Origin of the sequence: Vibrio chemaguriensis (genome assembly GCF_012275705.1) — a bacterium.
GTDB lineage: Bacteria > Pseudomonadota > Gammaproteobacteria > Enterobacterales > Vibrionaceae > Vibrio > Vibrio diabolicus.
On the sequence record NZ_SHOE01000008.1, the window covers coordinates 57,672 to 173,014 of the forward strand.

Sequence of the window (115,343 nt, forward strand, 5' to 3'; positions counted from 1 at the left end):
TGCTTCTAACTATCGTTGTCGTGATGCTCAAGAAAGAGTATTGGCGCGATGTGCATTAATTGTGCTAAAATACCGTGCTAATTCCCAATTTTAATTGATGTACAATGGAGGCTTAGCCTCCATTGTTTTTATTTGTAAGTGTACTGGAGGGCTCCATGGCTGTAGCTGCCAATAAACGTTCTGTGATGACTCTTTTCTCAAGTGCATCAGATTTGTATAGCCATCAGGTTCGCATTGTACTAGCTGAAAAAGGCGTAAGTGTTGAAGTTGAGCTTGTTGACGAAGCAAACCTTCCTGCTGAGCTTGTTGAGCTAAACCCATATAAATCAGTGCCAACTCTTGTTGACCGTGAGCTAGCTCTTTACGATTCAAAAATCATCATGGAGTACTTGGACGAGCGTTTCCCTCATCCACCTCTAATGCCGGTTTACCCTGTTGCTCGTGGCAACAGCCGCTTGATGATGTACCGTATCGAACGCAACTGGTATTCACTCGCTGAAAAAGTGATGAAAGGTAATGCAGAAGAATCAGAAAAAGCACGCACAAAGCTGCGTAATGATCTTCTGACGTTAGCGCCAATTTTTGCTGAATATGAGTACTTCATGAGCGAAGAATTCAGCTTGATCGACTGTTACCTAGCTCCATTATTGTGGCGTTTGCCTCAACTTGGTATCGATCTGGTTGGCCCTGGTTCAAAAGAAATCAAGGTGTACATGAACCGCGTATTTGAACGTGATTCGTTCCTTGCTTCTTTAACTGAAGCTGAACGTGAAATGCGCCTAGTTCGCTAAGCGATTTAGAACACGTTATGGATATTGCAAAAATGACTGCTCGCCGTCCGTATATGCTTCGTGCATTTTACGATTGGCTAGTAGACAATGACTTGACTCCTCACTTGGTGGTGGATGCAACGATGCCGGGCGTACGTGTACCGGTTGAGTTTATTCAAGATGGTCAAATTATTTTGAATATTGCGCCACGTGCGGTGGGTAATCTTGAGTTAGGTAATGATGCGATTACCTTCCATGCTCGCTTTAGCGGTCGTCCACACTCAGTAATTGTGCCTGTGTATGCTGTCCAAGCTATTTATGCGCGTGAGAATGGTGCTGGTACTATGTTTGAACCAGAAGAAGCGTACACTCACATCGAAGAAGAAGCGATGACCGAGGAAGAATCATCCCCATCGTTTACAACGGTTAGCGATGAGCCTTCTGAGTTAGCCTCTGATTCGGATGCCGAAGAGGACGATGCTCCTCGACCAAAAGGCAAACCAAGCTTAAGAGTGATTAAATAATAAAAAAGCAGCGTAACGCTGCTTTTTTTCTTTTTAGTGTCTTGACGTGTTTTCAAGTGATGTTTCGCAATTACTCAATCGTAAATGCTTCGACGTTGGCTTCATTTTCCGCGTTTGTCTCACTTTCTATTGTTTGTACACCGTCACTCGGTAAGTCCACTTCAACAGGTTCCATTTCGCCATATTGGAACCCTTTAATGACTTGTTTTACGCCAGAGATATTACGCGCGATTTCTGTCGCTCGCTCGCCTTGCTCTGGTGTGACATAACCAAACAGAAAAACGTCGCCGTCTTCGGTGATCACTTTAACCTTAACGCCATTGAGTTCAGAGTCGGTCAGCAAGGCTGATTTTACTTTGGTTGTGATCCAACTGTCGTTGCTAATTTGAGTGACAGTGAGCGGCTCTTTTTGTTTGATTTGATTGTGTATGACTTTCACACCACTAACTTCTCGAGCTCTTCGCTCTAAAGCATGGATAAGGTCTTGCGTTGGAGCCTGACCCATAAGAACAACCGTACCGTTATAGGAGCTGGCAACCACACGAACTTCACCTTTAAACGGCGCCTTGTTACCGATCGCTGCAACTTCGAATTCGATGTTGTTGTCCTGCCAAATTTGTTTTGTACTGCGTGTGTCCGTGACAATATTTGCTGTGGTTGCAGCGCCAGCGATAAACAAGCCAGCGCAACCACTTAAACTCAATGCTATTAATAAGATAACGAGGCTACGTATCATAATTCTGACCCTCAGTCTTGGTTACTCTTCATGAGCAGGGAAAAGCACCTGGTCAATAAGATCACAAAGACAATGGAGTGTCACCATATGTACTTCGTGAATACGTGCAGTGCGGTGTGATGGAATGCGAATTTCGACGTCGTTCTCGCCAAGCAGTCCTGCCATCTCACCGCCATCTTTGCCTGTTAGCGCGATAATCGTCATGTCTCGAGTTACGGCCGCTTCCATCGCTTTGATAATATTTTTGCTGTTACCGCTAGTCGACATGGCAAGCAGAATGTCGCCTGGCTGGCCAAACGCTCGTACCTGTTTTGAGAAAATTTCCTGGTAGTGGTAGTCGTTTGCAACAGCGGTCAGGGTTGTATTATCGGCTGTTAAGGCCATTGCAGGTAGGCTAGGGCGCTCAGTTTCAAAACGGTTTAAAAGACAAGAAACAAATTGTTGAGCGTTTGAAGCACTGCCGCCATTACCACAACATAAAATTTTGTTGCCATTGAGCAAGCTTGAGACCATCGCTTGGGCCGCGTGAGTAATGGCATCGGGCAGCGCCTCTGCTGCTGCGATTTGAATTTGAATACTTTCTGTAAAGCTGTCTTTAATGCTGTCTAGCATCGCTTATCCTTCAGAGATTGCGTTTTCTATCCAGTTGATATCTCGCCCATTGTCATGAATAGCGATGACATCAAACCGATAATCGATATTGTGTTTTAAGCGCTTTTGTTGGCTAAGCCAAACTTGTGCAGTTTTGATTAGCTTGCGCATTTTTGCGTGCGTTACCATTTCTGCTGCTGAGCCAAAGTGATCGTTCTTACGATATTTGACTTCAACAAACACAATAGTTTCACCTTGTTGGAAGATTAAATCAATCTCACCGACCTTGGTCAGGAAATTTTGTTCAATAAAGCGCAAGCCCTGGCGTTGCAAATAGTGCTTCGCCAGAGCTTCATATTGATTTCCGATTTGGCGCTTACTAAAGAGCCCCACGCTCAGCCCAGCTCAATTCACGCTGTACAACACAGTTGTTGTCGATACTTAAAATACCGGTTTGGCCACCGACTGAGTAACCAGGAACGACCTTCATTTGTGGAAGTTCACCGATCAATTTATATGCATCCATACCGAGTGCTTTCAAACGTTTTTCCATGTTAGATTGCTCTGACCAAAGCTCGTTCATTTCAGCGGTCACGCTAGGATCTGGGTCAATCAGCAATGGAATGTCACTGTAGATGATGCCTGTTAGATCTTCGTATGTCGCGCCGCCACTGTTGCTACGCGAACTAGAGAAGATTTGTGGTGCTTTCGCATCAGGGTTAATCGCTACTTCGATAAACGGCTTGATCAAAGTCAGCTCAGTGCTTCTAGCTACGATATAAACCGCATCAACATCACGACGGCTACGTGGCTGTGTTTCAAGCTTAATTCGCATTAATGATTGCATCTGGGCGATACGCTGCTTGCTCTCTTGCAGGCCAAATACTTCATTGATGTCTTTTTGAAGTTGGCGCTTGTCACCAAAGTAACTTGCTGCGACTTTGTTAGAGCTGTACTTTCGCCATTCTTTGTTGAAAGCCTCAGTTACACGCTCTCCAAAGCTGCCTTTTGGTGCAAGAATAAGAGGGAAGTTGTAGCCTTCGCTGAACAAGTGTTTTGCAGCTTGTGCGGCTTCTTGTTCCGGTGATAATGCCAAGTAGCAAATATTGCTATCTGGTTGCACATCCTCGGGAATATTTAGCGCAAGGGCTGGAATGGTAGGGCCATTTGCTGAGCCATCCATGGTTGTGTGTAACAACTCCACGTTCTCTTTTTCTAGAGGGCCAACAACAAAATCGATGTTTTCATTGATCAAGCGTTGTTTAATTTGGTCAGCGTTATACGCATTGGTGTCAATCACCGTAAGTGTTGCACTAGGATCTCGATTACGATCATTCATCATCGCAAACACAAAACCATCACGAATTAATTGCGCTTGTGGCGAGAACTTACCCGTCAGCGGCAGCAATAAAGCAGTATTGTTTGGCTTCACGATATCAAGAGAGAGAATGTTTTGAATCTCTTCTGGTGTGTAGATAGCAGCAGGGTGCGAAGGGTTTTCGCTTAACCAGCGCTCTAGCGTATTTTTAAGTTGGGACAGGTTGCCCGATAGCGTTTTTGCATAAACAGCCAGCTGAAGCCAGCCGTCTAGAACATCCTCATTCGGCTCTGTTTCTAATGAGGTGAGTTCATATTCTGAGTAGCTGCCAAAGTTCATCCAAATACGGCTAGAGATTTCCCTCTGCTCTGCTGACGAGGCGTATTGACCAAATGCAACCAGCTGGCGGTTTGCTTCAAACGCTTGGTTAAGGCCTTGATAAGCGTCGGCACGCATCAAGTAATAGTCTTTCCATTGCTCGTTTGGCAATTTCCACCAAGGTTTAAAGTTTAACAATTGCAGCAACTGCGAGTAATTGCCTTGCTTTTGCTGTATGGTCGCACGCGCCAGTTGCCACTCCGCTTGCTGAACTTCGGTCAACTGTTGTCGAGCCAGACGTTTGATCAACAGTTCTGCTTGATCAAACTGGTTCGCTTGAATAGCGGCTTTGGTTGCCATGATCAACCAGTCATTTTGTAAACTGCCTTCCGTGCTATCAGCTTGGATCATATAGTTCTGAACAGACTGAGTAGGCTCAAGTGTTACATCAACGCCATCAGGCTGTCTTGGACCTGAAGAACAGGCGGCGAGCGTAATTGCTAGTGCAACAGGAGTAAGTATGCGTGGTACACTGAGTCTCTTATGGTTAATCATTGCCGTGAGTTCTCTATAATTTTGTACAAAATTGTCTCTATATTAATCGTTGAAGTGATGGTAAACAAATGACAGATAAAAATAAGTTGCCGAATGAGGGGCCAACTCTCTATATCGTACCGACTCCAATCGGAAATTTAGCGGATATCACCCAACGTGCTATCGAAATTCTGTCGACGGTGGACATCATTGCTGCTGAGGATACTCGACATACGGGTAAATTACTGTCTCACTTCAATATTCAAACCAAAACTTTTGCTCTGCATGATCATAATGAGCAGCAAAAAGCACAGGTTTTGGTAGAAAAGCTGCTTTCCGGTCAGTCTATCGCGTTAGTTTCTGACGCTGGTACGCCACTTATCAGCGACCCAGGATACCATTTGGTGACAAAATGTCGTCAAGCGGGCGTTAGAGTTGTGCCGCTTCCTGGTGCTTGCGCGGTCATTACGGCGTTAAGTGCATCAGGCTTGCCATCCGATCGCTTTAGCTTCGAAGGCTTTTTACCACCGAAAAGCAAAGGCCGTAAGGATAAATTCCTAGAGATTGCTTCGGTAGAGCGTACGTGTATTTTTTACGAGTCACCGTACCGTATTTTGGACTCTCTACAAGACATGTTAGACGTTCTTGGCCCAGATAGAGAAGTCGTGTTGGCGAGAGAACTAACGAAAACTTTTGAAACCATTCAAGGTATGCCATTAGGTGAGTTAATTGAGTGGGTGAAAAGTGACGATAACCAACAGCGTGGCGAAATGGTATTATTGGTACATGGTCACCGCGAAACCGCGGACGATTCATTGCCAGATGATGCCTTGCGTACATTAGGGGTTTTAACCAAAGAGCTGCCTTTGAAAAAAGCAGCGGCTTTGGTGGCAGAAATTCATAACTTGAAGAAGAATGCGTTGTATAAGTGGGGCTTAGAAAACTTAGACTAAGCACTGCTAACGAGACACATGGTAAAGCGGGTCGATGTGAAAATATCGGCCTTTTTTAGGCTCAATGTTTGATGGTTAGGTTAAAAAAACACCACTCAATGCATTCATTTCATCATATCTGTGATCTCACTAGACTCTGAGTAGATAACTCTATACAATCCGCCCTCGGAGTTGACTGGGTAGTCGCTGCTTTACTGATGTCCTTCGGGAGACTGACGTTGAAGTCCTTTGGGAGACTGACGTTGACGTCCTTCGGGAGACTGGTAAAGGGGAGGAAAGTCCGGGCTCCATAGAGCAGGGTGCCAGGTAACGCCTGGGAGGCGCAAGCCTACGACAAGTGCAGCAGAGAGAAGACCGCCGATGGCCCTAGGGCACAGGTAAGGGTGAAAGGGTGCGGTAAGAGCGCACCGGACGACTAGCAATAGTTCGTTGCAGGGTAAACTCCACCCGGAGCAAGACCAAATAGGCCTCCACATTGCGTTGCTCGCGTAAGGAGGCGGGTAGGTTGCTTGAGCCAGTGAGCGATTGCTGGCCTAGACGAATGGCTACCGCCGCGCAAGCGGAACAGAACCCGGCTTATGTGTCGACTCCAACTATTCGAGACCCATCACTACTTTTTGTAGTGATGGGTTTTTTGCATTTTATTGACGCAAACCCTGTCATTACCAATAAACTTGGCGTTAAATCACGTCTGACTTTAGACTTGAGGTGGCGATGATGTGGGAAATCAGTACACTATGGTAGGTTGATCTTTTGCTATAAATATTCAGCATGAGAGAGCAACATATCTTAAAATCGCTTCAAGATCATTCAACGAGAAAGCTATGACCGAAACCTTCCAACATATTTCCGTGTTATTAAATGAATCCATTGATGGCTTAGCTATCAAACCAGACGGTATCTATATCGATGGAACATTTGGCCGTGGCGGTCACAGCCGGACTATTCTATCTAAACTCGGAGAAAACGGCCGACTGTACAGTATCGATCGTGACCCTCAAGCGATAGCTGAAGCAGGCAAAATCAATGATCCTCGCTTCACCATCATTCATGGTCCATTTTCTGGTATTGCTGAGTATGCTGAAGAGTATGACTTGGTTGGCAAAGTTGATGGCGTTCTACTGGATTTAGGTGTTTCTTCTCCGCAGTTAGACGACGCAGAGCGTGGCTTTAGCTTTATGAAAGACGGCCCGCTAGATATGCGTATGGACCCAACATCAGGTATTCCCGTATCTCAATGGCTAATGGAAGCTGACTTAGATGATATTACTTGGGTGATTCGTGAGTTTGGTGAAGACAAACACGCGCGCCGCATTGCCAAAGCGATTGTTGCCTACCGTGAAGACGAAGAAAATGAACCACTGGTACGTACTGGCCAGCTCGCGAAGCTGATCTCAGATGCTGCACCCAAAAGCTTTAAAGAGAAAAAACACCCTGCGACTCGTGCGTTCCAGGCATTTCGTATTTACATCAACAGTGAGTTAGAAGAAATTGATACGGCACTAAAAGGTGCGGCAAGCATTCTGGCTCCTGAAGGTCGTTTATCTGTCATCAGTTTCCACTCTCTGGAAGACCGTATGGTCAAACGTTTTATCCGTAAAGAGAGCAAAGGACCTGAAGTGCCACACGGCATTCCAATGACTGAAGAGCAAATTCGTGCTCTTGGTAGTGCGAATATGAAAGCGGTGAGCAAAGCGATTAAGCCAAGCAAACAAGAAATTGAAATGAACCCTCGTTCGCGCAGCTCTGTGCTAAGAATTGCAGAAAAGCTTTAATTATTATGACGAAACCCACTCCTAACCTTGCTAAGTTGATTGCAACGGATCTTATCACCGTTGGTCGCTGGCCATTAGTGTTGTTGCTATTGATCGTGGCATCGGCAATGGGAGTGGTATTTGCTACCCACCATGCGCGTCAAGCGATCACCGAAAAAGATCACACTTTGGTTGAACGAGAGCGTTTAGATAGCGAATGGCGCAACCTGATGTTGGAAGAAACGGCCCTCGCGGAACACAGTCGTGTTCAAGACCTTGCCAAAAAAGAACTTGAAATGAAACGACCTGATGGCGATAAAGAAGTGGTTGTCACGCTCAAATGATTAGAAAGAAAACCAACACGAAACCAAGCAACAAGCGTAAACCTGTCGCGAAAGAAAAAAACGCTTCGGGGGATACGAAAACCGAGAAAAAAGCAGTGAAAGTGGCGGTTGAAGAATCCTTTCTGATTCGTTGGCGCTTCCATCTATTACTGTTTTTTGTCTTTTGTGCATTTGCACTTTTGGTGGCGCGCGTAGCCTATATTCAAATCATTGAACCGGATAACCTGATTAAACAAGGTGACCTACGCTCGGTTCGTGTGAAATCCATTCCTTCTGCACGCGGTATTATTTCGGACCGAAATGGTGAGCCGCTCGCTGTCAGTGTGCCTGTTGAGGCCGTTTGGGCGGATCCCGCGACGATATTTAAAGAAAATGCCTTAAGCCAGACCAAGAGTTGGTATGCATTAGCGGATGTTCTTGGTGTTGACCGACAAGGGTTGATAGACAAGATCAAGCACAATGAAAAGCGCCGCTTTATTTACTTGCAGCGCCAAGTGAGTCCAGCCATGGCGAACTATATTCGTGAGCTAAAGCTGCCTGGTGTGGGTCTTAAGTCAGAATCTCGTCGTTACTATCCTGCCGGTGAGGTTAGTGCTCACTTAGTTGGGGTGACGGGGATTGATGGGCATGGTCTAGAGGGTGTTGAGCGTAGCTACGATGAGTGGCTTACTGGCGCCGCAGGTAAGAAAACCATTCGTAAAGACCGTTATGGTCGCGTCGTAGAAAACATTGCGTGGCAAGACAAGCAAGAAGGTAAGTCACTCCAGTTGACAATCGACCAGCGCCTACAGGCGATTGCTTATCGTGCGATTAAACAAGCCGTTGCGGACCATCGCGCCACGTCTGGCTCCGTTGTTATGTTGGACGTGAAAACCGGCGCCGTATTGGCCATGGTGAATGCGCCTTCCTACAACCCTAACAATCGTAGCGACTGGCAAAGCTATAAAATGCGTAACCGAGTGATCACGGACTCGATGGAGCCAGGCTCCACCATTAAGCCTTTCGTTATTTTAGCCGCCTTAGAAAATGGGGTAGCCGATAAAGATACCATCGTAGATACCGGTAATGGTGTACTTCGTTTAGGTGGTAGCCGAGTAAGAGATGTATCCCGCGTGGGTAAAGCGAGCTTGACCACGATCCTCAAAAAATCGAGTAACATCGGTGTGACGAAGCTGGCAATGCAAATGCCAGTAGAGGCGCTGCTCGGTCTGTACAGCTCTGTGGGCTTTGGTGAGCTTTCTGGTCTGAACCTCGTTGGGGAAGTGACTGGTATCTTCCCGACACGAACACGATGGTCTCCTATTGAACGTGCCACGATTGCGTTTGGTTATGGTCTATCGATAACGCCAATCCAGTTAGCGCATGCCTATGCGACGCTTGGAAATCTCGGCAAATACGAGCCAATCCATATTATCGAAAGCAATGATCATGACATGTCGCGCCAAGTAGTGAGTGCAAAGTACGCACGCCAGGTCTTGGACATGCTGGAAACCGTAACCCAAAAAGGAGGCTCAGCTCGTCGAGCGGCAGTTCCTGGTTATCGAGTGGGAGCTAAAACGGGTACCTCACGTAAAGCGTCTGCAGGTGGATACAGCGATGAGTACATCACTTATACGGCAGGGCTTGCTCCGGTTAGCGATCCGCGAATTGCATTGGTTGTGATCGTAAACGAGCCTCAAGGTGATGATTACTATGGTGGTTCGGTAGCGTCTCCTGTCTTCTCTGAAATCATGAAAGGCGCGCTACAAATACTCAATGTTGCACCAGACGAAAATAAATTCCAGCAGTAAGCCGAGTGGCTTACTGAGCAAACAAAATTAAGAAAACCTGAGCCAAAGCTCGGAGAACAAATATGACTAAAGCCATCAGTATGGACGTGCTGCTTTCCCCTTGGGTGGATTGCCCTAGCTTATCGTCCGTTCTTGTTTCTGAATTGGAGCTCGACAGCCGAAGAGTTCAGCCTGGAACCACGTTTGTTGCGGTGATTGGCCATATTGTGGATGGGCGTAACTTCATTGCTTCTGCCATTGAGCAAGGCGCCAATGCGGTTCTAGCGCAAGCCTGTGAGGTAAAAGCACACGGCACGGTGGAAATCATCGATGACGTTCCCGTTATTTACCTCGATACGTTGGATCAACGTTTATCTGCAATCGCTGGAAAGCTCTATGCTTACCCAGATATGGATTTGATTGGTGTCACCGGCACCAACGGCAAAACCACCATTACTCAGCTAATTGCACAATGGCTAGAGCTACTTGGCCACAAAGCGGCAGTGATGGGCACGACGGGAAATGGTTTTCTCGACAATTTACAGCAAGCCGCGAATACAACAGGGAATGCTGTAGAAATTCAGAAAACGCTCTCCTCTCTCGCAAATCAACACGCCACATACACCGCGCTAGAAGTCTCTTCTCATGGCTTAACGCAAGGCCGTGTCAAGGCGTTGTCGTTTGCGGCGGGTGTGTTTACTAATCTAAGTCGTGATCACCTAGATTATCATGGCACGATGGAAGAGTACGCCAATGCAAAGCTGGGGTTGTTTACACAACATCAATGTGAACGTGCCATTATCAATATCGATGATGAGGTCGGTCATGCATGGGCGACGCAGTTAAGCAATGCGATTGCGGTGTCACTCAAACCGAACACTGAGTTTGAAAGCGCAATTTGGGCGACAGATGTCCGTTACGCGGAGTCGGGGATTACTATCCAATTCGATGGTAAATTTGGCTCAGGTCAATTGCACGCGCCACTGATTGGTGAGTTTAACGCAACCAACTTAATGCTCGCTTTTGCGACCTTATTAAGCTTGGGTAAGGATAAACAAGCGTTACTCGAAACCGCAGGTCAGTTGCAACCTGTACTCGGCCGAATGGAGTTATTCCAGACAGAGGACCGTGCCAAAGTCGTGGTCGATTATGCCCATACTCCTGATGCTTTAGAAAAAGCGCTGCAAGCTTTACGAGTTCACTGTGAGGGGCAGCTGTGGGCTATTTTTGGTTGCGGAGGCGATCGCGATGCAGGTAAGCGCCCAATGATGGCGGAAATTGCAGAGCGTCTAGGCGACAGAGTGGTGTTGACTGACGATAACCCACGCAGTGAAGATCCGGTTCAGATTGTAAAAGACATGTTATCCGGGCTGTCAAAACCTGCCGAAGCGATTGTGCAGCATGATCGTTTCAAAGCACTGTCTTATGCGGTTGAGAATGCTTCGCCAAACGACATCATCTTGTTAGCGGGTAAGGGCCACGAAGATTATCAAATTCGGAATGGCGAAACGATTCATTACTCCGACCGTGAGTCCGCTATGCAGCTTTTAGGATTGTCCTTATGATCAAAGTAACATTATCTCAAATTGCCAACATCACTCGCGGTGAGCTATTCGGCGATGATCTACTTATCGACGCGGTTTCTACTGATACACGAGCGATTGACAACTGTGCTTTATTTGTTGCGCTGGTGGGTGAGCGCTTTGATGCGCACCACTTTTGCCAACAAGCGGTGGATGCAGGCGCTGGTGCTTTACTCGTACAAAAACGTCTAGATGTGAATGTGCCACAAGTCGTGGTGTCGGACACCAAAATGGCACTGGGTGAGTTAGCCTCTTGGGTGCATCAAACTTGCCAAACACCTACCGTTGCCATCACAGGCAGTTGTGGTAAAACGACCGTCAAAGAAATGGTCGCGAGCATTCTGCAATTGAAAGGCAAAGTGCTGTTTACTGCAGGTAATTTCAATAATGATATTGGTGTTCCGTTGACGTTATTGCGCTCACAGCAGGATGACGATTATGCCGTGATTGAGCTTGGTGCTAACCATATCGGTGAAATTGCTTACACAACGCAGTTAGTAAAACCAGATATCGCGTTAGTAAATAATGTAGCCGCCGCGCATCTTGAAGGCTTCGGTTCTATTGATGGCGTGAAACAAGCCAAAGGTGAAATTTACCAAGGTCTTGCTGCAGGTAGTATTGCGATTGTCAATTTAGACAGCAATGGCGAAACAAAGTGGGAAAGCGTGCTGGCGGATAAGGAAGTTATCACCTTCTCACAAAGTAATTCTGCGGCTGATTACTATGCATCAAATATCGTGATGAATGCCGCGGGAGAGGCCAGCTTTAACCTACATATCGCAGCAAGCTCACAAGAAATTGAACTGTCTCTGGGTATTATAGGTCAACACAACGTGGCGAATGCAATCGCAGCTTCTATTATTGCGTTACAAATGGGCGCCACATTAGAAGAGGTTCGCGCTGGCCTTAAACATTTAAACAAAGTGAAAGGTCGCGTCGAGGTTGAAGCGCTGAGCGAAAAAATCAAATTGATTGATGACAGCTACAACGCAAGCGTGCCAGCCATGAAAGCGGCGGTTGACTTATTGGCTGCTTTCCCAGGTCAGCGCTGGCTGATTTTAGGTAATATGGCGGAATTGGGCGAGGAAAGTCTTGCACTTCATCGTCAAGTCGGGGAACATGCTGCCCCACAAAAATTTGAACATGTTCTCACATATGGTGCAGACGCCAAGGTGATCAGTGAGCTTTGCCAAGGCATTCATTTTGAGACGCACCAAGAGATGATTGAATACATCAAGCAGCATCTAGACCAAGCCGTTCCTGAAAACCATACGATTTTGGTGAAAGGAGCGAACGGTGCACGTATGTTTGAAGTCGCTGCTGCTTTGAAGGAGTATTATTAATGATTATTTGGCTTGCCGAGCTGCTACAGCCATACCTGTCTTTTTTTCGATTGTTTGAATACTTGTCTTTTCGAGCAATTCTAAGCGTATTAACCGCTCTGGGTCTGTCATTATGGATGGGACCAATCATGATCAAGCGTTTGCAAATGCTGCAAATTGGTCAGGTAGTACGTAACGAAGGTCCTGAATCTCACTTTAGTAAGCGTGGTACTCCAACGATGGGCGGTATCATGATCTTAGCGGCCATCTCAATCACAATCTTGCTTTGGACTGACTTATCCAACCCATATGTATGGGCGGTATTGACGGTCTTGCTTGGCTACGGTGCAGTCGGATTTGTTGATGATTATCGTAAAGTGGTGCGAAAAAATACCGATGGTTTGATCGCGCGTTGGAAGTACTTCTGGCAATCGTTGATCGCGTTTGTCGTGGCTTTTGCATTGTACGCTTACGGTAAAGACACTGCAGCCACTCAGCTCGTGGTGCCATTCTTTAAAGACATCATGCCGCAACTTGGTTTGATGTACATTATCCTGACTTACTTTGTGATTGTCGGTACGAGTAACGCGGTTAACCTGACCGATGGTCTAGACGGTTTGGCAATCATGCCAACGGTTCTTGTTGCTGCAGGCTTCGCGGTTATTGCATGGGCGACAGGTAACGTTAACTTCTCTGAATACCTTCATATTCCATACCTACCACATGCTTCTGAGTTGGTTGTCGTATGTACAGCAATCGTCGGTGCAGGCCTTGGTTTCTTGTGGTTTAACACGTATCCAGCACAAGTGTTCATGGGTGATGTCGGCTCACTAGCGCTTGGCGGCGCGTTAGGCACTATTGCTGTTCTCGTTCGTCAAGAGTTGGTGTTGGTGATCATGGGCGGTGTGTTTGTGATGGAAACGCTGTCGGTAATTCTACAGGTGGGTTCATACAAACTGCGTGGTCAGCGGATCTTCCGTATGGCACCTATTCACCACCACTACGAATTGAAAGGTTGGCCAGAACCTCGCGTAATCGTGCGTTTCTGGATTATTTCTATGGTTCTTGTTCTGATTGGTCTTGCGACATTGAAAGTGCGTTAATCGCACTTTCCAAGAACAAGATTTACAGTGTGATCAAATATGGAACGTTGGCAAAACATACATAGTGTTGTCGTCGTAGGGCTCGGTATTACCGGGCTCTCTGTCGTTAAACACCTAAGAAAAAATCAGCCACAGCTTGTGGTCAAAGTCATTGATACTCGCGTAAACCCTCCGGGTGCAGAGCGTTTGCCGGAAGATGTTCAACTGCATAGTGGTGGTTGGAATACAGACTGGCTTTCTGACGCTGATCTTATCGTGACCAACCCTGGTATTGCGCTAGCGACACCAGAGATCCAAGCCGTATTAGCAAAAGGCACGACAGTAGTTGGTGATATTGAGTTATTCGCCTGGGCGGTGCAGAAACCAGTGATTGCGATTACGGGCTCAAACGGTAAGAGCACAGTCACCGACCTCACAGGTGTGATGGTTAAGGCTGCAGGTTTGGATGTGGGCGTTGGTGGTAACATTGGTGTTCCTGCACTGGATTTGTTAGAACAAGACGCAGACCTGTATGTGCTTGAACTTTCGAGCTTCCAGTTAGAAACGACGTCAAGCTTAAAGCTCAAAGCCGCTGCGTTTCTGAATCTTTCTGAAGATCATATGGACCGTTATCAAGGCATGTCTGACTATCGACAAGCTAAGTTGCGTATTTTTGACCACGCTGCTCTTGCGGTAGTGAACCGTGATGATCAAGAAACCTTCCCAGATGCAGAGATGCCATTGGTGACATTTGGCAGCGACAATCAGGACTTTGGTCTCGAGGTGGATGGCAACCGTACTTGGCTGCTCGATCACGGTCAACGAGTCGTCGCAAGTGATGAGCTTAAGTTGGTTGGTAAACACAACTTATCCAATGCATTGGTCGTTTTAGCGCTCTTAAAGGCTGCGGGCGTTGATTATCACAACGCATTGAATGCACTTAAAAATTACACGGGACTGACACACCGATGCCAGGTGGTTGCGGATAATCAAGGCGTAAAATGGGTGAATGACTCTAAAGCAACTAATATTGCGAGCACTATGGCTGCGCTATCTGGTTTGGAGTCGACAGGTAAGCTCTACTTACTCGTTGGTGGTGTTGGCAAAGGTGCTGACTTCTCGCCATTAAAACCGATCTTCGCGACGCTTAACTTGCAACTGTGCTGCTTTGGCGCTGATGGCGATGACTTTATGCCACTGCATGAATCTGCAATACGTTTCGACACCATGGAAGATGTGATTCAACAAGTATCTTCGCAGTTAAAACCAGGTGATATGGTGATGCTGTCTCCTGCATGTGCTAGCTTTGATCAATTCGACAACTTTATGGCAAGAGGTGATGCTTTCGCTGCTCTTGCTCAGAAATATGCATAATTAAAGGTTACACACTTCGTGGGTTTAGGTAACGTTAAACGCAGTATTGGTAATTGGCTCAAGCATCCAGCCCCAGAGGCGATGTTTGATCGTCAGTTAGTGTGGATTGCACTGGGTTTGATGTTGACTGGTTTGGTCATGGTAACCTCTGCATCATTTCCAATCAGCTCTCGATTAACGGAACAGCCGTTCCACTTTATGTTTCGTCATGCGACGTTTCTCGTGCTGGCGTTAGGAACCTCCGCTGTTATTTTGCAAGTGCCTTTGCAAGAGTGGTTTAAGAAGAGCCATTACTTACTTTGGGCTTCTTTCGCACTGCTGATCATCGTGCTCTTGGCGGGTAAGTCGGTCAATGGTGCGTCTCGTTGGATACCTCTTGGGCTGTTTAACCTTCAGCCAGCAGAGGTCGCGAAGCTATCGCTGTTTATCTTCATGTCTGGTTACTTAGTTCGAAAACAAGACGAAGTACGACAAACCTTCTTTGGTGGCTTTATGAAGCCAATCATGGTGTTTGCTTTCTTCGCAGTATTACTGCTTGGTCAGCCAGACTTGGGTACGGTCGTCGTGATGCTAGTAACACTGTTTGGCATGCTGTTTATCGCAGGCGCAAAACTGACTCAGTTTCTCGCGTTGATGGTGGCAGGTATCGGCGCTGTGGTAGGTTTGATTTTAGTCGAACCATACCGTATGCGACGAGTAACCTCCTTCCTTGACCCGTGGGAAGACCCATTTGGCAGTGGCTATCAGTTGACTCAGTCTTTGATGGCGTTTGGTCGTGGTGAATGGTTCGGTCAAGGTCTCGGTAATTCAATTCAAAAACTGGAATATCTACCGGAAGCGCATACCGACTTTGTGTTTGCCGTACTTGCTGAAGAGCTCGGTTTTGTTGGCGTTGTGTTGGTCTTAATGTTGATTTTTAGCTTAGTGCTAAAAGCGGTTTACATAGGCAAGCGTGCGTTTGAAGAAGGCGAAATGTTCGGCGGTTATCTGGCTTTCGGTATCGGTATTTGGTTTGCGTTCCAGACGTTGGTTAACGTTGGTGCTGCAGCCGGTATCGTACCAACCAAAGGTTTAACACTCCCGCTAATCAGTTATGGTGGTTCCAGTCTGATTATTATGTCCGTCGCAGTGTCCATATTGCTGCGTATCGATTACGAATGCCGCTTGAAACGCGAGCAACAACAATCAGAACAACAAACTAATGAAACAAAATAAACGTTTGATGGTGATGGCTGGTGGTACTGGCGGTCACGTATTCCCAGGGTTAGCTGTAGCAAAACAGCTGCAAGAGCAAGGCTGGGAGATCCGTTGGTTAGGTACGGCGGATCGAATGGAAGCGGATTTGGTGCCAAAACATGGCATTGAAATCGATTTTATCAAAGTGAAAGGGTTACGAGGTCAAGGCGTAAAGCGTCTGCTTGCAGCTCCATTTCAAATTATTAATGCCATCATGCAAGCTCGGGCGCACATGAAGCATTGGAAGCCCGATGCCGTGTTAGGTATGGGTGGTTATGTGAGTGGTCCCGGTGGTATTGCGGCTTGGTTGAGCGGTATTCCTGTTGTTCTGCACGAACAAAACGCGGTTGCGGGTTTGACAAACCAATGGCTATCAAAAATTGCTAAGAAAGTCTTTCAGGCCTTTCCTGGCGCGTTCCCTAATGCTGAGGTAGTCGGTAACCCAGTTCGTGAAGACCTAACAAGATTAGAAGCGCCTGCAGAGCGAATGCAAGATCGCCAAGGCCCAATTCGTATTCTGGTGATGGGCGGTAGCCAAGGTGCACGCATTCTTAACCAAACTCTGCCAGAAGTGATGGCAAAGTTGGGCGGTGATTACTGTATTCGTCATCAAGCGGGCAAAGGTTCCGCCGAAGAAGTGAACGCAGCATACCAAGCTAATGGTGTGGTAAATGCAGAAGTCACAGAGTTCATTGACGACGTAGCAGAGGCTTATGCATGGGCTGACCTTTTAGTTTGTCGTTCAGGGGCGTTAACCGTTTCTGAAGTTTCTGCTGCTGGCGTTGGTGCGATCTTTATTCCTTTTATGCATAAAGATCGCCAACAAGCACTGAATGCCGATCATCTAGTAGAATGCGGCGCAGCGAAAATGATTGAACAACCAGATTTAACCGTTGAGTCTCTGACTCAGCAGATCCAACAATTGGATCGCCAAGCTTTACTTACGATGGCTGAGCAAGCGCGTGGCGCTGCTAAATTGAATGCCGACCGAGTTGTCGCACAAGCCATTGTCGCTTTGACCGAAAAGCGTTAACGAATTATTGAGAATAGAATTGATGACAATCCAACATACACAAGACTTAGCTCAGATTCGCGCCATGGTGCCAGAGATGCGCCGCGTGAAATCCATCCACTTCATCGGTATTGGTGGTGCGGGCATGAGCGGCATTGCAGAAGTGCTGTTGAACGAAGGCTACCAAATCACAGGTTCTGACCTATCAGAGAACCCAGTGACAGAGCGTTTGGTATCAAAAGGTGCAACCGTATTTATCGGCCATCAAGCGAGCAATGTAGAAAAAGCCAGTGTGGTTGTTGTGTCAACGGCGATCAACGAAGAAAACCCAGAAGTGATGGCGGCACGTGAGTTACGTATCCCAATCGTACGCCGCGCAGAGATGTTGGCTGAATTGATGCGATTCCGTCACGGTATTGCTGTCGCAGGTACACACGGTAAAACCACGACGACCGCTCTTGTCACTCAAATTTATTCTGAAGCCGGCCTTGATCCAACGTTTGTAAACGGCGGCTTGGTGAAAAGCGCAGGTACAAATGCTCGTTTAGGCTCGAGTCGTATTCTAATTGCTGAGGCGGATGAGAGCGACGCGTCATTCCTGCACCTGCAACCAATGGTAAGTATCGTCACTAATATTGAAGCCGATCATATGGATACTTATGGTGGTGACTTTGAAACGTTAAAGCAAACCTTCATTGATTTTCTACACAATCTACCGTTCTACGGCCAAGCTATTGTTTGTATTGATGATCCTGTGGTTCGAGAGTTAATCCCACGTATTAGTCGTCAAGTGATTACTTACGGTTTCTCCGCAGATGCTGACGTACGCATTGAAAACTATCGTCAAGAAGGTCAGCAAGGCAAATTTACGGTAGTACGTAAAGGGCGTGCCAACCTAGATATCACTCTGAACATTCCAGGTCGTCACAATGCACTTAATGCGTCGGCTGCGATTGCAGTGGCTACCGAAGATGACATTGAAGACGATGCAATTCTAAAAGCAATGGCCGGAACGCAAGGCACGGGACGACGTTTTGATCACCTTGGCGAGTTTGATACCGGTAATGGTCATGCCATGTTAGTGGATGATTACGGACACCACCCAACAGAAGTTGATGTGACCATTAATGCTGCGCGAAGCGGTTGGCAAGATAAACGTCTCGTTATGATTTTCCAACCACACCGTTATAGCCGTACTCGTGATCTATACGATGACTTTGCGAATGTTCTAGAGCAAGTTGATGTATTAATCATGTTGGATGTTTATGCCGCAGGTGAAAAGCCAATTGCAGGAGCTGATGGACGTTCATTGTGTCGCACAATTCGCAGCCGAGGTAAGGTAGATCCGATTTTTGTTCCAGAAATCGAGCAATTACCTTCAGTTTTAGCTAACGTTATACAAGACGGCGACCTAATCTTAACGCAAGGTGCGGGTGATGTTGGTAAAGTGGCGAAACAACTGGCAGGTCTTGAATTAAATATAAACAAGATGCTTGGTTAACATAGATTGTTGGCGCGAAGGACAGATAAAGACTCAGATCTCGATTTTGCGTCAATATCATTGTGATTTATTGCTATCAGTGTTTGATAGTTTACAAGAGCTCAGTATAATCCCAAGGTTAAAGTCAAGACTTTTACCTCTGCGTAATTATGTGGGTAAAAAGTACACGACAAAAGTCAGGAAACGAAGACGTTGTTGAATATTGCACTGAATGACGAGCGACCAAACACGGATAATAACCGTGGTCGCCAAGAGAAAATCTTGGGTGCGTTATTTTTCGTTGTGGTTGTGACCTTAATTAGTTCTGTTTTGTACTCGGCGATCAGTTGGATGTGGGATGACCAAAGGTTACCTCTCTCCAAAATAGTACTTCAGGGAAAACTGGAGTATGTCCAAGCTGACGATGTGCAGGCTGCATTTAGTCGAATAGATCACATCGGTACATTTATGTCTCAGGATATTGATGTATTACAGCAAAGTGTCGAAGCTCTGCCATGGGTGGCGCATGCCGCAATCCGAAAGCAGTGGCCGGATACAGTAAAAGTTTTTTTGACAGAGCATCAACCTGAAGCCATTTGGAATGGCAACGAACTGTTAGATAAAAACGGGTTTGTTTTTGATGGCGATGTGGCTCTGTTACAAGAAGAAAAAGTGAAACTGTACGGACCCAAAGACAGCGGACCAGAAGTCTTACAGGCTTACCGTGATTTGAGTCCTAAGTTTCAGCAATTGGGTTTAGCGATATCGTCTCTGGTATTAAACGAGCGACGAGCTTGGCAAATCATCCTTGATAACGGTATTCGATTAGAGCTCGGTAAAGAGTCTCTTCTTGAGCGTATAGAGCGATTTTTTAAGCTCTATAACAAGCTTGGCAGTGACACGCAAAGAATCAGTTATATCGATCTTAGGTACGATACAGGAGCCGCAGTTGGTTGGTTTCCTGAACAAGAGTTAGAAGAGAGTACAGATGACTAAGGCCGCTGATGACAACATTATTGTTGGTCTTGATATAGGCACTGCAACCGTATCGGCTCTAGTGGGTGAGGTTCTACCAGACGGTCAAATTAATATTATTGGCGCAGGTAGTAGCCCTTCACGTGGCATGGATAAAGGTGGCGTGAATGACTTGGAGTCGGTTGTAAAATCAGTACAACGTGCAATTGATCAAGCTGAATTGATGGCCGAGTGCCAGATCAGCCGAGTCTTCATTTCGTTGTCTGGTAAGCATATCGCAAGCCGAATTGAAAAAGGTATGGGCACGATTTCAGATGAAGAAGTGTCTCAAGAAGACATGGATCGCGCTATCCATACCGCAAAATCGATTAAAATCGGTGATGAACAGCGAATCCTTCATGTGATTCCGCAAGAGTTCACCATTGATTACCAAGAGGGAATCAAAAATCCGCTTGGTTTATCTGGGGTAAGAATGGAAGTAAGTGTCCACCTTATCTCATGCCATAATGACATGGCACGCAATATTATTAAGGCGGTAGAACGATGCGGCCTTAAAGTAGAGCAACTCGTATTTTCTGGACTTGCTGCAAGTAATGCAGTAATCACCGAGGATGAAAGAGAGCTTGGAGTTTGTGTGGTGGATATTGGCGCCGGCACGATGGATGTGGCCATCTGGACTGGCGGTGCGTTACGTCACACAGAAGTATTTTCGTACGCAGGAAATGCTGTAACCAGCGATATTGCTTTTGCTTTTGGTACGCCAGTGAGCGATGCTGAAGAAATAAAAGTTAAATATGGCTGTGCTTTGAGTGAACTGGTCAGTAAGGATGACACGGTTAATGTACCAAGCGTAGGTGGGCGACCATCACGTAGTCTGCAACGTCAAACGTTGTCAGAAGTGATTGAGCCACGCTACTCTGAGCTTATGGGACTGGTTAACCAAACTATTGACTCTGTACAAGCGAAATTGCGCGAAGAGGGTATAAAGCACCATCTAGCTGCGGGGGTTGTACTCACCGGCGGTGCTGCGCAAATGGACGGAGTGATAGAATGTGCGGAACGCGTATTCCGCAATCAAGTAAGGGTCGGCAAACCGCTCGAAGTCAGCGGATTAACTGACTATGTAAAAGAGCCGTACCATTCTACGGCAGTTGGATTACTTCATTACGCAAGAGACATGCAGTCTAGCGACGATAGCGATTATAATGAACCTAAACGCTCATCTGTTACTGGCTTTTTCGATAAATTGCGTAACTGGATACAAAAAGAGTTTTAACCTGAGTTGCAGGATAAACGGAGACAACACATGTTTGAACCGATGATGGAAATGTCTGACGATGCAGTAATCAAGGTCGTTGGGGTTGGTGGCGGCGGTGGTAACGCCGTTGAACACATGGTGCGTGAATCCATCGAAGGTGTGGAATTCATCAGCGTCAACACTGATGCGCAAGCACTTCGTAAGACAAGCGTTGGCAATGTTATTCAGATCGGTGGCGATATCACCAAAGGTCTGGGTGCAGGTGCTAATCCACAGGTTGGCCGTGACGCAGCTCTCGAAGACAGAGATAGAATTAAAGATTCCCTAACTGGCGCCGATATGGTGTTTATCGCAGCTGGTATGGGTGGCGGTACAGGTACTGGTGCAGCACCTGTTATTGCTGAAGTAGCTAAAGAGCTTGGCATTCTAACTGTCGCGGTAGTGACAAAACCGTTCAGCTTTGAAGGCAAAAAGCGTTTGGCGTTCGCTGAGCAAGGTATCGATGAGCTGTCTAAGCACGTTGACTCTTTGATTACGATTCCAAACGAAAAGCTGCTTAAAGTACTTGGCCGTGGTGTCACGCTACTAGAAGCTTTTGCAAGTGCGAACGACGTTCTTAAGAACGCAGTTCAAGGCATTGCTGAGCTAATTACTCGCCCTGGCATGATCAACGTTGACTTTGCGGACGTAAGAACAGTAATGTCTGAAATGGGTCACGCGATGATGGGCAGCGGTATTGCTAAAGGCGAAGATCGTGCTGAAGAAGCGGCTGAAATGGCAATTTCTAGCCCACTTCTGGAAGACATCGATCTAGCGGGCGCTCGTGGTGTTCTTGTCAATATTACTGCTGGTCTGGATATGCGTCTTGACGAGTTTGAGACGGTTGGTAATACAGTGAAAGCATTTGCTTCTGACAATGCAACTGTTGTTATCGGTACTTCTCTAGACCCAGATATGACGGACGAAATCCGCGTAACAGTTGTAGCGACAGGTATTGGCAATGAGAAAAAACCAGATATCACGCTAGTTGCGGGTGGTAAAGCGAAAGTGGCTCCGACGCCGCAGGCTCAACCACAACAGCAAGCGGCGGCAACGCAAGCTGAAGAGAAACCGGCACAAACCTTGCAAAATAATCAAGTGCAAGAGAAGCCACAGGTAACTCCTCAGCCTACAAATACAGTTTCTTCTTCTCCAGCATCGTCGAGCCAAAGCTCTGCGGCTCCGAAGCAAGAGAAGGAAAGTGGTTATTTAGATATCCCGGCATTTTTGCGTCGTCAGGCTGATTAATCTTTAATCCATAAATTTGACATGGCTCAAAATTATGGTAGCATTCACGGTCGACGTTACAGACGGCCGTGTTTTGTAGCAAATTTTTGAGAGGCAAGCAGATGATCAGACAACGTACTCTGAAAGAAATAGTGAAAACAACTGGTGTGGGCCTCCACTCTGGTCGTAAAGTCACGCTTACTCTGCGCCCGGCTGCTGCAAATACAGGTATCATTTACCGTCGTACAGATGTAAACCCACCTGTAGATTTTCCAGCTGATCCAGCTTCTGTTCGTGACACCATGCTATGTACTGCTTTGGTAAACGACGAAGGTGTGCGTATTTCAACTGTAGAGCACTTGAATGCGGCACTTGCTGGTATGGGCATCGACAACATTGTTGTCGAGGTAGACGCACCTGAAATTCCAATTATGGATGGTAGTGCTAGCCCATTTGTATACTTGCTACAACAAGCAGGTATAGAAACGCAAAATGCGCCAAAACGTTTCATCCGTATTAAAAAGCCAGTTCGTTTTGAAGATGGCGATAAATGGGCAGAGTTTGTACCATTTAACGGCTTCCGCATGGACTTCGAAATTGAATTTAATCACCCTGCTATTGAGTCAGACGAACAGCGCTTGCTGTTTGATTTCTCCTCAAAAGGCTTCGTTCGTGAAATTTCTCGTGCACGTACGTTTGGCTTTATGCGTGATATCGAATATCTACAGTCTCAAAACCTAGTTTTGGGTGGTAGTTTCGACAATGCTATCGTATTGGATGATTACCGTATTCTTAACGAAGAAGGTCTACGCTTTGAAAATGAGTTTGTGACTCACAAAGTGTTGGATGCGATTGGTGATCTTTACATGTGTGGTCACCCAATCATCGGTGAATTTCGCGCCTTTAAATCGGGTCACGGTTTGAACAACCAACTTCTGCGAGCTGTTCTTGCTGATCAGGAAGCGTGGGAGTGGACTACATTCGAAGAAGAAGTCGGCTCACCAGTAGCATTCGCTGAACCAAATATGGTGCTTGCGTAAATACTCGGCATTAAAATTAATAAAAAACCAGGCTTATGCCTGGTTTTTTGCTATTTGGCTTTAATCTTGGGCTTATTAATAGCATTCGAGCTTTCAGCATATTGAAATAACGGTTACTTACGGTCTTTCTTTTCTGCCATATCGGCCAATCGCTTTAAACGCTCTTGAATTTTAGGCGGTGCCATGTCGGCAATCGTCATCAATGACTTTGCTGCAGATTCTGTTAATGGTGGACGTTTAGGTCTGTCGTCTTGTTCGAAACGATTTCTGTATAATGATGGATTGATCCTCACTTCAACGCTCATCAGTTTGGCAAAGCCTTGAGTACGAAGTTTATTTAGGATCATGAGGCGATCGTAATCGATCTTCATTTTGATCGCGGCACTAGAAACATCGATCAATAGGTGGCCATTACGAACATTCGCCACCCGGCAATGATCGGCCGTCCCAGTGGGTAAGATCTCTTGCAAAGCTTGGTTAAGCTGTAAGATTTCTCCAGCATGTTCTTGAATCTGCTTGAACTGTGATTCAGCAATAACATCTTCAGTCGAGGTTGGACGGTGATCACGCATAGGTAAAATCTAATTTTGTTGAGATATCAGCTATTCTAGAGCAGCTTTCTATCAAGGTATAGTTTACATTAACGTCTTTCGCTTCAGTTTTACAATGTAGCAAGGTAAAAAGCAAAGTCTGCTCTGAATAGATTACACATATTGTGGTATGCAATATCGTCTAATCAGTCACCACTTTAAGTAAAAACTTCAGAGTGCTTCAAACAAATACGTCTATTTATGGTTGTATCGATGAAAAATCCTTACACTAATCCACATTGTTTCGAAACTTAGCCTTGAAATATGGATGTTTGAACTCAATATCTTTGATAAATGATTTATCTCAGTATTCTTAGTTCCAAACTGGCAGAGACTGAAGGCATTATGAGTAGATCGGGAACGGTCTGATTAAAGAGAGATTCACGAAAAATGATAACTAAGCTACTGACAAAAGTGATTGGCAGTCGCAACGACCGAACACTGCGCCGCCTTAGAAAAATTGTAAAAGAAATTAATAACTACGAGCCAACATTCGAAGCTCTAAGTGATGAAGAGTTAAAAGCAAAGACGGTTGAGTTCCGTGAGCGCCTAGAGAAAGGTGAAACTCTTGATAAACTACTTCCTGAAGCTTTTGCTACGGTTCGTGAAGCATCTAAGCGTGTCTACGGCATGCGTCACTTCGACGTTCAGCTTATCGGTGGTATGGTTCTAAATGCGGGTCAAATTGCGGAGATGCGTACAGGTGAAGGTAAAACGCTGACTGCAACGCTTCCTGCTTACTTAAATGCTCTTGCTGGTAAAGGCGTTCACATCGTAACAGTGAACGATTATCTAGCTAAACGTGATGCTGAGACGAACCGCCCTCTATTTGAATTTTTAGGTATGACCGTTGGCGTAAACGTGCCAAACATGCCTCCTCAAGAGAAAAAAGAAGCGTACCAAGCTGACATTCTATACGGAACCAACAATGAATTTGGTTTTGACTACCTTCGTGACAATATGGCTTTCCGTAGCGAAGACCGTGTACAGCGTGATCGCTTCTTTGCAGTTGTCGATGAGGTAGACTCAATCCTAATTGATGAAGCTCGTACTCCTTTGATCATTTCTGGTCCTGCTGAAGATAGCTCTGAGCTATACACTCGAATCAACCTTTTGATCCCGCATCTGAAAAAGCAAGATAAAGAAGACTCTGAAGAATACCGTGGTGATGGTCACTACACTGTTGATGAAAAATCAAAGCAAGTATACCTAACTGAAACGGGTCAAGAATACGTTGAAGAACTGTTAGTGAAAAACGGTCTGATGGAGGAAGGTGATACACTTTACTCTCCGGCTAACATCAGCATGTTGCATCACGTGAATGCTGCTTTGCGTGCTCATGTGTTATTCGAGCGTAACGTTGATTACATTGTTACTGATGAAGGTGAAGTGGTCATCGTTGATGAACACACTGGTCGTACAATGCCAGGTCGTCGTTGGTCTGAAGGTCTTCACCAAGCAGTAGAAGCGAAAGAAGGCGTTAAGATCCAAAACGAAAACCAAACTTTGGCTTCTATTACCTTCCAGAACTACTTCCGTTTATACGAAAAACTGTCAGGTATGACAGGTACAGCGGATACTGAAGCGTTCGAATTCCAGTCTATCTATGGTTTGGAAACGGTGGTTATCCCAACCAACAAGCCGATGATTCGTAACGATATGCCAGATGTGGTTTACCGTACTGAAGCAGAGAAGTTTGCGGCAATCATTGAAGATATTAAAGAGCGTGTTGCCAAAGGGCAGCCAACGCTTGTTGGTACTGTGTCGATTGAAAAGTCAGAACTTCTTTCTAACGCATTGAAGAAGGCTAAGATCAAACACAACGTATTGAACGCGAAATTCCATGAGAAAGAAGCGGAAATTGTTGCTGAAGCGGGCATGCCTGGTGCGGTAACTATCGCGACCAACATGGCCGGTCGTGGTACGGACATTGTGCTTGGCGGTAGCTGGCAATCAAAAGTTGAAGCTTTAGAGAACCCAACTCAAGAGCAAATCGATGCGATTAAAGCAGAGTGGAAAGTGGTGCATGACCAAGTGCTAGAAGCTGGTGGTCTACATATCATCGGTACTGAGCGCCACGAATCTCGCCGTATTGATAACCAGCTACGTGGTCGTTCCGGTCGTCAAGGTGATGCGGGTTCATCGCGCTTCTACCTATCTATGGAAGACTCTTTGCTACGTATTTTCACTTCTGATCGTATGGCGAGCCTTATTCAAAGTGGTATGGAAGAAGGTGAAGCTATTGAATCGAAAATGCTTTCTCGCTCAATTGAAAAAGCACAGCGCAAAGTGGAAGGTCGGAACTTTGATATCCGTAAGCAGCTGCTTGAATACGATGATGTAGCGAACGATCAACGTAAGGTTGTCTACGAACTGCGTGACGAGTTAATGAACGTTGAAGACATCAGCGGCATGATCGAGCAAAACCGTGAAGATGTGCTAACAGCGGTTATTGATGAGTACATTCCACCACAGTCACTAGAAGATATGTGGGATGTTGAAGGTCTACAAGAGCGCTTGAAAGCGGACTTCGATCTTGATGCGCCAGTGAAGCAATGGCTTGAAGAAGACGACAAGCTTTACGAAGAAGCACTACGTGAAAAGATCATCAACCTAGCCGTTGAAGTGTACAAAGAGAAAGAGGAAGTGGTGGGTGCACAAGTGCTTCGCAACTTCGAAAAATCGGTCATGCTTCAGACTCTGGATACGCTTTGGAAAGAGCATTTGGCTGCGATGGATCACTTGCGTCAAGGTATCCATTTACGTGGTTACGCACAGAAGAACCCAAAACAAGAATACAAACGTGAGTCGTTTGAACTGTTTGAGGGTCTACTAGAAGCGCTGAAAACAGATGTTATTACTGTTCTATCTCGTGTTCGCGTTCAGCAACAAGAAGAAGTTGAACGCATGGAAGAACAGCGTCGTGCGCAAGCTGAAGAAGCAGCTCGTCGTGCGCAAGCGCAACACGCTGCAGCACAAAACCCGCTTTCTGAAGGTGAAGAATCTGAAGAAGGTTCAAATCAACCAATGGTACGTGATGAACGTAAAGTAGGTCGTAATGAACCTTGCCCTTGTGGCAGTGGCAAGAAGTACAAACAGTGCCACGGCAAAATCGACTAATCTGTTAGTCGGATTATTTATCAAAGAGTCGCTTAGGCGACTCTTTTTTTAAATAAATTCTTTGGCTATCAAATTCCTAAGTTTGATAGGTCAGCAAGTTTTTGAGATGTAGAAGCTCGTTGTCACAATAGAAAAGTACAACGGTCTTGAGAGTTAGGAATCCCCATGAAAAGAATTCACATAGTCGCGGCAATTATTTTTAACCAAGACAAATCAAAGATCTTTATTACAAAGCGTCCTGATGATAAGCACAAAGGCGGGTTTTGGGAGTTTCCGGGTGGCAAAGTCGAGCCGGGAGAAAGCATTGAGCTTGCTATTACAAGAGAACTCGAAGAAGAAGTGGGAATTGAAGTTATTGAGCAAGCCCCTTTTGAACACTTGGAATACGACTATCCAGATAAATCACTCAAGTTTGATTTTATTACAGTATCTCAATTCAGTAATGAGCCTTACGGTCGAGAAGGTCAAGAAGGATGCTGGGTTGAAATCAGCGAATTGGGCGACTACACCTTTCCTGAAGCGAACGTACCTATCTTGGAGCGTGTTGTAAAAGAGTTTGCTTAAGCTCGATGAACTTGCTTGTGGTAACCACGGTATGTTGTTAGTTTAAACAGATTAAGCGAAACGAGAGAACGAGAGCAAACCTCGTTATCCAGAGAAGGAGAGAAAGCGCAATGGTTCGTATTGCAATCGCAGGAGCAGCTGGCCGAATGGGCCGCAATTTGGTTAAAGCTTCACACCTTAATCCTGAAGCGACAGTGAGCGCGGGATCAGAACGACCTGAGTCTTCACTCGTCGGCGTCGATATCGGTGAACTTTGTGGTGAAGGTAAATTCGATGTGCTCTTAACAGATGATCTTGCTAAAGACGTCGATAATTTTGATGTAATCATCGATTTCACCGCTCCAGTAAGCACATTAGCGAATCTCGAGTTGTGTAAGAAATACGGTAAGAGCATTGTGATTGGGACGACTGGCTTCAGCGATGCAGAGCGTGATCTTATCGATGAAGCAGCCAAGCAAGTGCCTGTTGTGATGGCGCCAAATTATTCTGTAGGCGTAAACCTTGTCTTTAAGCTTCTTGAGAAAGCGGCCAAAGTAATGGGGGATTACTGTGATATCGAGATTGTTGAAGCACACCATCGCCATAAAGTTGATGCCCCCTCTGGTACCGCTATCGGAATGGGAGAAGCTATTGCTGGTGCGATGGGTAATAAGCTGAATGATGTAGCTGTCTATGCTCGAGAAGGCATTACTGGTGAACGAACAAAAGATGAGATCGGCTTTGCTACGATTCGCGCTGGCGATATCGTCGGTGAGCATACGGCTATGTTTGCTGATATCGGGGAACGAGTGGAAATAACGCACAAAGCGACTGATCGCATGACGTTTGCTAATGGAGCCGTAAAGGCTGCAGTTTGGTTGAGTGCTAAACCTGCGGGCTTTTATACCATGACAGATGTTTTGGGATTGAATGAACTCTAAATACATAATTATTCGCCGGCGTTAGCCGGCTTTTTTATATCTATAGAATTATTTGTAAATAAAATGATTCTGATAGAGAAGATTTTAGCACTTACTTTTGTTGTGTTTTTATCTATTTTGGCTTTGTTTTTGGGTGTAACCGTTAAAAGTGTTCCTATTTTTGTCGTGGTGAACGTTTGCGTTAAAAACTCATAATTTTTTGTGATCCCTAAAAAGTTCAAATTTGTAAAATTCATTAAACCTCTATCCCTCCCTATGTAATAGCATTCAAAAGTTGTCTTTTTGAGCCTTACTGATTCGAAATGACCTTACTCGCTAGAAATTGATAATTTATTTTTGATTGTAGGTTGACAGGTTTCCAGTCCAACTTTAGAATACCGCCAATTTGTCTGAAATACCTATTTATGTAGATTTTATAGGTAAAAGAAGGCATGTTTGCAGTTTGATTTATTTTTTTTGCATTTTTATTCTGGAGGTTGTCTTGGGTAAATTAGCACTGTTAGTCCTAGAAGATGGGACAGTGTTCCACGGAGTGTCCATAGGGGCAGATGGTATTTCCGTTGGTGAAGTCGTTTTTAATACCTCGATGACGGGGTATCAAGAAATCCTCACTGATCCTTCCTATTCTCAGCAAATCGTCACCCTTACTTATCCTCACATTGGCAATACCGGAACCACTTCCGAAGATGAAGAATCCTCTTCCATTCATGCACAAGGCCTTGTGATTCGCGATCTTCCTCTTATCGCTTCTAACTTCCGTAATGAACAATCCCTCTCTGATTACCTTAAGTCTCAAAATATCGTTGGCATCGCTGATATTGATACGCGAAAGCTCACTCGTATCTTGCGTGAAAAAGGTGCTCAAAACGGTTGTATTGTTGCGGGTAATAACCTAGATGAAGCTTTGGCTTTAGCGAAAGCAAAAGAATTCCCAGGCTTAAAAGGAATGGACCTTGCGAAAGAAGTTACAACGAAAGAAGCGTATCAATGGAAACAAGGTTCGTGGACGCTTGAAGGTGGACTTCCAGAGGCGAAAGATGACAGCGAGCTGCCATACCACGTCGTTGCTTACGACTTCGGCGCAAAACGCAACATCCTACGAATGTTGGTTGACCGCGGTTGCCGCTTAACGGTTGTTCCTGCTGAAACGTCAGCGGAAGAAGTGCTTGCGATGAACCCGGACGGTGTTTTCCTATCAAATGGCCCTGGTGATCCAGAACCATGTACTTACGCGATTGAAGCGACAAAAGTGTTCCTAGAAAAAGGCTTACCTATCTTCGGTATCTGTTTAGGTCATCAAATCCTTGCGTTAGCGTCAGGTGCACAAACCGTGAAAATGAAGTTTGGTCACCATGGTGCAAACCACCCAGTAAAAGATTTAGACCGTAACGTTGTTATGATCACTTCGCAAAACCACGGCTTTGCGGCAGATGAAGCAACGTTACCGGAAAACTTACGTGCTACTCACGTATCGTTATTTGATGGCTCTTTGCAAGGTATTCACCGCACAGACAAGCCAGCATTTAGCTTCCAAGGTCACCCAGAAGCGAGCCCAGGTCCACATGACGCGGCACCGCTATTTGACCACTTTATCGAACTAATCAAAAAACACAGCGCTTAATTCGGAGTAGTAGATAATGCCAAAACGTACTGACATTCAAAGTATTCTAATTCTTGGTGCTGGTCCGATTGTTATCGGTCAGGCATGTGAGTTTGACTACTCTGGCGCACAAGCCTGTAAAGCACTTCGTGAAGAAGGCTACCGAGTTATTCTGGTTAACTCGAACCCAGCAACGATCATGACTGACCCAGAGATGGCTGATGCGACTTACATCGAGCCAATCCAATGGGAAGTGGTACGCAAGATCATTGAAAAAGAGCGTCCAGATGCAGTTTTGCCAACCATGGGTGGCCAGACTGCACTTAACTGTGCGTTAGACTTAGAGAAACACGGCGTACTAGAAGAATTCGGCGTAGAGATGATCGGCGCAACTGCAGATGCAATCGACAAAGCGGAAGACCGTTCTCGTTTTGATAAAGCGATGAAGTCTATCGGCCTTGAGTGTCCTCGCGCAGATACAGCGAAGAGCATGGAAGAAGCTTACAAAGTTTTAGATATGGTTGGCTTCCCTTGTATCATCCGTCCATCGTTCACCATGGGTGGCACTGGTGGTGGTATCGCGTACAACAAAGAAGAGTTCGAAGAAATCTGTCGTCGCGGTCTGGACTTATCTCCGACCAACGAACTTCTTATCGATGAGTCACTAATCGGTTGGAAAGAGTACGAAATGGAAGTCGTTCGTGACAAAGCGGACAACTGTATCATCGTATGTTCAATCGAGAACTTTGACCCAATGGGCATCCATACGGGTGACTCAATCACGGTTGCACCAGCGCAAACACTTACAGACAAAGAATACCAGCTAATGCGTAATGCTTCGCTAGCCGTTCTACGTGAAATTGGTGTTGAAACAGGTGGTTCAAACGTACAGTTTGGTATCAACCCGAAAGATGGCCGTATGGTCATCATCGAGATGAACCCGCGTGTATCTCGCTCTTCTGCGCTAGCATCAAAAGCAACAGGCTTCCCAATCGCGAAAATTGCCGCGAAGCTGGCAGTTGGCTTTACTCTGGACGAATTACAAAACGACATCACGGGCGGTGCAACACCAGCATCATTCGAACCAACTATCGACTACGTAGTAACTAAGATTCCTCGCTTTAACTTCGAGAAATTTGCTGGCGCAAACGACCGTCTGACTACTCAGATGAAATCGGTTGGTGAGGTAATGGCAATTGGTCGTAACCAACAAGAATCTCTTCACAAAGCACTTCGTGGCCTAGAAGTTGGCGCAACTGGTTTTGACGAGATGGTCGATTTAGAAGCACCAGATGCACTGACTAAGATTCGTCACGAACTTAAAGAAGCAGGCGCTGAGCGTATCTGGTACATCGCCGATGCATTCCGAGCTGGCATGTCAGTTGACGGCGTGTTCAACTTGACTCAAATTGACCGTTGGTTCCTGGTTCAAATCGAAGAAATCGTAAAACTCGAAGAGCAAGTCAAGGCGGGCGGCTACGCAGGTTTGACCAAAGAAGTGCTTCGCCAGATGAAACGTAAAGGCTTCTCTGATGCGCGCTTGTCTAAACTGCTTGGTGTCGCTGAAAGTGAAATTCGCCGTGCTCGTGAGCAGTTTGATATTCACCCGGTTTACAAACGTGTGGATACGTGTGCCGCAGAGTTTTCTTCTGACACGGCTTACATGTACTCATCTTACGATGAAGAGTGTGAAGCCAACCCAACAGACAAAGACAAGATCATGGTTCTTGGTGGTGGTCCAAACCGTATCGGCCAAGGCATTGAATTCGACTACTGTTGTGTACACGCATCACTTGCGCTGCGTGAAGACGGTTACGAAACCATTATGGTTAACTGTAACCCAGAAACGGTATCTACTGACTACGATACGTCTGATCGTCTGTACTTCGAACCAGTAACTCTGGAAGATGTACTGTCTATCGCTCGCGTTGAAAAACCAAAAGGTGTAATTGTTCAGTACGGTGGTCAAACGCCACTTAAACTGGCTCGTGCTCTAGAAGCGGCTGGTGTTCCAATCATTGGTACGAGCCCAGATGCTATCGACCGTGCGGAAGACCGTGAACGCTTCCAAGCCGCTGTTGACCGTTTAGGTCTACTTCAGCCAGAAAACGCGACAGTAACAACGATGGAGCAAGCGGTTGAGAAGTCGAAAGAAATTGGCTTCCCATTAGTTGTTCGTCCATCTTATGTACTCGGTGGTCGTGCGATGGAAATCGTATACGACGAGCAAGACCTGCGTCGCTACTTCAACGAAGCAGTAAGCGTATCGAACGAGTCTCCAGTTCTACTAGACCGTTTCTTGGATGATGCAACCGAAGTTGATATTGATGCTATCTGTGACGGTGAACGCGTCGTTATCGGCGGTATCATGGAACATATCGAACAAGCGGGTGTTCACTCTGGTGACTCTGCATGTTCACTGCCTGCATACACGCTAAGTCAGGAAATTCAAGACAAGATGCGTGAGCAAGTTGAGAAGCTGGCGTTCGAACTCGGTGTACGCGGTTTGATGAACACGCAGTTTGCTGTGAAAGACAACGACGTTTACCTAATCGAAGTGAACCCTCGTGCTGCTCGTACGGTACCATTCGTATCGAAAGCGACAGGTGCACCTCTAGCGAAAATCGCTGCACGTGTAATGGCGGGTCAATCTCTAGAGTCACAAGGCTTTACTAAAGAGATTATCCCTCCTTACTACTCAGTGAAAGAAGTGGTTCTGCCGTTCAACAAGTTCCCTGGCGTTGATCCGCTATTGGGCCCAGAAATGCGCTCAACAGGTGAAGTAATGGGCGTTGGCGCAACATTCGCAGAAGCTTACGCGAAAGCAGAGCTAGGTTGTGGTGCGGTTTACCCTGAAGGTGGTCGTGCGCTACTGTCAGTACGTGAAGGCGATAAAGAGCGTGTTGTTGACCTGGCTTCTAAGCTAGTGAAACTGGGTTACCAGTTGGATGCGACACACGGTACTGCTGTGATTCTGGGCGAAGCGGGTATCAACCCACGCTTGGTAAACAAAGTACACGAAGGTCGTCCACACATTCTTGACCGCATCAAGAACAACGAATACACCTACATCGTAAACACGGCAGCTGGTCGTCAAGCGATTGAAGATTCGAAAGTTCTACGCCGCGGTGCACTGGCAGAAAAAGTGAACTACACAACGACACTGAACGCAGCGTTCGCTACATGTATGTCTCACACTGCAGATGCAAAAGCGTCAGTAACTTCGGTTCAAGAGCTACACGCAAAAGTGAAAGCTAGCCTAGAAGCGTAATAGATAAAAATCAGTAAGCCCGAAAAATAGGGCTTATATGACAACCTCATTGCCCGCTCATTTGAGCGGGCTTTTTTATATCTAGGTTTTTCTAAAATGAAGAGTATTAAAATGTGCTAGGAACGATTGGTATGCTTCGCTTTTGAAGATCATCAAGCTAATTATGGCAAGCAATGTTCCTAAAGATGAAGAAATAGTACTACCACTTGCTACAACAAAGTTGATACTGCAGGTAAGAATGATAAAAGAGATAGTGATTAAGTTTATTTTTGCAGCAATACTTAATCCTTTGCTTATTGTCAGGATGTTTGGAATGCATACAACAACAACCGTAATAGCTCCCAATGTAAGAAGGTAAGTATCTAGAGCAATGTGTTGAGTGAAGGAAAACCAGTCATTCCAAATGCTTAAGCTAATAGCCAGACCAATAGTCAATGCCAAGTATAAACATATACTTAGTGAGATGTTTGCTATGCTAATTGATTTAGTATTCAACTTTCAATTCCTCATAGATTCCAATTGCAAGATTTCTTAACTCTCCCGAATAACCGCTTCCTACTATGCTAATTGAGCCTCCAATTGCATCTAGAAGCTGATGAGAAATGGATGCGGATATTGTTGCTTGTGAATACCTTTTAGGAATTTCTCCTGACAACATTAGCTGTTTACGAGCTTTATTCGAAATGCTCGGAAGGTTTTTACGGATGATTTCTTTAGTTAATATTGTTCTTTCTTGTCTGTTTAAGCCTTTTAGAATCTCGGGAACGCCTTTCTTAGTGGTTTGCTTAAGAGATTGAACCATTTTTATCGTTTGATATCCGCTAGCGCCCGCTCCAGCTAAGGAGATATAATCTAAAGCTTTAGTTGTATTTTGATACCACTCATTACTGTCTATATCCGATAATTTATCTGGTGATTTAGATACCATACGGGTTCTTGCTACTCCAATAGCACATTGAGCTGTGGCAGCAACAGTAGCGGCGTGTGAGATATAGGACATAGTTACGCCCACAGGACCACTTACTGGTATTGTTAGCCCCGAACCAACTACTCCAATCCAGCCAATCGCTGCACCAATACAGCTAATGCTCGCTGATAGAAGCTCTTGATTGAATCTTGATTTTGATTCTTCCTGTTTTATTTTTTTTGCAAATTCTTGAGATGATTGTAATTTTATCGGTTCTCGTAGAATGATAAAGGTAGGATTGATATGGCATGTGGATTTAAAGTCTCTTAAGCGTACAACGGTGAATTTGTTATCAATATAAATTACACCCGCACCGCTAGTCTCTGGTTTAGCGTCAATAACGTTGAATAGCTGATTAACATTCACTATTTGTTCGATTTTTAAGCGTAATTGCTTTTCTTTTATTGATGGTCGAGTCAGTAAGGCTTCCATTATTTTCGTTTTTATCAGATTAAATATTTCCTATTAAGACAGCATTTTCTCTTTCTATCAAAATATTAAGAGGCTCTTGAGGTGAGGCTCTATATTTGGATGTAATTGATATTTTTAATGTATCATTTTCTAAATTTACTGACTGATGAAAATTAGGAATAGATTGATGTCTTGACTTTCCATTGGTGGTTTTGTGAATAAGTGCTACCGTTTCTTTCTCTTGATACCTCTTCAAAAAGGAAGTGTAGTGGAAATCACGGTTGAGATTTTGTTGGCCCTATTTTTGGTTGCGACTGCCGCAGGCTTTATTGATGCGATGGCTGGTGGGGGAGGACTCATTACGCTCCCTGCGCTTTTGGCTGCGGGGTTGAGTCCGACTCAAGCTCTAGCAACCAACAAGTTACAAAGTTCGTTTGGCAGTTTCTCTGCTAGCTGGTATTTCGTGCGTAACGGTATTGTCAGCCTAAAGGAAATGCGTTTCGCGATACTCTGTACTTTTATAGGCGCAGCAATCGGTGCCGAGGCTGTGCAGTTTATTGATGCTAGCGTACTCACCAGTTTGATCCCTGTTCTTTTGATAGCCATTTCCCTCTATTTTTTACTCGCGCCAAGTACGCGAAAAACCGATGGAGAACCAAAGTTATCTGAAGCGATGTTTGCGCTATGCATTGGTGGCGGGATCGGTTTCTATGATGGCTTTTTTGGCCCTGGGACTGGATCTATTTTTACTGTTTGTTTTGTTGCACTAGGTCACTTTTCTTTGGTCGAAGCCACAGCTAGGACCAAAATCCTCAATTTCACGTCAAACATAGCGGCACTAATCTTTTTTATCTTAGCTGGGTTGCCAGTGTGGAAGCTTGGCTTAACCATGGCTGTTGGCGGTTTTCTTGGTGCTCAGTTAGGGGCGAAGGTAGTTGTAAGTAAAGGGCAAAAATGGATTCGTCCTCTAGTTATTGTGATGTCGATGCTCATGGCAACGAAACTTCTTTGGCAACAACATCAGCAATGGATTTTGTCAGTGCTTTAACTCGTTCGCTGCGATATGTGCTGTGGCGCAAGCAGATATGTATTGGTCGAATTAACTGTCCTAGTTCTTCAAAGTCATAGCAGAATTTGGGTGTGATATTAAGTGTCTTCAGGATAGATTTAGGAATTAAAGCAGGAGCCATTCCGCCCAAAGCCAGTTGTGCTGCCGCAGTGTATGAATCCATTTCCATCAAAGGCTCAATTCCGTATTTTGACAAAATAGCTTGTTGGTAAGTGTTGGCAGGATTGGTTAAGTCATTGGTCAAAATGGCTTTGGGTAGTTGCGAAAGTGGGTATCTACTGACGATTGAAAAAGGTTCATCAGCGAGGTGAAGGCTCATTAATCCATGATGAGGCGGTAAATAACCGGCACAGAATCCCAGTGTCGCTTTACCTGATTTGACGTTTTCAATAATGCGTGGTGTATGATTGGTCGATATTCGTATGTACTGGTCATGGGCAAAGCGTTCTGCCATGATCACACTAAGGTATCCAGCGACTAAGGTTTCAGAGCAGTCTATCTTGATCAAAGAAGTATCTTCTATTTCTTGCTGATCATAGATCTGACCTCTTAACTCATTGAACGTTGGCTCGATCGTGTTGATGAGCGCGAGGCCATCGGAGGTCAGCTTTATATGCCGACCACTTGGCTCAATCAATTTTTTTCCTAACTTCTTCTCTAGATTCGAAATGCGCTTACTCACCGCAGATTGACTAATATAGAGTTGGCTGCCCGTGCGGCTCATGGTTTTTTCTTTACTGAGGACAAGTAACGTCTCAATACCTTCAAGCAACATAATAATTAATGAAAGTTAGGAATGGTTGAGATAATTTAGCGAATTGTCCAAGAATTGGCGAATTAAATGAGCATAAATTAGAGGAGCCGACACTTGGTCGACTCGATGATGAGTGATGCTGTTTGTGTTTAACGGTTAATTGCGAAAGTTGGCAGGGATAGATGCCAACGAATAGCACCGAGACGTATAATGAGCGTTGAGATTACACCAGCGAGTAAAGCCGTTGAGTGGTCATAACCCATGTTTACCGCCATCGTATGGAAGATGCCGCCAATAATACATGCCGTAGCGTAGACTTCACTTCTTAATACCATAGGAACTTCGCGAGCCAGTACATCACGTATAATACCACCTCCACAGCCAGTAATAACCCCCATTATCACAGCGACCATTCCAGATGCATTGTAGGCGAGTGCCTTCTCTACTCCAATTCCCACAAATACAGCGAGACCGATGGCATCACAAACGGGTAATACCCACCATGAGAGTCGCTTGGGTCTTCGAATAACAAGCATGGTTAGTAGACACGTAACAAATATCACCCATAAATACGTAGTATCTGTTATCCAAAATACAGGAGTGGCACCTAGCGCCATGTCTCGGATTGTTCCGCCACCAATAGCAGTCACACTGCCGAGAACGATAACGCCGAATGGATCCATTTTTAAACGGCCCGCCAGTAACACGCCAGAGATAGCGAAAACAGCGGTACCGAACAAATCGATCATATAAAGCAGCATGGAGTCCATGTTACTTAGTACCTTTATATAGTGTGAGAAAAAATGGGCGGAAATTGTACGGTATTTGCCACGAAATCGTTAGCGTTTTTGACGAACGCTTTTAAAGTGCTCACACACTTCTATGATCGCATTTAGTGTGCGTGGGGTTGGGCGGTTAATCCAATCTGAGTTTAGAGACCAGATGTGTTTATTTCTAAGTGCGGGAAGCTCATTGCTCCACTCTGCCCACATACCATCATTACTCATTGCGTGACGAGAAGTAAAAATAACCTCTGGTTGGCGAGTGATGACCTGCTCGATGCTGACCTGAGGATAAGGCGCGCTGGATTCTGCGAAAATGTTTTCACCACCGCAAAAAGTAAAGACTTCACTTGGCCAGTTCTTCCCGGCGACAGTGATGATAGGCTTTTCACTCAACTGATAAAAGTAACGAACTTTCTCGTGCGTGTTGTACTTCTCTTTTAGTGTATTCAGTTGCGTTCTAAAATCTTCAGCGGCCTTTTGTCCTATTTGCGGGGTTTCGCTGTATTGGCTTAGCTGCTCGATATTATTGGCGATATCTTCCAGTGAGCCTGTAGTGGAATAATAGATAGGAATGCCGAACTGTTTAATTTTCTCCAGCTCTTTTGCCGGGTTTCCTGCCGGCCAAGCAATGACTAAATCCGGTTGAAGAGCAATAATGCGCTCTAATTTAATTCCTTGGTAATTAGAGACTCTTTCCAGCTGCTTTGCCTGCTCTGGATAATCACTCATTTCGCTGACAGCAACAAGCTTGTCTCCTAGCCCTGCCGCAAAGGCAATTTCAGTGGCATGCGGAGCTAAACTTACAATGCGTTGCGCTGGTGTTTGGGCGAAGGTCGCTGTCGAAACAAACAGCGTTAATGCGAAGCATAGTTTATTCATCATAATCCTTGATAAATCATTCCTAAAAGCAGACTTTGGATAGCTATCCAAACGAAGACTCGCCAAACGAGCAGCGTATGTATTTGTGAAAGGTGAATAGCCGATGGGGCGATTCGTCCACCGATTTTTGCGCGTTCCGCACGTATACCTTGATAGATAGCAGGGCCGCATAAAGAGAGTTGTAGTTTGTGTCCGATGGTACACAACACCCAGGCGGGCCCGGGTAGTGGCCAAGACTTCGCTTGTTGCTGTACACCAGAAAGCACATTGCTTACGTTCTTTCCTACAGCTAAAAGTATGGCAAAGAGACGAAGTGGAATAATATCCAGAGCGGCAACCAGCTGAACGGCAGGTTTACCAAAGGGCAAATATTGGCGTCGGCTAGGGGACCAAACTCGAGCTAACTCTGTGGCTAGTCGATACATTAACGCACCAATACCACCTGCTAGTGCGTACCAAAATAACACACCGATTACGTTGCGGCTGTATCCCATAATCACAGCTTCTGAGCTTGCTTTACCTATGCCGATGATCGAGAGGCTGTCAGTATCGCGATTAAGGTATGGTCTTAGTAATTGTCGGCACTGAGCTTTGTCTTCTCTCGACATACTTGTGACGAGTTGTTTCGTTAAGGCTTCGCTGTTGCGCCAGTCCAAAGCAATGATCAATAGCACTAGTTCGTATAAAGGCACTTGCCAAACGAATGGCTCCACGGCAATCAGCAAGATCAAGCAAGGCAATAGCATCAAGCCCAATGCAAGACTGCCGGAGGTCAGGCTCTGTGAGTAACTATGATTATTGTTTACTTTGTTGGCGAGGTTCTCAGCTAACTTTCGCCATAAAGTGATGGGATGCGATGAACGGGGGATTGGTAAAATAAGGTGAAAGAGCAGTGCGCCCCACATAATAAGGAGCGCACCGTTGGCATAAAATGACTGAAAAACTTCTTCCATGAATGAGTCGTTTACTTAATGAGTTCCAGCATTTTGAATACCATTTCAGAAGAGCTTTTTGCTGCTAGCGGTAGGAACTCATCAAAGCTCATTGGTGACTCTTTATCAGCGACATCAGAGATTGCGCGCACAACAACAAACGGCGTGTTGAATTGGTGACAAGTTTGAGCGATAGCAGATGCTTCCATTTCTACCGCGATAACGGATGGGAAGTGCTTACGAATAAACTCTTGGCGTTCAGCGGTGCAAACAAATGCATCACCAGTACAGATCAGGCCGCGAACTGCATGAGTGTTTTCCATTTGCGCTAGTGCCTTTTCTGCTAAATCCATTAGCTTTTCATCCGCTTTGAATGCAGCAGGCTGGCCAGCCATTTGGCCAATTTCATAACCAAAAGCGGTCACGTCTGCATCGTGATGACGAACTTCTGTTGAGATAACAACATCACCTAGATTTAGGCTTGAATCGAAGCCACCAGCAGAGCCTGTGTTAATCACAACATCTGGCTGGTATTCATCAAGAAGAATGGTAGTGCCTACTGCAGCTGCAACTTTACCGATACCTGATTGTAGTACGACTACTTCTACATCATTAATTTGACCAGAGAAAAACGTACAACCTGCTTTATTTACGGTTTTGCAGTTTGTGATTGCTTCTTTCAGGATGGTCACTTCTTGTTCCATCGCACCGATGATACCAACTTTCATAACACTCTCTTTCGGTAAATATTTTAGTTGGCCGAGAGTATAGCACTCCCCGTGAGCAGTTTTCTATTTGATGAGCTTAGCTTGAGTGAGCTTTTCTCGTAATTGTTCGGCGCGCTTTCTGTTTACGCCAAAGTCAGAATAGCCCACACGTGACTCTGAGCGAACAATCAGTTTGTCTCCTGCTACTTTTAATTCGAGGTCATCCACGAAGCGCATGATTTTAGATGTGCATTCTATCCGAAGGTAATCACCCTCTTTTACCGCGGTTTTGGCGCCAGGAAGTTGAAGCGCGGCTTGCTCAATGGCATCTAACGTTGCGGACTCAGTGAGCAAAAAAGGTGCTAATTGAAACTTGTCTCTTGAGTCCTGAGTTGAAACGCAATTTGGTTTGTCACCACAAGGTGATTGAGAACGATCTGGCATACTGGTGACTCCTTGGCTGCAGGCTGTAAGGCTGAGTAAAGCGATGGAAAGGAGAGCGGCTTTTTTCATTGTATTTACTCTTATAATTTTGCTTCTAATTATATGGATACAAAAGAAAAAGGATCCAATAATAGGATCCTTTTTGTGATGTTAGCTGTGATTAGACTTCTAGGTAATCAAGAATGCCTTCTGCCGCTTTTCGCCCTTCATCAATGGCGGTTACGACGAGGTCTGAGCCACGGACCGCATCACCGCCAGCGAAGATTTTCGCATTGCTGGTTTGGTACATGAACGCTTGCTCAACAGGTGCCTTGATACGTCCCCATTGGTCTAAATCGACACCATACGGTTCCAACCAGTCCATTTTGTGTGGCTGGAAACCAAATGCCATGATCACGGCATCCGCAGGCAATACATGTTCACTGCCTTCCACTGGTTCTGGTCTGCGACGACCTGCATCATCGGGCTCACCTAAAGCGGTTTTTACCACTTTAACGCCCGATACGTTACCTGAGGCGTCGACCTCCACACCGAGTGGTTGCAGGTTAAACATGAACTTCACGCCTTCTTCCTTCGCGTTTTTTACCTCGCGACGAGAGCCAGGCATGTTGGCTTCGTCACGACGATAAGCACAAATCACATTGGAGGCTCCTTGGCGAATAGAGGTTCGTACACAGTCCATTGCGGTATCGCCACCACCAAGCACGACCACTTTCTTTCCTGCCATGTCGATAAAAGGTTGGTTGTTCTCAAGCTCCATGACTTTGTAGGTATTCGAAATTAAAAATGGCAGCGCGTCATATACACCCGGCGCATCCTCATTTTCTAGTCCTGCACGCATGTATTTATAGGTGCCAACGCCTAAGAAAATGGCATCGTACTCATCGATTAGATCTTGCATTTGTACATCTTTACCGACTTCCACGTTCATGCGGAACTCGACGCCCATTTCAGTGAACACACGGCGACGATTTTCCATTACCCCTTTTTCAAGCTTGAACGAAGGGATACCGAAAGTCAGTAGTCCGCCGATTTCTGGGTAGCGGTCAAACACGACTGGCTTAACGCCATTGCGCACTAGGATATCAGCGGCTGCCAAGCCTGCTGGGCCAGCTCCAATGATTGCGACCTTTTTATCGGTCCACTCCACCTTGGACATATCTGGCTTCCAGCCCATTTCAAAGGCTTTGTCGGTAATGTACTTTTCTATATTACCGATGGTGACGGCACCAAAGTCATCATTAAGCGTGCATGAACCTTCACATAGACGGTCTTGAGGACAAACGCGCCCACATACCTCCGGTAGGCTATTGGTTTGATGCGATAGTTCAACCGCTTCAAGAATACGTCCCTCATTTGCCAGTTTTAGCCATTGAGGGATGTAGTTGTGTACTGGGCACTTCCATTCACAGTATGGGTTACCGCAATCTAAGCAGCGATCCGCCTGCGCAGTCGCTTGTTGTTTGGTAAACGGTTCATAGATTTCAACGAACTCGATCTTACGAACTTTGATAGGCTTCTTCGCAGGATCTACGCGTTGAACATCGATAAATTGATAAACGTTCTGGCTCATGATTCAAACATCCTCCATGATTACTGTGCTTGAACACGCAGCTCTGCGGCACTGCGGCTCTGGTGACCAAGTAGCGTGCGAAGATCTGCCGCTTGTGGTTTCACCAAATAGAACTTTGGAATCCATTCATCAAAGTTCGCCAAAATATTTTCTGCGTGGCTCGACCCTGTTTCTTCAAGGTGTTCCGCAATCAGGCCGCGCAAATGCTCTTGGTGGATGTATAGATCGGACAATGAAATGGCTTCGACAGATTCTGTATTGACTCGACCTTCAAAGCTCTGGTTTTCATCCAGAACATAGGCAAAGCCTCCGGTCATACCTGCACCAAAGTTCACGCCTGTTGCACCTAGAATGGCAACAATACCGCCTGTCATGTACTCACAAGCGTTATCTCCCGCACCTTCAATGACGGCAATCGTACCTGAGTTACGTACCCCAAAACGCTCACCCGCTTTACCTGCCGCGAACAGTTTACCGCCCGTTGCGCCGTACAAACACGTGTTACCAATAATGGTGGCTTCATGACACTTGAACGCTGTACCTAAGTGAGGTTTAATGGCGATCTTGCCGCCTGCCATGCCTTTCCCTACGTAGTCATTCGCATCACCTGTGAGGTAAAGCTCTACGCCACCCGCATTCCAAACGCCAAACGACTGGCCGGCAGTGCCGTCAAGATAGATTTTGATAGGGGAAGCCGCCAATCCTTGGTTGCCATAGCGCTTCGCTATTTCGCCAGATAAGCGAGCACCCACAGAACGATCAGTGTTGATGACATTGTAGAAGAAACTTGCTGATTGGCTGTTTTCTACCGCATGCATGGCATCATCAATGATCTTTTGATTGAGCTCAGCTTTATCAAACGGTTTGTTTGGCTCTGTCCAAAACAGCGGATGACCTTCAGGCGAGGCGGGAGCTTCTAGAATGTTGGATAGATCCAATTTGGTTTGCTTCGCGGTAAAGCCTTCTACTGCTTCAAGTAAATCGGTACGACCAATCAAGTCCGTCAGTTTTTCAACTCCTAGCTCAGAAAGCAGCTCGCGCACTTCTTCTGCCAGTCCGGTGAAGTAGTTCATCACCATTTCAGGTAAGCCTTTGAAGTACTCTTTACGCAGCGTTTCGTCTTGAGTCGCAACCCCTGTTGCACAGTTATTGAGGTGACAAATTCGCAGGAACTTACAACCCATAGCAACCATTGGCGCGGTACCAAATCCGAAGCTTTCCGCACCAAGAATCGTGGCCTTAACCACGTCTAGACCAGTCTTTAGACCACCGTCTACCTGTAGGCGGATCTTATGACGCAGACCATTAGCAACCAGTGCTTGTTGCGTCTCTGCTAGACCTAATTCCCATGGACTACCTGCGTATTTTACCGAAGTTAATGGGCTTGCTGCAGTACCACCGTCGTAACCCGAGATGGTAATAAGATCAGCGTAAGCCTTTGCTACGCCCGTTGCGATGGTGCCGACACCTGGCTCGGAGACGAGTTTTACCGAAACCAGCGCATTCGGGTTGACTTGTTTAAGGTCGAAGATCAGCTGGGCCAAATCTTCAATAGAATAAATATCGTGGTGTGGAGGAGGAGAGATTAACGTCACCCCTTGCACGGAGTAACGTAGCTTGGCGATTTCTGCGGTGACTTTGTGTCCCGGTAGCTGACCACCTTCACCCGGTTTAGCTCCTTGCGCTACCTTGATTTGTAGTACATCCGCATTAGTAAGGTAATGAGGCGTGACACCAAATCGGCCTGAAGCAATTTGCTTGATGCGCGAGTTACGTTCAGTGCCGAAACGGCGAGGATCTTCACCACCTTCACCGGAGTTTGAATAGCCACCAAGACGGTTCATCGCAGTCGCGAGTGCTTCATGCGCTTCAGGGCTAAGTGCGCCAATGGACATGGCCGCAGAGTCGAAGCGTTTGAACAGTTCAGTGCGTGGTTCTATTTGCTCTAGTGGCAGCGGTGAGTCTGATTTTTTCAGCGACATTAAGTCACGCAGCATGGCAACAGGGCGTTGGTTTACCTGCTTAGCAAAGCTCTGATAGTCGTTACTTTCGCCAGATTTAACGGCCTGTTGCAGCGTGCCGACAACATCCGGGTTGTAAGCATGATACTCACCTCCATGGACATACTTTAACAAGCCGCCATGATCAATCGATTTACGTTTCGCCCATGCTTTGCGAGATAAGTTTGTAAGATCTTGCTGGAAGTCGTCAAAATTTGCGCCTTCAATACGAGTTGTGACGCCTTTAAAACACTGGTCGACCACATCTTGGTTCAAGCCAACTGCTTCAAACAGTTGTGAGCAGCGGTAAGAGGCGATGGTTGAGATCCCCATCTTTGACATGATTTTATACAGGCCCTTGTTGATGCCGTATTGGTAGTTCTGCATCACATCGCGATAGTCTTTCTCTAGTGCCTTATCATCAATCAGTTTACCTAACGCTTCATAAGCAAGGTATGGGTAAACTGCAGTAGCACCAAAGCCAAGCAAGACAGCAAATTGGTGTGGGTCACGTGCAGTTGCGGTTTCGACTACAATGTTGGCATCGCAACGTAAGTTCGCATCAATCAAACGAGTTTGAACTGCGCCGACTGCCATTGCCGCTGGAATTGGTAACTTGCCTTTGACCAAAGCGCGATCTGAAAGTACCACTAAAACCGTGCCTTCACGTACGACTTGCTCTGCTTGCTCACAGAGATCATTAATGGCTTGTTTAAGATCTTTCTCTTGTGGATCGTAGTTGATATCTAGAATGGTATTACGGTAGTGATCGTCACCAAGCTCGAGCAGTTGCTGCATGTCTGAATAAAGCAGTACAGGCGAATCAAATGTTACGCGATGCGCGTGGCCATCGGTTTCACAGAAGACATTCATTTCCTTACCGATACTGGTCGCCAGTGACATCACGTGTTTTTCACGCAGTGGATCGATCGGTGGATTGGTGACCTGAGCGAACTTCTGGCGGAAGTAGTCAGTTACCAAGCGCTCTTTTGAGGAGAGCACTGCCATTGGAGTATCGTCACCCATAGAACCAACGGCTTCTTGGCCCATTTCTCCGAGTACATGCAGAACTTGGTCGACTTCTTCGTTCGTCATCGCGAATTGCTTTTGATAAGTCTTAAGTAAGTCTTCATCAAAGCTGCGCTCGCCTACTTGATCCTCAGGTAGCTGAGAAAATGGTGTGAGTTTGCGAACGTTGTTTTCCATCCATTCGCGATAAGGGTGGCGAGATTTCAGATCATTATCGATCTCGCTAGACTGCCAAAGCTTACCTTTACGAGTGTCGATGACGAGCAATTCACCCGGACCTACACGCCCTTTTTCGGCAACTTCATCTGGGGCGTAATTCCAAATCCCTACCTCAGATGCCAGAGTGATCAACTTGTCTTTGGTAATTACATAACGCGCCGGACGCAGACCGTTTCGGTCTAGGTTACAAGCAGCATAACGACCATCGGACAGTACGATACCTGCTGGGCCATCCCATGGTTCCATGTGCTTGGAGTTGAAATCGTAAAACGCCCGCAGATCCGGATCCATATCTGGATGGTTTTGCCATGCAGGCGGCACAAGCATACGCATGGCGCGGAAGATATCCATGCCACCAGCTAAGAAGAGATCCAGCATATTATCCAAGCTAGAGGAGTCTGAACCTGTCTCGTTCACAAATGGTGCTGCAGTTTGAAGATCGGGCAGCAGTGGTGACGAGAACTTGTAAGCGCGCGCGCGCGCCCATTGGCGGTTACCTTCAATGGTGTTGATCTCACCGTTATGAGCAAGATAGCGGAACGGCTGAGCCAATGGCCAACGCGGTTGAGTATTGGTAGAAAAACGCTGGTGGAACAGACAGATAGCGGATTCCATGCGTAGATCAGCAAGATCTAGGTAGAAGCGAGGCAAGTCCGCAGGCATGCACAGGCCTTTGTACACCAAAACTTGAGTCGACAAGCTACAGATGTAGAAATCAGGATCTTCGGTGATTTGTTTCTCGATGCGACGGCGTGCGATGTAGAGACGGCGTTCAATGTCACGCTCTCGCCAACCAGCCGGTGCAGAGATAAAGACTTGCTGAATATTTGGAAGCGAGTTAGCCGCAATTGGACCGAGTACTTCTGAATTAGTTGGTACTTCACGCCAACCGGCCACTGTTAGCGTCTCTTGCGCAAGTTCTCTGTTGACGATGTCTTTAGCGAGTTGAGCTTTGACCGGATCTTGGTTGAAGAAAATCATCCCTACGGCGTATTGCTTGCCAAGGTTGAAACCATTTTCTTCGGCAATAAGACGTAAATAGGAATCGGGCTTTTGTAATAGAAGACCACAACCATCACCGGTTTTACCATCGGCGGCAATACCACCACGGTGGGTCATTCGGTCAAGTGCAGAAATTGCTGTACGAACCAGCTTGTGGCTTTGTTCGCCTTCCATATGCGCGATCAAGCCAAATCCACAGTTGTCTTTCTCAAGACTTGGATCATAAAGAGCCATTGCAATTCTCCCTTTGCTTATCCGTCATCCCGACAGATATATCAACACTGCTTACGTTGATAGTGATGACTGAATATGCATCATCTTTTATGGTTTTATGTATATTTATTCAATAAAAGCTGTGAAATATTTAACATTTTTTGAGTGTTTTATTTTCATCAACTTCACAAGCTATAGCTTATTGTAAAAAAGGTCAAGTTATTAGTGGATAATCACGTGAATATGCGATTTACCATTTAATAAGCTAAAATAGTTTAATGATTTCAAATAGATAGAAAATTGATTGTTACAAAAAAGTAACATTTGATTCTGTGGGAAATAAAAAAGACCAGCATAAAATGCTGGTCAAAATAGAAAGATTGGAAGGAATTGTTTTCTTTCTTTGCTAATAGCCATCGATATCGCTGATGGCTATTTATGGCATTGAAAGAGGGAAGCGTGAATACTTCCGTTAAGCAGAAAGCATCAATGAATCTGCTTTTGCTTCTAGGTTTGTGCCATCCATTAGGTAGTCATCGATAGCACGAGCACATTCGCGACCTTCGTTGATACAACGAACCACCAAAGATTGGCCTGTTCGCATATCACCAGCAGCAAATACGCCTTCTTGGTTAGTAGCAAAACCTTGAGTTGCTACGTTACCGCGATCATCTAGCGCGATATCCAGTTGAGCAAGCACGCCTGTAGGTTCTGGGTGTAAGAAGCCCATTGCTAGGAATGCCATATCACATGGGATCACTCGCTCGCTGCCTTCTACTTCTTTGAAACTTGGGCGCTCGCCTGGTTTTGCATCTTGCCAAACGATATCAGCAAGACGAAGGCCTGTGACTTCACCTTTGTCATTTCCGATGAACTCTTTGGTCAGGATGTTCCAGTGACGATCGACACCTTCTTCATGAGAGGTCGAAGTACGTAGGATCATTGGGTATTGAGGCCAAGGCATATTGGCTGGGCGCTTCTCTGGTGGAATCGGCATGATTTCCACTTGAGTTACGCTTGCTGCGCCGTGACGGTTTGACGTACCTACACAGTCTGAACCGGTATCACCACCACCAATGACAACCACATGTTTACCTTTTGCGTGAATCTCTTCCGTTTTCAGGTCCATGTTATTTGCACGTCGGTTGTTTTGACCTAGGAATTCCATTGCGAAGTGAACGCCTTTGAGCTCACGACCCGGAACTGGCAAATCACGTGGAACCGTTGAGCCACCCGTCAGTAGAACCACATCGAACTCTTGACGCAGTTGCTGAGCATTTACATCAATACCGACGTGTTGGTTTACTTTAAACTCAACGCCAGCTTCTGCCATTAGATTGATCTTACGATCAATGACTTCCATGCTCAGTTTAAAATCTGGAATACCGAAACGCAGCAGACCACCAACCTTCTCGTCTCGCTCGAATACTGTCACAGTATGACCAGCGCTGTTTAGCTGCTCAGCAGCCGCAAGACCCGCTGGTCCAGATCCAATGATCGCTATCGTTTTACCAGTGCGAGAACGTGGCGTTTTTGGCTTGGCGTACCCTTCACGATACGCCGTTTCTACGATGGTTTTCTCGATGTTACAGATGGTGATTGGGTCTTGGTTGATGCCAAGTACACAAGCACTTTCACATGGAGCAGGGCAAACACGACCAGTAAACTCTGGGAAGTTATTGGTTGAGCTTAGAATGTTCCATGCTTCTTCCCAGCTATCACGATAAACCGCATCGTTAAACTCTGGGATGATGTTACCGATAGGGCAGCCGTTATGACAAAACGGCACACCACAATCCATACAACGAGACGCTTGAGTATTGATCTTGTCACCAAACTCCTCGTTCAGAACGAACTCTTTGTTGTTCTTGATGCGTTCAGCTGGGTCGATCTTCTGTGGTAGTTCACGACCATGCTCTAAAAATCCAGTAGGCTTACCCATTATACGGCCTCCACTTGAGTTTCGTTTCCTTGAGACTGTGCTTCAGCTTTACGCTTTTGAAGCACCGCTTTATAGTCACGCGGCATTACCTTAACCATAGAGGCTAGGCTTGCTTCAAAGTTGTCTAGGAAAGACTGAGCGACTTCACTTCCTGTGAATTGAACATGCTTAGTTAGCATGTCGAGTAATAGATCTCTGTCTTCTTGCTCGATTGGATCTAGGTCTACTAACTCTGGGTTCAGTTTCGACTCAAAGTCGCCTGATTTATCCCATACGTAAGCCACGCCGCCACTCATACCTGCGGCAAAGTTACGACCTGTTGAACCAAGGATAATTGCTGCACCGCCCGTCATGTATTCACAACCGTGGTCACCGACGCCTTCTACTACTACTTTCGCGCCTGAGTTACGAACACAGAAACGTTCGCCAGCCATACCGCGAATGAAAGACTCACCCGAAGTGGCACCGTAGAAACACACGTTACCAACCACGATGTTATCTTCTGCGACAATGCTTGATTTCGCATCTGGGTAAAGTACTAACGTACCGCCAGATAAGCCTTTACCCCAGTAGTCGTTCGCGTCGCCTTCTACTTCGAACTTCACGCCCTTAGCTAGGAATGCGCCGAATGACTGACCCGCTGAACCTTTGAACTTCACGTTCATTGGTCGAGGTAGGCCGGCATCTTTGTACACTTTCGAGATTTCGTTCGACAGCATGGTGCCCGCAGAACGGTCAGTGTTGACGATAGGGAATTCGGCATTCACCGCCTCGCCTTTCTCGAGAGCAGGAATCGCCGCTTGAATCAGCTTACGGTCTAGTACCGATTCCAGGTTGTGGTTCTGTTGCGTTTGGTTATGGATACCGTCTGACTCACGTGGCTGTTCAACGTGTAGAACAGGAGACAGATCTAGGTTCTTGTATTTCCAGTGAGAAACGTCTTGGCGAATCTTCAGCTTCTGACCTTGACCGACCATCTCATCGATAGTGCGGAAGCCAAGTTCAGCCATGATTTCACGTAGACCTTGTGCCATGTATTGGAAGAAGGTTACGACGTCTTCTACGCGACCATCAAAGCGCTCGCGAAGCGTCTTGTTCTGAGTTGCGATACCAACAGGACAGGTGTTCTTATGACACTTACGCATCATGATACAACCTTCAACCACCAAGGCTGCGGTTGCCACGCCCCATTCTTCAGCACCCAGTAGTGTTGCGACTGCAAGGTCACGAGGAGTCTTCATCTGACCATCCGCTTGAACCACGATACGGTTACGTAGACCGTTCTTCAGTAGCGTTTGGTGCGTTTCTGCCAAGCCAAGTTCCCAAGGAAGACCAGTATGACGGATTGAAGACATTGGGGATGCACCAGTACCACCGTCGAAACCTGCGATTAGTACAACGTCCGCTTTCGCTTTCGCTACACCGGAAGCGATCGTACCTACGCCAGCTTCCGATACCAGCTTCACGTTTACACGGCCCGCGCGGTTCGCGTTCTTCAAATCGTAGATAAGCTGAGCCAAATCTTCGATTGAGTAGATATCGTGGTGTGGTGGCGGCGAGATAAGACCGACGCCCGGAGTTGAGTGACGTGTAGCACCGATCCAGTCATCTACTTTATCGCCTGGTAGCTGACCACCTTCACCTGGTTTCGCACCTTGAGCCATCTTGATTTGTAGCTCATCAGCGTTGGTTAGGTAGTAAGAGGTTACGCCGAAACGACCCGAAGCTACCTGCTTGATTGCAGAGCGTTCCCAATCGCCGTTCTCTTTGCGCTCGAAACGCATTGGGTCTTCACCACCTTCACCAGAGTTCGATTTTGCGCCAAGGCGGTTCATCGCAACAGCCAATGTGGAGTGTGCTTCGTAAGAAATAGAACCGAATGACATTGCACCTGTCGCGAAGCGTTTCACGATGCTTTCAATTGGCTCGACTTCGTCGATAGAGATAGAACCAGCTGGGTTCTTAATGAATTCTAGCTGGCTACGCAGAGTTACCGCGTTGTCACCTTGTTTATCGACTGCTGTCGCGTACTGCTTGAACTGATCGTAGTTCTTGTTGCGCGTAGACTCTTGCAGTAGCGAGATGGTTTCTGGGTTGAATAGGTGCTTCTCACCACGCTGTTTCCATTGGTAAACACCACCCACATCCAGCATTTGAATTGGGATTTCGCGTTGTGGGTAACCGATGCGGTGACGAACGAGCACTTCTTTAGCAATATCGTCAAGGGTGAGACCTTGGATACGAGAAACTGTACCTGTGAAGTACTTGTCTACCACTGACTTATGAATACCTAAGGCTTCGAAGATTTGCGCACCGTGGTACGACTGCAGGGTTGAGATACCCATCTTCGAGAAGATCTTCAGAAGACCGCCATTGATCGCTTTACGGTAGTTGTTGAACAGATCGCGAGGGTTCGCTTCTGGGTCCAGCTTCTTCGTACGCTGAAGCTCAATGATGGTTTCAATCACTAGGTATGGGTTAACGGCGTTGGCACCGTAACCAATTAGCGTTGCAAAGTGGTGCGTTTCACGCGCGTCACCGGTTTCAACCACGATGTCACACTTCGCACGTAGGCCTTTACGGATCAGGTGGTGATGTACTGCGCCAACTGCCAGCATTGCTGGGATAGCGGCGTGGTTTGAGTTCACTGCACGGTCAGTTAGCAGGATGATTGAGTAACCATCAATAACCGCATCTTCTGCGTATTGGCAGATGCGTTTTAGTGCGCGCTCAAGCTTGCCTTGGTCTTCACTGGCTTGGAATACGATATCCAGTGTCTTCGCCTGAAGATGCTCGTTGTCAATAGCACGCAGTTTCTCAAGCTCAGAGTTCGCCAGAACAGGCGATTCCAATTCTACTTTCTGACAGTGAAGTGGTGTTTCAGTCAGAAGGTTTTGGTCTTTACCCAAGTAAGTGTTCAGCGACATAACCATACGCTCACGGATCGGATCGATCGGTGGGTTAGTTACCTGTGCGAACAGTTGCTTGAAGTAGTTTGAAAGATGTTGAGACTGATGAGATAGAACCGCAAGAGGCCAGTCTGCACCCATGGCTGATAATGGCTCTTTCGCATCATTCGCCATTGGAACGATGATTTCGTTCACTTCTTCAGTACTTACGCCAAACGCTTGTTGGCGGTGTAGAAGATGTTCTGGCTTAGGTTGGCTGAATTGGTTGCTCGCATCTGGCAGCTTCTTCAAGCTCAGTAGGTTTTCTTCTACCCACTTTTCGTAAGGCTGTGCCGTTGCGATGGTGTCTTTCACTTCTTCATCAGAGATGATGCGACCTTGCTCTAAGTCTGCAACGAAGATGCGACCTGGTTGTAGACGACCGCGGAACTCAACGTTCTCTGGCTCAATATCCACAACACCAGATTCTGATGCCATTACTAGGAAGTTATCTTTGGTCACTGTGTAGCGAGAAGGACGCAGACCGTTACGGTCGAGTGTCGCACCAACTTGAACACCATCAGTAAAACATACTGAAGCCGGACCATCCCATGGTTCCATGATGTTCGCGTGGTACTGATAGAACGCGCGACGCTTAGGATCCATGTTTTTGTTTTCTTGCCATGCTTCCGGGATCATCATCATCAGTGCGTGCGGCAGGCTACGACCAGAAAGAACTAGGAGCTCAAGTGCCATGTCAAAGTTAGATGAATCCGAACTGCCTTCCTGACAAATAGGAAGCAGCATGTCGATTTCAGCTTGGGTAAATAGATCGGATTCAATGATCGCCTCACGGGCTTTCATCCAGTTCAAGTTACCTCGAACTGTATTGATTTCACCGTTGTGGGCAATGTAACGGAAAGGTTGTGCAAGACGCCATTTCGGGAAGGTGTTGGTAGAGAAGCGAGAGTGTACCAGTGCCAGTGCAGTCACCATGGTCGGGTTTTGCAGATCAAGGAAGTACTGAGGGACTTGCTCGGTCGTTAACTGACCTTTGTACACCAATGTCTTGTAAGACATTGAGTTAATGTAGAAGTCATCACCAATGTTCGAAACGCTTTCTAGGCAAACACGTACAGTGTAGTTACGAAGTACGTACAGTTTGCGCTCTAGCTCTTCAGGTGTGATACCTGGACCACCAGAGATAAACACATGCTCAAACTGAGGTTCTGTGCTTAGCGGGTCGGCACCGATCATCGAGTTATCGGTTGGCAAAACGCGGTAGCCAATAACTTCAAGGTCTAGACGCTGAGCGTTGCGTTCTAGAATGTCACGGCATTGCTCGCGTTTGTATTCGTCTTTCGGGAAAAGTACGACACCCACACCATACTTTTCAAATGAAGGCAGTTTAATGCCGAGCTTTACGGCCTCTTCTAATAGGAATTCATGAGGTTTTTGTAGCAAGATACCCGCACCATCACCGCTGCATGGATCACAACCTTGACCACCACGGTGCTCCATGCGAGCTAGCATATCCAATGCTTGAGTCACTACTTCATGAGATTTACGGTTTTTAAGGTGAGCAACAAAACCGATACCACACGCGTCATGCTCCAATTCAGGAGTATATAGACCCTGTGGATTTTGCTCTCTATCTACCATAGATACATCCTTCCAGTTCAATGTCGACGCAAAAGCACCAGGCAGGCAAATGCCACCTAGACCATTGATTACGTCTTGTCCTTTATATTTATTATCGCCACCGATCTAGGTTGACCGATCTTGATTCCTTTCCGTATCTCGCAGGAAAAGTTTTGCGAGAAAAACAATCCTTGGTGGTATCCCTTTATTTATTGCCACTATTTAGTGATTTATATAGGTAGGAGTGGGATAACACCGACAAATCCCGCAGTGTACTTTGTAATAAAAGTCACAAAAATAACGGGGTTGTGTAAGTATCCTACAATTTTGTCACTTCAGAATGCAATGAAAAAGTCGACGTTGTGACCCAATTTTTTCGTTTAATTATGCATTTTTAGTTTAACATTTACGCAACATGAACGTTTTTTATCTGTATTTATGCAGGTTTATTGATTTTGAGCCGTATGATGTTTGTTTGAATTGACTAGTATTGTGTGTTTTTTCTTGCAGGGATGTAATTTATTTACACAGATCGTAGTGAGATTGATTACGGTTCATTGTTGGTGAGAATTTATGCAGTTACATGAGTTGGTCAATACAATCGGCCAAGATCTTCAGCGTCGATACGGTGAAAAAGTCCATAAACTAACGTTGCACGGTGGATTTAGTTGCCCTAACCGAGATGGCACGATTGGTCGGGGAGGATGTACTTTTTGTAATGTGGCTTCGTTTGCGGATGAAGAAGTACAGATAAAGAGTATTCACGATCAGTTGAAAGATCGTGCGGGCGAAATTCATCGAGCGAAGAAGTATCTCGCTTATTTTCAGGCTTACACCAGTACTTATGCGGAAGTGCAAGTGCTGAAAAATATGTATGAAGAAGCACTAAAAGCGGCTGATATTGTGGGATTGTGTGTCGGGACTCGTCCAGATTGCGTGCCTGATGCCGTATTAGATTTACTGTCTGACTATGTAAAGCAAGGTTATGAAATTTGGCTAGAGTTAGGGCTTCAAACCGCTAATAACGACACCCTTAAGCGCATCAATCGCGGTCATGATTTCGAATGTTATGCCGAGATCACCAAGCGTGCGCGTGCGCTAGGTATTAAAGTCTGCACTCATTTAATTGTTGGATTACCGAAAGAAAGCCGCGACGATAACATTGAGACGCTGCAAAAAGTGTTAGCCGTGGGCACGGATGGCATCAAGTTACATGGTCTTCATATCGTGGAAGGCAGCACCATGGCGAAAGCGTGGCGTGCAGGACGATTAGAGGCGCCAGAGCTAGAAGAATATGTCGCAATTGCCAGTGAGATGATTCGTATGACGCCACCAGACGTGATTTACCATCGGGTTTCATCAGCAGCTCGTAGACCTACCTTATTATCGCCACTGTGGTGTGAAAATCGCTGGCTGGCGATGACTGAAATTGGTCGAGCCCTCAGTGAACATGGTGCTCAAGGAAGCCTAACGGGAAACGCTTTTATCTATACTAAACCGGAATTAATAGCAGATCGCTCAATAAATAACTGATATATTTTAACCAGTTTTCTTTAAAGGTTTAAACGATGGATCAGTTACTCAATTGGCTTTGGGATGGTCAAGGCGGTTATGGCTATGTCGTCTTGTTATTAATTGCTAGCGTGTGCGCGTTAGCACTGATCTATTTGCACTTTCAAACATCACTTAAGCAACTCGTAACGGATTCACCCTATCCAGTCATAGTGCTGGATACTGGCCATGCTCAGATCTTGTTATCTAACCAAGCTGCGATGCAGTTATTAGGTATTCGCTCTCTAGGCACGGGATATTTGTATCCCGCTTTATTCGATATTCGTGAGCTTGAGTCGTTTCTCGACAGTGTCTCTAGTCGTCATTTTAGCCAGCAGGTATTTGATTGGCGCTTATCTGAAAGCGAATCTATCAAGGTGGAGTTGTCAGGAAGAAAGAGTTTGCTGCGCAATCACCGTGTTTGGATCATCTACGCGCAGCCATATCAATCCACTCATCAAGAGCAGCAACAAGAGCTTGCGCAATTAACGATTGCCCGTTCGGCACTAGACTCACTCTCTGAGTTAATCTGTACCCAAGATCGCCAAGGGAATTTATTAACGACGAACCGAGCATTTGATCAATTTTGGGAAGGGCGAAGGGAAGAAGCCTGTGCATCAAAGGCTTCCATGGGCGAGGCTACCAGAAAGAGTGAGCGCAAGTGGACGACGGATCCACAAGGTCGCAGTTGCTTATTGGAAGTGAATCAAAATTCCCTTGTGTCACCGAGTGGTGAGCTGATCGGTACATTATCCATTAGTCATGATGTGACCGAGTGGCACAAAATGCAGCAAAACCTGAGAGATGAAATGGAGCGCCGTAAAGATACAGAAGTTGCGTTGGCGCAAAGGGATACCATCTTACAAACTATTCTTGACGCTAGCCCTGACTCTATCGGTATCTTCAATGAGAATATGGTCTATCAAGCGTGTAATAAACCGTTCGTTAATGCATTAGGTATTTCAGACGTGTCTGATTTGATAGGTAAGCGCCTTCAAGATGTCATTCCTGAAGAGATGTACGCTCGCTTAGCCGCTAGTGATTTAGATGCATTGCGTCAGTCAGAACCTGTCCGATACATAGATAAAGTCGTTAGCAGTGATGGCAAAAGTACGTGGTTTGATGTGGTGAAATCGCCTTTTAAAGATAAAGCTTCAGGAACGAATGGTGTGCTGATCATGGCGCGTGATATTTCTGAACGTTACCTTGCCGAACAAAAGTTGGAGAGAGCCAATTTAGAGTTAGAAAAGTTGAGCTTTATGGATAGCTTAACTCAGGTATCGAACCGACGCCGCTTCGATGAACAACTGCAGGTACTATGGTACCACCATGCCCGCGAAAAGCTGCCGCTCACTATCATGTTGTGTGACATCGACTTTTTCAAAGATTACAACGACTGCTACGGCCATCAGCAAGGTGATGAAGCATTGGTCAGTGTTGCTACCGTATTCACAAAAGTCATCAATCGCTCTTCGGATTGTGTTGCGCGTTATGGTGGTGAGGAGTTTGGTTTTATCCTGCCGAATACCACAACGGAAGGCGCGAGCAATGTAGCGCAGCGTATTCATGAACAAATTCGACAACTCGATATGGAGCACGACAGCTCAGAAGCTTCGGAACGTCTCACGGTCAGTATCGGTCTTGTCTCTTATATTCCTCAACATGGTGATGAACCGGAAATGGGTATTGCCATGGCTGACAGTGCGCTATACCAAGCCAAAGCGGATGGACGTAATCGCACCTGTATTCACCCAAGTTCTTGCTAACGCTTTGTGACCGCTTGCTCTAAGTTGATAGCTGATTGTTTAAATCGCCGTATTAAACACGTTAAACTTACCGAAGCCTGTGCGTTCGTTGGTTAACTTATCTTTTTATCTTGTTTAGCAAGCGCAGTTCGCACTACGTATTTTTCACTAATCACACAGACCTAAATTGCGTTAGGCCGAATATGTCTGCTCGTTTTTTATCATTGAAGGGCAACATCTAGCCAGCACCATGGAGTAGTTAATGAAACCCATGAAAAATCTCGCCCAGTATTATGTCGACTTGCTAGTCAAACTGGGGATTGTTCGTTTCTCGATTTTGCTGGCCCTTGCGCTGGTGGCATTAGCCGTTGTGGTGCAGGTGGGGATTACTTTAGCTCTCAAGGGGCGAGTCGACGATATCGACATTGTCCGTTCGGTGTTTTTTGGTCTCTTGATTACACCTTGGGCGGTTTATTTTCTTTCTGTTGTTGTTGATCAGCTAGAAGAGTCTCGCCAGCGTTTAACCAAGTTGGTGTCCAAACTGAAAGACATGCGCTCGCGAGACCAAGAACTGAATTATCAACTGCAACAAAACATCGAAAAGCTCAACCAAGAAATTGAAGAGCGCATTAAAGCAGAAGAAGCTCGTGAAGAGGCGATGCAAGATCTCGAAAACGAGGTGTTCCAACGAGAGCGTACTCAGTTAGAGCTGGCGGAACGCACTGCACTACTGCGTTCATTTATTGATGCCTCGCCAGACTTAATTTACTACCGCAATGCCGATGGTGTGTTCTCCGGTTGTAACCGGGCAATGGAAGAGCTAACAGGCAAGAAAGAGCACCAGTTGGTCGGATTAAGCCCTTGGGATGTGTATAGCAAAGAAATCGCTGAGCACATCGTTGATACTGACCAAAAGGTCTTTGCCGATAATCAAGCCATCACTTACGAGCAGTGGCTAGAGTATCCTGATGGACGCAAGCACTACTTTGAACTGCGTAAAGTGCCGTTTTACAGCAAAGATGGTCGTCACCTTGGATTGGTAGGTTTTGGCCGTGATATCACTGAACGTAAACGTCATGAAGAGTCGTTAGAGAAAGCAAGCCGTGATAAGACTACTTTCATCTCAACCATCAGTCATGAACTGCGAACGCCACTAAATGGCATTGTGGGTTTAAGTCGCATGCTTCTCGATAGTCCGTTGACAGAAGAGCAGCGCAAACACATGCAGACCATCAATGTGAGTGCGATTACGCTAGGTAACATCTTCAACGATATTATCGATATGGATAAGTTTGATCGCCGCAAGCTAGAACTATTACCTGCGCCACTTAACTTCGAAGACTTCGTCGCTGAGATTGAAAGCATCTCTGCTTTGATGGCGGAGCAAAAAGGGCTGCGTTTTGACTTAGAACGTTTGAGTGATTTACCAAAAGCAATTGAAGTGGATGCGACCCGTTTGCGTCAGGTAATTTGGAACTTGGTCAGCAACGCAATGAAGTTTACCAAAGAAGGTGGCGTTGTGATGACAGTGAGCGCGGATGTCGAAGACGATTTTGCGACCATTATTATGGAAGTGGAAGACACAGGTATTGGTATACCGGAAGATGAGCTCGATAAAATCTTCGCCATGTATTACCAAGTGAAGTCGGGCAAAGACAACCTACATGCGGTCGGTACAGGCATTGGTTTGGCGGTATCTAAGCAACTGATCAATATGATGGATGGTGACATTACTGTCGCTAGTGAAGAGGGTTTTGGTAGTACTTTTACCGTATCGATTCACGTTCCTATTGTGGAACTCGAAGAACCTGTCATTGATGCAAAACGCGACAATATGCATCTCAACATCTTTATGGTCGAAGACATTGAGCTTAACGTCACTGTTGCCAAATCGTTGCTTGAGAGCTTAGGGCACTCCGTTACCGTGGCGATGACGGGACAAGAAGCGCTCGTGAACTTTGTGCCAGAAAAATATGACTTGGCGTTGTTGGATATTCAGCTGCCTGATATGACGGGGTTTGATGTCGCAAATTATTATCGCGAGCATTATAACAATCTGCCTCCATTGGTCGCCCTAACAGCTAATGTGATGAAAGATCGTCGTGAATACTTAGATAACGGCATGGATGATGCCATCAGTAAACCGCTTGCTGTGAACGCCATTCAGTCTGTAATTGATAAATTCTTCGCGCATCAGGTAGAGCAGCAAGAGCAACCTGAGAGCGTTCCAGAAACAGTGGAAGAGCCGACTCCTTCTCCTGTGATTGAGACACACTTGCTCGATATGGATATGTTAGAGTCTTACGTCGACATTGTTGGTGCCAAGCCGGTCTACGACAGCATAAAAATGTTTGAAGACATGATGCCAGACTATATTGATGTCTTAGACTCAAACATGACGGCAAAAGATCAAGATGGGATTGTTTCTGAAGCGCATAAAATTAAAGGTGCTGCAGGTTCGATTGGCCTCAAACGTATCCAAAGTGTGGCGCAGAAAGCGCAATCTCCCGATATGCCAGCATGGTGGGAAAACATTTCAGACTGGGTTGAAGAGATCAAAAATGAATACCAAAACGATATTCAAGTCCTCAAAAGTTGGTTGGAACAAAGGAAATAACATGAAAAAAATCGCACCGTTGGCGTTGGTTATAGCATTGATGGCAGGTTGCAGTTCCGTTCCAAGTGTGAACTGGCAACAAAACAGTCAGATTACGATTAACCAAGTGAATGTCGAGCTCAAAAGTAACTTATGGGTGAACCTGATGCCGACTGTTGGGGAAGTACAAGAGCAAAGCATTCAAGGATCACTTTACCTTGAAGGAGACCAGTTACTCCCAGCCAACCTGACTGCCGAAGCGCTTATCATCAAGCAAGGGGAAAAAGAGTGGTGGGTGGATGAAGACTCTTTAGAAACTCGAACTCATAGTGAGAGCCAATGGGAAGTAGCCTTCACGTCTCAGGTAGACGTGGATACAGAAAAATCGGTTGATATCGCGGTACTTTTAGACGACGCAGGTAAACAGCGCTGGTTAGTGGAAAAATACGTGAAGATTAATAAGGTTTATTAGATTCAGTGATTGTTCGTTAATTGCTAAACCCAAAATAAAAGGGCTTGCTCAATGAGCAAGCCCTTTGCGTATTAGCGATTCAATTAGTCTTCTAGATCGCCACAGAAGCGGTAACCTTCGCCGTGGATAGTCGCGATGATTTCAGGAGTACCTGAAACAGACTCAAAGTGTTTACGAATACGACGAATCGTTACGTCTACAGTACGGTCATGCGGCTTAAGTTCACGGCCAGTCATCTTCTTAAGAAGATCGGCACGAGTTTGAATCTTACCTGGGTTCTCACAGAAGTGCAGTAGAGCTCGGAACTCAGAGCGAGGGAGCTTGTAGCTATCACCAGCTGGGCTTACTAGAGAGCGGCTGTTGATGTCCAGTACCCAACCATTGAATTCATACTTTTCTACTGAGCGTTTCTCTTCTTGCACCGCGTTAGAGCTCATTGAGCGGCTAAGTAGGTTGCGAGCACGAATAGTCAGTTCACGTGGGTTGAATGGTTTAGTGATGTAGTCATCTGCACCAATCTCAAGACCTAGGATCTTGTCCACTTCATTGTCACGGCCTGTCAGGAACATTAAAGCAATGTTCGCTTGTTCGCGTAGTTCACGCGCTAACAGAAGGCCATTCTTGCCTGGAAGATTAATGTCCATAATAACCAAGTTGACTGAGTTGTCAGACAACACTTGGTGCATCTCTTCACCGTCACTGGCTTCAAAAACAGCGTATCCCTCTGCTTCAAAAATACTCTTAAGAGTGTTACGAGTTACTTGCTCATCTTCAACGATAAGAATCTGCGGGGTTTGCATTGGCGGTACCTAAATTTGTGACAAAATTGTGCTAATAGAATAAATTCTAGGCAAAAATATAACATACAGGTAATGTGATTTTGATAATAAATCAAGTTGATCAAAAAAACACTTCTTTCAGTTATCCGCCCTCCATGGAATTTTGCCAACTCACCAGTATCCAATGGCGACGTTTATTCTAAAGGGCTTGTTTACCTTTCATTTCCTGCTTTCTGTGGGGCCTGAAACGTAAACACCCTAAGATATGGAGCGGATTTTATATTGTTAACAGCATGCTAACAATGCTCAAATGTTAATTCCATTCAGTTTGTTGATTTATATCAATTGATGAAATGTAACTGTTATTAATCGTTTAAGACTTATGATAGAAAAAAGTAATACGAACATAGACGCATCGTTATGGAATGCTTATTCAGAATCTTTTTTCAGATTCGAGGCCGAGTGGTGCGTTTCAAACTACGCTGTGATAACCGCTTGGAACCCATACAGTAATTTGCGGTCCAAAGAAGAGAACTGCATAAGCAATCAAGCATTAGAAACACTGCTACAGCACGTTAATTACGCGCCTATCACAGTAGGTGACAGCTCTTTTACATGGTATGAGGAAAGCTTTGCCGTCGAGTTATCACCAGAGGCGGCGGTCGCATTGGCGAATGACTTTCAACAAAACGCGATTTACTACGTCATTGATGATCAACTTTACCTTATTGCGTGCTCACAGCCGAAAGTGTTGCATAAGTTAGGCTCCCTTAAGCCTCGACTCGTATAGGAAAGGATACTACTCACCGAAGCACTGCTTGGGTGAGAAAATTCACGGAGGAAATATGAGAGACATTACACCCGATATTTGTGACCAATTTGAAGACCAAGTTACCCTGCTTACTTTGCCACTGCAGAACTTTGGTCAACGCACCGCTTTTTACGGAGAAATTGTCACAGTGCGTTGCTATCACGACAACTCAAAAGTACGTGAAGTACTGGGCGAAGATGGAACGGGGAAAGTATTGATTGTTGACGGACATGGTTCGTGTCAGAAAGCATTGCTTGGCGATCAATTAGCAATACTCGGAATAGAAAATGGGTGGGAAGGCATTATTGTCTATGGTGCAATACGCGACGTAGCACAAATATCTCAGATGGACATTGGCGTGCAAGCACTTGGTACCAATCCGTTTAAGACAGAGAAGCGAGGTATGGGAGAGGTCAATGTGACCTTAACGATGCAAAACCAAATCGTGCAGCCGAAGCATTATGTGTACGCTGATTGGAATGGTGTGTTGATTTCAAAGCAAAAATTAGATTTCTAAAAACGAAAGCCTAAACCTACCTCAATACCTTGTTGCCAATCTTGGTAATCAAGAGTCGCGTGAAGATCCAGTTTATCGGTGATTTTTACGCGACTTGAGACTTCAGCTGCGAGGCTGCTGTCTTCTTGGCGAATACCTTCCGCAGTCTCATTCTTGTAAGAGCGAACCGTACTTTTTAGTGTGACACGATCATTGAAGTGATAGCTGATCCCACTCAAAAAACCGCTTTGGTTTTGGGTTGGAGAGTTGTTGACTCGTGCACCGACGTAAACGTCTACGGAGTCAAAGAGTTCGTACGCATAACCCGTGTCGATATTCCAAACATCGAAACTGTCAGATTGATAGCTGTCGCTGGAAATAAATAGTTTATGAGGAGAAGGGGATGTTTTGCCTGGAAGAGGCGGAAGCTCGTTTGCTAGACAAACGCCAGGCACAAAAAAAAGCAACAGAAAAAGCCCTCTTTTCATGCTCACCACTCCTTGTGTCAACTTTTTTATTAGTATGTGCCCAAAGCTTCTCACTATTAAAGCATAGAATATGAAAGCTAGCTTACCTATTTTCTAAATAATTCGATCCTGTGAACATAGGTCACAGTTAAGTTGTTGTTAAGTGTCAACAACTCCCTTTCATAATTTGATCTTACGCTTTATGACGAAGATCAGACTAGTTATGGAGTAAAAAGTGAGACTGATGACGATGGGATGAGCCCCCTACAAAAATAAGCTACAGATTTCCTAACGAGCAATAACATCCAATTAGCTTTAAATATCAATAAGATTGCTTAGCAGAAATCGCTGTAAGACTGAAAAACAAACAATTTTTTGTTGACTATGAATCGGAAACTCGGTAAACGTAGAGTTAAGCAAACACAATTAACGTTGAATATTTATTTATGCCATCTAACAGCCTAGTAGTAATGACCACGACCATTATTATTATCGACACGACACATGTTGGGGCAGGCTGCTGAGCGAAAGAAATTCACAAAAAAGGCCTGTATCCAACAAGATACAGGCCTTTTTTTATGCTTTTTTATCCAGAATTTAGACAAGTTTGAGAAGATATACCGGAGGAAGGGATGCGAGTATTGAAGTTTGGCGGTTCATCACTAGCTGATGCAGATCGCTTTTTAAGAGCGGCAGACATCATTGCCAATAACGCTCAACAAGAAGAAGTGGCGGTTGTTCTTTCTGCCCCAGGTAAAACAACAAATAAATTGGTTGCGGTCATTGAAGGCGCGTTGCGCAATGGTGAAGCAGAGCTGCAAATCAAAGAGTTGGATGAATCGTTTAAAACGCTCTTCACTCAAATCCAAGCAGTACTACCCAATATTGATGGTTCAGCTTTCGATAACCAAGTGAAAACCTCGCTATCTCAATTACGTCAATTTGTTCACGGCATCAATCTATTAGGTATGTGCCCAAACAACGTAAATGCACGCATTATCAGTAAAGGTGAGCGTGTTTCCATTCAGTTGATGAAAGCCGTCTTGGAGGCGAAGGGACAACAAGCGAGCTTGATCGATCCTGTCGAGTATCTGTATGCCCAAGGTGATCATCTTGAAGCTATGGTTGATGTGGATATTTCAACGCAAAACTTCCGTCAAAACCCCCTTCCTCAGGGCCACGTGAACATTATGCCGGGCTTTACAGCTGGCAACGAAAAAGGAGAGCTTGTCACGCTGGGTCGTAATGGCTCTGACTACTCGGCAGCGGTTCTTGCAGCTTGTTTACGCGCAGACTGCTGTGAAATCTGGACCGACGTTGATGGTGTATACAACTGTGACCCACGTTTAGTCGAAGATGCTCGCCTACTTAAATCACTAAGCTACCAAGAAGCGATGGAGCTTTCTTATTTTGGTGCTTCCGTTCTGCACCCGAAAACCATCGCCCCTATTGCTCAATTCCACATTCCATGTCTGATCAAAAACAGCTTTAACCCTCAAGGTGCAGGTACTCTTATCGGCCAAGATACTGGTGAAGATAATCTTGCGATCAAAGGTATTACAACACTTAACGACCTAACCATGGTTAACGTATCAGGCCCTGGTATGAAAGGCATGGTAGGCATGGCGAGCCGTGTATTCGGTGCGATGTCGTCTGCTGGTGTATCTATTGTTCTGATCACTCAGTCTTCTTCTGAATACAGCATCAGCTTCTGTATTGAGGCTGAAGATAAAGCGAAAGCGCAGCAAGTGCTGGCAGATGCGTTCGAGCTAGAACTCAAAGATAGCTTACTAGAACCGGTTGAGTTTATTGATAATGTTTCAATCATTACGCTTGTTGGTGATGGTATGCGCACATCGCGCGGTGTGGCTTCTCGCTTCTTCTCTTCTCTTGCTGAAGTGAACGTGAACATCGTGGCGATAGCACAAGGCTCATCAGAACGTGCGATTTCTGCCGTTATTCCAGAAGACAAAATTTCTGAGGCGATCAAAGCGTGTCACGAAAACCTATTCAACTCGAAACACTTCCTAGATGTGTTCGTTGTTGGTGTCGGTGGTGTGGGTGGCGAACTGGTGGATCAGATCGAACGCCAACAAGTCAAACTGGCTGAGAAAGGCATTGTGATTCGAGTTTGTGGCTTAGCAAACAGCAAAGGTCTTTTGCTTGATAGCGAAGGCTTACCGCTCGAGCACTGGCGTGATCGTATGTCAGCAGCCACAGAAGAATTCAGCCTAGCGCGTCTGATTTCTTTGGTACAACGCAATCATATTATCAACCCAGTATTGGTTGATTGTACCTCCAGTGAAGACATTGCTAAACAATACGCCGACTTCCTAGCGGCAGGTTTTCATGTTGTAACACCAAACAAAAAAGCAAACACAGCAAGCATGGCGTACTACCATCAGCTTCGCGATGTGGCTCGTAGCTCCCGTCGTAAATTGATGTATGAAACAACCGTAGGTGCAGGCCTACCGGTTATTGAAAACTTGCAAAACCTAATTTCTGCAGGCGATGAACTGGAGCGCTTTAGCGGTATTCTTTCCGGTTCTCTTTCTTATATTTTCGGTAAGTTAGATGAAGGAATGAGCTTAAGTGAAGCGACGAATATCGCAAAAGAAAATGGCTTTACTGAACCAGATCCTCGTGATGATCTGTCTGGTATGGATGTCGCGCGTAAGCTGTTGATCCTAGCTCGTGAAGCGGGCATGTCACTAGAGCTTGAAGATGTTGTTGTTGACCAAGCGCTACCGCCAGGCTTTGATGATTCAGGCAGTGTTGATGAGTTTATGGCGCGTCTCCCAGAAGCAGACGCTTACTTCAAAGAGTTATCGGCTAAAGCAGCAGAAGAAGGCAAAGTACTACGTTACGTTGGTGAAATTAACGAGGGCAAGTGCACAGTAAGCATCGCTGCGGTGGATGAAAACGATCCGATGTATAAAATCAAAGACGGTGAAAACGCACTGGCATTTTACAGCCGTTACTACCAGCCAATCCCACTTGTGTTGCGTGGCTACGGCGCAGGTACTGAGGTAACGGCTGCGGGTGTATTCTCTGACGTGATGCGTACTTTAGGTTGGAAACTAGGGGTATAACAAGAATGAGTTCAAGTGATATGGATGTAGTGGTTTATGCCCCAGCATCAATTGGTAATGTAAGTGTTGGTTTTGATGTATTGGGGGCGGCGGTGTCCCCAGTGGATGGGACCTTGCTAGGTGACAGAGTGCAAGTTAAGGCAGGGACTGAGCCGTTCAGTCTGAAAACTGCGGGTAATTTTGTCTCTAAGTTGCCTACAGAGCCAAAAGAAAACATCGTTTACGATTGTTGGCTGGTGTTTTCTCGCGAGCTAGATAAAAAAGGTGTTGAGCTAAAACCACTTGAAATGACGCTAGAAAAGAACATGCCAATAGGCTCAGGTTTAGGCTCAAGTGCTTGTTCTATCGTTGCTGCATTAGATGCATTAAACCGATTCCATGGTCAGCCGCTTAACGAGACTGAGCTGCTAGCACTGATGGGGGAAATGGAAGGCAAGATCTCTGGTGGTATTCACTATGATAACGTGGCGCCATGTTACCTTGGCGGTGTGCAATTGATGCTGGAAGAGCTAGGTATCATTAGCCAAGAAGTGCCTTGCTTTGACGATTGGTACTGGGTGATGGCGTATCCGGGTATCAAAGTATCAACAGCAGAAGCGCGTGAGATCCTACCATCTCAATACCGTCGACAAGATATCATTGCTCATGGTCGTCACCTTGCGGGCTTTATTCATGCGTGTCATTCTGGTCAGCCAGAGCTAGCTGCAAAAATGATCAAAGACGTGATCGCAGAACCGTATCGTGAGAAACTGCTTCCGGGTTTTGCGAATGCACGTCAATACGCAGCGTCTGCGGGTGCATTGGCTACCGGTATTTCTGGCAGTGGGCCGACACTGTTCAGTATTTGCAAAGAGAAAGATGTCGCTGAGCGAGTTGCTCGCTGGTTAGAACAGAACTACGTACAAAACGAAGAAGGATTCGTCCACGTTTGTCGTCTAGATAAGCAGGGTTCGAAAGTAACAGGAAGTGAGCTATGAAGCTTTACAATATAAAAGAAAATGATGAACAAGTTTCCTTTGGCCAAGCCGTTCGCCAAGGGTTAGGCCGTAACCAAGGTCTATTTTTCCCATCGGAATTACCAAAGTTTGAAGACGTTGATGCGCTACTGGCAGAAGACTTTGTTTCTCGTAGCACTAAGATTTTATCAGCGTTTATCGGTGATGAGCTGGCGGAAGAGCAAGTCAACGCGCTTGTGGACGCAGCGTTCCAATTCCCGGCGCCAATCAATCAAGTCAAAGACGGTGTTTACGCGTTAGAGCTTTTCCATGGTCCAACGCTGGCATTTAAAGATTTTGGCGGTCGCTTTATGGCGCAATCTCTTGCGGCGGTATCGGACGGTGGCAAGATCACCATTCTGACTGCGACTTCTGGCGATACTGGCGCAGCCGTTGCGCACGCTTTCTATGGTATGGAAGACATCAACGTTGTGATTCTTTACCCGAAAGGCAAGATCAGCCCACTGCAAGAGAAGCTATTCTGTACGCTAGGCAAGAACATTCACACTGTCGCGATCGATGGCGACTTCGATGCGTGCCAGGCTCTGGTTAAGCAAGCTTTCGATGATTCCGCACTGCGTGAAGAGATCGGTCTGAATTCTGCAAACTCAATCAACATCAGCCGTTTGATGGCGCAAATCTGTTACTACTTTGAAGCAGCAGCGCAAATGAGCAAACAAGAGCGTGAAAACCTAGTCGTGTCTGTACCAAGTGGTAACTTTGGTAACCTAACTGCTGGTCTACTGGCAAAAGCGCTGGGTCTGCCGATCAAACGCTTTATCGCTGCAACTAACGCTAATGACACGGTTCCGCGCTACCTAGAAACAGGTAAGTGGGAGCCAAAACCAACGGTTGCAACGACATCGAACGCGATGGACGTGAGTCAACCGAACAACTGGCCGCGTATCGAAGAGCTTTGCCGAGTGAAAGAGTGGGGCCTAGAGACACTAGGTAAAGGCGCGGTTTCAGATGAGCAAAGCGCACAATCTGTGAAAGACCTGTACTCATTGGGCTACCTATGTGAACCGCACGGTGCGATTGCTTACCGCGTTCTTGAAGAGCAACTGCAAGAAGGTGAAACCGGTCTTTTCCTATGTACTGCGCATCCAGCGAAGTTCAAAGAAGTGGTGGATGACATTTTGCAATCTGACATCGAGCTTCCTGCACCGCTAGCGAAGCACGCGGCGATGGAACTGCTATCGGAAGAGCTAGACGCAGACTTTGATGCATTGAAACAAGTACTGCGCCGTGTACAGTAATTATTAAAATGATGAACGACGAAAGGTGAATGAGCAATCATTCGCCTTTTTTATTGTCAGTAAGTCTCGACTCTCTTTATGATTGAGAAACGAACTTAAAGATGGAAATAGAAGCATGCATTTTTTGATTTTTCTTGGCTCGGTAAGAGACAGCACACCGCCACGACCAGCCCGCTTGGGCATGCGAGTGAGTAGAGCATGTGAAACGTTGTTTAAGAATCAGTATTCCCAACATACCGTCGAAATCATTGACCCATTGAACTACGACTTTGACGACGTGTTTAAGCCTGAGTTTGCTTACCATCGCGCTAAAGTGCCAGCCCACTTGAGAGAACTGGCAGACAAAATTAAAAGCGCCGATGGGTACGTGATGGTCAGTCCGGAATACAACCATTCGATGAGCCCTGCTTTGGCAAACATGCTTAACCATTTTGGTAGTTCGCTGTTTTCTTATAAGCCAAGTGCTATCGTGACCTATTCTGCTGGACAATGGGGTGGTGTTCGAGCTGCTGTGTCGATGCGTACCTTCTTATCTGAACTTGGATGTTTACCTGTCTCGGCGATGATTCACATTCCGAAAGCGCAAGAAGTGTTTGACGAACAGGGTGTCGTTGCGGATGAATTGCAGCAGACGCAGTGGGACAGCTATATGAATCGCACAATACATCAACTCATTTGGTGGTCTGAAGGCGCTTCACAACAAAGAGAAAGGCTTGACCCAACCTCATTGGCTGAAGTGTTTAAGAAGGATCCGTCACAGAGAAATGCTCCGTAAAGGAACAGAACGGTTAGATGCATGGAAAAACAAAAAAAGCTTGGCCATTGAGACCAAGCTTTTTAAATGTGAGTAAGTCGATTTTATTGAGATTATAGCGTCTCAGTAAAAGTACGAGCGATGACATCACGTTGTTGCTCTGGAGTTAGCGAGTTGAAACGTACTGCGTAACCAGAAACACGGATAGTTAGTTGTGGGTATTTCTCTGGGTGTGCAACTGCATCTTCTAGTGTTTCGCGTTTAAGCACGTTCACGTTTAGGTGTTGACCGCCTTCGATGCGAGGAGCTGTTTCGATTGCTACTTCACAGCTTTCGTATTCACCTAGATCGCTGATTGCGATAACTTGGTCTGCTTCGTAGCCAGCAGTTGCAGCAACACAACGAGCTTCATTTTTTTCGCTATCTAATAGCCAGATAGAGTTTAGTAGGTCGTCGTTTGCCGCTTTTGTAATTTGGATACCTTGGATCATCACTATCTCCTAGACCACTTACGTGGTGATTATTGGTGTTAATTTTCGAATTTTCGTTGAGCTGAGTATTATATAGCTAATATCCACTATTTTAATATTGATTTAAGTCAAAAAACAACCAAAAACATTATTTTTATTAAGGTAATTTTATTGAGTTAAATCAATAAAACCTTTGAAAACAAACTAATTACAATTTATTTGATAATATAAAAAATATTTAATAACTAATTTTGTTGTAAATTTACTGCAAGTTAAGCTTAAAGTTTAAACTGATTAACGCAACTATCTGTATTTAGGTAGCAATACTGAAAGTCTAAAGTGATTAAATGACAAACATGAAAAACAAGCTTGGGAATAAACTCATTGGTGCACATGTCTCTGCTGCTGGTGGGGTCGATCAAGCGCCGTTGAGAGCTCGCGAAATTGGCGCGAATGCGTTCGCACTATTTACAAAAAACCAACGCCAGTGGGTGGCGAAGCCTTTAGAAGCAAAAACCATCAGTGCGTTTAAAGCGAACTGTAAAATGCTGGGTTTCGGCGCAGAACATATTCTTCCCCATGACTCTTATCTAATTAACTTAGGTGCACCAGAAGCGGATAAGTTGGATAAGTCACGCGCTGCATTCATCGATGAGATGGAGCGTTGTAATCAATTGGGTTTAACGTTGCTGAACTTTCACCCTGGGAGCCACTTAAAGAAAGTCTCGGAACAGGAGTGCTTAGCGACGATCGCAGAGTCGATCAATCTTGCGCACAAAGCGGTGCCGAATGTGATCGCGGTAATCGAGAATACGGCTGGTCAGGGTACAAACCTAGGTTGGAAGTTTGAGCATCTTGCTGAAATCATCGATCAAGTGGAAGACAAAGAACGTGTTGGTGTATGTCTCGATACTTGCCACACGTTTACCGCCGGTTACGATCTGCGTACTAAAGAGGATTGTGAGCATACCTTTGCTGAATTCGACCGTATTGTTGGGATGCACTATTTAAGAGCAATGCATCTAAATGATTCAAAAGTTGAGTTTGCCAGCAAAGTGGATCGCCACCACTCATTAGGCAAAGGAGAGATCGGGTGGGATTGTTTTGAGTACATCGCTAAAGACCCTCGATTTGATGGTATCCCTCTGATTTTAGAAACAATTGATCCGGACATCTGGCAGCAAGAAATCAACGCACTGCGTCAGTTTCATCTAGCGGCGATAGATAACCAATGATGTGATCACAGAGTTGGCACCTTTCTTTCTTAGTCACTTAAGTCAATTTGAATTAAGAAAGAAGGATGCCACTATGTCTCGACCACACTCTTTTGCTTCTTACGCATATAGCCGCCGCGTGCTTCGTTTGCCGATGCCTAATCGTCACATTACTGGACAGGGGCATTTTCGAACGCCACAGAAGCATTAGTCTTTTATTACTGTTCTCAAGTTCGTGGTAAGTTTTTGTTTGTTTGGGTTTCGCTCGTTAGAATAGAAGCAAAATTTAGGACAGGAACTTTCCATGAATCAGTCACCCACTTGGTACGATGTGATCGGCGAAGAGAAAAAACAGAGCTACTTTGTAGACACTTTGAATTTTGTAGAAGCAGAACGCGCCGCAGGCAAAGCGATTTTTCCGCCAGCGAAAGATGTCTTTAATGCGTTTCGTTTTACCGAGTTTAACGATGTTAAAGTAGTGATTCTGGGGCAGGACCCATACCATGGTCCAAATCAGGCGCATGGCTTGTGCTTTTCCGTTCTTCCTGGAATCAAAACGCCACCATCACTCGTTAATATGTATAAAGAGCTGGCTCAAGATATTGAAGGGTTCCAAATCCCTCAGCATGGATTCTTACAAAGCTGGGCAGAGCAAGGTGTATTGCTGCTCAATACGGTATTGACGGTTGAGCAAGGTAAAGCGCATTCACATTCAAAAACGGGGTGGGAAACGTTCACTGACCGAGTGATTGAAGCGATAAACCAGCATCAGGAAGGCGTGGTGTTTTTATTGTGGGGCTCTCACGCTCAGAAGAAAGGGCGCTTTATTGATCGCAATAAACATCATGTGTTAGCCGCACCACATCCATCACCACTCTCAGCACACCGAGGTTTTTTTGGTTGTAAGCATTTCTCTCAAGCAAACCAGTTACTTGCCTCGCAAGGGAAAGCACCAATCAACTGGCATTTGCCATTAACTGTATAAAAGAAGAGACAGCGATAATGCTGCCATTATCGCTGTTTTTTTGAGCACGCTCGAGGCTGATGGCAAATTTCTCATGTACACTTATTAAAAGTAGGTGTTAAGGAGAGACGCTATGATGATCGAAAGAATTCGACGCGAACACGGTTATATGGTTCGTCTGTTGGCGATACTGCGCCATAAACTTAATGAGATAAAAGAAGAACGTGCGATCAACTACGCATTAGTAAGCGAGATAGTTGATTACCTCTCTAATCATTCAGAAAAAGTTCACCATCCGAAAGAAGATATTCTCTATCACCACTTTCTTGAGCACTATGGTAAGCAACAGACCATGGAAAACTTAGAGAAAGAACACCAAGAGTTAGCAAGTAAAACCAAAGAGTTTGCTTCCTTGATAGAGATGATCCTGCAGGATGCTGTTGTGCCTCAAGACATGTTTGTGGCCCACCTAGAGGACTTCATTGAATCACAAAGACGCCACTTGGAGTTAGAGGAACGAAAAATCCTGCCTCTCATTGAGGAGCTGTTCACTACCGAGGATTGGCAGCATGTTGAAAGCTTATGGAGCGTCAGTGAAGATGACCCAGTTTTTGGTGACACCATTGCCGATCGTTATAAACAGTTAGCTGAACGTGTGCGTCAAAGTGATGCTGAGTATGTTTAAGTGTGTGCGATGAAACCTGAGCGAGCGAAAGTATCACTCGGATTTGTTAGCTGCATTTCTTATTTATTGAGAATTGGACGCAAATTTATCTTTTGCGCTTCTCAACCAAAAGACAGGAAAATTCTTATTGAGTAATAACGGTACTCATACTCAAATCCTGACGCTTAAACTCAAGCCGTTTACGGTTACTGTAAACAAAAACAAAAGGCACCCTTAAGGTGCCTTTTGTTTGAATTAGAGTTTAATGTCTTCCAAGTTGTAGTCGGTACAGGCATCAAGTTCGCGTAGCTCTTTAAGCAAATTGCGCCTGTCGTTCATCTCTTCTATTTCACGCCACTTTCGCTTTACTGGTTTGGCACGAGATTTGGTTGTTGAGGTAGTATCCAGATTAAAAATGTCATCTAGTTGAAAGCCTTCCATAAGCCACCTTTACCTTTCTTAAGCTAAACTGTTGTAACCAGTCCTTGTGGAGTTTTTTAAGTACCACAATAGCCGTGAGAATAACCATGATATATTTCGCATTTGTGTCGGTAGCATGACATTTTCGTGCAAAAATATTCTCAAAATCACACTTTTCATGGCAATGTGGTGGCTAAAAAATGCACAAACGATCTCAAGAAAACGATTAAATAGAGAGATCTTCAATGTTAATTCGATTTGGCGAGTGGGGGGACAGTGCAAAGGTCAAAGTTGCATAAAACCAGTTTGATGAAATAGTGTTCAATTAGATGGTAAGGCACTAGAGCAAATTTATGTAACACCTTGTGAATACTAGCTTGGTCTTAATTATATGGGTCTCCGTTCTGTTTGGTGGGCGATAATTATTTATGTTGGCATTTGGTAATTGAAATGTTGCGGTTTATGGGTGTTAAGTCTTCCATTTATGTTATTTTTTGGTGACTTTATAGTGAAAAATAACAATGTTATTATCATGATTGCATATTGATTTTTGCGCTCCTAGGTTGCATTATCCGCCCGTCAAAAAATACGCTGGTACGTAAAATGGATGCATGAAGCGACGTTTACGATTCTAGATTGCCCATAAACATTACTTAAAAAGCTAAGCACACTTTGACACTTAGCAGGCAATTTGGTGGATGGCTTGGACGCATAGACCGGCGCAACTCACTTTGAGGTACACATGACAGACTTAATCAATTTGATGAACGATCTCCTTTGGGGTTCGATTCTGGTTTATCTTCTTGTTGGTGTTGGTATTTACTTCACCGTTCGATTAGGGTTCATTCAGTTCCGCCATTTCGGCCACATGTTCTCTGTTCTTAAGAACAGTCGTAAAGCAGACAAAGCTGGTATTTCTTCTTTCCAAGCGCTTTGTACTAGTCTTGCTGCACGTGTTGGTACAGGTAACATGGCGGGCGTTGCAGTTGCATTGACTGCAGGTGGTCCTGGCGCGATCTTCTGGATGTGGCTGATCGCAATGCTTGGTATGGCAACGTCGTTTGCAGAGAGTACTCTGGCGCAGCTATACAAAACCAAAGATGATGATGGCAACTACCGTGGTGGTCCTGCCTACTACATGGAAAAAGGCCTGGGCATGCGTTGGATGGGCGTATTGTTCTCAGTTTTCCTAATCATCGCTTTTGGTTTGGTATTCAACGCCGTACAAGCTAACTCAATTGCAAATGCAATGAGCACCGCATTTGGTTGGAGTGACCTGTACGTTGGTATCGCGGTTGTAGCACTGTCTGCGATTGTAATTTTCGGTGGTATCAAGCGTATCGCAAAAGTCGCAGAGATGATCGTTCCGATCATGGCGCTGCTTTACTTGGCTCTAGCACTGTTCATCATGTTCTCTAATCTAGAGAAGCTACCTGATGTATTAATGCTTATCTTTAAGAGTGCATTTGGTCTGCAAGAAGCGGCGGCTGGTGGTCTTGGCTACGCGATTGCACAGGCAATGATTAACGGTATTAAACGCGGTCTATTCTCGAACGAAGCGGGTATGGGTTCTGCGCCAAACGCGGCGGCTTCAGCAACACCTTACCCACCACACCCTGCATCTCAAGGTTATGTTCAGATGCTAGGTGTATTTATGGATACGATCGTTATCTGTTCAGCGACAGTGGCTATCATCCTGATGTCAGGTGAGTATGTCGGTCAAGCAACAGAAGTGACGGGTATCGAGCTAACTCAGCGTGCATTGAGCTCGCAAGTTGGTGATTGGGGTGGTATCTTTGTTGCCGTGGCAATCTTCTTCTTTGCATTTACATCAATCATCGCGAACTACTCGTACGCTGAAACGAACCTAATCTTCCTAGAGCACAACCACAAGGCGGGCCTAAGCATTTTCCGCGTTGTTGTTCTTGGTATGGTGATGTTTGGTGCACTTGCTTCGCTCCCAGTCGTATGGTCACTTGCTGATGTTTCGATGGGGCTGATGGCGATAGTCAACTTGGTGGCAATCATCTTGTTATCTGGCATCGTGATTAAGCTAGCAAAAGATTACAACCGCCAACTTGGTGAAGGTAAAGTACCAACGTTTGATGCGAATGACTTCCCTGAGCTGAAATCTCAGCTTGAAGAAGGCATTTGGTACAACGATAAAAAAGACTAAGTGAGCTATCACTCATAGTTGAAAGCTATTAGTACGATGTAAAAAGCCATGCAGACAATGCATGGCTTTTTTTGTACCCTATTAAAAAACAGAATTAGAGAAGGGAAAGTCATGCTTATCGTAGTTTCTCCAGCGAAGACTCTTGATTACGAGTCTCCGTTAGCGACAGAAAAATTTACTCAACCTGAGTTGGTCGAATACTCAAAAGAGCTTATCGATGTTTGCCGCAAACTGACTCCTGCTGATGTTGCCTCTTTAATGAAAGTGAGCGACAAGATTGCCGATTTGAATGTCGGGCGATTTCAAGAGTGGAGTGAAACGTTTACCACAGAAAACTCACGACAAGCGATCCTAGCGTTTAAAGGTGATGTTTACACAGGACTAGACGCCGAAACCTTATCTGAGGCGGACTTCGAATATGCTCAAGATCATCTGCGCATGTTATCTGGCCTCTATGGTTTACTAAAACCACTCGATTTGATGCAGCCATACCGTCTTGAAATGGGTACCAAGCTTGCAAACGACAAGGGCACAAACTTGTACCAGTTTTGGGGCAATGTGATTACGGATAAGCTTAACGAAGCGATTTCTGCTCAAGGTGATAATGTGCTTATCAACCTTGCATCAAATGAATACTTTAAAGCGGTGAAGCCAAAGAACTTAGATGCGCAAGTGATCACGCCAGTATTCAAAGATTGTAAGAATGGCCAATACAAGGTCATCAGCTTCTACGCGAAGAAAGCGCGCGGCATGATGGCGCGTTACATCATCGAAAACCGTATTGAGAGCGTGGCAGACCTGACTAAGTTTGATACGGCGGGTTACTACTTTGTTGAAGATGAATCGACACCAACAGAGTTAGTATTTAAACGCGAAGAGCAAAACTAAAACTGATTGAGACGTAGTCTACGTTAATCTCAATAAACACAAACGAAAAAGGGTTGGCAGTGCCAACCCTTTGTTATGTTTTAGCTTAGGCTATTTCGCCCCAACAAGATTACTTCTTCTTAGCGGTTTTCTTTTTCGCTGGCTTCTTCTTGTCTTCTTTTTTCTTTTTCTTCTTAAACACAGGTTTTTTGTGTTTCGGACGCATCTCTTTCACGAAACGCTCTTTGATGTCTTCTTTCACGTAACGTGCAACGCGATCCATCATTGGTTGGTCGTGTGCTTCTACGATTGAGATAGCATTACCTTTCTTACCCGCACGAGCCGTACGGCCAATACGGTGAAGGTAAACATCAGCCGTGCGTGGCATGTCGTAGTTAATAACGTGTGACACATCCGGAAGGTCGATACCACGCGCAGCAACGTCCGTTGCGAGCAGCACGTTTACAGTACCATCGCGGAAGCGAGAAATCGCATTGTTACGACGATCTTGAGGCATTTCACCTTGAATCCAAGAACATGGAATCTGTGCGCTCTCAAGCTGCGCTCGTAGCTCTGCCAAACGCTCACGTGTCTTCAAGAAGACAATGGTGCGTTCTGCTTGCTGAGTAATAATGTGTTTTAGTAATTCAAGCTTGTGTTCTGCATCATCAGCACGGTGGTACCACTGAGCAATCTTCTTACGTTCACGCAGTGGCGATTTTGCATCAATCTCTGCAGGGTCATTCAACAGATCAGCGGTAAAGCCTTCTACGCCTTTACCCTCTAGTGTTGCTGAGAATAGAAGGGTTTGTTTACGCCAGCGGCACTCGTTAGATAGACGATCAACAGTAGGAGCAAAACCCATGTCTAGCATACGGTCTGCTTCATCCAGAATTAACCATTCAATCGCACGGCAATCAAAACGCTCTGCATCAATGTATTCTTTTAAACGGCCAGGCGTTGCAACCACAATGTCTTGTGTTGTCGCAAGGATATCGGCGTGCTCTTGGTATTGAACACCACCTGTGATGGTGAAAATGTTCAGTTTAGTGTTTTTTGCCAAAGCTCGTGCTTGATCAGCGATTTGCATCGCCAATTCGCGCGTCGGCGTTAGGATCAAAATACGCGCAGGTCCAGGCTTGCGACGAGGGAAGTCTTGCAAGTATTGCAATGCTGGCAGAACGAAGGCTGCCGTTTTACCAGTACCTGTTGGCGCTGACGCTAGAATGTCACGACCATCCAACGCCTGTGGAATCGCTTCTGCCTGAATTTTTGTTGGGCGTTCGTAACCCATCTCTTCAATGGCTTCAAGTAGGTTTTGGTCTAGATCAAGTTCAGCAAAGGTTCTGATCACAATGAGTTCTCCACAAGCAAAGCTTGGTTAATGGTTCGCCACAACAGCATAGAATACAAAAAGGTCGCACATTATAAAGTGATTGGTGATAAGGATCACATGTTATTTCACATCTTAAGATAAAACTCGCGGGTTAATTGGACGAAATCGTCACTGTAGCCGTCATGCGAATGAATTATTAAATGTGATTCTTGAGTATCGCAAGGCTGCTTCGCCAGTTCAAATAACAGTCGATGTACCAGTTTCTTTTCTGATGGCTGTACACGACAGACTCGTGATAGATGCCAACCTTGGTGTAATGCTAGTTCAATAAACCGTTCGCCTTCGGTGATTGGTAACACAAAATTAGCTTTCCCTTGTTCAGCAAGCAACTGATAGCAACGCTGCAGCAATACGTTATGGCCTAGCGTATCAGTGTGCCTCGCGGTTGCACGTTGACTGTGTTTCGATTGCTCGCCGCTGTTGAAGTAGGGCGGATTACAAATGATGCGTTGGAATGGATGCGTCGGCGTAAAGTCTAGTATGTCGGAATGATGCACACTCACACGAGCTGACCAAGGCGACTGAACCACATTTTTTTGCGCAGCTTCAATGGCTGTTAATTCAATATCGACCGCGGTTATTTGAGCTTCTGTAAAGCGTTGGGCACACATCAGGGCAAGCAACCCGGTGCCAGTGCCAATATCGAGAATTTGAGCGTTGTTCGGGCTTTGAATCCAAGCACCAAGCATTACCCCATCAGTGCTGACGGGCATACCACTCTCGCCGCCCTCAATACAAAATTGCTTAAAATTGAAGCCTTTAGTTTTCAGTTTTTTGCTCTTCATGATTGTTTTATGTTTGCTCAATAATTAAGTGAATTTCTCTATTGTTTCTTAATTGTATAGATTGTTGTTTTGTTGGTTATTAAATTGTATTGTTAATTGATCGAGATAAAGAACTGGTCTGTTGTTTAGATCTGGTTATATCCACTGCTTTTAAGTTTGAAAACTAAATTAATATGGTGTTTTTTTCTTAAAGGTTGCCAAATGATGAGTCTTTCGTCATTATGCGGCGAAAATTTTATAGATTGAACCACGTGTACTTATTGACTTTAGGTATACAAAAAGTGGTCTAAGCATACACAACATTCATTAATTAAAAGACAAGGGTTATCTGTGAAGCAGACGTTAAAACTAACAGATATTATCGCAGTAGGCTTTATGCTATTTGCGTTCTTTTTAGGTGCGGGCAATATCATCTTTCCACCTCTAGCGGGTCAGCTAGCCGGTGAAAACTTAATGCCAGCGATGTTTGGTTTCTTGCTAACAGCGGTAGGTCTACCTCTTATTACTATCGTTGCTATTGCTGTTGCTGGTGGTTCTTGGGATCACTTAACGCAAGACCTTCCGAAAAAAGCAGCGGTTATTATGGCTGCGTTGATCTTCATCATCATCGGTCCTGCATTTGCTGCGCCTCGTACTGGCCTAGTGGCTTACGAGATGGCGGTGAAACCTTTCTTCCTTGAAGCGTCACAAACGCATCTCACTGCATTTTCAGTGATCTTCTTTATTGCGGCGATGATGTTCTCATGGTTCCAAGGCCGTCTTATCGACTTGATTGGTAAAGTGCTGACTCCAGCGCTGTTTGTCGGTTTGATCATTCTTGCTGTCGCGGTATTTATTGATCCTCAAGGTGACATGCTGGGCGCGCACGGTGAGTACTTAACGCAACCACTGACCAAAGGCTTCCTAGAAGGCTATAACACAATGGATACGTTCGCGTCATTGATGTTTGGCATGCTGATGGTTGATGCACTGCGCGGTAAAGGCATTACTGAGCGTTCTGCAACGACTAAATATCTGATCTATGCAGGTTGTATTGCCGCTGCTGGTCTTGCGTTTGTTTACATCTCACTATTCTACTTGGGCGCGACGAGTGCAACTGTTGCTGCTGGTGCAGATAACGGTGGTCTGGTACTTAGCCAATACGTTCAAGCGCTGTTTGGTCCATACGGTCAAATCGTTCTGTCTGTCATTGTATTACTAGCGTGTTTGACAACGGCTATTGGCTTGATTTCTGCGTGTTCAGACTTCTTCAGCTCGAAAACGCCACTGTCATACAAGCAATGGGTACTTATTAACGGTTCTGTTTGTGCGTTGGTTGCGAATGTCGGCCTTGCACAACTGATTTCTCTGTCAGTGCCAGTATTGTTTGCGCTGTACCCTGTGGCGATTGCGTTGGTTGCACTAACATTTGTACGCAGCAAACTGCCAAATCCACGTTTTGCTTACCGCGCGGTACTGCTTGTATCTCTGCTGTTTGCGTTGGTTGACGCGGCAAAAGTATCGGGTGTTGATGTTTCTGCGTTTAACATGTTGCCACTATTCGAAGTGGGTATGGGTTGGGTGCTTCCAACATTTGCGGCTATCGTGTGCATGTTCTTCATCGCGAAACCTCGTCCAGAGCTAGCACAAGAAACAGCGTAATAACTTCGCACTATCAAGATATTAAAAAGCCCGATGAATGACTTCATCGGGCTTTTTATTTTTTATCTTTGAAGCGTTCACACTATTAAAGTGTGTCGTGGAACTCTACAAGAACTTGTTCACACCATTTTTCGATGCGCTCATCACTCAGTTCGTACTGCGAGTCTTCATCTAACGCTAGTCCAACAAACTTGCTGCCATCTTCAATCAGTGCTTTCGATGCTTCAAATTCGTAGCCTTCATTTGGCCAGTAACCGATAAAGGTTGCGCCGGTCGCTTGTAATTCATCGTGAAGTAAGCCCATCGCGTCCAAATACCACTCACCGTAGCCTTCTTGGTCACCCAGACCAAATAGCGCGACAACTTTACCTTTTAATGGTGTTGTTGCGATGTCTTGCCAAATCGCATTCCAATCTTCTTGAATTTCACCAAAGTCCCAAGTTGAGATGCCAAGGAGTAGTAAGTCGTAGTCTGCCATTAGTGATAACGGTGTCTCTTTCACATTGTGAATGTCGACAAGGTCTTCACCAATAATGGTACGAATTTTCTCTGCTGCCATTTCGGTGTAGCAGGTCGTTGAGCCGTAAAAGAGTCCGATTTTCATTATATTCATCGTTATTTGTGTTGCTGTTGTGGAAGATTCTAACCATAAATTGAGGAAGATTGCAGCGAATATCCTAAGCGGGATGATTTTTTTATGGTATTGGATCGGTAGGTGCCTTAATCTAAGTACTGTAAATATAAACAGATAAGGAAGCGTTCATGACGGCACAACAGCCTGTCAATCAACAAGATTTTTCGCTTGTTGAGCAATTCTTAGATGCGATGTGGATGGAGCGTGGGCTATCAGAGAACACGCTGGCTTCCTATCGAAATGATTTGATGAAGCTGCTCACGTGGATGGAGAAACATCGCTACCGTCTTGATTTCATTAGTTTGTCTGGCTTGCAAGAATACCAAAGCTACCTTGTAGACTTGGATTACAAGCAGACGTCCCGTGCGCGTATGTTGTCGGCAATTCGCCGTTTATTCCAATATCTGCATCGTGAGAAAGTACGTGCTGATGATCCGAGTGCGCTCTTGGTCAGTCCTAAACTGCCACAACGCTTGCCCAAAGATATTAGTGAAGAGCAAGTGGACGCCTTGCTCGAAGCGCCAGACCCGAATGATCCTGTGGAATTGCGGGATAAAGCGATGCTGGAACTGCTGTATGCGACTGGTTTGCGTGTGACGGAATTGGTCAGTTTAACTATGGAAAACATAAGTTTGCGTCAAGGTGTTGTGCGTGTCACAGGTAAAGGCGGTAAAGAGCGCTTAGTGCCAATGGGGGAGAACGCGGTAGATTGGATCGAGACGTTTATTCAACAAGGGCGCCCTGCGTTACTTGGTGATACATCATCTGATATTGTTTTTCCTAGCAAACGCGCAAGGCAAATGACTCGTCAGACGTTTTGGCACCGTATTAAGTACTATGCTTTGATAGCAGGGATTGACACTGAACAGTTGTCGCCGCACGTACTGCGTCATGCCTTTGCCACGCATTTATTGAACTATGGCGCAGATCTCAGGGTCGTACAGATGCTATTAGGACATAGTGACTTATCGACCACGCAAATTTATACTCACGTGGCGACTGAACGATTGAAGCAGATCCACAGTCAACACCACCCAAGAGCATAACAATGGTTAGATTCATCCATGTCTTCTTGGAAAAACGATTTTATATTAAGGTGAATTTCATGAGCGTATTACGCCGACTAACTCTGCTGACTTTACCATTTTTTGTTACCGCGTGTGGTGCAGAAGAAAGTCAGGCTAAAACGGACACTCCTGCACAGCAAGTGGCACCAGCTGCGCAAAGCAGTTTTGATGAAGCAGCATTAAAAACTAAGTTCTCAAAGCTTGGTTTATCTATCGTTGATATTCAGCCATCAGAAGTTGCTGGTTTATTGGAAATCCAAACTAATGGCGGGATCTTGTTTGCTTCAAATGATGGTAGCCATTTTATCGCCGGTACGCTTTATGCCATCAATGACGATGGTAGTTACAAAGATGTCATTGCAGAGCGCCAAGCGCCGCTTAATGCGGAGAAAATCGCGCAGTTCTCCGATAGCATGATTGAATACAAAGCCGACGATGAAAAATATGCTGTGACGGTATTTACTGATATCACTTGTGGTTACTGTGTGCGTCTGCACAGCCAAATGCAAGGCTATAACGATCTAGGCATTACAGTGCGTTACATGGCTTACCCTCGCCAAGGTGCTACTGGCCCAGTGGCAGAGCAAATGGCGACTATTTGGTGTGCTGAAGATCCAAAGTCGGCAATGCACAACGCGAAAGTGAATCGTACGTTTGATAACCCTGCGAAAGACTTAAAACAGTGTAAAGAAACCATCCAATCACATTACAATCTAGGTCGCCAATTGGGAATTTCTGGTACGCCAGCGATCTTCTTACCGAATGGCGAAATGGTTGGCGGTTACCTACCACCTGCAGAGCTATTGAAACGTTTAAAGCAACAATAATCCTTTAGGAGCAGAGCCGGCAAAGTCGCCGGCTCTTTTCAAGCATGATAGAAATTCAACGACGTCCTGAACCTGATCTTTCCCTTCTTCCTGATTCCATTCCTCCGATTCTCAAACGTATCTACATCAACCGTGGGATTACGGATCCTGCGCAACTAGAAACGTCAGCTCGTGGTTTGCATTCTTACCAAAAACTCGGGGGGATTGAGCAAGCTGTCGAGCTTTTGTTTCAGGCAATAAAAGAACAAAAACGCATCATCGTTGTTGGTGATTTTGATGCTGATGGCGCGACGAGCTCTGCATTGTCGGTGCTCGCGCTGCGTATGCTTGGTAGTCACAATGTGGACTACCTAGTACCGAATCGTTTTGAAGACGGTTATGGGTTAAGCCCAGAAGTCGTTGACCAGGCATTAGAGCTTGGCGCTGAGATGATCATGACGGTAGATAACGGTGTGTCATCAATCGAAGGCGTGCGTTACGCAAAAGAAAACGGCATTACCGTGCTCGTTACCGACCACCATTTACCGGGACAAGTGTTGCCTGATGTGGATGCAATGGTGAACCCAAACCTTGAGAGCTGTCATTTTCCGTCTAAAGCGCTCGCTGGTGTCGGGGTCGCATTTTATCTCATGATGGCACTATGCGTTCATATGCGAAAACACAATTGGTTTGCAGAACAGGGGATGCAAGAGCCTAAGTTGATGGAACTGATTGACCTTGTTGCACTGGGTACCGTCGCCGACGTCGTTCCATTGGATGAAAACAACCGCATTCTTGTACACCAAGGCTTGCAACGTATTCGTGCGGGCAAAGCGCGCCCTGGCATTCAAGCATTGATTGAGGTCGCGAAGCGTGATGCGCGTCGTTTAGTGGCGTCCGATTTTGGTTTTGCTTTAGGTCCTCGTATCAATGCTGCTGGTCGCCTTGATGACATGTCATTTGGTGTTGAACTGTTGATGTGTAACAACATTCACGCCGCTCGTCGTATGGCAAGTGAACTGGATGGTTTGAACCAAACTCGTAAAGAGATTGAAGAAGGCATGAAGCAAGAAGCGATGGCTTTCTGCGAGCGTCTTCAGTTTGGTGAAGGCAGTGAGCTTCCTTACGGATTAGCCTTGTTCCAACGTGATTGGCACCAAGGTGTGATTGGTATTTTGGCCTCGCGCATCAAAGAGAAGTTTCACCGTCCAGTTATCGCATTTGCTGATGGCGGAGAAGGGACAATTAAGGGCTCGTGTCGTTCTATTCCGGGGTTACACATGCGTGATGCGTTGGATTTCATCGACACGCAAAACCCAGGTTTGATCATCAAATTTGGTGGTCACGCGATGGCGGCAGGCTTAACAATTAAAGAGCAGGATTTCGAACGTTTCAGCCGTTTATTTGATGAAGTGGTAAAAAAGGAACTCGATGAAGCGGCGCTAAAAGGCGTGATCATGTCAGATGGTGAACTTAAGCCTGAAGAATTCTCTATGCATGTCGCTGAACAGCTGCGGTCTGGTGGCCCTTTTGGACAAGCCTTCCCTGAACCAATCTTTGATGGTGAGTTTAAAGTGTTGCATCAAAAGCTGGTGGGTGAGAAGCATCTTAAATTGATGTTAGAGCCGCTTTACAAAGGTCATCCTACCAATGTGATGATCGATGGTATTGCATTTAATGTCGATTTGCGTCGCTGGCCGGATGCATCAGTTAAAACGGTACGTTTAGCTTACAAATTGGATGTGAATGAATTTCGTGGTAATCAATCACTGCAATTGATGATCGATCATATCGAAGCTAAGTAATATCTAGATTAACCTTTCTTATAGAGTACGGTTGCCCCTAAGAGGGTGTAAAATTTTATGACCGTGCTCTCTCTAACCGCAATCTGATTTCTCATCCGAAATTTTCCTGTATCTCGGTCACATTTTTCAGTAGAATTTCTCGGTTAAATTCTATTCTAAAATGTTGAGTAAACATGTTTGAAATCAATCCAATTAAAAACCGTCTGCAGGACGTGTCTCAGCGCACAAATGTCCTGAGGGGGTATCTTTGACTATGACGCGAAGAAAGAGCGTCTAGAAGAAGTCAACGCAGAGCTTGAACAACCTGATGTATGGAACGAGCCTGAACGTGCACAAGCACTGGGTAAAGAGCGTGCATCGCTAGAAGCGGTTGTTGAAACTATTGAGCAACTAGAGCAAGGTGTAGAAGACGTAGAAGGTCTTCTTGAGCTGGCTGTAGAAGAAGAAGATCAAGAAACATTTGACGAAATCGAACCAGAACTTGCTGAGTTGGAAGAGAAGCTAGAAAAGCTTGAATTCCGTCGTATGTTCTCGGGCGACCATGATAGTTCAGATTGCTACATCGATTTGCAAGCTGGCTCTGGTGGTACGGAAGCACAAGACTGGACCAACATGCTGCTGCGTATGTACCTACGCTGGGCAGAGGCGAAGGGCTTCAAAGCTGAAGTGATTGAAGTCTCTGAAGGTGAAGTCGCGGGTCTTAAGTCGGCAACAGTTCGCATCTCTGGTGAGTATGCCTACGGTTGGTTGCGCACTGAAACGGGCGTTCATCGTCTTGTTCGTAAATCTCCGTTCGATTCAGGCGGCCGTCGCCATACGTCATTTGCGTCTGCGTTCATCTATCCAGAGATTGATGAAAACATCGATATCGACATTAATCCTTCTGACCTACGCATCGACGTTTACCGTGCGTCAGGCGCAGGTGGTCAGCACGTCAACACCACAGAATCTGCGGTACGTATTACGCACGTACCTACGAACACAGTGGTTCAGTGTCAGAATGACCGTTCTCAACATAAGAACAAAGATCAGGCAATGAAACAGCTTCGAGCGAAGCTATTTGAGCTTGAATTGCAAAAGCAAAACGCGGAAAAACAAGCTAATGAAGACGCTAAGTCTGACATTGGCTGGGGTAGCCAGATCCGTTCTTACGTATTGGATGACTCACGTATTAAGGACCTCCGTACGGGCATTGAAAACCGTAATACTCAAGCGGTTCTTGATGGCGATCTGGACAAATTTATTGAAGCTAGCCTGAAATCAGGCCTATAAAGCTTTTCACCGACAAAAACAGGATACATCGAAAATGACTGATGCTGTTCAAAACGAAACTGTACTAGAAGAAAATAAGCTGATTGCTGAACGCCGCGCTAAACTGGATGAAATCCGAAAGAGCTGCAAAGCAAACGGCCACCCAAACGACTTCCGTCGTGACGCACTAGCGGGCGACCTTCAAAAAGAGTTCGGTGAAAAGACGAAGGAAGAGCTAGAAGAGCTTAACCACGTGGTTGCAATTGCTGGCCGTATTATGGCTAAGCGTGGTCCATTCCTAGTAATTCAAGAAACATCTGGCCGTATCCAAGCTTACGCTGCTAAAGACGTACAAAAAGAGCTAAAAGAGAAATACCAAGGTCTTGATATCGGTGACATCATCGGTGTTAAAGGTGCGCTGCACAAATCTGGTAAGGGTGACCTGTACGTGAACATGGAAGAATACGAGTTGCTAACTAAAGCACTTCGTCCACTTCCTGAGAAGTTCCACGGTCTTACTGACCAAGAAATGCGTTACCGTCAGCGTTACGTTGATCTGATTGTGAACGAAGATTCACGTAAAGCATTTATTGTACGTTCTAAAGTGATGTCTGCAATTCGTAACTTCATGATCTCAAAACAGTTCATGGAAGTAGAAACGCCGATGATGCACGTGATCCCTGGTGGTGCAAGTGCACGCCCATTCATCACGCATCACAACGCACTAGACATGCCAATGTACCTACGTATTGCACCTGAGCTATACCTGAAGCGTCTAGTGGTTGGTGGCTTCGATCGCGTATTCGAAATTAACCGTAACTTCCGTAACGAAGGTCTTTCTCCACGTCATAACCCTGAATTCACTATGATGGAATTCTACATGGCGTACGCGGATTACAAAGATCTGATGGACTTTACTGAAGAACTACTAAGCTCGGTAGCGCAAGAAGTTCTAGGTTCAACATCAATGCCTTACGGTGATGAAACGGTTGAATTTGGTGGCACTTACACTCGTATGAGCATGTTTGAAGCAATCAAGCAGTACAACCCAGATCACGCGCAAATCCAAGCGCTAACCGAAGAAGATCTACAAAACCGTGAACTGATGGTTTCTATCGCGAAATCAGTACATGTTGAAGTAGAAGACTTCTGGACGTGTGGTCAGCTTCTAGAAGAAATCTTCGGTGAAACAGCAGAACCTAAGCTAATGCAGCCAACGTTCATCACTGGCTACCCAGCGGACATCTCTCCACTGGCTCGCCGTAGCGATGACAACCCGTTCTTTACAGACCGCTTTGAATTCTTCATCGGCGGCCGTGAAGTGGCGAATGGCTTCTCAGAGCTTAACGATGCAGAAGATCAAGACGCGCGCTTTAAAGCACAGGTTGAAGCTAAAGAGTCTGGTGACGACGAAGCCATGTTCTACGATGCAGATTACATCACTGCACTAGAGCACGGCCTACCACCAACGGCAGGCCAAGGTATCGGTATCGACCGTCTGGTTATGCTACTGACTAACACGCACACTATCCGTGACGTGATCCTATTCCCAGCAATGCGCCCACAAGCGTAATTTGGCAGGATGATCAAAAAAACCACCTTCGGGTGGTTTTTTTATGCCTTTTAGTTAAATGAGTTCAAGTTGTTGCATTTGCTTTTTTATAGGATATGCAAATAAACATTCGCCAAATCTCAATCTATTGCATAGTCTTAATACTGAGACAGACGTGGGGGCGCGGAGTCTCGATAATGTTACCCGCTCGCAAAGATAGGTTTGTGGCGCAAAATTTCTATTAACAATGAAAAAGGGTTAGAGAATGGCTGGGCAGTTTAAGATGGATTCCATCCCGGGATCGCTTGTGGTAGTTGGCGGTACTTATGAGCCTTGGTTATCAGTACTTGAGCAAGTGGGCTGGAAGTGTCACCAAGTGGGTGACTTACGCAAAGCTAATACGTTGTTAGAGGATATTGGTCCATGTATCGGTATTGTCGATCTCAGCCATGACGAATTCAGCTTGAACGGTTTGGCGAACTTAGTCAGTTCTCACAAACACGTGCGTTGGTTAGCGTTTATTCGTGAATCTCAGCTTGGCACTGACACCATATGCCAGTTCATTGTTAACTTTTGTATCGACTTTTTCACTGCGCCAATCCCGGATGCCCAGCTTTTAAGCACGATTGGTCACCAGCTTGGTATGCTCAAGTTGGAGAAAAAAGTTTGGCCTAGTTTTGGTAGCAGCTTAGATATGGGGCTGATAGGTGAATCTATCCCGATGAAGCGTTTACGCGATCAAGTAAAGCGAATCGGTCCGACGGACGTCAGTATTCTGATTTCTGGGGAAAGTGGTACAGGTAAAGAAGCGGTTGCTCGCGCTATCCACAAAGTCTCTTCACGTTCTCATAAACCGTTTATGGCAATTAACTGTCGCGCACTCAATGAGCAACGTTTCCAGGCGGAAGTGTTTGGTATCAATGCCGATGAAGATATGGAAGCATGCATGCTCGAACAAGCGGATGGCGGTACGGTGCTGTTTAATGACATTCTTACTATCTCAAAAGAGCAGCAAATGAATCTGCTGAGATTCTTGCAAGAAGGCACCATTGATACCAAAGATGGTGTAAAAGCGGTCAATGTGCGCATCCTTGCTGCTAACTCGTCAGATGTAGAAAAAGCCTTGATTGACGGAGATTTTAATGAAGAGCTTTATCACTACATTAACGTATTACGCATTAATGTCCCGAGCTTAAAAGAGCGCGCGAGCGATATTTCTTTGTTAGCGCGCTATTACTTACAAGAGTTTTCTAAAGAGTATAACTCGCAAGCAAAAAGCTTTTCTGAGGATGCACTCAAGGCACTGACACGTTATTTCTGGCCAGGTAACGTACGTGAATTGATGAACCAAGTGAAACGAGCGGTTCTGATGTCTGACAGCGTAATGATTGAAGAGCATCACCTAGATTTGCCTCAGCGTAATGACTCAAAGCGTAGTTTGAAATCGATTCGTGAGAAGAGTGAGCGTGACGCGTTACTGGTTGTTTTGGAATCTCATTCTGGTCAAGTTTCGAATGCGGCGAAAGAGCTTGGTGTTTCACGCGCGACGATGTATCGACTACTGAACAAACATAATTTGATTTCTGATCAAGCCATGTAAATTTGTTCTTTCTGAAGTTAAATTGGTGAATGAATATCAGTGAAGGAGCGGCTACAAAGCCGCTCTTTTTGTTTTGTATTCAGTTTGATTTATAAAATCCGTAATTTCATATATTCCCTAGGTGAATATGTTATATAGAAAAGTATATGAAACTGAATTGCGGTGTATTGATTTGTTTTTAATCAAAAAGACAAAAAATGTTTGATATATATTCATCAAAGCTTACAATTTAACCGTAACTCAATGAGTTATACCTTTCATAAACGGATTAATTTTTAGCTAGGAGGCGCAAGATGAAACATTACGTTGTTAACACCACTGCTTGCGCTGATCGTATGCCTATCGCTCCGATGACTCTTAAGTCGGATGATACCAATACCACTGGCTCACAAGATAAAAATTAATCCGTAACCTATTTTATTACTAGGCTGCGGAAAAGTAGCGGCTTAGTATCAACAGAACACCTCTGTTCATTTTACGCACTATTTTTCCCAGTCGAATACATCGATAATCGGAGAAAATATTATGCGTCACTCTATTTACCTACAACTGGCAACTTTGCTATTGAAAGCAGACCTTAAACGCGAAGAAAAGCAATGGCAGCGAACCATACGTCGCACTGCTCATGATGTTCCATGGACGAATGTTCATTTATTGAGAGATATTGGTTTAGATAGCGATGGTCGTTCCACACGCGCCAATGTTCCGGATGCAGTAAAAGTTGAACGTCGAGTTCGTCACCTTCGTCGAGTTTTAACGTCGCGAATAATGACGTAATCGTTAGCGTGTTGGACTGACTGAGTTGCTATCGAGTCATTCAACACGCTTAACGTGCGATATGAAGTCATACTTCATTTGATAAACAGCTGACCTTGAAGGTCAGCTGTTTTCGTTTGAGGGGAGCTTTACTTTTAAGGGCAAGGATTCGAGTAGGTTGTACCAATTGCTTGAATCTCAGTAAGGAGCTCATCGCTTAGTTTTAGATCAATACTGTCGATGTTGGCTTTTAATTGGTTGAGGTTGGTCGCGCCGATAATATTAGATGCTACAAATGGGCGCTGATTGACAAATGCGAGTGCCATTTGTGCAGGATCCAAACCATGCTCTTGAGCTAAATTGACGTAAGCTTCGGTCGCTTTAACACCTTGTGGAGTGAAGTAGCGCGCAAAACGCTCCCACTTCGTGCATCGAGCGCCTTCAGGTTTTGCCCCGTTTAGGTATTTACCACTCAGGCAGCCAAATGCCAAAGGAGAGTAGGCCAGTAGCTGGACACCTTCATAGTGGCTGATTTCAGACAAGCCAACTTCGAAGCTGCGGTTCAATAAGTTATATGGGTTTTGAATGGAGACAATTCTTGGCAAATCGTGTTTCTCTGCCAAACGCAGTAGCGACATCACACCCCACGGCGTCTCGTTTGATACGCCGATATAGCGTACTTTGCCTGCATTCACTAATTCTGTAAGCGCTTCCAATGTTTCAATTAACGTGACTTCTTCTTGTTTGTCAGGGTATGGGTAGTTGAGTTGACCAAAGCAGTTAGTTTGACGTTGAGGCCAATGTAATTGGTATAAATCGACATAATCCGTTTGCAGGCGGTTAAGGCTGTCATCAATTGCTGTATGGATGTGGCGACGATTAAGGCTCATGTTGTCTCGGATGTGAGGGACACCACGAGGGCCAGCCACTTTTGTTGCCAGCACAACTTTTTCACGTTTGCCGCTCTTTGCTAACCAATTACCGATGTATTGCTCGGTGAGTCCTTGCGTTTCCGCTTTGGGAGGTACAGGGTACATCTCTGCGGTATCAATGAAATTCACCCCATGATCAAGGGCAAAGTCGAGCTGTTCAAAGGCGTCCTTTTCTGTATTTTGCTCGCCAAACGTCATGGTTCCGAGGCAGATTTTACTGATCTCAAGTGATGAGTGCGGTAGTTTTGTGTATTGCATATCACGTCCTTGAAGAGTTACCGACTAAATAAGTGATTCCAATATAGGGGATTTTTAACCGCTATCGCAAATGATTTACGTATAAAGGAAGACCAAACTCGAAAGCTATACATAGCCTAACTACACTTAAATGATCGTGTGAAGGAGGTACGTTATGCAGAAGCATCAATTGGACATGTGGTTACACGGTCCCCATAAAGATACTTATAAAACTCCCAAAGTATTTGTGATTGGGTGTTCTGATGTCTCTGACTATTTGCTAGCAGTGGAGTACAAGCATCAACTTGAGCCGATTAAAGACGGTGAAGAGCCGATACATTTCGGTTCGCTAGATTTGGTGAAAGAAGAGCTGCTGAGGTTAGGGGTAGATAAAGCGTACTTAAGGCTGCACAATGCGTATGACGAATGTGGCACTGAAGAGGCAGCCTCGTACTGTGATATCGAGTTATCGCTCGTGACGCACTAAATGGCGGAAACAACATTACTCAGATGGCGTGCTGATGTAGTGCTTGAGTAAGATCTGCTCAGTAAACTGTGTTCTGAGGTAAAAACCTCGGGGCAGAGTTTTTATCGGCTTGCCATTTGAGCTGTATGCTTCGGTGAGTGCTTTTGCATTCGCGGCTTTAGGGCGAAGATGCAGCGCTTCTCCGTGTCTGGCGGAAATTTGATCAAATTTCCCCAAGACGATCATCTCCATTAGCTCTTCCCAGTCGTTTCGTAAAATACGCTCTTCGTCGTCGTCTGGTGACCAAATCAGTGGGCTACCAACACGTCTTTCTGCAAGTGGAATTTCTCGTTCCCCTTCCACTGGTACCCAAAGCACACGAGACAGCTTGTTGCGTACGTGGCTTGTTTCCCATGTAAGACCATGAACACCTGTGAGAGGAGCCACCGAAACAAAGGTTGTTTCCAACGGTTTGCCAGAGTGACTGATCGGAATACTTTTCAGCTCGATCCCTAGCTTAGCGAAATCTTGTTGAGGTTTACTGCCAGCTGGGGCGCCCAAGTGCCATTCGAGTAATTGACCCACCCAACCTTTATCACGTTTTAAGTTTTCAGGAACAATCATATTCGCCTCGGCGGCCAACTCAGCAAAACTGAGTCCTGCCATATCATGCGCTCGTTCCAATAGCTCTGCTTCTGTTTGTGGTTCTGGTTTCATAGTCACAAGGTGGTATTACAAAAAATATAGTTTATCAAACTCCGGCCAAATCTACTGTTTAAGATTTCACCGAGGCGGTGTAAGAACGATCAATTCATAACTTATCCACAGATGGAGGAGGTATTGATAAGATCCTGACGGGGTCTGTATGAATAAACAGGGGTTAAAATGCATTTTTGGGGTTGATTTTGTTGTAATCATCTAAACGAATAGCAGGTGAGTGTGGATAAATAGCCTATTGGTGGATCTTTGACCGATCTGAGTTTGGTGAAAAGATCATCAAGAAACTGAAGATCGATTTATCGCTATTTTTTAAAATAAAGACTTTTTTATCAATGTTTTATGTTTGTTTTTTTGTTTCTTTATTTGTTTTTCTTGTGATGGGGTTGAACAGAATTACTCATTTGAATTGAATTCTTCACAAAGTTATTCACAGAAAAGGTGAATAAATGTGGGCAATGTCTCACTCTTGTGTTGATAAGGTATGGCTTGATTAAAAGATATCCAAATATGGTGAAAAGGTAATAAATCTTGCTCATATCACATCAGTAAGTTTGCTAGTAATGGGGATATGTGGAAAAATCACGGTAATAAAAAATTTATTCATAGAGGTTAGCCAGTGATAGATGGCGATGGTTACCGACTTAATGTTGGTATTGTGATATGTAATAACCATGGTCAGGTCTTCTGGGCTAAACGATACGGGCAACACTCATGGCAATTTCCACAAGGTGGGATTGACGAAGGTGAAACCCCTGAACAAGCCATGTTCAGGGAGTTATACGAAGAAGTCGGTTTAACGAAAAAAGACGTTAAGATCATTGCAACAAGTCGTCATTGGTTAAGATATAAGCTACCAAAGCGATTGGTGCGTTGGGACTCCAAGCCTGTTTGTATCGGCCAAAAACAGAAATGGTTTCTGCTGAGATTAGAATGCGATGAATCTCGTATTAATATGCAACGCGGAAAATCCCCTGAATTTGATGGTTGGCGCTGGGTGAGTTACTGGTATCCAGTTAGGCAAGTTGTTTCTTTCAAGCGAGATGTTTATCGACGAGCGATGAAAGAGTTTGCATCCTTAGCCATGCCTTTTCGAGAGAGAAAAGCGAAAGGGAAAAGAAAAAAGCAACGTAGAGGATAATCATGCTCAGTCAGCTAAGGGAAATAGTTGAGAAAGTCTCCAGGGTCGATGATGTGCATCTGGCACTCGATATATTGGTGAAAGAGACTTGTGCTGCCCTTCGCACTGAGTGCTGTACTATCTATCTTGCTAATGAAGAAATGCAGCGCCTTGAGTTAATGGCAACTCAAGGCCTTATTTTTGAAGGTGATAGTATTCATATCAACTTCAATGAAGGCTTGGTTGGGTTGGTTAAACGAAGCGCAGAGCCACTCAACCTTGCCGAAGCCTCAAAACATCCCGAGTTTAAATTCTTCCCTCAACTCGGCGAACAGATTTACCACTCCTTTTTAGCCACTCCAATCATTCATCGAAAACAAGTTTTAGGTGTGTTGGTGATCCAGCAAAAAACACCGCGCTTGTTCAGTGAAATGGAAGAGTCGTTTCTTGTCACGTTGTCCGCTCAGCTAGCAGTGCTTATTGCGCATGCGCAGAATCTTGGGCATTGGCAGTTGGCATCTAAACCCACGGTATTAAAAGGTTTGCCTGCATCTACTGGTGTCGCGATTGGAGAGTTTTGGTTCGACAATACCCAACCGAGTTTATCGGATGTTTTCCCATCGTCCACGTTAGATAAGGAACGTGAGCACGAGACATTGCTGGTGGCCATAGAGCGAGCGTTAAATGATTTTCGCCGTATGCGGAAAAAGCTGGACAGTGAAATCAACAAAGATGCGCTGGCGATCTTCGATCTGTTTACGCACTTACTCAATGACCCGATGCTTCGTGGTGATTTGAAGAAGCAGATTGAAAAAGGAGACAGGGCAGATTGGGCGTTACGCCAAGTGGTAGAATCATACTCGAATCGATTTGCCAGAATGTCGGATGTCTACATGCGAGAGAGAGCGCAAGACATCCGAGAGTTAGGGCAAAGGCTGCTCTATTTTCTACATAACAGTGAGCAAGAAAATTCTGCAATTGATCGTCCCATTATTTTGGTGGCGAACGAACTCACTGCCACCTTGCTCGCTTCTGTACCTAAAGAGTTTTTGTTAGCTGTCGTATCATTAGAGGGAGGCGCAAACTCTCACGCTGCCATTTTATCTCGAGCTCTTGGGGTCCCTGCAGTCATGGGCGCCAACATTAATCCGGATGTGGTGAATGGCAAACTCGGGATAGTGGATGGTTATACGGGCGAGATCTTCCTAGAGCCAAACCGTCAATTATTGCGAGAGTATCGCAGCTTAGTGAGTGAAGAGTCAGAATTGTTTGCAATGGTAAACAAGGACCTCGCACTCCCAGCGGTTACGCAAGACAATCACCACATCGAAATTATGCTCAATGCGGGGCTCAGTGCAGACAGTAATATTGCCATCAATACAGGAGTTGATGGTGTTGGGTTGTACCGAACTGAGATTGCATTTTTACTTCAACATCACTTTCCGTCCGAAGATGAGCAGTATCATCAATACCAAGCGATACTCAACAGTTATCCGAATCAACGAGTGGTGATGCGCACTTTGGATATTGGTGGTGACAAACCTTTGCCGTATTTGCCCATCGAAGAAGATAATCCGTTTCTAGGCTGGCGTGGCATTCGTTTTACATTGGATCATCCAGACATTTTCTTGATCCAGCTGCGTGCAATGTTAAGAGCGAGTGCAGAAAGCGGAAACTTAAGTATTTTATTGCCAATGGTGTCAGGGGTAAAAGAGTTAGACGATGCCATTAGCTTGATTAATCAAGCTCACAGCGAAGCCGTGTTGCTTGATGATAGAATTCAGTTTCCACAAGTTGGGGTCATGATCGAAGTGCCATCAATGGTGTATTTATTGCCAACGATTGCTCACCGTGTTGATTTTGTTTCTGTCGGGACAAACGATTTAACCCAGTATTTATTAGCAGTTGATAGGAACAATTCCCGCGTCGCGGATGTCTATGAATCTATGCATCCTGCGGTACTGCTAGCGCTTAAGCAAATCCATGACGTGTGCGATAAGTATCAGGTGCCAGTGTGTATTTGTGGTGAGTTAGCTGGCGACCCATTTGGCGCTCTTCTCTTACTTGGGTTAGGGTATACCAGTTTGAGTATGAACACCTCCAACGTGGCTAAGGTGAAATATTTGATTCGTCATAGCCAACAAGAAGAATTAGAAAAATTAGCGGAGCAAGCAATGACAAAGTCCTACGGGGAGGACATTCATCAAATGATGCATGACTTCTTCATCCAACAGGGTTTTGCGGGCTTTATCCGTGCAGGTAAAAAGTAGGAAATCGTGACCGTCTCTTTATTTTTGTTATTGTTGGCGCTAGGCGCTTTTGTGGGTGTGATGGCGGGGTTACTCGGTATCGGTGGTGGTTTGATAGTTGTTCCTGCCTTGTTGTATTTGCTTCCTCTTGCTGGAATCTCTCCAGAAATGAGTATGCACATGGCCCTAGCCACTTCGTTAGCGAGTATTATTGTCACGTCAGGCTCATCGGCGATGAATCACCTTAAGCTCGGCAATGTCGATATGTTCGTCGTAAAATGGTTGATGCCAGGTGTGGTTATAGGTGGTTTTGTCGGTGCCAATATTGCTGAGTGGATCCCTACGCACTACTTGCCGAAAGTATTTGGTGTCATTGTTCTTTGCCTGTCAGTACAAATGTTCCGTTCCATTAAAGTTACGAGCAGTAAACCTATGCCGAGCAGCCCGGTGACCGTTGCGTATGGCACGGGGATTGGCGTTGTATCAAGCCTTGCTGGTATTGGTGGTGGTTCACTATCGGTCCCATTTTTAAATAAACACGGGATAGAAATGCGTAAAGCGGTGGGTTCATCTTCCGTTTGTGGTTGCGTGATTGCTATTTCTGGTATGATCGGTTTCATCTTACATGGCTATAAAGTGGAAGGCTTACCTTCATACAGTATTGGCTATGTTTATCTTCCAGCATTATTAGCTATTGCCATGGCCTCGATGCTCACGACAAAAGTGGGTGCGAAGCTGGCAACTAACCTTCCAACTGCGGTATTAAAAAAGATATTCGCGGTGTTCTTAATGTTTGTAGCAGCGACCATGCTGCTCTAAGTTTGTACCCAAGTCATTCTCGCTGAACCAAGCATCTAGAGGTTACTTGGGTATATTTATTTTGTTGTGATAAGAAGAGAATGATTTATGTCTCAGGGATATATTGAATTTCCCAATATTGATCCGGTTTTAATCTCTATTGGTCCTGTTTCGGTTCGTTGGTACGGTTTGATGTACCTTGTGGGCTTTATGTTCGCCCTATGGTTGGCGAACCGACGTGCGGATAAGCCGGGAAGTGGTTGGACACGAGAACAGGTTTCTGATTTGTTGTTCGCAGGCTTCCTTGGCGTGGTGATTGGTGGCCGTGTTGGCTACGTGCTTTTCTACAATTTTGAGCTTTTCCTGGCTGACCCTTTGTATTTGTTTAAAGTGTGGACCGGTGGTATGTCTTTCCACGGTGGCTTACTGGGTGTGATTACCGCGATGTTCTGGTATGCACACAAAAACGGGCGAACGTTCTTCGGCGTTGCCGACTTTATCGCGCCGCTTGTGCCATTTGGTTTGGGTATGGGGCGTTTAGGTAACTTCATGAACAGCGAATTGTGGGGCCGAGTAACGGATGTGCCTTGGGCGATCGTTTTCCCAAATGGTGGTCCACTGCCACGTCATCCATCGCAGCTTTATGAAATGGCGCTTGAAGGTATCGTACTTTTCTTCATCTTGAATTGGTTCATCAAGAAACCTCGTCCTCTAGGTTCTGTTTCAGGGCTATTTTTAGCTGGATATGGTACATTCCGCTTCCTAGTTGAGTACGTGCGCGAACCAGACGCTCATTTGGGTTTATTCGGTGGCTTTATTTCCATGGGACAGATTCTATCCCTGCCAATGGTGGTTATCGGTGTCCTAATGATGGTTTGGGCATACAAACGTGGTCATTACAAAGACGAGTTACCACAAAAGACGAAGTAAGGTATTGGTGTGAAACAGTATTTAGATTTGTGTCAACGCATCGTTGACCAAGGTGTTTGGGTTGAAAATGAGCGTACAGGCAAGCGCTGCCTGACCGTAATCAACGCGGATTTAACCTACGATGTTGCGAACAATCAATTTCCGTTGGTAACCACACGTAAAAGTTTTTGGAAAGCGGCCGTTGCAGAGCTACTAGGGTATATTCGTGGTTACGATAATGCGGAAGATTTTCGTAAGCTGGGCACGAAAACCTGGGATGCCAATGCCAACCTAAATGATGCTTGGTTAAATAACCCATACCGTAAAGGTGAAGACGACATGGGCCGTGTCTACGGTGTCCAAGGGCGCGCATGGGCGAAGCCTGATGGCGGGCATGTTGACCAATTACGCAAGATAGTGGATGACTTAACGCGTGGTGTTGATGATCGCGGTGAAATCTTGAACTTCTACAACCCGGGTGAATTCCACATGGGGTGCTTGCGTCCTTGCATGTATAGCCACCATTTTTCATTGCTGGATGATACGCTATACCTGAACAGTACTCAGCGTTCGTGTGATGTACCGCTTGGCTTAAACTTCAATATGGTTCAAGTTTACGTGTTCTTGGCGATCATGGCGCAAATCACGGGCAAGAAACCTGGTCAGGCATTTCATAAGATTGTGAATGCGCACATTTATGAAGATCAGCTTGAACTGATGCGTGATGTTCAGTTGAAACGTGAACCATTAAAAGCGCCGACGTTCCACATCAATCCAGAGATTAAATCTCTAGAAGATCTGGAAACATGGGTCACACTGGATGATTTTTGGGTTGAAGGATACGAGCATCACGACCCTATTCGTTACCCATTCTCAGTGTAACCAGTGTTGTTCTTCAAGATATGAAAAAAGCTCCGAATGGAGCTTTTTTGCTTTTTCGTACTTTGAAGATATTACTTGAGTGCACTGACAATATAGCGGTGAATAGGGTTGGTCTGCTTCGGTGCAGACAGTGCCGGGCTAATAAACTTGGGTTGGGTGAATATTTGTTTGTTCACTAATGAGCGGATAAGCTCAAAATACTTCAGTTCTGTTTTCCCACATAGCAACAATGAAAAGTCATTGCCCAGTTTATCGTAGGCATTGAGCACCTCTCGGAACCCTCTGAGGTACAAGTAATCCTTCGTCAAACCGCCTCCTCGATACACACGAGCAGTCGTTGTAAATGCTTGAAGGTCAGACGTTTTATACTGTTCTTTTAATAGCATGAACGTATGGCGGAAATCGCGATCCTTGATCATCGACTCTACCGCCAGGACTCGTAAGGCTAAGGTTCTTAGGCGTTTGATACTGAAATGTCCTGACAGATATTCACACAATATAGCCAGCCCTTCTTGGGTGTTGGTATTAGCTGGGCACCCTAAGCTCAGGACCTTTAGTGGTTGTTGACGACCGTTAAGCGTAGTAAGAAGGTGTACACCCATTTCATGATGTGCGAGAGCCTCTAACTCATCGGTCGTGATGTATGCTGCGTGGTTAATTTTGACTCGAGATCCCGAAACGAGTGCGTTTGCTAACATCCCATCCAACACCTGTATTTCACACTCATATCCATTACGTTGAGCAAAGTTTTGCATGAAGTGTGCTATCGCGCGGCTATCATGCTGCGGTTTGCTCTCTTCTTCCGTGGGAAGGTGTAAAATGAAATGGGCGTTGGCAATATCTTTGGCGCTCGGCTCTCCGTAATAGCGCAAGGAGTTATAAAGAAACTCTTGTGTACCGATAGTATTCACTTGATCCAATTTATCTGCGTAAGACTGAATCACATCCGCGTACAGCTTTTGTAATTGGGTGTCTTGAATATTTTCTAAAGGCAGTTCATACAGACGTCGTTTTGCGCTGTGAGTATCTAGATTGGTGGTTGAGTATTGGAAGTTAGGCTCTTGAGAGTATTTGTTCTTAATAAAGCGCTCTCTTTCCTGAGCATAATTGAGAGGATTCACGCTACTGAGGATATCAATATCAGCAACCAGTTGAGTTAGGTTTTCGTCTATTGCGAGTAGCTGATCAGAAATAGTGCCATTAAGCTGCGTCATGTTGTCGACTCCAAATGAGGTAGCCCAGCATAAGTATGCTGGTATGGCTCAAATTATCACCAGACAACGAATTTGAACAGCGTCATTAACGCAAAAAAGGCCCCACAATGTGGAGCCTAAACAATAAGCGATGGTATGTAAGTTATTGTTATGTCGTTAGGGCTAAGATCGCACCTGGTAAAATAACGAATACAGACATTAGGTAGCCACCGACAACAGCTTTGTTCTTGATAGCCATTTCAGAAATCATCTCAGCGCCTTTCACTGGAATTTCACGTAGGAACGGAATACCAAAGATAAACAGCGTTGCCATGATATTAAATACTAGGTGTACCAGAGCGATTTGAAGCGCGAATACCGCAAACTCACCCGATACGGCTGTTGCTGCTAGTAGCGCCGTAATACAAGTACCAATGTTTGCACCTAGCGTGAATGGGTAAATATCACGAACTTTAAGAACGCCTGTACCCACAAGTGGAACCATCAAGCTAGTTGTTGTTGATGAAGATTGTACCAACACAGTCACGATTGAACCCGATACAATACCGTGAATAGGGCCACGACCAATCGCGTTTTTCAAAATTTCACGTGCGCGGCCAACCATTAGGCTCTTCATTAGCTTACCCATTACCGTAATTGCAACGAAGATTGTCGCAATACCCAAAACGATAAGCATGATGCCACCAACTGTATCACCGAATGTTGAAAGTGGCTCTTTGATTGCACCCACAACTGGTTTTGTTATTGGCTTAATGAAGTTGAAGCCTTTAATGCTCATATCGCCAGTAGCAAGTAGTGGAGAAACAAGCCAATGAGAAACTTTCTCTAAAATGCCGAACATCATTTCCAACGGAAGGAAAATAGCAACAGCAAGTAAGTTGAAGAAGTCGTGAATAGTTGCGCTTGCAAATGCACGTTTGAACTCTTCTTTACAACGTACGTGACCAAGAGAAACAAGCGTATTGGTCACTGTGGTACCAATATTGGCACCCATCACCATTGGAATCGCGGTTTCTACTGGTAAGCCACCTGCAACTAAACCTACAATAATAGACGTTACAGTACTTGAGGACTGAATTAAGGCTGTTGCCACCAAGCCGATCATTAGACCTGCAACAGGGTGAGCGGCAAACTCAAATAGCACCTTAGCTTGATCGCCAGTTGCCCATTTGAAGCCACTACCAACCATAGATACTGCTAGAAGAAGCAGATACAACATGAATGCCAAGTTAGCCCAGCGTAACCAACGAGCAGTGCTCGAAATTGGCGCCACTGTTGAAGTAGCTTGGTTCATCATAATTTTCTCCGTTGACCTTTCAGTTCATTTTTCGGTCTGTAGTTGAAACTGCGGGCGATGTTAGAGAACAAATATTTCAGTAATATTACAGATTTCTTGCTGTGAGTAATTTTTATTGTTCTTTTTGATAGTGGTGTGAGTAGGGAAAAATGAAGGTTTTTAACTCTTTGAATTTAATGAGTAAAATTAACTTTTGTTTTGTGTGGTTTTTGCGTTTTCTTTAGAAAGAAAATGCGCCTCAGTTCAACTTTTATGACAGTGTTAATTTTATATATTCGGTAAAACTTATGTTTTTGTAATGTACTGTATGGTTTTGTCGAGTTTATTGTTTGTCTCTGTCACATTTGGTATAAAAAGCATCACTTTCTTTTCGGGACTTGATCATGTCACATCTAAACTACAACCATCTATATTATTTCTGGATGGTGTGCAAACAGGGCTCTGTAACTAAAGCGGCCGATGCGCTTTTCCTGACACCGCAAACAGTGACAGGGCAGATTAAAGCGCTTGAAGAACGCATGAAAGGAAAGTTAACCAAACGAAATGGTCGTACAGTTGAGCCAACTGAGTTAGGGCAACTTGTTTTTAAGTACGCCGACCGAATGTTTGGTTTGAGTTATGAGATGTTAGATATCGTCAATTACAGTCAGCACTCGAACATTCTGTTTGAAGTTGGCGTAGCCGATGCGTTATCTAAGCGCTTGGTCAGTAAAGTACTAATGACGACTGTCCCGGAAGATAACAGTATTCATTTACGCTGTTATGAGTCAACCCACGAATTGCTACTTGAACGACTGTCTCAGCACAAGCTGGATATGATCCTCTCGGATTGTCCCGTTGACTCAACTCAAAGCCCTGGCCTTTATAGCAAAAAGCTAGGTGAGAGCAGCATGAGCTTTTTCGCCTCTTCTGAAATTGAAAATGTGCGTTTCCCTGAGATTCTGGAACAGAAAAAGCTTTTGATTCCTGCAAGCCGAACAGCAATGGGGCGTAAGGTTATTCAGTGGTTTGATCGTCAAGGTCTTCAGCCTAATGTGTTGGGAGAATTTGATGATGTTGCGTTGATGAAGGCTTTCGCACGGTATCACGATGATGTGATTTTCTTAGCGCCGACCGTATACATGTCGGAGATTGAGGACGACCGAAATCTACAGCTAATTGGTCATGTCGATGGGTTAAAAGAAGAGTACTACGTGATTTTTGCGGAACGAATGATCCAACACCCAGCGGTAAAAAATGTTTGTGATGCTGATTTCAGTCAAATGTTTGAGTAAACCCGTATCGTTGCGCAAATAAATAGATTACTATCAATAAAAATATAATTCTAAATAATACCTAAGTAACTCAAGATACTTGTTTTAGTGAGCAAAACTATTAATTATTGATGGCGCATCAATTCTCCACTTTGGTGGATAATATTGGTGTATCACTAACAACTAAATTAGAGGTTCTAATAATGAAGACTCTGGAAGTGTATCTTGATTTTCTTAGATATATAAATCAGTGCAACACAACAAGCTGGCCAGGGTTGGAATAAGTAAGTTGTAGCTAGAGGTCCAACACATGAATCTACAAGAAATGGAGCAGAACTCCGCAAAAGCCGTCGTGTTGCTCAAAGCGATGGCAAACGAGAGACGCCTACAAATCCTTTGTATGCTGCATAACCAAGAGCTGTCCGTGGGAGAGCTGTGTGCAAAGCTAGAGCTAAGCCAGTCGGCATTATCTCAGCATCTTGCTTGGCTTCGTCGTGATGAGCTAGTCACGACAAGGAAAGAAGCACAAACCGTGTACTACACATTGAAGAGTGATGAAGTGAAAGCGTTAATAAAAACACTGCATAGTCTTTATTGTGCTGAAAGCGCTTAGCGTTAATTACATATACCTAATATATCGTTCATTTTAGGCTGTGAATCTAACTCGTTGGAATATTTGAGAGTGGCGTTAAACTTTTGATGGTAGAGTTGCTGCGCATCGACCAATTTGCTTTGTTCTCAAGTGTTTTATTGGTGCTTTCCAGTTTGAGCTTTATAAGGTAAATAAGCTGATGCCTTTGAATAGGCGTGCAGAAAAAAGAAAAGCTGGCATTGCCAGCTTTTTTATTAAGAAAATTTTGTAGATATAAAAAAACCGACACAAGGTCGGTTTTTTCTTCACTGTAAAATCAGGACTCTATTAAAGAGCTTTGATTTGTGCAGCGAAACGAGACTTATGGCGAGCTGCTTTATTCTTGTGAATAAGGCCTTTAGTTGCCATGCGGTCTAGGATAGGTGTAACTACAGCGAATGCAGCAGTTGCAGCTTCTTTGTCGCCTGCTTCGATAGCAGCAACAGTTTTCTTCATGTAAGTACGCATCATTGAGCGACGGCTAGCATTGTGCTGACGACGTTTCTCAGCTTGGATAGCGCGCTTCTTAGCAGATTTACTATTTGCCAAGGGTCTAACTCCCAAAAACTTAGTTCTGTGACAATTTAAGGGCGAGGAATATCCCTCATTTGCGCTTAAATGTCAAATGATTTGTGCAAAAACCGATCTAAGCCAAAACAAATTTTGGTAAGAGAGGTTATCGCGGTTAAGATGGCGGGGATTCTAACAGCATTTTTATACCAATGCTAATAATTATCCGCGAAAGGCACACTTATTCCTTACAACCCGCGGATAGATTTTTGACGTCTATTTACAGCACCTGTCAGAGAAACAGTATAGGGTTAGCTGTCTTATGGTGATATTCCGAGGTTACAGTGAGTAAACGACTACTCAAGTCTGGCATGATCGTCAGTGCTATGACATTTATTTCCCGCGTTCTTGGCCTAGTTCGTGATGTTGTAGTGGCAAATTTAATGGGGGCAGGAGCAAGCGCAGACGTCTTTTTCTTCGCCAATAAAATTCCTAATTTTTTACGACGTTTGTTTGCTGAAGGGGCTTTTTCCCAAGCGTTTGTACCTGTTTTAACGGAAAGCCATGCTCAAGGCGACATGGATAAAACTCGGGAACTGATTGCTAGAGCGGCGGGTACGTTAGGGGTGATAGTCTCTATTGTTACCATTTTAGGTGTCCTAGGCTCCGGCGTGGTCACTGCAGTGTTTGGTTTTGGTTGGTTCCTTGACTGGATGCATGGTGGCCCGGCTGCAGCAAAGTTTGAGCTTGCTAGCGTGATGCTCAAAATCACCTTTCCCTATTTATGGTTCATTACCTTTGTCGCTCTATCGGGCGCTATCCTCAATACATTAGGTAAATTTGCTGTCTCCTCCTTTACCCCTGTTTTCCTCAATGTGATGATTATTTTGGCGGCGTGGTTTATCTCGCCGCAAATGGAAATGCCAGAAATAGGGCTTTCCATTGGTGTTTTCTTAGGTGGTTTGGTCCAGTTCTTATTCCAAATTCCCTTCCTTATTAAAGCAGGCGTCATGGTTAAGCCAAAATGGGGCTGGCGCGATCCGGGTGTAGTGAAAATCCGTACTTTGATGATCCCCGCTTTATTTGGTGTATCGGTCAGTCAGATTAACCTGTTGTTTGATACGTTCATCGCCAGTTTTTTGCAAACCGGTTCGATCAGCTGGCTATATTACTCAGACCGCTTATTGGAATTTCCTTTAGGTCTGTTTGGTATTGCGATTGCGACTGTGATTTTACCCGCGCTTTCACGTAAACACGTTGACGCACAAAGTGAAGGCTTCGCGCAAACCATGGATTGGGGGGTGCGCATGGTGATCTTGCTTGGCCTTCCTGCAATGCTTGGTCTGATGGTACTGGCAAAACCTATGCTGATGGTTCTGTTTATGAGAGGTGAATTTTCTCCTCAAGACGTACATCAAGCATCATTGTCGCTTTTTGCCTACGCTTCAGGTTTGTTGAACTTCATGCTGATTAAGGTGCTCGCGCCAGGTTATTACTCGCGTCAAGATACTAAAACGCCAGTAAAGTACGGCATCATTGCGATGGTGACCAACATGGTATTTAACGCAATTTTTGCGTACTTTTATGGTTACGTTGGTTTGGCTATCGCGACGGCACTTTCGGCGTTTGTGAATATGGCATTGCTGTATCGTGGTCTACATATCGCAGGGGTATACCAAATCACCAAACGAACCGTCTTCTTTATTATACGTTTGGTTATTGCAGGTGCGGCGATGGTGGCTGCGATCTTATGGCAATTGGAAGACATGTCAGTGTGGCTCGATTGGAGCTTTGCTCACCGCAGCGGTGTACTAGGAATGTTGATCGCTCTAGGAGCCGTGGTTTACCTAGTGGTTCTATTTTTAACTGGTGCACGCTTAAAAGACCTAAAAGCTGGGACAGACTAAGGGTGATTAGTATATAATCCGTCAGTTTCACACAGTGTAAAGTAAAAACAGAGGCAGAAAGCAGTATCCAATGGAACTGATTAGAGGCATTCACAATATCACCCCGCGACATCATGGTTGCGTGCTGACTATTGGCAATTTCGATGGTGTCCATAAAGGCCATCAACAAGTATTGCAGCAAGTGTCTGAGCAAGCGGACAGGCTATCATTGCCTTCTGTTGTGATGACCTTTGAACCTCAGCCGATGGAGCTGTTTGCCAAAGACAAGGCACCTGCACGGTTGACGCGATTACGCGATAAGTTCGTGCAATTGAGTAAGCTCGATATTGATCGCTTGCTCTGCGTCAATTTCAATCGTCATTTTGCAAGTTTAACCGCGGAAGAATTTATCCGTGACTTGTTGGTCGAGCGTTTGGGTGTTAAGTTTCTTGTCGTTGGTGATGATTTCTGCTTTGGCAAAGGCCGAACTGGCAACTTTGCCATGCTGCAGGAAGCAGGGGAAAAGTACGGTTTTGATGTCGTGAGTACCCAGAGCTTTTGTTTACAACAATTACGTGTCAGCAGTACGGCTATCCGTCAAGCGCTGGCGCGTGACGATTTGCATTCCGCGCAACAGATGCTGGGAAGAAACTACAGCATCAGCGGTCGTGTTTCTCACGGAAGAAAGCTGGGCAGAACGATAGGTTTTCCTACTGCGAATATTCCTTTGAAACGCTGTGTTTCTCCGGTTTCCGGAGTCTATGTTGTTCAAGCGCTTGGCTTAGGAAATAAGCCAGTTGGTGGTGTTGCTAATATTGGTCAAAGACCGACTGTCAATGGCGTTCGCCAGCAGTTAGAAGTACACTTATTCGACTTTCATGCCAATTTATATGGCAAGCAACTAGAAGTGGAACTTTTGCATAAGCTTCGAGATGAGCAAAAGTTTGAGTCGTTTGAAGCACTTAAACAACAAATCGAATTGGATGCTGAAGCAGCAAGGGTGTGGCTGCGTCAGCTTAAGCGTTGAGCGGTTTATTCCACCGTTCAACATAATGTCTAATTTTCGCCCAATATAACGGAATTAAGAATCGATGAGTGAGTATAAAGATACCCTGAACTTACCTGAAACAGGGTTTCCAATGCGCGGCAATCTGGCCAATCGTGAGCCAGAAATGCTTAAGCGTTGGTACAAAGAAGATCTTTACGGTGAAATCCGTAAAGCTAAGAAAGGCAAAAAGTCATTCGTATTGCACGATGGCCCTCCTTACGCAAATGGTGACATTCATATTGGTCACGCACTAAACAAGATTCTTAAAGACATTATTATTAAATCCAAAACACTTTCAGGTTTTGACGCACCTTACATCCCAGGCTGGGACTGCCACGGTCTACCTATCGAATTGATGGTAGAGAAGAAAGTAGGCAAGCCAGGCCAAAAAGTGACGGCAGCTGAGTTCCGCGAGAAATGTCGCGAGTACGCTGCAGGTCAAGTTGAAGGTCAAAAAGAGAGCTTCAAGCGTCTTGGCATCATGGGTGAGTGGGACAAGCCATACCGCACTATGGACTTTGCAACTGAAGCGAACATCATCCGTGCACTTGGTAAGATCGCAAGCAAAGGTCACCTGCTAAAAGGTTTCAAACCTGTTCACTGGTGTACAGACTGTGGTTCTGCTCTTGCTGAAGCGGAAGTAGAATACAAAGATAAAGTATCGCCATCTATCGACGTTCGTTTTAAAGCGGCTGACGAAGCTGCGCTTCTGTCTAAGTTTGAGCTGACTGAAGGCCATGAAGGTAAAGGCGATATCTCTATTGTCATCTGGACGACAACACCTTGGACGCTTCCTGCGAACCGTGCTGTGTGTCTACGTGATGACCTTGAGTATGTACTTATCCAAGTTGAAGGTGAGCAACCTGAACGTATCATCGTTGCTGCTGAGTTAGCGAAAGACGTAATGGACCGTGCGGGTATCGAGCACTTCCACAATCTTGGCTTTGCTAAAGGTGCGGATCTAGAGCTTTCTCAATTCCAACACCCATTCTACGATTTCACTGTACCGGCGATCCTAGGTGATCACGTTACGACTGATTCAGGTACTGGTGTTGTTCACACTGCTCCTGGTCACGGTCAAGAAGACTTCGCGGTTGGTAACAAGTACAACCTAGAAGTAGCAAACCCAGTTGGCTCAAACGGTGTTTACCTACCAGATACAGAGCTATTTGCTGGTCAGCACGTATTTAAAGCGAACGATGCAGTAGTAGAAGTACTAAAAGAAAAAGGTGCACTACTACACCACCACGCTTACGAGCACAGCTACCCACACTGTTGGCGTCATAAGACTCCAATCATCTTCCGTGCTACACCTCAATGGTTCGTTTCTATGGACCAAGCTGGCCTACGTGCTAAAGCATTAGAGTCAATCAAGAACGTAGAGTGGATGCCTGAGTGGGGTCAAAGCCGCATCGAAGGTATGATCGAAGGTCGCCCTGAGTGGTGTATCTCTCGTCAACGTACTTGGGGTGTGCCAATTGCTCTGTTTGTTCATAAAGAAACAGCAGAACTTCATCCAAACACGCTAGAGCTGATCGAGAAAGTCGCTAAGCTGGTTGAAGAGAAAGGCATCCAAGCATGGTGGGATGTCGATGCAGCTGAACTACTAGGTGCTGACGCTGACCAATACGAAAAAGTACTCGATACGCTAGACGTATGGTTCGATTCAGGTGTCACTCACTTCTCCGTTGTTGATGCTCGTGAAGAGTACAACGGCAACAGTGCAGACCTATACCTAGAAGGTTCTGACCAACACCGTGGTTGGTTCCAGTCTTCTCTAATTTCATCTATCGCGATGAAAGACGAAGCGCCTTACAAACAAGTACTGACACACGGTTTCGTGGTTGATGGTCAGGGTCGTAAGATGTCTAAATCTATCGGTAACGTGGTTGCGCCAAAAGACGTAACTAACAAGCTAGGTGCTGACATTCTTCGTCTATGGGTTGCTTCAACAGACTACACTGGTGAAGTTGCGGTTTCGGATGAAATCCTAAAACGTAGCGCAGATGCTTACCGTCGTATCCGTAACACAGCGCGTTTCTTCCTTGCTAACCTAAGCGGCTTCAACCCTGAAACAGACATCGTTCCTGTTGAAGAGATGGTTGCGCTAGATCGCTGGGCAGTTGGTCGTGCGCTAGCAGCACAAGAAGAGATTGTTAAAGCATACGAAGAGTACAACACACACGGTGTGACTCAGCGTCTAATGCAATTCTGTTCGATCGAAATGGGCTCTTTCTACCTAGACGTAATTAAAGACCGTCAGTACACAGCAAAACGTGGCGGCAACGCTCAACGTAGCTGTCAGACTGCACTTTACTACATCGTAGAAGCGCTAGTTCGTTGGATGGCGCCTATCATGTCGTTCACTGCCGATGAAATCTGGAACGAAATGCCAGGCGAGCGCGACAAGTTCGTATTCACTGGTGAGTGGTTCGACGGTTTATTCGGCCTTGCTGAAGGTGAAGAGCTGAACAATGAATTCTGGGCTGAGATCCAAGCGGTTCGTGGTGCAGTAAACAAACTTCTAGAAGATGCGCGTAAAGAGAAAACCATCGGTGGTGCACTACAAGCTGAAGTGACTCTATTTGCTGATGACGCTTTAGCGGCGAAGATCAACAAACTTGAAGATGAACTGCGCTTTGTTCTACTAACCTCTGCGGCGAAAGTTAAGCCTCTAGGTGAGAAGACTGATGCAGCACAAGCCACGGATATCGAAGGCTTGTTTGTTGAAGTAGCAGCAGCTGAAGGCGAGAAGTGTGATCGTTGTTGGCACCACACGCCAGACGTAGGCACAATTGAAGGTCACGAGAAAATCTGTGGTCGTTGTGTGTCTAACGTAGAAGGCGAAGGTGAAGTACGTAAATTCGCGTAATTGCCTAGAACGACTGAACTTTTTTTAAAATTAACAGCCCCAGTATTTACTGGGGCTGTTTGTAGGTAAAGTAATGAGTGAAAAAGCACTGTCTTTAAAGCAATCTGGTATTCGCTGGTTATGGTTAGCGGTGGTTATCTTTTTAGCTGATATTGGCATTAAGTATGTTGTAATGAACAACATGGGATATGGCTGGGCAAACCGCATAGAAATTTTGCCATTCTTTAATCTTTTGTACGTGCATAACTATGGTGCTGCTTTTAGCTTTTTGAGTGATCAAGCGGGCTGGCAACGTTGGTTATTTACAGGTATTGCTTTTATCGTTACAGGTCTTTTGACTTACTGGATGAGCAAACTACCAGCGAAAGAGAAATGGAATAATATTGCTTATGCCATGATTATTGGTGGCGCAGTAGGCAACGTATTCGACCGAGTAATACATGGGTTTGTCGTAGATTATTTGGACTTTTTCTGGGGTAATTATCACTGGCCAGCGTTCAACCTTGCAGACATGACGATCTGTATTGGTGCCGCGATGATTATTCTTGACGGCTTTCGAAAGAAAGACGAGGCGAAAGCCTAAGTAGTGGCAGTGTATATTGCGAAAAGTTGAATAACCCTAAGCGTCGCCCGTTGATTCGGGCGACGCTTTTTATTATGTTGGAGCGCCAATCAGCATATCAATGTATAAAAAGACCAAGCTGACAGCGTAATAACCCAAGAACAAGGAAGCAGTAACGTGACAACAATAACCAATGAATCTGTAGTAACCCTCCACTTTACGATTAAAATGAAAGACGGATCGGTTGCGGATAGTACTCATAACATGGGTAAACCAGCGAAATTTGTTATGGGTGATGGCAGCTTGAGTGAAAACTTTGAGCAGTGCTTAATAGGCTTAGAAACAGGCGCACAAAAAGCGATTGAGCTAAAAGCAGAAGACGCGTTTGGCATGCCAAACCCAGACCATGTACACCATATGGATCGCACTAAGTTTGTAGGTGATGCAGAAGTAGAAGTGGGTACAATCATGGCGTTCAGTGGTCCTGATGGCATGGAAATCCCGGGCATTATTACAGAGATTGCTGGCGATTCAGTCACTGTGGACTTCAACCACCCTCTAGCGGGACAAGACGTGACTTTCGAAGTTGAAATTTTGTCAGTAGAATAGCGAACCCAATAAAGATAATTTCCATGAGCAATGAAATGAAAATCCTATTAGCTAACCCACGCGGCTTTTGTGCTGGTGTAGACCGTGCGATTAGCATCGTAGAGCGTGCGCTAGAGATGTATCAGCCACCGATTTATGTTCGTCATGAGGTGGTGCATAACCGTTTTGTGGTTGAAGGGCTAAAGCAACGTGGCGCTGTCTTCGTTGAAGAGCTGCATGAAGTGCCAGACAACAACATTGTGATTTTTTCTGCTCATGGTGTATCGCAGGCGGTTCGTCAGGAAGCTAAGCAGCGAGATTTGACGGTATTTGACGCAACGTGTCCTTTGGTAACCAAAGTGCATATGGAAGTAGCGCGAGCAAGCCGCCGCAATATGGAAGTGGTTCTGATTGGTCACGCAGGTCACCCTGAAGTGGAAGGCACAATGGGGCAGTACGCGAGTGAAACGGGTGGTATGTACTTGGTTGAAACCCCTGCCGACGTTGAGAAACTGAAGTCGATTGTGAAAGATCCATCAGATCTTCATTACGTAAGCCAAACGACACTTTCTGTAGATGAAACTGCCGATGTTATCGAAGAGCTACGCCGCGTCTTCCCAGATATCCAAGGACCACGTAAAGACGATATCTGTTACGCGACACAAAACCGCCAAGATGCCGTACGTGAATTAGCGAGTGACGTAGATGTGATGGTTGTGGTGGGTTCTAGAAACTCATCAAACTCTACACGTCTTAAAGAGCTAGCTGAAAAGCTAGGGACACCTGGCTACTTAACCGACTGTCCGGAAGATATCAAACCTGAGTGGTTCGAAGGCAAAACAAAGGTCGGCGTGACTGCGGGGGCATCTGCTCCGGAAGAGCTCGTTAATCAGATTCTAGAGCGAATCAAAGAACTCGTCGGTGCCGAAGCGGTCGATGAAGTGCTTGGTCGTGAAGAGAATATGTTCTTTGAAGTACCCAAAGAACTGCAAATCAAGCAAGTGGATTAATCTCCATTTATCGAATATTCAAAAGGCGACCAGTGGGTCGCCTTTTTTACATCTCTCTCAGTTCATTTAGGTAATCACGAATTTGGTCTTTCCCTAAACCATCGATAATCATATCGGACATCTTCGTGATTCTTCGCTCAAGCGACTGAGCAACCCTTTCGCAATGTGCGTACACCTCTTCATCAGAACCTTCAGTCGGAAAGGCATCGACTTGCCAGTTTACTCGAACGCCCCCCGCAAGCCATTGAGGAGCTGCCTCTTGATGTAAAGAGTCACAGAGAATAATCACGATGTCAGGAAGAAACTGAGTTCGCTCTTCCCATGAGTGGGTGTGGATATGTGGAATGGGAAGTTGGTGGTCATCTAAATATTTTTGCACCACCGGGTGAACTGTGCCTGTGGGATGAGACCCACCGCTGGCGACACTAAAATCTGCTGGCAGGATATGGGTTGCGATCGACTCAGCGAGCACACTTCGTCCAGCATTGTGCTTACATATGAACAAAACTTTATACATCATCGCCTCGTCTTTTCGGAGCGTCTTATTTATACGCTAGCGGAAACTCAGCGGTGATGTGTGAACTTTTTGTGTTAGTGGCTAATGCCCAGCATCTCTTTGAGCACTTTAAGGTAGCGGCGGCTTACTGGTATCTCAAAGCCAGTTTTGGTGATGATTTCTGCTAATCCGTTTTCGAGTAATTTGATTTCGCTGATGGCCTTAATGCTGACTAAGTATTGGCGATGACAGCGTACCAGTGGGGTTTTCTCTTCTAGCGTTTTTAATGTCAGTTGAGTGCTCGCGGCTTGGCTGGTGGAGCGTACATGCACGCCGCTGATGTCACTGTATGCACATTCTACCGTGTCGGTGGCCATGATAACGATACGGTTGTGCCCGATGCATGGAATCTGATCTAAAGTATCGGGCGTAATAGCAGACAGCTGTTGAGTTAGGGCGGATTGACTAATGACTTTATTTAGCCGTTTGACCGTTTTGGTTAAACGGCATGGGTCGACAGGTTTGAGCAAGTAATCAAAGGCATTGTCTTCAAATGCTTGAATTGCATACTGGTCGTAAGCCGTGACAAAAACCACATAAGGCATGGTTTCTGGATCAAGCATTCCAAGTAGTTCAATCCCAGTAACTTGAGGCATTTGGATATCGAGAAACACCACATCAGGTTTGAGCTCATTGATTTTTTTTAGACCAAGGATCGCGTTTGAGGCATTGCCCACCACTTCAACTTGGCCTGTTTCATCCAATAACTCTGTCAGCTCTTCACGAGCAAACTGTTCATCATCAATGACGAGTGCGGTTAACATCCAACATTACCTTTATTGCTTCAGAGTGCTTTTATGATTTTGGGGGAATGATAAAGCTCATTTTAGTAAATTGATGTGGCTCGCACGTAATTTTTAGCGATGCATCACGCCCAAATTGATTAGTGAGACGTTTGTCGACAATTTCTAAACCTAGCCCGGAGTGGTTTTCTTTTGGCGGTTCAAAACTGCCTGCATTGTCTTCGACGGTAATCAAATGACCTTGTGGGTGTGCTTCGCTGTATATATGAACTTTACCACCTTCAAGCATGTTTGAAATGCCGTGTTTAATGGCATTCTCAACCAAAGGCTGGAGTGTAAAGCTTGGCAATTTGATGTCCAGCAATTCAGGTTGAATATCGATTTCAACCTCTAAGCGGTCCGTAAAACGAGCTTTTTCGATGCTCAAGTACGAGTTCACATGTGCAAGCTCTTCCTTTAGCGTCACGGTATTAATGTTCTGCTTTAAATTGCTGCGGAAGAAGTGCGATAAATTTTGGATTAGCTCGCGCGCTTTGTCAGGATCACGACGAGTAATCGCACTAATAGTATTGAGTGCATTAAACAAAAAGTGTGGATTCACCTGAGCGTGAAGCAGTTTGATTTCTGCTTGAGCGAGTAAGGCTTGTTGTTGTTGGTAATCGCCATACAGGATTTGGCTAGAGAGAAGCTGAGCTATCCCTTCCGCCATTGACATGTTGGCCGTGGAGAACAATTTAAGCTTCGGTTCATACAGCTTTATGGTACCAATGACCTCTTTTCCCGCACGTAGTGGGATGATCAGCGCGGAGCCAAGTTTGCAGTCTTTTGCGATGGAACATTGGTATGGACGTTCTGCGCCATCAAGATAAATGATGTCGTTTTTCTCCATGGAGTCTAATGTGCTTTGCGATGAAATCGGCGTGTTCGGTTTATGGTGATCATCGCCAATGCCCACAAACGCTAAGATTTTTTCTTGGTCGGTAATCGCGACAGCGCCCACTTTTGTTTCTTCATAAATAATACGCGCGATTTTCTCTGCGTTTTCGGTGTTGAAGCCGTTGCTTAGAATTCCCACTGAGCGATCAGCAATGGTGAGTGCTCGACGCGAAAACGTCGCAGAAAACTTTTCAAAGATCGCTTTTCTGTCTTGCAGGATACTCATGAACAACGCCGCACCAAATGAGTTTGCGATGATCATAGGTGCTGCAATGGCGGACACCAGTTCATAGGCTTGATCAAAAGGTTTCGCGACGGCGAGCAGCAAAATCATTTGCACCACTTCTGCAACAAACGTGACGCTGAATACAACGCTTGGATTAAACAGCAATGCGCCTTTATTTCGCTTGATAAGATAAACGTGGAGCAAGCCACCAATTACACCCTCGGCGGTGGTTGAAATTGCGCAGGCGAGGTCAGTAAAGCCACCAAGAGAGTATCGATGGATGCCACCAGTAAATCCGACGGCGAAACCTACAACAGGTCCACCAAACAGCCCGCCCATGACCGCGCCGATCGCTCGAGTATTGGCAATAGCGTCGTTGATATGCAGACCGAAATAGGTGCCGAGAATACAAAAGCCAGAGAAAAGTACGTAACAAATTAGGCGGTGGCTTAAGCGCGAAGAAATACTCAGCAAAGGTAAGATGATTGGCGTTTTACTTAGCATGTAAGCCAAAACTAAGTAAACACACATCTGTTGTAAAAGGGAAACGACCAGTTCCATAGTGAACCTAACCTAGAATCAATGTTGTTATTGTATACCTAAGTCACTTCAAGATGCTTGGCTCAGATAAATAAAGACAGCTTAATACATTGCGCTGCGCTCCGAGTTCTGAATCTTAAAGTGACTTGGGTATAAAACAAAAAGAGCCTGCAATTGGCAGGCTCTTATCTTAGTCACTCGGATGCGACGAGTATTACGCTGTTTCTGATACGGCTTGTGGTTTCTCTTCGTCAGCCAGTTCAGTTTCACCTTTACCCTTAGAGGTTTTGATAACGTAACCAGTCACTGCTAGGGCAAACACAATACCGACGATAGTTGATAGTTGCATTGGCAGGCCAAAACCTAGCGAGCTGTTGTTTAAGATGAACGTGACACATACCGTGGTCATGAAGATAGCAGGGATCGTGGTAATCCAGTGCAGTTTGTTGTGACGTAGTAGGTAAGCGGACGCAGTCCAAAGCATCATTACTGCTGTTGTTTGGTTAGCAAAACCGAAGTAGCGCCAGATAATGCCGAAGTCTACTTGAGTTAAGATACCGCCGATAACGAACAGTGGAAGTGCCATCAGTAGGCGGTTACGTAGCGTCTTTTGTTCCATGTTGAAGTATTCAGCAAGGATCAGACGGCTTGAACGGAACGCTGTATCGCCAGACGTAATTGGTAGGATTACCACACCTAAGAACGCAAGGATACCACCGAACACACCAAGCAGACCAAATGATGCGCTGTATACCACGTTACCAGGACCACCGTTTTTCACAGCTTCTGATAGTGCGTCTAGAGAGCCGAAGAAAGACAGAGCGATAGCACACCAGATTAGCGCGATAACACCTTCACCAATCATTGCTCCGTAGAAGACGAAACGACCGTTTTTCTCGTTTTCCATACAACGCGCCATCAGTGGAGACTGAGTCGCGTGGAAGCCAGAGATCGCGCCACATGCGATAGTGATGAACAGTGCTGGCCATAGTGGCATATCATTTGGGTTAAGGTTCGAGAACATGTCTGAAACTTGGAAGTCACCCATTACTGTGTGTTCGCTAGAAAACGCAACGGCTGTCATTAGACCAACAGACATAAAGATGAGTAGAGCGCCAAACAGTGGGTAGAAGCGGCCAATGATTTTATCGACAGGAACAATCGTCGCAATGATGTAGTAAGCGAAGATAGCAATAACCATAGTCGTCATGCTTACGCTCAAGCTTGTTTGATCATTGATGAGGTTAGTAATCATGCCTGCAGGAGCAGAAACGAACACTACGCCAACAAGAAGCAGTAGGACAATGGCAAAAATATTCATAAAGTGTTTTGCGCCATTACCTAGGTAGCGACCTGTGATAGTAGGTACAGATGCGCCGCCGTTACGCACTGAAAGCATGCCTGAGAAGTAATCGTGTACTGCGCCAGCAAAAATACAACCGACAACAATCCAAAGCATTGCCGCTGGACCGTATAGTGCACCCATGATTGGGCCGAAAATTGGACCAACACCAGCGATGTTAAGTAGCTGAACTAGATAAACTTTCTTTGTTGACATTGGAACGAAGTCAACACCGTCCGATTTGGTGTGAGCAGGCGTTTGGCGTTTTTCATTGATGCCGAAAATCTTCTCGACGAAAGCGCCGTAGATGAAGTATCCGCCGATTAGGGCTGCGACACAGGTTAGAAACCACATCATAGCAATTGTCCTTGGTCTTAGTTGGGTAGGGTAATTTTTTAATCTCAGGATGCATGTTATGCGTCACTTGTGTTAAATGCATTCGGTTAGTAGATGAGTGGTCGAATAGAGCACTGAGTGGTCGATATACTGCTTGAGCGGTTTTTAAAAATGGCGAATGGTTGATTGCAGTAGTGAGCGGCTGATTTGAGGCGTCAGTGGTTTAATCTGCAAGCTAAGCGGCAAACGCCAATAATTAGTGGTAAGCTTATTTTTGAAAACAATTGCTTAAGGAAGAACCATGAAAAAGGCAACGTTAGGTTTGGCGCTGGCTTTACTTGCAGGATGCGCTGCAACGACGGAAGATCTTGCCAAGTCAGGAGATTGGCATCAGATCGGATATCAAGATGGTGTAGCCGGACACACATCACGCACGATGAGCGAGCTGCGTGAGTTGGGTAGCGTTAAGCAAAGTGACTACGACCAAGGTTATTTAGAGGGTCTACGTGAATACTGTAACCCTGCTTTTGCGTATCAAATGGGGTTATCTGGTCAGTATTATGAAGGAGTTTGTGAAGGTACTGAGCAAGCACAAAAATTCCGTATGGAATGGCAGCGTGGCTGGAATGAGTACTCAAATTAATAGTCAATAAAGCCGTTGTGATACCGTCCGCATAACATAATTGTGGCAAAATCCTTGTTATTAAACTATGTTCATATTGCTTGATAGTGAGCACAGAAAAAAGGAATCACATTATGTCAACGCAAATGGCTGGTGGCTGGAGTCCATTTAATGAACTCAAAGCAGAGGATAAAGAAGTATTTGCTAAAGGTATCGAGGGGTTTGTCGGTGTCAAATACTCCCCTTTGGTTGTGGCTACTCAAGTCGTAGCCGGACAAAACTATGCGTTTTTCTGTAATGCAGAAGTTGTCTACCCTGGAGCACAACCATACCCAGCAATGGTTCATATGTTCAGCGACCTTGAAGGTAAAGTCGGTATTACTCACATTGAACGATTGAACTACTAAATTAAGCCATAAAAGGCGCCTGACTTTTAAATAAGTGAGGCGCTTTATTGATTAAGATTGATTCGCTTGATCGATCACGACTTTTCTTAAATATCCTTGTTTGGCTTTCAGTTGTTCAGTCGCGCTTTCTTTATCCAGCCCGGTTAAAATCATCAAAATCGCTAACTTGGCGTCGTAGTCCGTTTCTTTGAGCGCAGTTTTAGCCTCTTGGTTAGTACAATCTGTTGCTTGCATAACAATACGAGCCGCTCTTGCAACTAGCTTTGCATTCGTCGCTTTCACATCTACCATTAAGTTCTGATAACTTTTGCCTAGGCGAATCATGCTTGCAGTAGTTAGCATGTTCAGGACGAGCTTTTGCGCCGTCCCTGATTTTAAGCGAGTGGATCCCGTTAACGCTTCAGGTCCAACAACGGGGCTGATCGCAATATCGGCAATATCTGCAATCGGAGAGTCAGGGTTACAAGATAGCGCTACAGTGGTGGCACCAAGTTCGTTCGCATACTCTAAGCCACCAATCACGTACGGTGTCCGTCCACTTGCCGCAATACCAACGACGACATCGCGTTGTGTTAGCGCATTCTCTTTAAGATCTTGCTCGCCTAGTGCA

General features: G+C 45.3%; 99 protein-coding genes, 1 other RNA gene and 1 other annotated feature (2 of these 101 cut by a window edge). Of the genes, 65 read left to right on the top strand and 35 right to left on the bottom strand.

The genetic code is table 11. From position 1 onward, the window contains the following. The 3 genes from EX191_RS09495 to sspB all read left to right on the top strand — a co-directional run. Positions 1-59, top strand: the final stretch of a protein-coding gene (locus EX191_RS09495) for a cytochrome c1 (RefSeq protein ID WP_193447641.1). 679 nt of this gene lie to the left of the window's left edge; 59 of the gene's 738 nt are visible here — the last part of the coding sequence; its start codon lies off the left edge, out of view; it ends in the stop codon at positions 57-59. Positions 60-155: 96 nt separating this feature from the next. Next, positions 156-791 carry a stringent starvation protein SspA gene (sspA, locus tag EX191_RS09500; protein WP_005372897.1) on the top strand — a complete coding sequence of 212 codons (636 nt, stop codon included), beginning with the start codon at positions 156-158 and terminating at the stop codon, positions 789-791. 17 nt (positions 792-808) lie between these two features. Continuing rightward, a complete protein-coding gene (gene sspB / locus EX191_RS09505) occupies positions 809-1,294 on the top strand; it encodes a ClpXP protease specificity-enhancing factor (protein WP_031780550.1) in 486 nt (161 codons plus the stop codon). A 70-nt stretch (positions 1,295-1,364) separates the two neighbouring features. Here the strand turns inward: sspB and EX191_RS09510 are convergent, their stop codons facing one another. From EX191_RS09510 to EX191_RS09525, 4 genes are read right to left on the bottom strand one after another with little or no spacing between them, the layout of a single operon-like run. Continuing rightward, complete coding sequence (locus EX191_RS09510) at positions 1,365-2,030, bottom strand: BON domain-containing protein (RefSeq protein ID WP_065645151.1); 666 nt, start codon at positions 2,028-2,030, stop codon at positions 1,365-1,367. A 21-nt stretch (positions 2,031-2,051) separates the two neighbouring features. Beyond that, on the bottom strand, positions 2,052-2,642 hold the full coding sequence (locus EX191_RS09515; protein WP_005372901.1) for a phosphoheptose isomerase: 591 nt from the start codon (positions 2,640-2,642) through the stop codon (positions 2,052-2,054). A 3-nt stretch (positions 2,643-2,645) separates the two neighbouring features. After that, complete coding sequence (locus tag EX191_RS09520; RefSeq protein ID WP_012842156.1) at positions 2,646-3,014, bottom strand: YraN family protein; 369 nt, start codon at positions 3,012-3,014, stop codon at positions 2,646-2,648. After that, entirely contained in the window at positions 3,001-4,812 is a 1,812-nt protein-coding gene (locus EX191_RS09525) for a penicillin-binding protein activator (RefSeq protein WP_048626628.1), read from the bottom strand. Before EX191_RS09525 ends, EX191_RS09520 begins: the two co-directional genes overlap by 14 nt. A gap of 68 nt (positions 4,813-4,880) precedes the next feature. Here EX191_RS09525 and rsmI point away from each other — a divergent pair, with 68 nt between their 5' ends. The 16 genes from rsmI (at position 4,881) to lpxC (ending at position 23,239) form a co-directional block, all read left to right on the top strand. Continuing rightward, positions 4,881-5,744, top strand: a complete 864-nt coding sequence (rsmI, locus tag EX191_RS09530) for a 16S rRNA (cytidine(1402)-2'-O)-methyltransferase (RefSeq protein ID WP_193447642.1) — start codon at positions 4,881-4,883, stop codon at positions 5,742-5,744. Positions 5,745-5,911: 167 nt separating this feature from the next. Beyond that, an RNA gene (gene rnpB / locus EX191_RS09535) (RNase P RNA component class A) lies at positions 5,912-6,339 on the top strand. A 229-nt stretch (positions 6,340-6,568) separates the two neighbouring features. Then, positions 6,569-7,519, top strand: a complete 951-nt coding sequence (rsmH, locus tag EX191_RS09540) for a 16S rRNA (cytosine(1402)-N(4))-methyltransferase RsmH (protein ID WP_006743238.1) — start codon at positions 6,569-6,571, stop codon at positions 7,517-7,519. A 5-nt stretch (positions 7,520-7,524) separates the two neighbouring features. Further along, entirely contained in the window at positions 7,525-7,842 is a 318-nt protein-coding gene (ftsL, locus tag EX191_RS09545; RefSeq protein WP_005396451.1) for a cell division protein FtsL, read from the top strand. Then, positions 7,839-9,632, top strand: coding sequence for a penicillin-binding transpeptidase domain-containing protein (locus tag EX191_RS09550; protein WP_006743237.1), 1,794 nt, complete (start codon positions 7,839-7,841; stop codon positions 9,630-9,632). Before ftsL ends, EX191_RS09550 begins: the two co-directional genes overlap by 4 nt. 62 nt (positions 9,633-9,694) lie before the next feature. Then, positions 9,695-11,176, top strand: coding sequence for a UDP-N-acetylmuramoyl-L-alanyl-D-glutamate--2,6-diaminopimelate ligase (murE, locus tag EX191_RS09555; protein ID WP_193447643.1), 1,482 nt, complete (start codon positions 9,695-9,697; stop codon positions 11,174-11,176). Then, positions 11,173-12,537 (top strand): UDP-N-acetylmuramoyl-tripeptide--D-alanyl-D-alanine ligase, encoded by a 1,365-nt coding sequence (locus EX191_RS09560; protein WP_193447644.1) that lies wholly within the window; start codon positions 11,173-11,175, stop codon positions 12,535-12,537. Before murE ends, EX191_RS09560 begins: the two co-directional genes overlap by 4 nt. Beyond that, positions 12,537-13,619, top strand: a complete 1,083-nt coding sequence (gene mraY / locus EX191_RS09565) for a phospho-N-acetylmuramoyl-pentapeptide-transferase (protein ID WP_005372931.1) — start codon at positions 12,537-12,539, stop codon at positions 13,617-13,619. Before EX191_RS09560 ends, mraY begins: the two co-directional genes overlap by 1 nt. 39 nt (positions 13,620-13,658) lie before the next feature. After that, on the top strand, positions 13,659-14,972 hold the full coding sequence (gene murD / locus EX191_RS09570) for a UDP-N-acetylmuramoyl-L-alanine--D-glutamate ligase (RefSeq protein ID WP_006743234.1): 1,314 nt from the start codon (positions 13,659-13,661) through the stop codon (positions 14,970-14,972). Positions 14,973-14,990: 18 nt separating this feature from the next. Beyond that, entirely contained in the window at positions 14,991-16,187 is a 1,197-nt protein-coding gene (gene ftsW / locus EX191_RS09575; RefSeq protein ID WP_005396444.1) for a cell division protein FtsW, read from the top strand. Then, on the top strand, positions 16,174-17,241 hold the full coding sequence (murG, locus tag EX191_RS09580; protein ID WP_104974500.1) for an undecaprenyldiphospho-muramoylpentapeptide beta-N-acetylglucosaminyltransferase: 1,068 nt from the start codon (positions 16,174-16,176) through the stop codon (positions 17,239-17,241). Before ftsW ends, murG begins: the two co-directional genes overlap by 14 nt. 22 nt (positions 17,242-17,263) lie before the next feature. Beyond that, a complete protein-coding gene (murC, locus tag EX191_RS09585; RefSeq protein ID WP_005396442.1) occupies positions 17,264-18,721 on the top strand; it encodes a UDP-N-acetylmuramate--L-alanine ligase in 1,458 nt (485 codons plus the stop codon). 192 nt (positions 18,722-18,913) lie between these two features. After that, complete coding sequence (locus tag EX191_RS09590) at positions 18,914-19,696, top strand: cell division protein FtsQ/DivIB (protein WP_005396441.1); 783 nt, start codon at positions 18,914-18,916, stop codon at positions 19,694-19,696. Beyond that, complete coding sequence (ftsA, locus tag EX191_RS09595) at positions 19,689-20,951, top strand: cell division protein FtsA (protein WP_012842150.1); 1,263 nt, start codon at positions 19,689-19,691, stop codon at positions 20,949-20,951. The genes EX191_RS09590 and ftsA overlap by 8 nt, the downstream gene beginning before the upstream one ends. A gap of 30 nt (positions 20,952-20,981) precedes the next feature. Next, positions 20,982-22,220 (top strand): cell division protein FtsZ, encoded by a 1,239-nt coding sequence (gene ftsZ, locus EX191_RS09600; protein ID WP_012842149.1) that lies wholly within the window; start codon positions 20,982-20,984, stop codon positions 22,218-22,220. Positions 22,221-22,321: 101 nt separating this feature from the next. Next, positions 22,322-23,239, top strand: coding sequence for a UDP-3-O-acyl-N-acetylglucosamine deacetylase (gene lpxC, locus EX191_RS09605; protein ID WP_005381871.1), 918 nt, complete (start codon positions 22,322-22,324; stop codon positions 23,237-23,239). A gap of 113 nt (positions 23,240-23,352) precedes the next feature. Here the strand turns inward: lpxC and EX191_RS09610 are convergent, their stop codons facing one another. Further along, positions 23,353-23,811: a DUF721 domain-containing protein gene (locus EX191_RS09610; RefSeq protein WP_012842148.1), complete on the bottom strand. Its 459-nt coding sequence runs from the start codon at positions 23,809-23,811 to the stop codon at positions 23,353-23,355. A gap of 408 nt (positions 23,812-24,219) precedes the next feature. Between EX191_RS09610 and secA the strand changes: the two genes are divergently transcribed. The 3 genes from secA (at position 24,220) to dapB (ending at position 28,433) form a co-directional block, all read left to right on the top strand. Further along, positions 24,220-26,949 (top strand): preprotein translocase subunit SecA, encoded by a 2,730-nt coding sequence (secA, locus tag EX191_RS09615; protein ID WP_005396435.1) that lies wholly within the window; start codon positions 24,220-24,222, stop codon positions 26,947-26,949. Positions 26,950-27,114: 165 nt separating this feature from the next. After that, entirely contained in the window at positions 27,115-27,513 is a 399-nt protein-coding gene (mutT, locus tag EX191_RS09620; RefSeq protein WP_005396433.1) for an 8-oxo-dGTP diphosphatase MutT, read from the top strand. Positions 27,514-27,623: 110 nt separating this feature from the next. Continuing rightward, on the top strand, positions 27,624-28,433 hold the full coding sequence (gene dapB, locus EX191_RS09625; RefSeq protein ID WP_006742699.1) for a 4-hydroxy-tetrahydrodipicolinate reductase: 810 nt from the start codon (positions 27,624-27,626) through the stop codon (positions 28,431-28,433). Positions 28,434-28,441: 8 nt separating this feature from the next. Here dapB and EX191_RS09630 read toward each other — a convergent pair whose 3' ends face one another. Then, positions 28,442-28,669: a hypothetical protein gene (locus EX191_RS09630; RefSeq protein WP_176319018.1), complete on the bottom strand. Its 228-nt coding sequence runs from the start codon at positions 28,667-28,669 to the stop codon at positions 28,442-28,444. A 245-nt stretch (positions 28,670-28,914) separates the two neighbouring features. On the opposite strand from EX191_RS09630, the gene carA reads away from it, so the two are divergent. Next, the gene (gene carA / locus EX191_RS09635; RefSeq protein WP_005396428.1) at positions 28,915-30,054 is read left to right on the top strand and encodes a glutamine-hydrolyzing carbamoyl-phosphate synthase small subunit; all 1,140 of its coding nucleotides are present in this window, start codon (positions 28,915-28,917) and stop codon (positions 30,052-30,054) included. A gap of 16 nt (positions 30,055-30,070) precedes the next feature. Beyond that, entirely contained in the window at positions 30,071-33,304 is a 3,234-nt protein-coding gene (gene carB / locus EX191_RS09640; RefSeq protein ID WP_005396427.1) for a carbamoyl-phosphate synthase large subunit, read from the top strand. Between the two features lie 81 nt (positions 33,305-33,385). Here the strand turns inward: carB and EX191_RS09645 are convergent, their stop codons facing one another. Beyond that, positions 33,386-33,799 (bottom strand): hypothetical protein, encoded by a 414-nt coding sequence (locus tag EX191_RS09645; RefSeq protein ID WP_154647402.1) that lies wholly within the window; start codon positions 33,797-33,799, stop codon positions 33,386-33,388. Continuing rightward, positions 33,789-34,703, bottom strand: coding sequence for an Ssp4 family T6SS effector (locus EX191_RS09650; RefSeq protein WP_193447645.1), 915 nt, complete (start codon positions 34,701-34,703; stop codon positions 33,789-33,791). Before EX191_RS09650 ends, EX191_RS09645 begins: the two co-directional genes overlap by 11 nt. A 247-nt stretch (positions 34,704-34,950) precedes the next feature. On the opposite strand from EX191_RS09650, the gene EX191_RS09655 reads away from it, so the two are divergent. Next, on the top strand, positions 34,951-35,730 hold the full coding sequence (locus EX191_RS09655) for a TSUP family transporter (protein WP_193447646.1): 780 nt from the start codon (positions 34,951-34,953) through the stop codon (positions 35,728-35,730). Here the strand turns inward: EX191_RS09655 and EX191_RS09660 are convergent. The 10 genes from EX191_RS09660 to gltB (EX191_RS09705) form a co-directional block, all read right to left on the bottom strand. Beyond that, positions 35,672-36,526, bottom strand: coding sequence for a LysR family transcriptional regulator (locus EX191_RS09660; RefSeq protein ID WP_104971268.1), 855 nt, complete (start codon positions 36,524-36,526; stop codon positions 35,672-35,674). The two genes, EX191_RS09655 and EX191_RS09660, sit on opposite strands and share 59 nt — an antisense overlap. Positions 36,527-36,654: 128 nt before the next feature. Continuing rightward, a complete protein-coding gene (locus EX191_RS09665; protein ID WP_005387377.1) occupies positions 36,655-37,275 on the bottom strand; it encodes a TRIC cation channel family protein in 621 nt (206 codons plus the stop codon). A 69-nt stretch (positions 37,276-37,344) separates the two neighbouring features. Further along, entirely contained in the window at positions 37,345-38,169 is an 825-nt protein-coding gene (btuF, locus tag EX191_RS09670; RefSeq protein WP_193447647.1) for a vitamin B12 ABC transporter substrate-binding protein BtuF, read from the bottom strand. Beyond that, positions 38,169-39,122, bottom strand: a complete 954-nt coding sequence (locus tag EX191_RS09675) for a cobalamin biosynthesis family protein (RefSeq protein ID WP_193447648.1) — start codon at positions 39,120-39,122, stop codon at positions 38,169-38,171. The genes btuF and EX191_RS09675 overlap by 1 nt, the downstream gene beginning before the upstream one ends. Before the next feature lie 11 nt (positions 39,123-39,133). Continuing rightward, complete coding sequence (mtnN, locus tag EX191_RS09680; RefSeq protein ID WP_005396324.1) at positions 39,134-39,829, bottom strand: 5'-methylthioadenosine/S-adenosylhomocysteine nucleosidase; 696 nt, start codon at positions 39,827-39,829, stop codon at positions 39,134-39,136. Between the two features lie 63 nt (positions 39,830-39,892). Then, entirely contained in the window at positions 39,893-40,321 is a 429-nt protein-coding gene (locus EX191_RS09685) for a DUF1499 domain-containing protein (RefSeq protein ID WP_031780533.1), read from the bottom strand. Between the two features lie 91 nt (positions 40,322-40,412). Beyond that, positions 40,413-41,825, bottom strand: coding sequence for an FAD-dependent oxidoreductase (locus EX191_RS09690; RefSeq protein WP_005396322.1), 1,413 nt, complete (start codon positions 41,823-41,825; stop codon positions 40,413-40,415). 20 nt (positions 41,826-41,845) lie between these two features. Continuing rightward, positions 41,846-46,309 carry a glutamate synthase large subunit gene (gltB, locus tag EX191_RS09695; protein WP_193447649.1) on the bottom strand — a complete coding sequence of 1,488 codons (4,464 nt, stop codon included), beginning with the start codon at positions 46,307-46,309 and terminating at the stop codon, positions 41,846-41,848. Positions 46,310-46,760: 451 nt separating this feature from the next. Further along, the gene (locus tag EX191_RS09700; protein WP_193447650.1) at positions 46,761-48,230 is read right to left on the bottom strand and encodes a glutamate synthase subunit beta; all 1,470 of its coding nucleotides are present in this window, start codon (positions 48,228-48,230) and stop codon (positions 46,761-46,763) included. Continuing rightward, positions 48,230-52,780 (bottom strand): glutamate synthase large subunit, encoded by a 4,551-nt coding sequence (gene gltB / locus EX191_RS09705; protein WP_065645159.1) that lies wholly within the window; start codon positions 52,778-52,780, stop codon positions 48,230-48,232. Before gltB (EX191_RS09705) ends, EX191_RS09700 begins: the two co-directional genes overlap by 1 nt. Positions 52,781-53,332: 552 nt before the next feature. On the opposite strand from gltB (EX191_RS09705), the gene mnmL reads away from it, so the two are divergent. The 4 genes from mnmL to EX191_RS09725 all read left to right on the top strand — a co-directional run bounded on the left by mnmL (position 53,333) and on the right by EX191_RS09725 (position 59,123). Continuing rightward, positions 53,333-54,292 carry a tRNA modification radical SAM protein MnmL/YtqA gene (mnmL, locus tag EX191_RS09710; protein ID WP_193447651.1) on the top strand — a complete coding sequence of 320 codons (960 nt, stop codon included), beginning with the start codon at positions 53,333-53,335 and terminating at the stop codon, positions 54,290-54,292. Between the two features lie 35 nt (positions 54,293-54,327). Further along, positions 54,328-56,076 carry a sensor domain-containing diguanylate cyclase gene (locus EX191_RS09715; RefSeq protein WP_085343974.1) on the top strand — a complete coding sequence of 583 codons (1,749 nt, stop codon included), beginning with the start codon at positions 54,328-54,330 and terminating at the stop codon, positions 56,074-56,076. A 241-nt stretch (positions 56,077-56,317) separates the two neighbouring features. Next, a complete protein-coding gene (gene arcB / locus EX191_RS09720; protein ID WP_047009095.1) occupies positions 56,318-58,672 on the top strand; it encodes an aerobic respiration two-component sensor histidine kinase ArcB in 2,355 nt (784 codons plus the stop codon). 1 nt (position 58,673) lies between these two features. After that, entirely contained in the window at positions 58,674-59,123 is a 450-nt protein-coding gene (locus EX191_RS09725) for a putative periplasmic lipoprotein (protein WP_182033057.1), read from the top strand. Positions 59,124-59,206: 83 nt separating this feature from the next. Here the strand turns inward: EX191_RS09725 and arcA are convergent, their stop codons facing one another. Further along, entirely contained in the window at positions 59,207-59,923 is a 717-nt protein-coding gene (arcA, locus tag EX191_RS09730; protein WP_005381824.1) for a two-component system response regulator ArcA, read from the bottom strand. Positions 59,924-60,284: 361 nt separating this feature from the next. Between arcA and EX191_RS09735 the strand changes: the two genes are divergently transcribed. Next, entirely contained in the window at positions 60,285-60,692 is a 408-nt protein-coding gene (locus EX191_RS09735; protein ID WP_031780532.1) for a DUF3293 domain-containing protein, read from the top strand. Positions 60,693-60,747: 55 nt separating this feature from the next. Beyond that, the gene (locus EX191_RS09740; protein WP_005396309.1) at positions 60,748-61,230 is read left to right on the top strand and encodes a putative 4-hydroxy-4-methyl-2-oxoglutarate aldolase; all 483 of its coding nucleotides are present in this window, start codon (positions 60,748-60,750) and stop codon (positions 61,228-61,230) included. On the opposite strand, the gene EX191_RS09745 is transcribed toward EX191_RS09740, so the two are convergent. Further along, positions 61,227-61,697 (bottom strand): ribonuclease regulator, encoded by a 471-nt coding sequence (locus tag EX191_RS09745; RefSeq protein ID WP_065645163.1) that lies wholly within the window; start codon positions 61,695-61,697, stop codon positions 61,227-61,229. The two genes, EX191_RS09740 and EX191_RS09745, sit on opposite strands and share 4 nt — an antisense overlap. Before the next feature lie 425 nt (positions 61,698-62,122). Between EX191_RS09745 and thrL the strand changes: the two genes are divergently transcribed. The 5 genes from thrL to EX191_RS09770 all read left to right on the top strand — a co-directional run bounded on the left by thrL (position 62,123) and on the right by EX191_RS09770 (position 67,797). Beyond that, positions 62,123-62,200, top strand: coding sequence for a thr operon leader peptide (gene thrL, locus EX191_RS09750; RefSeq protein WP_193447671.1), 78 nt, complete (start codon positions 62,123-62,125; stop codon positions 62,198-62,200). Continuing rightward, positions 62,136-62,255: a sequence feature (Thr leader region), on the top strand. Its footprint overlaps the gene before it by 65 nt. Positions 62,256-62,308: 53 nt before the next feature. After that, on the top strand, positions 62,309-64,768 hold the full coding sequence (gene thrA, locus EX191_RS09755) for a bifunctional aspartate kinase/homoserine dehydrogenase I (RefSeq protein ID WP_193447652.1): 2,460 nt from the start codon (positions 62,309-62,311) through the stop codon (positions 64,766-64,768). A 20-nt stretch (positions 64,769-64,788) separates the two neighbouring features. Then, entirely contained in the window at positions 64,789-65,745 is a 957-nt protein-coding gene (thrB, locus tag EX191_RS09760) for a homoserine kinase (RefSeq protein WP_041852994.1), read from the top strand. Then, the gene (gene thrC / locus EX191_RS09765; protein ID WP_109168792.1) at positions 65,742-67,022 is read left to right on the top strand and encodes a threonine synthase; all 1,281 of its coding nucleotides are present in this window, start codon (positions 65,742-65,744) and stop codon (positions 67,020-67,022) included. Before thrB ends, thrC begins: the two co-directional genes overlap by 4 nt. A gap of 115 nt (positions 67,023-67,137) precedes the next feature. Then, positions 67,138-67,797: an NADPH-dependent FMN reductase gene (locus EX191_RS09770; protein ID WP_114323161.1), complete on the top strand. Its 660-nt coding sequence runs from the start codon at positions 67,138-67,140 to the stop codon at positions 67,795-67,797. A 92-nt stretch (positions 67,798-67,889) separates the two neighbouring features. Here the strand turns inward: EX191_RS09770 and grcA are convergent, their stop codons facing one another. Further along, on the bottom strand, positions 67,890-68,267 hold the full coding sequence (gene grcA, locus EX191_RS09775; protein WP_193447653.1) for an autonomous glycyl radical cofactor GrcA: 378 nt from the start codon (positions 68,265-68,267) through the stop codon (positions 67,890-67,892). A gap of 326 nt (positions 68,268-68,593) precedes the next feature. Between grcA and nfo the strand changes: the two genes are divergently transcribed. The 3 genes from nfo to EX191_RS09790 all read left to right on the top strand — a co-directional run bounded on the left by nfo (position 68,594) and on the right by EX191_RS09790 (position 71,109). After that, a complete protein-coding gene (gene nfo, locus EX191_RS09780; protein WP_046873969.1) occupies positions 68,594-69,481 on the top strand; it encodes a deoxyribonuclease IV in 888 nt (295 codons plus the stop codon). Positions 69,482-69,764: 283 nt separating this feature from the next. Further along, positions 69,765-70,445 carry a uracil-DNA glycosylase gene (gene ung / locus EX191_RS09785; protein WP_193447654.1) on the top strand — a complete coding sequence of 227 codons (681 nt, stop codon included), beginning with the start codon at positions 69,765-69,767 and terminating at the stop codon, positions 70,443-70,445. Positions 70,446-70,557: 112 nt separating this feature from the next. Further along, positions 70,558-71,109, top strand: coding sequence for a hemerythrin domain-containing protein (locus EX191_RS09790; protein WP_005396296.1), 552 nt, complete (start codon positions 70,558-70,560; stop codon positions 71,107-71,109). A 234-nt stretch (positions 71,110-71,343) separates the two neighbouring features. Here the strand turns inward: EX191_RS09790 and EX191_RS09795 are convergent, their stop codons facing one another. After that, a complete protein-coding gene (locus EX191_RS09795) occupies positions 71,344-71,529 on the bottom strand; it encodes a DUF3545 family protein (protein ID WP_005396294.1) in 186 nt (61 codons plus the stop codon). Positions 71,530-72,250: 721 nt separating this feature from the next. Here EX191_RS09795 and EX191_RS09800 point away from each other — a divergent pair. Both EX191_RS09800 and yaaA read left to right on the top strand, forming a co-directional pair. Continuing rightward, positions 72,251-73,684 (top strand): alanine/glycine:cation symporter family protein, encoded by a 1,434-nt coding sequence (locus EX191_RS09800; protein ID WP_012842138.1) that lies wholly within the window; start codon positions 72,251-72,253, stop codon positions 73,682-73,684. 111 nt (positions 73,685-73,795) lie between these two features. Continuing rightward, on the top strand, positions 73,796-74,572 hold the full coding sequence (gene yaaA / locus EX191_RS09805) for a peroxide stress protein YaaA (protein WP_012842137.1): 777 nt from the start codon (positions 73,796-73,798) through the stop codon (positions 74,570-74,572). A 109-nt stretch (positions 74,573-74,681) separates the two neighbouring features. Here the strand turns inward: yaaA and srmB are convergent, their stop codons facing one another. Both srmB and EX191_RS09815 read right to left on the bottom strand, forming a co-directional pair. Next, positions 74,682-75,905, bottom strand: a complete 1,224-nt coding sequence (gene srmB, locus EX191_RS09810) for an ATP-dependent RNA helicase SrmB (RefSeq protein ID WP_005396291.1) — start codon at positions 75,903-75,905, stop codon at positions 74,682-74,684. A gap of 107 nt (positions 75,906-76,012) precedes the next feature. Beyond that, positions 76,013-76,732 (bottom strand): tRNA1(Val) (adenine(37)-N6)-methyltransferase, encoded by a 720-nt coding sequence (locus tag EX191_RS09815; protein ID WP_193447655.1) that lies wholly within the window; start codon positions 76,730-76,732, stop codon positions 76,013-76,015. A 330-nt stretch (positions 76,733-77,062) separates the two neighbouring features. On the opposite strand from EX191_RS09815, the gene brnQ reads away from it, so the two are divergent. Further along, positions 77,063-78,373 carry a branched-chain amino acid transport system II carrier protein gene (gene brnQ / locus EX191_RS09820; protein WP_006742676.1) on the top strand — a complete coding sequence of 437 codons (1,311 nt, stop codon included), beginning with the start codon at positions 77,063-77,065 and terminating at the stop codon, positions 78,371-78,373. Between the two features lie 85 nt (positions 78,374-78,458). Here brnQ and fldB read toward each other — a convergent pair whose 3' ends face one another. Then, positions 78,459-78,977, bottom strand: a complete 519-nt coding sequence (gene fldB / locus EX191_RS09825; protein WP_005397338.1) for a flavodoxin FldB — start codon at positions 78,975-78,977, stop codon at positions 78,459-78,461. Positions 78,978-79,135: 158 nt separating this feature from the next. On the opposite strand from fldB, the gene xerD reads away from it, so the two are divergent. The 7 genes from xerD to EX191_RS09860 all read left to right on the top strand — a co-directional run bounded on the left by xerD (position 79,136) and on the right by EX191_RS09860 (position 87,865). After that, positions 79,136-80,053 (top strand): site-specific tyrosine recombinase XerD, encoded by a 918-nt coding sequence (xerD, locus tag EX191_RS09830; protein WP_005397336.1) that lies wholly within the window; start codon positions 79,136-79,138, stop codon positions 80,051-80,053. A 59-nt stretch (positions 80,054-80,112) separates the two neighbouring features. Next, on the top strand, positions 80,113-80,901 hold the full coding sequence (gene dsbC, locus EX191_RS09835) for a bifunctional protein-disulfide isomerase/oxidoreductase DsbC (RefSeq protein WP_012842135.1): 789 nt from the start codon (positions 80,113-80,115) through the stop codon (positions 80,899-80,901). Between the two features lie 44 nt (positions 80,902-80,945). Then, positions 80,946-82,685: a single-stranded-DNA-specific exonuclease RecJ gene (recJ, locus tag EX191_RS09840; protein WP_006742673.1), complete on the top strand. Its 1,740-nt coding sequence runs from the start codon at positions 80,946-80,948 to the stop codon at positions 82,683-82,685. A 173-nt stretch (positions 82,686-82,858) separates the two neighbouring features. Then, a protein-coding gene (gene prfB, locus EX191_RS09845) for a peptide chain release factor 2 (RefSeq protein WP_193447656.1) occupies positions 82,859-83,957 on the top strand; the annotation gives its coding sequence in 2 pieces (ribosomal slippage) (positions 82,859-82,933 and positions 82,935-83,957; 1,098 coding nt in all). Positions 83,958-83,991: 34 nt separating this feature from the next. Then, a complete protein-coding gene (lysS, locus tag EX191_RS09850) occupies positions 83,992-85,509 on the top strand; it encodes a lysine--tRNA ligase (RefSeq protein WP_005397328.1) in 1,518 nt (505 codons plus the stop codon). A 244-nt stretch (positions 85,510-85,753) separates the two neighbouring features. Further along, positions 85,754-87,088: a cyclic-di-GMP-binding transcriptional regulator VpsR gene (gene vpsR / locus EX191_RS09855; protein WP_046873964.1), complete on the top strand. Its 1,335-nt coding sequence runs from the start codon at positions 85,754-85,756 to the stop codon at positions 87,086-87,088. A gap of 525 nt (positions 87,089-87,613) precedes the next feature. Beyond that, the gene (locus EX191_RS09860) at positions 87,614-87,865 is read left to right on the top strand and encodes a hypothetical protein (protein WP_005397324.1); all 252 of its coding nucleotides are present in this window, start codon (positions 87,614-87,616) and stop codon (positions 87,863-87,865) included. A gap of 134 nt (positions 87,866-87,999) precedes the next feature. Here the strand turns inward: EX191_RS09860 and EX191_RS09865 are convergent, their stop codons facing one another. Further along, positions 88,000-89,034 (bottom strand): NADP(H)-dependent aldo-keto reductase, encoded by a 1,035-nt coding sequence (locus tag EX191_RS09865; RefSeq protein ID WP_053808599.1) that lies wholly within the window; start codon positions 89,032-89,034, stop codon positions 88,000-88,002. Positions 89,035-89,188: 154 nt separating this feature from the next. Between EX191_RS09865 and EX191_RS09870 the strand changes: the two genes are divergently transcribed. Continuing rightward, complete coding sequence (locus EX191_RS09870) at positions 89,189-89,500, top strand: DUF6482 family protein (RefSeq protein ID WP_150916300.1); 312 nt, start codon at positions 89,189-89,191, stop codon at positions 89,498-89,500. Between the two features lie 15 nt (positions 89,501-89,515). Here EX191_RS09870 and mutH read toward each other — a convergent pair whose 3' ends face one another. Next, complete coding sequence (gene mutH, locus EX191_RS09875) at positions 89,516-90,196, bottom strand: DNA mismatch repair endonuclease MutH (protein ID WP_005397318.1); 681 nt, start codon at positions 90,194-90,196, stop codon at positions 89,516-89,518. 619 nt (positions 90,197-90,815) lie between these two features. On the opposite strand from mutH, the gene rppH reads away from it, so the two are divergent. From rppH to EX191_RS09900, 5 genes are all read left to right on the top strand, one after another. Beyond that, complete coding sequence (rppH, locus tag EX191_RS09880; protein ID WP_005381953.1) at positions 90,816-91,337, top strand: RNA pyrophosphohydrolase; 522 nt, start codon at positions 90,816-90,818, stop codon at positions 91,335-91,337. Between the two features lie 2 nt (positions 91,338-91,339). Beyond that, the gene (gene ptsP / locus EX191_RS09885; RefSeq protein WP_047009107.1) at positions 91,340-93,586 is read left to right on the top strand and encodes a phosphoenolpyruvate--protein phosphotransferase; all 2,247 of its coding nucleotides are present in this window, start codon (positions 91,340-91,342) and stop codon (positions 93,584-93,586) included. 6 nt (positions 93,587-93,592) lie between these two features. Beyond that, the gene (locus EX191_RS09890; protein WP_006743341.1) at positions 93,593-94,384 is read left to right on the top strand and encodes a sulfite exporter TauE/SafE family protein; all 792 of its coding nucleotides are present in this window, start codon (positions 93,593-93,595) and stop codon (positions 94,382-94,384) included. 87 nt (positions 94,385-94,471) lie between these two features. Next, positions 94,472-95,293, top strand: coding sequence for a prolipoprotein diacylglyceryl transferase (gene lgt, locus EX191_RS09895; RefSeq protein WP_005381948.1), 822 nt, complete (start codon positions 94,472-94,474; stop codon positions 95,291-95,293). Positions 95,294-95,302: 9 nt separating this feature from the next. Next, positions 95,303-96,154, top strand: coding sequence for a thymidylate synthase (locus EX191_RS09900; RefSeq protein ID WP_005381947.1), 852 nt, complete (start codon positions 95,303-95,305; stop codon positions 96,152-96,154). A 71-nt stretch (positions 96,155-96,225) separates the two neighbouring features. Here the strand turns inward: EX191_RS09900 and EX191_RS09905 are convergent, their stop codons facing one another. Further along, positions 96,226-97,368 carry a flavohemoglobin expression-modulating QEGLA motif protein gene (locus tag EX191_RS09905; protein WP_193447657.1) on the bottom strand — a complete coding sequence of 381 codons (1,143 nt, stop codon included), beginning with the start codon at positions 97,366-97,368 and terminating at the stop codon, positions 96,226-96,228. Between the two features lie 148 nt (positions 97,369-97,516). Next, a complete protein-coding gene (locus EX191_RS09910; RefSeq protein WP_031780616.1) occupies positions 97,517-98,662 on the bottom strand; it encodes a Na/Pi symporter in 1,146 nt (381 codons plus the stop codon). A 386-nt stretch (positions 98,663-99,048) separates the two neighbouring features. Here EX191_RS09910 and nhaR point away from each other — a divergent pair, with 386 nt between their 5' ends. Together nhaR and EX191_RS09920 are read left to right on the top strand one after the other, a co-directional pair. Beyond that, a complete protein-coding gene (nhaR, locus tag EX191_RS09915; RefSeq protein WP_005381942.1) occupies positions 99,049-99,939 on the top strand; it encodes a transcriptional activator NhaR in 891 nt (296 codons plus the stop codon). Positions 99,940-100,228: 289 nt separating this feature from the next. Continuing rightward, positions 100,229-100,531, top strand: a complete 303-nt coding sequence (locus EX191_RS09920) for an ArsR/SmtB family transcription factor (protein ID WP_005397309.1) — start codon at positions 100,229-100,231, stop codon at positions 100,529-100,531. A gap of 306 nt (positions 100,532-100,837) precedes the next feature. Here the strand turns inward: EX191_RS09920 and rpsT are convergent, their stop codons facing one another. Beyond that, entirely contained in the window at positions 100,838-101,098 is a 261-nt protein-coding gene (gene rpsT, locus EX191_RS09925) for a 30S ribosomal protein S20 (protein WP_005381938.1), read from the bottom strand. A 305-nt stretch (positions 101,099-101,403) separates the two neighbouring features. On the opposite strand from rpsT, the gene murJ reads away from it, so the two are divergent. From murJ to ispH, 6 genes are all read left to right on the top strand, one after another. Next, the gene (gene murJ / locus EX191_RS09930) at positions 101,404-102,966 is read left to right on the top strand and encodes a murein biosynthesis integral membrane protein MurJ (protein WP_074192056.1); all 1,563 of its coding nucleotides are present in this window, start codon (positions 101,404-101,406) and stop codon (positions 102,964-102,966) included. Between the two features lie 70 nt (positions 102,967-103,036). Continuing rightward, on the top strand, positions 103,037-103,972 hold the full coding sequence (gene ribF / locus EX191_RS09935; RefSeq protein WP_006743103.1) for a bifunctional riboflavin kinase/FAD synthetase: 936 nt from the start codon (positions 103,037-103,039) through the stop codon (positions 103,970-103,972). Positions 103,973-104,036: 64 nt separating this feature from the next. Next, the gene (ileS, locus tag EX191_RS09940; protein WP_170892373.1) at positions 104,037-106,865 is read left to right on the top strand and encodes an isoleucine--tRNA ligase; all 2,829 of its coding nucleotides are present in this window, start codon (positions 104,037-104,039) and stop codon (positions 106,863-106,865) included. Positions 106,866-106,938: 73 nt separating this feature from the next. Beyond that, entirely contained in the window at positions 106,939-107,448 is a 510-nt protein-coding gene (gene lspA / locus EX191_RS09945; protein WP_012842131.1) for a signal peptidase II, read from the top strand. Between the two features lie 156 nt (positions 107,449-107,604). After that, entirely contained in the window at positions 107,605-108,036 is a 432-nt protein-coding gene (fkpB, locus tag EX191_RS09950) for an FKBP-type peptidyl-prolyl cis-trans isomerase (protein WP_012842130.1), read from the top strand. A gap of 23 nt (positions 108,037-108,059) precedes the next feature. Next, the gene (ispH, locus tag EX191_RS09955) at positions 108,060-109,025 is read left to right on the top strand and encodes a 4-hydroxy-3-methylbut-2-enyl diphosphate reductase (RefSeq protein WP_193447658.1); all 966 of its coding nucleotides are present in this window, start codon (positions 108,060-108,062) and stop codon (positions 109,023-109,025) included. 46 nt (positions 109,026-109,071) lie between these two features. On the opposite strand, the gene EX191_RS09960 is transcribed toward ispH, so the two are convergent. The 4 genes from EX191_RS09960 to EX191_RS09975 all read right to left on the bottom strand — a co-directional run bounded on the left by EX191_RS09960 (position 109,072) and on the right by EX191_RS09975 (position 113,725). Beyond that, positions 109,072-109,545: an arsenate-mycothiol transferase ArsC gene (locus EX191_RS09960; RefSeq protein WP_193447659.1), complete on the bottom strand. Its 474-nt coding sequence runs from the start codon at positions 109,543-109,545 to the stop codon at positions 109,072-109,074. 71 nt (positions 109,546-109,616) lie between these two features. Next, the gene (gene btsR, locus EX191_RS09965) at positions 109,617-110,345 is read right to left on the bottom strand and encodes a two-component system response regulator BtsR (RefSeq protein ID WP_006743107.1); all 729 of its coding nucleotides are present in this window, start codon (positions 110,343-110,345) and stop codon (positions 109,617-109,619) included. Between the two features lie 31 nt (positions 110,346-110,376). Continuing rightward, positions 110,377-112,047 (bottom strand): sensor histidine kinase, encoded by a 1,671-nt coding sequence (locus EX191_RS09970; RefSeq protein ID WP_193447660.1) that lies wholly within the window; start codon positions 112,045-112,047, stop codon positions 110,377-110,379. A 193-nt stretch (positions 112,048-112,240) separates the two neighbouring features. Beyond that, positions 112,241-113,725 carry a carbon starvation CstA family protein gene (locus EX191_RS09975; protein ID WP_005381914.1) on the bottom strand — a complete coding sequence of 495 codons (1,485 nt, stop codon included), beginning with the start codon at positions 113,723-113,725 and terminating at the stop codon, positions 112,241-112,243. A 280-nt stretch (positions 113,726-114,005) separates the two neighbouring features. Here EX191_RS09975 and EX191_RS09980 point away from each other — a divergent pair, with 280 nt between their 5' ends. Both EX191_RS09980 and EX191_RS09985 read left to right on the top strand, forming a co-directional pair. Further along, positions 114,006-114,347 (top strand): DUF2799 domain-containing protein, encoded by a 342-nt coding sequence (locus tag EX191_RS09980; RefSeq protein WP_012842128.1) that lies wholly within the window; start codon positions 114,006-114,008, stop codon positions 114,345-114,347. A gap of 113 nt (positions 114,348-114,460) precedes the next feature. Then, a complete protein-coding gene (locus tag EX191_RS09985) occupies positions 114,461-114,733 on the top strand; it encodes a hypothetical protein (protein WP_012842127.1) in 273 nt (90 codons plus the stop codon). A 51-nt stretch (positions 114,734-114,784) separates the two neighbouring features. Here EX191_RS09985 and murQ read toward each other — a convergent pair whose 3' ends face one another. Continuing rightward, positions 114,785-115,343 carry the 3' portion of an N-acetylmuramic acid 6-phosphate etherase gene (gene murQ, locus EX191_RS09990; RefSeq protein ID WP_193447661.1) on the bottom strand. Its footprint extends 371 nt past the window's final position, so the window shows 559 of its 930 coding nt (coding positions 372-930); its start codon lies beyond the right edge, outside the window; its stop codon occupies positions 114,785-114,787.

Coding starts and splice junctions, on each gene's coding strand:
- sspA (WP_005372897.1), top strand. CDS start 156: ATGGCTGTAGCTGCCAATAAACGTTCTGTGATGACTCTTTTCTCAAGT.
- sspB (WP_031780550.1), top strand. CDS start 809: ATGGATATTGCAAAAATGACTGCTCGCCGTCCGTATATGCTTCGTGCA.
- EX191_RS09510 (WP_065645151.1), bottom strand. CDS start 2,030: ATGATACGTAGCCTCGTTATCTTATTAATAGCATTGAGTTTAAGTGGT.
- EX191_RS09515 (WP_005372901.1), bottom strand. CDS start 2,642: ATGCTAGACAGCATTAAAGACAGCTTTACAGAAAGTATTCAAATTCAA.
- EX191_RS09525 (WP_048626628.1), bottom strand. CDS start 4,812: ATGATTAACCATAAGAGACTCAGTGTACCACGCATACTTACTCCTGTT.
- rsmI (WP_193447642.1), top strand. CDS start 4,881: ATGACAGATAAAAATAAGTTGCCGAATGAGGGGCCAACTCTCTATATC.
- rsmH (WP_006743238.1), top strand. CDS start 6,569: ATGACCGAAACCTTCCAACATATTTCCGTGTTATTAAATGAATCCATT.
- ftsL (WP_005396451.1), top strand. CDS start 7,525: ATGACGAAACCCACTCCTAACCTTGCTAAGTTGATTGCAACGGATCTT.
- EX191_RS09550 (WP_006743237.1), top strand. CDS start 7,839: ATGATTAGAAAGAAAACCAACACGAAACCAAGCAACAAGCGTAAACCT.
- murE (WP_193447643.1), top strand. CDS start 9,695: ATGACTAAAGCCATCAGTATGGACGTGCTGCTTTCCCCTTGGGTGGAT.
- EX191_RS09560 (WP_193447644.1), top strand. CDS start 11,173: ATGATCAAAGTAACATTATCTCAAATTGCCAACATCACTCGCGGTGAG.
- mraY (WP_005372931.1), top strand. CDS start 12,537: ATGATTATTTGGCTTGCCGAGCTGCTACAGCCATACCTGTCTTTTTTT.
- murD (WP_006743234.1), top strand. CDS start 13,659: ATGGAACGTTGGCAAAACATACATAGTGTTGTCGTCGTAGGGCTCGGT.
- murG (WP_104974500.1), top strand. CDS start 16,174: ATGAAACAAAATAAACGTTTGATGGTGATGGCTGGTGGTACTGGCGGT.
- murC (WP_005396442.1), top strand. CDS start 17,264: ATGACAATCCAACATACACAAGACTTAGCTCAGATTCGCGCCATGGTG.
- ftsA (WP_012842150.1), top strand. CDS start 19,689: ATGACTAAGGCCGCTGATGACAACATTATTGTTGGTCTTGATATAGGC.
- ftsZ (WP_012842149.1), top strand. CDS start 20,982: ATGTTTGAACCGATGATGGAAATGTCTGACGATGCAGTAATCAAGGTC.
- lpxC (WP_005381871.1), top strand. CDS start 22,322: ATGATCAGACAACGTACTCTGAAAGAAATAGTGAAAACAACTGGTGTG.
- EX191_RS09610 (WP_012842148.1), bottom strand. CDS start 23,811: ATGCGTGATCACCGTCCAACCTCGACTGAAGATGTTATTGCTGAATCA.
- secA (WP_005396435.1), top strand. CDS start 24,220: ATGATAACTAAGCTACTGACAAAAGTGATTGGCAGTCGCAACGACCGA.
- mutT (WP_005396433.1), top strand. CDS start 27,115: ATGAAAAGAATTCACATAGTCGCGGCAATTATTTTTAACCAAGACAAA.
- dapB (WP_006742699.1), top strand. CDS start 27,624: ATGGTTCGTATTGCAATCGCAGGAGCAGCTGGCCGAATGGGCCGCAAT.
- EX191_RS09630 (WP_176319018.1), bottom strand. CDS start 28,669: ATGAATTTTACAAATTTGAACTTTTTAGGGATCACAAAAAATTATGAG.
- carB (WP_005396427.1), top strand. CDS start 30,071: ATGCCAAAACGTACTGACATTCAAAGTATTCTAATTCTTGGTGCTGGT.
- EX191_RS09650 (WP_193447645.1), bottom strand. CDS start 34,703: ATGGAAGCCTTACTGACTCGACCATCAATAAAAGAAAAGCAATTACGC.
- EX191_RS09660 (WP_104971268.1), bottom strand. CDS start 36,526: ATGTTGCTTGAAGGTATTGAGACGTTACTTGTCCTCAGTAAAGAAAAA.
- EX191_RS09665 (WP_005387377.1), bottom strand. CDS start 37,275: ATGGACTCCATGCTGCTTTATATGATCGATTTGTTCGGTACCGCTGTT.
- btuF (WP_193447647.1), bottom strand. CDS start 38,169: ATGAATAAACTATGCTTCGCATTAACGCTGTTTGTTTCGACAGCGACC.
- EX191_RS09675 (WP_193447648.1), bottom strand. CDS start 39,122: ATGGAAGAAGTTTTTCAGTCATTTTATGCCAACGGTGCGCTCCTTATT.
- mtnN (WP_005396324.1), bottom strand. CDS start 39,829: ATGAAAGTTGGTATCATCGGTGCGATGGAACAAGAAGTGACCATCCTG.
- EX191_RS09685 (WP_031780533.1), bottom strand. CDS start 40,321: ATGAAAAAAGCCGCTCTCCTTTCCATCGCTTTACTCAGCCTTACAGCC.
- EX191_RS09690 (WP_005396322.1), bottom strand. CDS start 41,825: ATGAGCCAGAACGTTTATCAATTTATCGATGTTCAACGCGTAGATCCT.
- gltB (WP_193447649.1), bottom strand. CDS start 46,309: ATGGCTCTTTATGATCCAAGTCTTGAGAAAGACAACTGTGGATTTGGC.
- EX191_RS09700 (WP_193447650.1), bottom strand. CDS start 48,230: ATGGGTAAGCCTACTGGATTTTTAGAGCATGGTCGTGAACTACCACAG.
- gltB (WP_065645159.1), bottom strand. CDS start 52,780: ATGGTAGATAGAGAGCAAAATCCACAGGGTCTATATACTCCTGAATTG.
- mnmL (WP_193447651.1), top strand. CDS start 53,333: ATGCAGTTACATGAGTTGGTCAATACAATCGGCCAAGATCTTCAGCGT.
- EX191_RS09715 (WP_085343974.1), top strand. CDS start 54,328: ATGGATCAGTTACTCAATTGGCTTTGGGATGGTCAAGGCGGTTATGGC.
- arcB (WP_047009095.1), top strand. CDS start 56,318: ATGAAACCCATGAAAAATCTCGCCCAGTATTATGTCGACTTGCTAGTC.
- EX191_RS09725 (WP_182033057.1), top strand. CDS start 58,674: ATGAAAAAAATCGCACCGTTGGCGTTGGTTATAGCATTGATGGCAGGT.
- arcA (WP_005381824.1), bottom strand. CDS start 59,923: ATGCAAACCCCGCAGATTCTTATCGTTGAAGATGAGCAAGTAACTCGT.
- EX191_RS09735 (WP_031780532.1), top strand. CDS start 60,285: ATGATAGAAAAAAGTAATACGAACATAGACGCATCGTTATGGAATGCT.
- EX191_RS09740 (WP_005396309.1), top strand. CDS start 60,748: ATGAGAGACATTACACCCGATATTTGTGACCAATTTGAAGACCAAGTT.
- EX191_RS09745 (WP_065645163.1), bottom strand. CDS start 61,697: ATGAAAAGAGGGCTTTTTCTGTTGCTTTTTTTTGTGCCTGGCGTTTGT.
- thrL (WP_193447671.1), top strand. CDS start 62,123: ATGCCATCTAACAGCCTAGTAGTAATGACCACGACCATTATTATTATC.
- thrA (WP_193447652.1), top strand. CDS start 62,309: ATGCGAGTATTGAAGTTTGGCGGTTCATCACTAGCTGATGCAGATCGC.
- thrB (WP_041852994.1), top strand. CDS start 64,789: ATGGATGTAGTGGTTTATGCCCCAGCATCAATTGGTAATGTAAGTGTT.
- thrC (WP_109168792.1), top strand. CDS start 65,742: ATGAAGCTTTACAATATAAAAGAAAATGATGAACAAGTTTCCTTTGGC.
- EX191_RS09770 (WP_114323161.1), top strand. CDS start 67,138: ATGCATTTTTTGATTTTTCTTGGCTCGGTAAGAGACAGCACACCGCCA.
- grcA (WP_193447653.1), bottom strand. CDS start 68,267: ATGATCCAAGGTATCCAAATTACAAAAGCGGCAAACGACGACCTACTA.
- nfo (WP_046873969.1), top strand. CDS start 68,594: ATGACAAACATGAAAAACAAGCTTGGGAATAAACTCATTGGTGCACAT.
- ung (WP_193447654.1), top strand. CDS start 69,765: ATGAATCAGTCACCCACTTGGTACGATGTGATCGGCGAAGAGAAAAAA.
- EX191_RS09790 (WP_005396296.1), top strand. CDS start 70,558: ATGATGATCGAAAGAATTCGACGCGAACACGGTTATATGGTTCGTCTG.
- EX191_RS09795 (WP_005396294.1), bottom strand. CDS start 71,529: ATGGAAGGCTTTCAACTAGATGACATTTTTAATCTGGATACTACCTCA.
- EX191_RS09800 (WP_012842138.1), top strand. CDS start 72,251: ATGACAGACTTAATCAATTTGATGAACGATCTCCTTTGGGGTTCGATT.
- yaaA (WP_012842137.1), top strand. CDS start 73,796: ATGCTTATCGTAGTTTCTCCAGCGAAGACTCTTGATTACGAGTCTCCG.
- EX191_RS09815 (WP_193447655.1), bottom strand. CDS start 76,732: ATGAAGAGCAAAAAACTGAAAACTAAAGGCTTCAATTTTAAGCAATTT.
- fldB (WP_005397338.1), bottom strand. CDS start 78,977: ATGAAAATCGGACTCTTTTACGGCTCAACGACCTGCTACACCGAAATG.
- xerD (WP_005397336.1), top strand. CDS start 79,136: ATGACGGCACAACAGCCTGTCAATCAACAAGATTTTTCGCTTGTTGAG.
- dsbC (WP_012842135.1), top strand. CDS start 80,113: ATGAGCGTATTACGCCGACTAACTCTGCTGACTTTACCATTTTTTGTT.
- recJ (WP_006742673.1), top strand. CDS start 80,946: ATGATAGAAATTCAACGACGTCCTGAACCTGATCTTTCCCTTCTTCCT.
- lysS (WP_005397328.1), top strand. CDS start 83,992: ATGACTGATGCTGTTCAAAACGAAACTGTACTAGAAGAAAATAAGCTG.
- vpsR (WP_046873964.1), top strand. CDS start 85,754: ATGGCTGGGCAGTTTAAGATGGATTCCATCCCGGGATCGCTTGTGGTA.
- EX191_RS09860 (WP_005397324.1), top strand. CDS start 87,614: ATGCGTCACTCTATTTACCTACAACTGGCAACTTTGCTATTGAAAGCA.
- EX191_RS09865 (WP_053808599.1), bottom strand. CDS start 89,034: ATGCAATACACAAAACTACCGCACTCATCACTTGAGATCAGTAAAATC.
- EX191_RS09870 (WP_150916300.1), top strand. CDS start 89,189: ATGCAGAAGCATCAATTGGACATGTGGTTACACGGTCCCCATAAAGAT.
- mutH (WP_005397318.1), bottom strand. CDS start 90,196: ATGAAACCAGAACCACAAACAGAAGCAGAGCTATTGGAACGAGCGCAT.
- ptsP (WP_047009107.1), top strand. CDS start 91,340: ATGCTCAGTCAGCTAAGGGAAATAGTTGAGAAAGTCTCCAGGGTCGAT.
- lgt (WP_005381948.1), top strand. CDS start 94,472: ATGTCTCAGGGATATATTGAATTTCCCAATATTGATCCGGTTTTAATC.
- EX191_RS09905 (WP_193447657.1), bottom strand. CDS start 97,368: ATGACGCAGCTTAATGGCACTATTTCTGATCAGCTACTCGCAATAGAC.
- EX191_RS09910 (WP_031780616.1), bottom strand. CDS start 98,662: ATGAACCAAGCTACTTCAACAGTGGCGCCAATTTCGAGCACTGCTCGT.
- nhaR (WP_005381942.1), top strand. CDS start 99,049: ATGTCACATCTAAACTACAACCATCTATATTATTTCTGGATGGTGTGC.
- EX191_RS09920 (WP_005397309.1), top strand. CDS start 100,229: ATGAATCTACAAGAAATGGAGCAGAACTCCGCAAAAGCCGTCGTGTTG.
- ribF (WP_006743103.1), top strand. CDS start 103,037: ATGGAACTGATTAGAGGCATTCACAATATCACCCCGCGACATCATGGT.
- ileS (WP_170892373.1), top strand. CDS start 104,037: ATGAGTGAGTATAAAGATACCCTGAACTTACCTGAAACAGGGTTTCCA.
- lspA (WP_012842131.1), top strand. CDS start 106,939: ATGAGTGAAAAAGCACTGTCTTTAAAGCAATCTGGTATTCGCTGGTTA.
- ispH (WP_193447658.1), top strand. CDS start 108,060: ATGAGCAATGAAATGAAAATCCTATTAGCTAACCCACGCGGCTTTTGT.
- EX191_RS09960 (WP_193447659.1), bottom strand. CDS start 109,545: ATGATGTATAAAGTTTTGTTCATATGTAAGCACAATGCTGGACGAAGT.
- btsR (WP_006743107.1), bottom strand. CDS start 110,345: ATGTTAACCGCACTCGTCATTGATGATGAACAGTTTGCTCGTGAAGAG.
- EX191_RS09970 (WP_193447660.1), bottom strand. CDS start 112,047: ATGGAACTGGTCGTTTCCCTTTTACAACAGATGTGTGTTTACTTAGTT.
- EX191_RS09975 (WP_005381914.1), bottom strand. CDS start 113,725: ATGATGTGGTTTCTAACCTGTGTCGCAGCCCTAATCGGCGGATACTTC.
- EX191_RS09980 (WP_012842128.1), top strand. CDS start 114,006: ATGAAAAAGGCAACGTTAGGTTTGGCGCTGGCTTTACTTGCAGGATGC.
- EX191_RS09985 (WP_012842127.1), top strand. CDS start 114,461: ATGTCAACGCAAATGGCTGGTGGCTGGAGTCCATTTAATGAACTCAAA.